The sequence below is a fragment of the Paenarthrobacter sp. NPDC091669 genome, assembly GCF_044756725.1.
In the GTDB taxonomy this organism is placed as follows: domain Bacteria; phylum Actinomycetota; class Actinomycetes; order Actinomycetales; family Micrococcaceae; genus Arthrobacter; species Arthrobacter bambusae_C.
The window spans coordinates 115,343-230,685 of the sequence record NZ_JBIVTK010000003.1 but is presented as its reverse complement, the minus strand read 5'-3'; the positions used below and the strand labels follow the sequence as shown (position 1 = coordinate 230,685).

The window sequence follows — 115,343 nt, the reverse complement described above, 5'->3', positions numbered from 1 at the left end:
TGAGGTTTACCGTCGAATGAATCTTCGGGAACACCCCGCCGCATCCAGGCGCGATGAATATAGGCATTGCGGTCGTTGCCCGCGTACCACTGAGAGCTGCGCTGCTCGCCCATGAGTCAACTTTCCATTAATTGAACTATGAATCAAATACATTGAATATTAAATTTGAGTGCGTGTCCAGCGCTGCATCCTGCTGGCGCGGTTGCCGCCCGGTGGGCGGGTGGCTATTATTGCGTAGAACGTTGCACGTCAATTTCATCGTATCGAGAAGTCCGGCGCCCTGTCGTCCGGCGCGGCGGGCCAGCCCGCCGGCACCGGTTCAGAGAGGCGGAGCCTCCCTCGACCGGCAGAAGGAACGGCGGATCGAGGATCAAGCATGAGCAAACACGCGACTAACCCCTGGATGGATGAGCGGCTGCCCGCCATTGAACGGGCCGAGCTGCTCCTGAGAGAGCTGAACCTCGACGAGAAGATGGCTCAGGTCTCTTGCTACTTCCCGACGGACATCACGCAGACCACCGACTTCGCCGAACGCTTTCCGCACGGGATCGGCGAGGTGTCCACGCTTGAAACACGTTCGGCGCTGACGCTGGACGAAGTGACCGCGTTCCAGCGCCGGGTCCAGACCGAGGCCATGGACGGTTCCCGGCACGGGATCCCGGCGATCTTCCACATGGAGGGGCTCTGCGGCGCGTACCTGCCGGGGGCGACGAGCTTCCCGTCCGGGCTGGGCCGCGCGGCGAGCTGGAACGTTGACCTGGAAGGCAGGGTTGGCCAGATCGTCGGCAGGCAGGAACGAGCGCTAGGCATCACGCACACCTTGGCTCCCGTCCTGGATGTTTCCCGCGACCCGCGCATGGGGCGGCAGGGCGAAACCTACGGCGAGGACGCGACTCTCGCGGCCGCGCTCGGGGTCGCTTTCACAAGTGGACTACAAAGCGAGGACTCGGACGGTCGGCGCACTGAGGCGGTGGCGAAGCACTTCGTCGGCTCGCACCACACCGAAGGCGGCATCCATGGAGCGCACTGCAACGTCCCGGACCGCCTGCTGGTGGAGCTGTATGGCAAGCCTTTCCAGGCCGCGATTACCTTGGCTGGGCTACGCGGTGTCATGCCCTCCTACAACTCAGTGGGCGGCGAGCCGGTGTCGGCGTCCGCCCGGCTGCTGACAACGCTGCTGCGGGAGAAGATGGGTTTCGACGGCCTGGTTGTCTCTGATTATGGGGCCGTGGGAAACCTCCATGGTGTCCAACGCGTGGCAGAGTCCTTGGCCCATGCTGGTTTGGCAGCCCTGCGCGCGGGGATGGACGTCGAGCTCCATGTGCCGCAGGGGCTGGGACCCGACCTGCAGAACTGGTTCGCGGAGGGACACGCCGACATGGCGCTCCTGGACCGCGCTGTCCGGCAGGTGCTGGCGGCCAAGTTCCGCATGGGGCTGTTCGAGCACCCCTTCGCCCCGGACCCCGCTGACCGCGACAGCTCGTTCCGGTCGGCTACCGACGCGGCAGTGGCCGTGCAATCGGCGCGGGAGTCGCTGGTTCTGCTGCGCAACGACGGCGTGCTCCCGCTGCAGCAGGATCTCCGGAAGATAGCGGTAATCGGCTGTCACGCGGTGAGTGCTCGGTTTTTCTTCGGTGGTTACACGCATTACTCCATGGCAGAGGGCAAGCTTGCCGCCAACTCCTCAATGGCCGGCCTCGCCACCCGCAGTGACGATATCCAGACCATCACTAACAACATTCCGGGCACGACGATCGAGGCGTCTGAGGGTCCTGCCTTTGAGGAGCTGCTGCAACGCCAACAGCCAGGCATCCGCTGCCTCCTCGACGAGCTCCGCCGCCGAATGCCTGACACCGAGGTGAGCTGGACCTACGGCTATCCGGTCGCCGGCAACGACGACTCCGGACACGAGGAGGCCGTCGCCCTCGCCGCCGACGCCGACGTCGTGATCCTGACGCTCGGCGGTAAGCACGGCACCGCATCCATTGCCTCGATGGGGGAGGGAATCGACGCAACGAACATCAACCTCCCGCCCTGCCAGGATGACCTGATCGTCAAGCTCGGCCGGCTGGGCAAACCGATGATCGGAGTGCACCTGGATGGCAGGCCTGTGTCCAGCGACGCCGCGGACAACTACTTGTCGGCACTTTTGGAGGCGTGGAGCCCCGCCGAGGCCGGCGCCGAGGCGATCGTCGACATTCTGACGGGGGCCCACGGGCCGAGCGGCCGGCTTCCGGTCAGCGTCGCTCGGAACGCCGGTCAGGTCCCGGTCTACTACAACCATCCGCACGGGTCTGCTTGGCACCAGGGCGACAGTATCGGGTTCCCCGACTACGTCGATGCACCCCACACGCCGCGATACTTCTTTGGACACGGCCTGTCGTACACCACCTTCGACTATGCCGGCCTGACCATCTCCAAGCGTGAAGTGGAGGCCGTCGACACAGTCAAAATCTCGCTGACTGTGACGAACACGGGCGAGCGTCCAGGAACCGAGGTCGTCCAGCTTTATTTGAGCGATAGGTTCGCGTCGGTCTCGAGGCCGGTTCTGGAGCTCGCTGGCTTCCGGCGTGTCGATCTGGAACCGGGGGAGAAGGCCCGGGTTGACTTTCACCTTGACATCAGTCAAGTGGCTTTCGTGGACGCAGACATGCGCTGGCGCGTCGAAGCCGGCGAGGTGGAGGTCCTGGTGGGTGCCTCCTCGCACGACGTGCGGTTGGCTGGCACTGTGTCCATCATCTCAGGCGCTCTCATCGACGGGAGGACGCGCGGTTTCTACGCTCGGTGAGGACGACGGCGATGCTGTCGCAGGACCATGAATGGCTCTACCTGCCGGGCCAAGGAGATCCTTCCGGCAGGTTGATGACAAGGGGCTGCCCCAAGTTTTGTTGACTCCGTGACCTGGCGAGCTTGTGCTCGTTGAAGGATGTTGGCCATACCCACGCCTTATGGGGGCGGAGTTCCACCAGGATGTTGTTGATTCGGCATCCAAGGGTGATGCACCGCAGGTGCAGATTGCGTTCAACCGCTCGAATAGGAACCAATCAACTAAGACCGCTTAGAGCTGCCTAAGATTCCGAGTCAATAAAAGCCGGGGCAGTCTTATGCCCTGGCTTTTACGTTCGGACAGACCTAGCTTGGGCGGTAGTTCCTCGTTCGATCAGCCTTGGGACAATGACGTGATGCACGGCCTCGGTTCTGCCCTTGATCCGATCGATAAGCAACCGAGCTGCGGTGGCTCCGGTGGCGCCCCCTGATTGGTCTACCGTGGTCAGCGAAACGCGCTTCAGTTGGCTGGTAAAGATGTTGTCGTAGCCGGCAATGGAGAGGTCCTCCGGGATGCTCAGCCCTCGCTCCTCAGCTGCTCTGAGAACACCAAGCGCGGCGATATCCGCACCAGCAAATATTGCCGTTGGCGCGTAGCGCCTAGCGAGTGCCTCAAGCGCGGCTTGATGTCCGCCCTCTTCTGTAAATCCAGGGACTAGTACGTCCGGAGTGAGTGAATATCTTTTCATCGCGCCCTCATAACCATCTCGGCGGGCAATGTGCGAAGGCACATGTGGTCGCTGCAGCCCGCCCGAGGAGTGGCTGATATGCATGATTCGCTCGTGCCCAAGATTAACGAGATGGTCAACGACAAGTCGCGCTCCTTCGTGATCATCATCCACCACCGTGTCGAAATTATCAGCACCTCCGTGCCGGGCAATGACGACCATAGGGGTTCTTGCTCCGATACTTTCCAGTTCAGCGTGCTCTAGGGCAGGACCGATCAGAATTAGCCCGTCAACCTGTCGATCAACCAGCGCTTCGATGCTGCGCCGCTGACGCTCTCGTGACAGGCCAGCGGCGATCATCACATCCTGGTAGGGGCCTTGCTCAAGCTCGGTGCCTACGCCTGTAGCAAGTTCAACCTGGAAAGGTGCCGACATCTGCACGAGCACTACACCTATGGTGAATGATCGGCCACGCATGCCGCGAGCTCCTGCATGTGGTCGGTATCCCAACCGATCTATCGCAGCGGACACCTTTCGCTTCATCTGTGGGCTCACGCCACTCGCGTCGCGAATGACTTTGGATACTGCCGAGACGGAGACGCTGGCGTCGCGCGCGACATCTTCGATGGTGACGCGCCGAATCGGCGGTGCACTGTGATCAGTGTCTAAATGGGCTTCCGTCATGTCGGCCATGTGGTTTCTTCATACCACCTTTCCTGCTAGGTCGATCGTCGCGGATGAGTTGACGGGGTTGCGCCATGCAATTGCTTCATCTGCACTGCAACGTTACCCAAGTTTCTTGCAGAAAAATCTACTTTGCTTGACCTGCGACAAGAATGGATCCTAAAGTGACGTAGAACGTTGCACATAACGCTTCTTGCCAGCTGCGGGTAAGCATGGCAATTAGGAGAGCTGTCACTAGCGTCCGGCAGGAATCATGGACGTTCGTCCGAACCAGGGAATTTTCCAATTGAGATTTCTCCTAATTTAGACCCCCGCTCCCGGGCTGCAGTCATGTGCGCCCCCCTGAGATCAGCATCGAGCGCATCGGTGGTACCGGCAGGATCTCCGGCCACCTGGAGGATAGGAGATTACTCGCATGGTTTCAGCTGGACGGCCTTCTGCGCCCCGGTTTGAGCACCGAACGGAAGATTTGGTGGTGCTCGGCCTCGGGGAACCCTCGCCACGCCTGTCATGGAAAATTCCGCACGCCAGCGAGGGATTTCTGCAAACGGCGTACGAACTTGAGATTACGCGCGGTGAGTCAGTGGAGAGATTCACTGCAGCCAGCAGCGAACAGCTCTTTGTTGATTGGCCCAGCGAGCCCTTGTCCTCACGTGAGCGGGTCACCGTCCGGGTCCGCGTCGCGTATTACTCCGACTGGAGCGAATGGAGCGATGAATCAGTCGCCGAAGTGGGGTTGCTAAACGCAGGCGACTGGACTGGTCAGTTCATTAGTCCCATGGGACTAGGTGGATTGGACGCAGGCGCACCAACATTGTCGGGCTGGTTAGAAGTCCCCCGGGGTGCGGTGAAGGCGCGTTTATACGCAACGGCGCATGGCGTATACCGTGCGCATTTGAACGGGAAGCCGGTTAGTGATGCAGTTCTGGCGCCAGGCTGGACGAGTTATGAGCATCGACTTCGCTACCATGCGTATGACGTGACAAGTCTTGTCCAGGATGGCGCGAACACCCTTGATTTCACTCTCGGGAACGGCTGGTACAGAGGTCGTCTGGGCTGGGAAGGTAAGCGAGCCATCTACGGCGAACGGCTGAGTCTGCTGGCCCAGCTGGAGGTGACCATGGAGGATGGCCGCTGCCTGATTTTGGCCACCAACGGCGAGTGGACAGCTAAGGAAAGCGAGATCATTTCCGACGATCTGTACGACGGTCAGCGCACCGACCTTTGGAACGCGGAGGTTCGGGCCAGCACCGGTACAGTCCCCGTAGAGGTCGTTGACGAGGACTACGGACGTCTGGTAGCCCAAGAGGGGCCCATGATCCGTCCAATAGGAGTATTGCCTGCCCAGCGAATCTGGAGCTCGCCAGCGGGTCGCACCCTCGTTGACTTCGGTCAGAATGCGGTCGGATGGGTTCGTCTTCGAGTTCGGGGACTCACAGCAGGTAGTGAAGTAGTGGTGCGACACGCAGAGGCTTTGGAGGATGGAGAACTCGCAATCCGCGCTCTGCGTTCGGCTAAGGCGATCGATTCTTACATCGTCGCTGGCGTTAATGTTGAAACCCTGGAACCAGCATTCACGCTACATGGATTCCGTTATGCGGAGGTCTCGGGGGTCCCGGATCTGCGGGTTGAGGACCTCGAAACTGTAGTTGTAGGCTCAGACTTGCCCTGTACAGGCTGGTTCTCCTCCTCGCACGAGTTGCTTAACCGCTTCCATGAGAACGTAGTTTGGTCGACCCGTAGCAACTTCATTGATGTACCCACAGATTGCCCTCAGCGCGATGAGCGGCTCGGCTGGACTGGCGACATCCAGATCTTCGCACCCACTGCCTCCTTTCTTTATGACGTGACGGGCTTCCTCGCTTCCTGGTTGGCCGACTTGTCAGCAGAACAACTTCCGGATGGCTCTGTTCCGCACGTCATCCCGGACGTGATACGTAGCGAACTGATGTCGTCGCCCGCTGCGGCTTGGGGGGATGCCGCGGTCATTGTGCCATGGACGCTGTATCAACGCTACGGGGACGTGGGAATCCTCCATCGGCAGTTTGGCAGTATGAGGGCATGGGTAGACGGAGTGCTTCGCATCGTTGGTCCGGATCGCCTGTGGTCGGGGGGCTTTCAGTACGGTGATTGGCTGGATCCTGCCGCGCCGCCCGAGGACCCTTTCCGCGCGAAAGCAGATCCTGATGTTGTCGCCACCGGACACCTGGCTCGGTCTCTGCAGATCGTCGCAGAGGCCGCCAATATTCTCGGTCGGATTGAGGAAGCAAAACGATACGCCGGACACGCGGAAGACGTGCGGGCGGCCTTCGCGCAGGCATTTGTCACTCCCTCCGGTCGAGTCCTGTCCGACGCCCAGACGGTCTATGCATTGGCCTTGGAGTGGTCTCTTCTTCCTGACCAGGACCAGCGCCGGCGTGCTGAACGCCGGCTCGCCGACTTGGTACGCGCCAGTGGCTTCCACATCAACACAGGGTTCGTGGGCACTCCACTGATCTGCGACGCGCTGACGTCAGCGGGCCATCCGGAACTCGCACACAGTCTCCTGCTGCAAACTGGCTGCCCCTCTTGGTTGTACCCAGTCACTATGGGGGCTACCACGATATGGGAGCGATGGGACAGCATGCTCCCTGACGGAAGGGTAAACCAAGGTGAGATGACTTCGTTCAATCACTATGCGCTTGGCGCGGTGGCGGATTGGATGCACCGGAGCGTCGCCGGTCTGGCCCCGGCGTCGCCAGGGTATCGCACCATGATCATCCGCCCGCAGCCTCCGGAAGCCCTCCACAGCGCAGCCGTCCGTCACCTCACCCCCTACGGGGAAGCAAGTGTGTCATGGCAGCGGAGGCGAGGTCGGTTCCGTCTAGATGTAACGGTGCCAGTTGGTACATCGGCCAGGGTCTACCTTCCGGACTCCGCGGACTTCGTCCACGTCAGACACGGCACACACCAATGGGACATTGCTTTCCCCGACGGCCATCCTGACCGTCCGAGGGCCTTGGAGTTTGGCGACTCCGACCATCCGTATGGAGGAAACCAGCATGAAGGAGATGCCCATAAACGGCAACGCGGGGACGCGGCCCCCCATTGCAGCGCGCTCTCGTAATACGTGACTCGCGGCGGTAGCATTCCGTTATATGGAACGAAACTCCAATTAATTGACTACGTGATGTCGCTGCCCTTACAGTCTTCATGAGCGGGCCGCGGCACATGGTGTTAGGTCGATTGCCCGTCCGACGAAGATCCGCGAAGTCTTGAGGTGCCGCATCTTTGTTTGACGCACTGAGAGTTTCCCGGCCCCCAAAGACGATGCTGAGGCGACAACGTCAGAAACGGGGAGTCATTTGCAAAACGCCCGACACATAGGAAATCGATGAGGACGTACGACAGTATTCGGCCAGGCCGGCCCTGGCTTGACACAAATGGACTCCGTATTCAGGCACACGGCGGATCGATGCACGTGGAGGACGGCGTCTTCTACTGGTACGGCGAGAACAAAGAACGGACCCTGCCGGGCAGCGGTATATGGCATTGGGGGGTGCGCGCCTACTCGTCCACCGATCTCTACAACTGGGAAGACAGAGGCCTTATAATCCCGCCCGTTGAGGACGACCCAGGTTCACCACTGCATCCCTCACGGTTCATGGATCGCCCACACATCATCTACAACGCGTCCACCGAGCAGTACGTTTGCTGGCTAAAAGTCATGGAAAACGACGGATCCCAGCGGTCTACTATCCTGACCGCAGACTCCTTCCTCGGACCCTACGAAATGGTCGAAAGCGGCTTTCGGCCACTCGGCATGAACGCAGGTGACTTCGACCTGGTTATAGAGCCGAGCGATGGAAAGGCCTACTACTACTTTGAGCGCGTGCACAGCGAGATGATTTGTGCCGACCTCACTGAGAACTACACCGATGTCACTGGCTACTATTCGACGCATTTCCACCAGGCGTCACCGCCTTTCGTCAGGGAAGCGCCGGCTCACTTCAAGCGCGGGACCACGCATTTTCTCGTCACCTCAGGTACGACTGGCTATTTTCCGAACCCCTCGGAGCTGGCCAGCGCGCCGTCCTATCACGGGCCTTGGACGGTACTCGGGAACCCGCACTCTGACGACAAGAGCGATACATCCTTCCGGAGCCAGATCAGCTGTGTCTTCAAGCACCCTGATAAGGCGGACCTGTATATAGCCATGGCAGACAGGTGGCGCCCGGATCTTAGCCCCGAAGAATCTGACGCACGGGGACTGTTCGAACGGCAGTTTGCAGGGACTCCACTTCCGGATGACGTCTCTGAGGATCTGAGCATCGTCGACGCGTCGCAGGCCGACTACGTGTGGCTTCCCTTCACCTTTGATGGAGATTTCCCCCTGCTGCAGTGGCGCGACGAGTGGCGCATAGAAGCCTTCGATTAACGCCAGCGAGCGCATATGTCCTGTCAGCTCCAGATACTCATAGGCGTCCCGTAGCCCGTTGACCGATTGCTCACCTTCGACTGATAGGAAATCCGCCAAATGAATGATCGACAACAGCTCGTATCTCCGGGTTTTGGGCCTGTTGCTGACGCCTTTTTCCAGACGGTTGACGTGGATGGGCGCGCTGGCGCGGCGCTGTCGATCTGGCACGAAGGTCAACCTGTAGTAGATCTCTGGGGCGGAGTAGCGGACGGCCGGACAGGCCGCCCATTTGAATCCGATACCCTCTCAGTTGTCTTTTCGTGCACCAAAGGACTTGCGACCCTCCTGATAGCGGTGCTTGCCGAGCGCGATGAAATGCCACACTTTGAAACGACCGTTGCTGAACTGTGGCCGGAGTTCGCGGCGCATGGGAAGGGCCGACTGACCGTTGGTGATGTCCTGGCTCATGGGGGAGGCCTTTCTGCGCCACGGAAGGACCTGACACTGGAAACCGCACTGAACAGCCTCGCTCTGGCGGATGAGCTGGCAAGCCAGGAGCCGTTGTGGAAACCAGGGGAAAGCCATCAACACCACACCGTCACCCACGGTGCCCTTACTGCCAAGTTGGTAAAGCTTGCCACAGGGCGCACAGCTGGGTTGGTCTTCAACGATGTCATCGCACAACCCCTCGGTGCTGATGCCTGGATCGGCCTTCCTGACACATCCTCAGCCCCCTTGAGCGACGACGAACGTGACTCGGTGTATTGGGTAGAGCGGGCCGGCAACGTGCTGGGCCAGATTGGTCCGGAGAGCTTCAACCAACGGTTGTTCCACCACGCCGAACTCCCTGGAGTCGGCGGAATTGCATCAGCCTGGGCCCTCGCGAAAATCTGGTCATCCGCGGTCACCACCACGGACGGAATCCGCCTTCTCCAACCACACAGCGCGGAGAACCTGCGCGCATTGCGTAGTGAAGGGCCTTCGTTCTTCGTGGGCAACCCCTCTTACCAGTCTTGGCGAGCCGGTGTAATGGTCCCCTCGCCGTGGCAGCCCTACATGTCACCAACGTCCTTTGGGCAGGACGGTGCGGGAGGCCAGGTCGCCTTCGCCGACTCCGAGGCAAAGATTGGTTTCGCTGACGTCACCAATCTGATGGGGGATTTTGAAAGAGGTCAATCGGTAGTTTGCGCTCTAACTAAAGCCTTGAGGTGACCCCTTGTCAGACCGCCAAGATCAGCAGCCACTGCCGCCTCAAGCAGAATTGCCAGACCAGGGGGATGAACAGTCAGGGACTGCAAGGGGACTGTTACCGTGCTTTGCTCCCGCAATGGACAATAGTGAACGCCCCGCACGCATCAGTGATGTTGCTGTTGCCTGCGCCGTTTCGGTCACCACGGTGTCCAATGTTCTCAACAATCCTGAGCGGGTAGAGAGAGCGACGCGTGAGCTTGTGTACGGAACCATCGCGAAGCTCAACTACGTTCCAAATAGGCATGCAGTCGCCCTGCGAAAGGGTTCCCGGGCTAAGCCAAGCCAGGCTCGTGAGGCGGGCCACCGGCTTCCAGAACCGACGCAAGGGGAGGACGGTGCCCCTGTCCAGATGCAAGCAGAAAGCTCCCTGGAGAATACTCGACCCACTTGGGAGCACTTGAGCCCAGGGGACAAGGTGCAGGTTGTCCGGTTGGGTATGCAAGAAGGAACCGCGATGATTGACGCTGTCATGCCGGACCGTTCGGCTCTTTGGATCTTGATGAACAACGGCATGGGCCGGTCCATGGTCCTTCAAACAGACGATATCGAACTGCTGCCCACGGACGTGTGACGGTGCTGCGGCCCTTCCGTTTGTTCATATCAACAGGCGAGCTGCCTCTCTCAACATGACCTATTCCCCACGCAACAACAGACAAATGTCGTCAGATTCCGAGCAGGTCCAGAACCCCAAGAAATAGGACATCTTTCATGTATTACGGCGGAGATTACAACCCTGAGCAGTGGCCAGAGGAAGTCTGGAAGGAAGACGTTCGACTCATGGGCGAGGCTGGTGTGACTATTGTCAGCCTGGGTATTTTCGCATGGTCCCGGATCCAAGAGGACGAAGGGGTGTTTGACTGGGCATGGCTTGATCGCGTCATCAATTTGCTGCACGAGAACGAAATCCAGGTCAATATGGGAACCGCGACGGCGTCGCCGCCGCCATGGGCAACCACCAAGTACCCTGAGATGCTGCCACAGGACGCGGACGGGGCCACGTACGGCCCCGGGAGCCGTCAGCATTATGCTCCCACTTCGCCGGTGTACCAGCGACTGGCAGCGGATCTGGTCCGCGAGTTGGCGGCCCGCTATGCCCACCACCCAGCCGTGGTCATGTGGCACGTCAACAATGAATACGCCTGCCACCTGAACTACGACTACTCCGACAACGCCCGGGATGCCTTCCGTATCTGGTTGGAGCGCAAATATGGGACAATCCGTACCTTGAATGAGGCGTGGGGGACGGCCTTCTGGTCTCAGATCTACACCTCGTTTGATCAGGTTCTTCCACCGCGGAAAGCACCATACAGCCTCAACCCAGGCGGAGTGCTCGATTTCAAAAGATTTACGTCGGACGCCGTGCTTGATCTGTACGTCATGGAAAGGGACATCATCCGCGCGGCAGGGGCAACCCAGCCCATCTCCACCAACTTCATGGGAGCTTTTCATGCCTTGGACTACTGGCGATGGGCAGAAGAAATCGACATCATCACCAACGACAATTACCCCGATCCCAACGATCCTCAATCATTCCGATCATCTGCCTTCACCCTGGATCTCATGCGCTCACTAAAACCCGGCGTGCCGTGGCTGATCATGGAGCAGTCGACGGGCGCGCTCAACTGGCGCCCCTCCAATGCGCCTAAAGCCCCAGGTCAGATGGAAGCACTCTCCGCCCAAGCTATCGGCCACGGCGCTGACGGGATCCTGTTCTTCCAATGGCGGCAGTCGCGGCGCGGCAGCGAGAAGTTTCATTCCGCGATGCTGCCTCAGGCTGGAACGCAGACGCGGACCTGGCGTGAGGTGACAAGGCTGGGTGAAACGCTTAGGAACTTCCCTCAGCTTGCCCCCGAAAGCCACGCCAAGGTCGCCGTCGTCTTCGACTGGGAGAACTGGTGGGCTCTGATGGATTCGGACCATCCCGTCGAGTTGGATTATTGCCGCTTGGTGCAGCGATGGTATGCAGCACTGCAGGCGCAGCACGTATCGATCGACATAGTGAAGCCGACAGGTGACTTGTCAGCCTATTCCCTCGTCGTTGCCCCTCAGCTCTACCTACTCAGTGACGCCGGCGCAGAGAATCTTTCGTCTTTCGTCCGGGGTGGCGGGCACTTGCTCGTCTCGGCATTCACCGATGTTGTGGACCAGGACGACGCTTTACGGGAAGGAGGTTACCAAATCGGTCTGCGGGAAGTGCTGGGAGTAACCGTGGAGGACTTTGGTGCACTTATCGCCCCTTCCATCGGGGGTGGGCAGTGGTCAGTTGGAGACTCCATCCCAGGCGGTTCCGCCACCGGCCCTGGACAATCGCATGCCTCGGTTACTGGGCCATTCGGCAGTATCCGCGGGGAGTACTTCTGTGAGGAGGTGCGTGTCCTTGGCGCAGACATCCGCGGTACATTTACCGATGGCCGTCTAAAAGGAGCCGCAGCACTGACCCAACAGGCACACGGGACCGGTCGGGCAATCTATCTGGCAACCATCCCCGACGATGCAGGGATGCGGCGCGTAACCGCTTGGTCCTTGGCGGAAGCCGGGGTCCAGCCCGAGCTGAGCGGATTATCTCCCTGGGTCGAAGTGGTAAGGCGGGGTGACGTGCTCACCGTGATAAACCACGGAAGCGAACCCGAAGGCGTACCCGTGAATGGACACGATGTTCTTTCCGGCGAGCCTGTAAGCGGAGTCGAGCTTGGACAATATGACTGGCGCATGGTCCGAGTCATGAAATAGCCCGAGCCGCGCCTCATCCGGCATGGCTTGCCCTTGGGTCCGTCGAGTGCTCCTTGACTACCACAGTTTGCCGGGGGAGACCCAATTGAACGTGAGTGCCTGAGCCGAAGCTCAGTTCACTAGCTGGTCACGCATCGTGGCCACTGATCCGCATATCTTCGCGGCAGGAAATATCGATCTGACTGTTGTGAGGAACCAGAATGACGCGTTTTGAGAAAGCGGATCAGAGAAGAGGCCGGCTGAAAGAAGGAGACACAGGGAAGCATCTTCCATTGGTGGGTTTGCTGCTGCTTTCCACGGCGATCTTCGTCTCGATGTCAACAGAGTTCTTGCCGGGAGGACTCATTCCACAAATTGCTGAAACCTTCAAGCGCTCGCCATCCGATGCCGGCAACCTCATCACGGTTTTCGCGTTGACGGTCATAGTGACGGCTGCGCCGTTAGCAGTGGTAACCCGTCGTATCCCCCGTAAAGCAATGGTTCTGGTTTCATTTGCTGCCATTGGGGCTGCGAACGCTTTGGCAGGCCTCTCGATGACATTCGAGATCCTGCTTGTGGCCCGAATACTGGGCGCAGTGGCCCATGGAGTCTTCTGGTCGGTCGTTGCAGCCTACCCCGCATCTCTTGTCCGTCCGTCACAATTAGGAAAGGCGACTGCAGTGACGGCGGCAGGCGGTTCTGTGGCCGGGGTGCTGGGAATTCCCCTAGGAAACGTGCTTGGGCAAATGTTTGGGTGGCGCGTGTCATTCGCCGCGTTGGCCGGAATTACATTACTGGTCCTCCTTCTGATGGTTAGATTTCTTCCGCCCATCACAAACTTCGTCTCGAAACCAAGGACAGATGACGGAGGCCAGCCGGTACAGGACAGCACCTTGCCTGCTGTCCTGATGATCTGCTTCCTGATTCTTTTCGTTGTCGCCGCGCAGAACGCTTTTGGCACTTATGGCGTCGTGTGGTTGCTTGAAGTCGTGAAGGTCGGTCCGCAGGCCATTCCCGTCCTTCTCTTGGCGGGGGGAATCGCAAGTGCAGTTGGAGTCGCGCTAACCGGCGCCTTGTACAATCGCGCTCCGATTCGACTTTTCGTCTGCGCGTTGGCCCTCATGGTTAGCATCTTGTTCGCTCTCGCTGCGGCTGCCGAGTCAGGGTACCAAGCCGTCGTTTGGATTCTCCTCATCCTCATGGGAGCCGTGTTTGGCGGAATCCCCCTCATGCTCCAAACGCGGATGATGTGGACCGCTTCTCCCCGTGCTCGGAGTATGGCAGCCGCGCTTCAGACGACCGCCTTCAACGTCGGCATTGGGGGCGGGGCCTTTATGGGCGGCGTAGTCCTGGAACGAAGCAGTGCGGAGGCATTGCCTTTTTTTGCAGCCCTAGTCATGTTCTTGGCATTCCTGACTGCGGTGTCCTGGGAGTTTAAGCGCCAGAGAAACGCCCGAAGTCCGAAGTTCGTGGCAAGGCGCGAGCCGGCAGAATAGTTCTTAAATTTGCTTCAAGGTTGTCAAGTGCCGGGCGGCGCTGCGCTAACGTTGTGTACGAGGAGATTGGACCTTTCGCAGACACAGAACGAAGCTGAATTTGCTATCCGGTGCAGTCATAGCCGCAGCTGGGCCGGATGGGCCCGAGAGCTGAGGCGCGCGAGTTGTCGTGTCCTCCCAGTGAAGGCGCGGGCACTGACTTCCCGCCGTCCCACCGATCGCTAATCATTCCCAGTGCGACGGTGTCCGCCCCGGCGTACACCGAACGTGCACCGAAGTTGAAGGCGAGTCCAGGACTCTGATCTGCCGTACCCTGTCGCGTACTTCGTCGAGGCTTCAGTAGGAGTCGAAGACGATTGCCTCGATATCCGGCCCGAAACCGTGAAGGCGATGGCATTCCGGCTATGTTTCGAAGTCGCTACCGCTGCGTGCATGACGAAGCGATGTGCCGGAGACCCAGCTCCGCAAGGTGATCGACGACGAGTTGCGCGGCCCGTTCGTCGTCCGCCGCGACCACGTCGAAAGCCTGCTTGCGGCTGTGGCTGTGGTAGTCCGTAACCACGGGGGGACGTTCGCGGCGATCTGTTCGAGTTCGGCGTTGGTGACAGCGGGGCCACTAGCACGAGGCCTTCTATCTGGCGGTGGAGCATAACCTCGACGACCGTTTTTTGCAGCGACGGTTCATAACCCCCGACGAGACGCACAACTCGTGGGACTGGCAGGTCACGCTGGTGGGGCCGTCGCTGAAGAACGGGTTCTCTGTGTCGGAGACGACGACGGCGATGGTGAACCTGCGATCCTGCATGGCGCACGCGGGGCCGTAGCGGCGTTACCCGAGCTCCTCCATGGCCCCCAGGGTCGTGCGCACCGTAGGCGTGGCCGAGGACTTTTGAGTAGAACTTTTCTACACACCCGCGTTCTTGGCCACGTTCCCACAATGGTGCCGCGGTATCGTCGCTGGCCGCTGGTCTCGCTCGTCAGATCCGCTTTTCGCAGACGAGAGCCCCCCGCGTGGCACCGCGGAGGGCTCTGTCATGGCAATTTGTGCACGGATCTTTGTCTTAGCCAGCGGGGCTAACGACGACCTTTACTCGGTCGAGGTTTTGTGCGACTGCGAACTTGGCCGTGGGGTCGCCGTGACGCTCCGAGGAGACGCGAAGCGCGACGAGGTACGTGCCCGCCTTGTCGAAGGCGGCGGTGGTCTGCAACGAGACGACGTTCCCGGTGCGGGTGAGCGGGGCGTCCGTGTAGACGCCGTCGCCGTCGAGGTCCCATTCTGCCTTGACGATTTCACCGGCGCCCGGGGGGACCTGCGCCTTTGCCTTGAGCGTTACTTCCTGGCCGGGCTTTATTGTGGTGATCTCCTTGCCCTGGATGGTGAGGTCGACGGTTGGTTGGATTCCCCTGCGTGCGGCAGCGTTGTCCGGCACGGTGATTTGAGCGTCGTTGACCTGGTAGTTAGTGGATGCGGGCGGGGTCACACCCTTCTCGGCCCATGCGGCGACGTCCCGGAGAGCCTGCTCGGCCATGCCGTCCCAATTGACGAGGTATTTGGACCGTTCTTCCCCTGGGACCGGGGGGCCCTGATGGTCCGCGTGATCATTGAAGTAGACCCGGTAGCTGTCGGCGGCGGCCTTGCCTAGGCTGGCCTCGACCCGCTGACGGTACCAGTCGGTGTGGTACGGCAGGGCATCGGTGTCGTAGAGGTTGGACACTGCGATGACCTTCCCCTTGATCGAGCCGTCGAAGGCGGTGTTGCCGGAAACAGTGCCGCCGAAATCGGGGGCCTTCACAGGCCGTTGCGGATAGAGTGGAGTGCCGTCGGACCGGCGGAACTGGTCGAGCCCGATCCAGCCCTCGCTGGCGGCGGGGATCTGGTAGCGGTAGTAGAAGCGGTTGGCGATGTTCCAGCGGTTCTCAGCGGTATCGCCCATCTTGGCGAGTTCCGCGCGGACGCGCTCACCCAGGGGGGACTTCTCCGTGCCGAGGTACCCGCCCGCGGTCCAGAAGTCGGCGGCGTAGGTTGGGTCATACGCGAGCGGCTCGCTGGAGTCGAGACCGTTGGGGTACTGAGCAGAGCGACCAAGCAGGTAGTCGGGATTCTCCCAACCCTTCCAGGGGATGCCGAGAGCATGGACCTCTTTCAGCATTACCTGTTCGGCGGCGTCGAGGCCGGCGTATGGGTCACCGCTGCCGCCAGGCAGCAGCGCGGTCCGGATCTGATCAGCCTTGTCGCCGAGGATGAGCTCAGCGGCGGACCTACCGAGGAAGTTATAGGACGTCGGGGTGGGCACTGCCTGAACCATCGGGACGAACCCCTGCCACACGCCTGTGGTGTTCTCGGCGGCGCCGATTGTCTGGAAGGAACCTCCGCTGGGTCCATAGAGGTAGCCGGAGATTGGTTTGGTGGTGCCGTAATATTTCGCGGCCACCGTTTCGGCGAACTTCGCGGCAGCGGCCGCGGGCCGGTAGCCCAGGGACACGAAGTTGTTTCCGGCCTGAACGGCGTAGCCGCCGCTGGAGAGCGCGAATTCTATGGTGCGGTCGTCCGCCTGGGACGTATCAGGCAGGCCAGGGAACACGATGGGGTAGGTGAACTGGAAGAACCGGCCCTCCCACTGTGCCTTGTTCTCCTGTGCGTGGAGGTAGATGGTGAACTGGATGTTCGTCCTCTCGAAATGCCCTCGTACGCGGCGGTGTGGCGTTGGGTTTGTTTCATCGGTTTCGCTGTCAATGACAGGTGTGGCATAGGTCTGGTCAAGGCAATCGGCGGTAACTTGCATGGCCCGTCCGACTGTGACGCACTCGGCTGGCCCGGCCAGGGCCGGCCCCGCTGCACCCAGTCCAGTACCGAGCAGCAACATCGCTGCGAGGGCGCCCGTGCCTCCGCGACGGGCGAGGGTGGAGTGAATCGTCATTGGTCCTCCTTCGTTGGGGGGTCTCCAGCGCCAGATGCGGTACGGCGGTTCAACCGCGCACTATGGAGAACGTTCTCCATGGAACGTTTCAACGCACAGTACATCGCTCCGCATACCCGGTCAACCCCTCGACGAGACTCACCGATAGCGCTCGCGAAAGGGGGTCCATGCCTCATTTGAGAAACGCTCGCGAAATCACGGGCCGCTACGGGCGCGGCGGAGACGGTGAGGGATGGACCTGTCGATGGCAACGCGTAGAGAGTCGCGAGGAAGTACGCAGCCGATTAGGCTGCCTAGGCTCGAAGCCTTCGGGGAGCTCGACGCGGAGAGGCTGACACTGGTTGTCTGGGGGCAGCTGCTGCAGGTCTACGGCGCCACGATCGACCGGCTCCTTAAGCCCACGAAAACTCCGCCATGCCCAGAGGGCTGTCCGCGACCAATGCCGGGCCGGGGCTGCAGAACTCATTACGGGGGATGGGCACGAACAGGCGCCGGGGTTCATCGACGCGGACCTCGTCGTCCATTACGGCCCCACCCTGGCCTGGGAATTCGCCGGGATATTGACCGCCACGGATGTGTTCACCGGATGGGCCGAGAACGATGCGGTCCGTAACGGCGCGCACAAAAGGGCGACGAGACTCACCCAAATAGGGCTCGCACAACAGGGCGGAGGGATGGATCTGCCGATGGCACCACGTAGGGAAGTCACGAAGAATTACGCGGCCGCCTACGTGAAGTCGCATTCGTGCCGTTCCCTTTGGGCGGACTGAATACCGACAAGACGGGGAATTCATCAACTACGTAATGATCGAGTGGGCAGGGGGAGGGGACGTTTACTTCACCCGCACCCGGCCGGAATAAGTCCAAATGACCCAACGGACCTCAACCAACGCGTCATCGACTCCGGGATCCCACGGTCACCAAAACCGCCGAACTCGCCGAGCTTATGGATCACCAACCCTGCCGACTTCACCTATGCATCACCGCATCCTGACCCGGGGCCATGTTCTATTGTTCTTCTTTCAATGATCAGCTGGCGATAACCCCTCCGCTAGTAGAGGCACGAAACTCGCCCCTTTTTGGGGCGCCGGGAGGCGCCTTCTCGGTGCCCAGGGCCTGCCGAACAAGCACGGCCGTGACTGCGGTCGTCAAGTCCTTGAGACGCGCGTTGTTTGTTGTTCGCTTAGGCGGCTAGGGGTTGCCGCGGCTTGTGTGATGGGCCGTGTGGGCTGTGGCTGGAGCGACGGCGGGTGTATCAAACTTCGACGTAGTCCATCACGGCCGAGGTCGGGGTCCTTTGTAGTCGGGGTCCTTTGTAGTTGCACGTCCCCTGACAGGATGGCGCCGATTCGGCGACGACCCTCCCTGCGGACATGCCCAGAACGGCTCATTCGGTAGCGGAGAAAAGCCCTGTTGCTCATGGGTCGACATTTTCAGCTGATTGGAACTATAATCCAATAAGCGGAACTGACCTGAACCTAGCCGCCGTCGAGAGGCGGCCCGACTCGGTCGACTTAGACCAATACGCTACCAACGAGAAGCAACAGTGCGAAGTACTGCAGACTCCATGGGGGGTCTGCGACTCATCAGATCGGGCACGAAGTTTTGCATATCGAATTGATACGTTCCACTTGATCTTTGAAACCTGCCAAGTATAACGTTCTACGCGAAGCGCATCTCGACGCCGAGACCACGTCTCGGCGGCTAGGCGATGTCGCATCAGAGCACGAAGGAGTGTCATGTCTTCCAGTGGTGTCGAACTTCCCACGCGCAGCGGGGTGCCCCCTGCATTTGGGGGCCCGCCGATTTCTCCCCGCAAGCGTCGCCGTGTCCGCTCTGTAGGGCGCGATCTCTGGTGGTTCGTCCTGCCTGGCGCGGCGGTCTACCTCTACGTGGTTGTCGCGCCCACCATCCAAGGTCTGCAAAGCGCGTTCACTGATTGGTCCTTCTCGACCGTGGGCGCACCGAACTTCACAGGGCTCGAAAACTTTACCCGCATTTTCAACTCCGACGCTGGTCCTGCGGTGCTCCGTACGCTCCAGTTGGCCTTTGTCGTCGTCGTTATCCAGAACATCGTGGGGCTCGCCCTCGCCCTATTACTCAACGGGCGCGTGTTCGGACGCAACGTCCTGCGGACCATCATTTTCGCGCCGATGGTCGTCTCCGCGCTCGTTGTTGGCTATCTGTTCAAGTACATTTTCGGCCCCCCTGGTGTCGGCGGTGTCAACCAGGTACTTGCCGCTCTCGGTCAGGAGCCCGTGGACTTTCTTGGCAATCCGACATCGGCCATGATCATCATCATCGTTACCATTCTTTGGCAGTCCATCGGTGGCAACATGGTCATCTACCTAGCCGGCCTTCAAGGCGTGCCAGCCGAACTGGAAGAGGCGGCGGCCATAGACGGCGCGGGCTATTGGAAGCGATTCTGGTTCGTAGTACGGCCGCTGCTCGCCCCAGCGATCACGATCAACCTTATGCTCGGACTTATCGGCGGAATGAAAATTTTCGACCAGATCTTTGCGCTTACGAACGGCGGGCCTGGAAATCAGACGCAGACAATCGCGACGCTTATTTACTCGTATTTCTCGCTATACGCCGACTACGGGCGTTCGGCCGCTCTAGCCCTTCTGCTCGCGATCGCGATAGCGATCCTCTCCGTTATTCAGTTCTCGGTCCTACGCCGTCAGGAGCGTAACTCATGAAAACGACGGGCCTGCGGAACCGCGCCGGTGCAAACATCACCGCTTACGGATCCACACTCATTTTCCTCCTTCCGGTCTACGTGCTTATTAACCTGTCGATTCGCCCGGCAGACGACCTGACGCCCCCTGTCATCCCGAGTTCCCGCCCGACGCTCGACAACTTCATCAACGTCTGGACCAACTCGTCCCTGCCCGGGTCAATCTTTACTAGTCTGACTGTCACGACGCTCTCGTGCCTCACCGTGCTCGTGCTCGGCACGATGGCCTCATATCCGCTGGCGCGGTCGACATCACGCCTGTCCACCAGCACGTTCTACATTTTCATGATCGGCCTATTGCTGCCGTTTCAGCTCGCACTTATTCCCCTCTATGTGCAGATGCGGGACTTAGGTCTTCTCGGCACCGTGTGGGCGCTGGTCATCGTTTACAGCGGCGTGCAGTTGCCATTTACGGTTTTCCTTGTTACAACCTTCCTGAGATCGAGCGTTCCTCTCGAGTATGAGGAGGCTGCGCAGATCGACGGATGCGGTCCGTTTTTGGCTTTCTGGCACGTCGTCGTTCCGCTGTTGCGTCCTGCCCTTGGCACTTGTGTCATCCTCAACAGCGTCGGGGTGTGGAACGACTTTTTTACGCCCCTTATCTACCTCGCTGGCAGCGGCCAGGTGACAATTCCTATGGCCATCTACCAGTTCGTCGGGCAATACACCACGAATTGGCCACTCATCTTCGCGTCGCTGCTGATCTCGATGGTTCCAGTCCTGACGCTCTACCTGATCTTCCAGCGTTACGTAATCCAGGGATTCGCTGGTGGGCTCAAGGGATGATCCCCAACCAGCCCTAGCACAATGTCCGGTGCCCAGCACCGGGTAGTTCCACTCATCAATGCACCACTAATCACAGCACCACTCCACAAGAGGAGAACGATCGATGAAGATCCGCAATAGCGTCGTGGCGGCCGCCGTCATCACCGCCACGGCTATCAGCCTGGCCGGATGCAGCGGCGGCACCGGCAACACCGGCAACGCCGGCACAAATAACCAGGCAGCCGGCGGTGAGCCCAGCGGTACCTTGACGGGACTGTTCTCATCAGTCTTCAAAGACACCTATGAGCAGATCGCGGCCGACTTCGAAAAGAAGTACCCCAAGGTTGACGTAAAGTTCGACTACCAGGGTGGCGACGTCGGAGCTCTCGTCATGACGCAGCTTCAGGGCGGTACGGCCCCTGACATCCTGACTTCGTTCCCCGGCGGTACAAAAACCGACGCGGCCGACACCGTCGTATCGTTGGCCGCCTCCGGTCGGATCGCTCCGCTCGAAGCGCCCTGGGTGGAGGATGTCCCGGACGCCTGGAAGCCATCAGTAAACTACGAAGACAAAACGTATGCCTACCCTGGAGCACTCCAGCCACTTGCCGGGATCTACAACAAAACCAAACTCGACGAGCTCGGCCTGAAGATCCCCACGACGCTGGACGAGGTCTATAAACTCTGCACCGCGGCTAAGGACGCGGGGGTGTACGCATACTCGCTCGGCCTCGGAGACCCTGCCGGACCGCAGATGTTGACTTATAGTCAGCTTGCGACTCTTGAAAAGGACCCGAACCAGTTTGACGCCGACCTCGCGGCAGGGAAGAAGACGTACGCCGATTCCGTGTGGGTTGACCAGTTCGGAATTTACAAGAAGATGGGCGACGCCGGCTGCTTCGGTGAGGGCGCGCTCGGCCGCTCCCGCGACCAAGCAGGGCAGGAAGTAGCAAAGGGCAGCGCGCTTGCCTCCGTTGACGTCGGCGCAATGCTCGGGCAACTTCAGAAGATGGCGCCGGAAAGCAGCTTCCAGGTAGCGGCAATGCCAGCAACGAACAATGCGACGGACACGAAAGTCGTAGCGCTGCCCGGCTATGTCAATACCATCAATGCGAAGGCGAAGAACCCTACGGCCGCACAGGCGTTCCTCGAGTTCATGGGTGAGCCTGAGCCATCGGCGATCTACGCCAAAGGCTTCGCGTCCGTACCCGTGCTCGCGAACGACGTCTACAAGGCGCCAGAGGAGCTGGCCGCGTTCGCTGACCTCATCAACCGCGGCGCTTACGCACCGCTCGGCACCGTACAGTCCGAAGTGCAGGCCCAACTCAATCAGGCCCTCCAGTCGCTGATCCTCGGTGACTCGACGCCGCGCCAAGTTGCTGAAAAGATGGACACTGTGTACAAGAAATAGTTGACCCTGCCGATCGGGCTCCGCAAATGCGGGGCCCGATCGGTGCTTTCCCAGATCCCTTGTAGCCCATAAAGTGCTCCCCGAGCGGCCCGTAGTCCCACGGTCTAGATACAAGGTGTTACGACGACTTAGCTGCCTGGTTGGCGAGAAGGAGGTCCAGTCTTCCGCGTTCCGAATGACAGGCGTGGAGCCTCGTGCCGACCGTGCGCTCGGGTGCCTGCCCATATCCGGCCGGCCGGCAGGGCACGTGCCAGACGGACACTGTCCCGCTGAGCGCTGCTTTCTTCGCGGCCGACTACTTCACCGCCTCGTAGGCAAGCCGTTATTGACGTCAGTAGATCCGCCCGAGCCAGGGTTTCCGGGAACTCGGTAAGCCTAGCCTCCCATCCGGGGGATTCTTCTCGGATGGGTCGGCCGCAACTTCTCAGCGCAGCCGAGACCGTGCCATAGGCAGTCAGCATTGATCAGAGATTCCTGGTTCCGGCTCCGGCTCCGGCCATCGACAGTGAACCGCGAACGACCCAGTGGCAGGACGACTGGAGGATTGAGGGAATCCTGGAGCTCACAGAAAGAAGTAGATTATGAGGAACGGATCGCCCACACCTCAGAGTTTCGAAATCGGCAATGATTCCCTCACCGTACGCGTAGAGGATGTTGGTGCCCGGATTTCCTCCATCTTTCACCGGAAATCCGGTTTTGAGGTGCTCGCGGTAGCAGATTGGACGGGTGCACCAGAGGCCGCCGCCGACGAGGATCGCAGGGAAGAGTCCTGGTCCCGCCGCCTCGCAAGCGGGTGGCACGTCATGATCCCTCACGCCGGGGAGCCGCTGGTTGTCGACGGGGTGGCGCACCCCTTCCACGGAGAGGCACCCCGTCAAGTCTGGTCAATTGAATCCGACGGAACGGGCATACAAGCGGAAGTCGACCTAGAGACCGTACCGCTGCGGCTAACCCGGACAACCCGCGTCGATGCATCGACCGTGTCCGTAACACAGGAGGTAAGGAACGTGAGCCATGCTCCAGTGCGGTTTGGATGGGTCGAACACCCTGTCCTGAACGGAAACCTGCTCAACGGGCAAAAACTCCAATTTGGGGCGACCTCAAATCATTGCCCCGTGCTTGTGGTGCCCTCAGAAAGAGCGGAATTCTCCGACGTCGACGAGAGTAGCGGACGATGCGTCGTCCCTCTGCCGCTTCTGCGCCAGACGCTAGAGTTAAACTGGGATGCCTCAGTGCTTCCGCATGCCTATGTTTGGCAGGAACGACGACACACGTCCGGAAGCCCGTGGTATGGGCGCGTTGACGGCGTCGGAATCGAACCGGCGTCGCACCCCTCGGGCCAAGCACCGATCGGCCTCGGGCCCCATATCCTGGGACCCGGGCGTAGCCTTGCCACGACTCTGCGTTTGAAGCTCGACCCAATAGCGGATCGCCAATGGCATCCCATGTATGACTCAGCGGTCCCCACGAACGAGACATCTCCACACCCGCGAGCACCAACCACCTCCACATTAAAATGACCAAACCGGACATCAAAAGACAGGCGGTTCGCGTTCCAAACTCATTGAGGAAGAGCGTCGACTGCTATTTGGGGATCCGTTTCGCGGAAATCGAGCACCGATTCGCACCGCCAATACTGATCCGGGACCACGGTTCGAAACATGTCGGTTCTGGCTACGGACCAAGCCCCCTGCAGCCTGTGTCAACAGGGCTGCCGCCGGATCTCCAATTCTCCGAGGATTGCCTGAACCTAAATGTCTGGGCACCAGCTTCCCACAGTGGCGCCCTGCCTGTGGTCGTGTGGGTCTACGGGGGTGGCTTCGAAGGAGGGTCAAACGCGTCACCACTAACGAACGGGTCCGTGCTTGCTGCCCTTGGTCCCATGGTGGTCGTCTCCCTGAATTACCGGGTCGGCGCCCTGGGCTTCAGCTACCTTGCAGACAGGGGCCGAGAGTTCAGTCACGCCACCAACCTTGGAGTGCAGGACGTAATCGCCGGCCTGCGGTGGGTCAACGAAAACATCGACAACTACGGCGGCGAGCCGACCAATATCACCGTCATCGGCGAAAGCGCCGGCGGTTTCATCGCTGCGGCCCTCGCAGCGGCGCCCACCGCAAAAGGCCTCTACCACCGCCTGGCCTTGTTCAGCGGGGGAGCGTCCAGATTGGTACCTCTGGGACAGGCAAAGAAGCAGGCAGACGCCCTGATCTTAGCGCTGCACGCTGACGACCCGCTGGCCGCCCTAGCCTCAGGCCCAGCCCATGACGTTCAGACGGCCCAGCGTGCCTTTACCGCCGAGGACATTGGGATCCGAAACTCTGCGGTACCTCAGGCTCTCGGCGTTGTCCTTGACGGGGGAACACCGAACGCTGTCCTACAGAAACACCCCATGGAAGCGTTCAGCTCAGGAGAATTGTCAAGAATTCCCATCCTCGTCTCCTCGACGCAAGACGAGATATCACTTTTCAGGAGCGCCGACCCGTCTCGGTTCGACCCCCCTTCGTCAAATACTCTGATCTCCGAGATGAAAAGTTGGGGGATACCATTTGAGCGCATCGCCCAGCTGCACCAGCATTACTCGAGCACCGGAAAAACGGACCCCGGGTCGCTCAAGGAACGGATGCTCACCGACTGGATTTACCGCCTACCGGCACTTCGCCTCGCGCAGGCGCATGCTCGGGCAGGCGGCCTGGCCTATCTGGCGATGGTGCCCCGCGCGGGTGAAAAACCTGCCAGCCACGCCTGCGATGTGAATGCCATCTTCGGAATACCGGCTGCAGCGGAAACGGCCGACGAAAGCACCCGGCGAGCCGCCATCACCTCGGCCGTCGTCGCGTTCGCAACCACCGGTCAGCCAGGTTGGGCAGAAGTGCGCGGTAACGAACTCAATGCATCTTCCTTCGGCGATGAAAAGCTTGACGCCACCTTGAACTACACATTATTGCTCGAACTTTGGGATGGGATATCACGGCCGTGACTACGAATAGCACCTACAGGATAGGCGCAGGCAGCGGTTTTGCCGGAGACCGCTACGAACCGGCGGAACTACTGGCAGAACACGGGGAGTTGGATGCGCTAGTCTTCGAGTGCCTGGCCGAGCGAACGATAGCCCTCGCACAACATGATGCCCGGAGCGGAAAATCTGCAGGCTATGATCCCAGAATTCTGCGTCGTCTACGCGGCACCTTGCCGCAGATGCTCTCCAGAAGCGGGACAACCCTCACCAACGCAGGTGCCGCCAACCCCACCGCCGGAGCCAAAGCGGTCAAGACCCTCGCCAGGGAGCTCGGACATCCCACCGCCACCATAGCCGCAGTGTCCAACGATGACGTGCTGGAATTACTCGACCTTAAGAACTCGCGGATCATCGGCACGGACGATACTTTGTATGACATCCGCGACCGGCTCGTCTCAGCCAACGCCTACCTTGGCATCACCGGAATCCTCGAGGCGCTCGACGCCGGGTCACAGGTGGTGATCACTGGCCGCGTTGGCGACGCCTCTCTCTTCCTTGCCCCGATTGCTCACCACCACGGATGGGACCGTAACAACCTTGACCTCTTGGCAGAAGGGACACTCGTGGGCCACTTGCTTGAATGCTCCGGGCAACTCACCGGCGGATACTTCGCCGATGGCAACGCCAAGAAAGTCCCGGGACTCAGCATGCTCGGCTTCCCCTTCGCCGATGTGGAGGAGACTGGGGCGGCAACATTCGGGAAGGTAGCTGGCACCGGAGGGCTGCTGGACAGAAGGACCACCTTGGAACAACTGCTCTACGAGATTGACGATCCTGCCTGTTACCTCACCCCAGATGTGGCCCTTGACCTGTCCCATGTAACCATCACCGAGACGGGGCCAGACCAAGTCCGCGTAAGCGGGGCGCGCCAAGTCGGTGTGCCGCCGACCCTGAAGGTCAGCGTCGGCGTCCAGGACGGATACCTGGCCATTGCGGAGATCAGCTACGCAGGAGCGGGCTGCCTCCAAAGAGCCCGGATGGCCTACGAAATCATCAACGAACGTTGGCGGGAAGTCTACGGGTATGCGACTGACGAATTGCGCTGCGACTACCTCGGCCAGAATGCCTCCCGCCCCTGGTGGACATCAGACACGGAACCAATGGAAGTCCGCGCCAGAATGTCAGTAAGGACCTTTGACTACAGCAAAGCCGTGACCCTCGGTGAAGAAGTCGAAGCCCTATACACGAACGGACCCTCCGGCGGCGGCGGAGCCACCTCGAGCATAATAGAAACAATTGGCATAGTCTCGACGCTGATCCCACGCGAGGCGGTCACCCCGAAAGTGGAGCTCTTCCGGTGAGGCATCGTTTGATCCCACTGGCGTCCATCGCCCACGCCAGAGCAGGAGACGAAGGGGACACATCAATCCTCATGCTCGCTCCTTACGACCCTCAGGATTATAGTCAGCTCACCGAGGCCATCTCGACTGAATCACTCGCAGCGCATTTTGGGATTGATCCCACAGCAGTGACAATTCACTGGGCACCCCATCTGGCGGCCACCTCCATCGCGCTCCGGGGCGTTCTCACCGGGGGTGTGACCAGATCGCCCACCATAGATCCACATGGTAAGACCATGTCATCACACCTCCTCGCGATGCGGGTTGTCTGGCAATAGCTCGGCATACAATGGACAGCGGGCGCCCTACGCGTCGCCATCGACAGATCCATCCCTCATCGTGACCGCCATGCTCGTAGCCCATGATTTCGCGAGCGTTTCTCAGATGAGGCATGCACCATGTTTCGCGAGCACTATTGGTGAATCTCGTCGGCCTCTTGACCCGACCAACGCGCCCGGTTACGCTCGACTGACGTCTTCGGACGTTCAGGATTGTTACCGGCTGGGCCGGGCAAGACCTGAGCACATCGTGCTCAGGTCTTTTTTTGTGCCCGGTTGCGTCTCCTAAAATCCACATCTCATCTAGAAACTCGAGGAATCAATGAAGATCAATCGTAGGTCAGCCGCAGTCCCCGCCGTGGCACTCCTTGCCCTCCTATCGATATCCATGGCAAGCGCCGGCGCCAGCAGTGGCACACCAGCATCGAAGGCGCAAAGCACCCGAACCGCCACGGAACCAGCGTTCTCCACCGTGAGCGGAGGCGAAGTCATGGGGGCGAAGGTCGATGGTGTCTATCAGTTCAAGGGCATTCCGTACGCTTCTGTCAAGCGCTTTGAGAAGCCGCAAGCTGCCGCATGGGACGGCATCAAGAAGGCGCTCAGTTACGGTGAGGTCTGCCCGAACGGCGCGGACAAAGTGAACAGCTACGACTTCGCAGGACCCACGGCGCAAGACATGGTGGAGAATGAAAACTGTTTGAATCTCAACGTCTGGTCGACCAGCACCGATCCCGCTGCGAAGAAGCCGGTGGTGGTCTGGATTCATGGAGGCGGCCTTTCGAGTGGCTCAAGTGGAGAGCTCGCCTTCTATGACGGCCACAACTTCGCTGAAGACGAAGACGTGGTCTTCGTAAGCCTGAACAGCCGTTTGAATGTCCTCGGCTACCTTGACCTCTCTGGTTACGGCGATGCATACACTGGAACCGGCAATCTCGGCCAGCTTGACCAAGTCGCCGCTCTGGAGTGGGTTCAAAAGAACATCTCCCTGTTTGGCGGTGACCCGAGCGCCGTCACGATCATCGGGCAGTCTGGCGGCGCAGCAAAGGTCGAGGCACTGATGGCGATGCCATCCGCTCAAGGACTCTTCCAGCGGGCAGTTGCCATGAGCGGTTCAGTCTGGGCGGTTACACAGGATGAGGCCAGAGCGAGCAGCGCCAAGGTTTTCCAAAAGCTGGGCATCAGCAAGGTCGAAGAGTTGAAGGCATTGCCTTACGATGAAATTCTCGTAGCGGCCAAGGAAGCCGGCTTCGTCCCCGGTATCGTCATAGACGGTTCAGTTGTCCCCGTCGCTCCGGTTCAAGACGGCGTCTTCTCACCGATCTCTAAGAACGTTCCGTTGCTGACCACCAATAACTTTGGCGAGTTCTCCTCCAATGTCATCAATGCGACTGGGTTCGATGTAGCGGCTGATCCATTAAAAGACGTATACAAGCCCGAACTCACACCAGGACGTGTTCAGGAACTCCTGGACGAGCGTTTCGGGGTGTGGAAGGACAAGATCGTCGGCGAGTTCCAGAAGCAGTTCCCTAACCACGACGTGGTCGACGTGCTGTACATGAGTACCCTTCCGTTCGTCTCACGGACAACCAGCGCGGACCCCAAGTCAGCGACCGCTGGCGGCGCTCCGGTCTATTCCGCATTGTTCGCTTGGGAGCTCCCGTTCTTCGGTGGCACCGTCTCCTACCACACGAGCGGAGACCTACCCTTTATCTTCGACAACACGGACAAGATCCCCGCGCTGGTGGCTGGAGCGGAAAAGGAGGCTCAAGCTTTCTCAGACGTCACCTCGAGCGCCCTGGCGAACTTCGTACGCACGGGCAACCCCGGGGGCGCCGGGAAGAACGCCTGGCCCGCCTACACAAAGACGGATCAGTGGACGATGGTCTTCGACGACAAGAGCCGCTTGGTCAACTCGCCCGACCGCATGCTGATCGAGATGATCAATGCGGCCGACGCTGGGAAGCCCCTCTCCTCATGAACGGGCGTAGCTGCTAGCCCGCCCCGGTTTTCACCGGCGGCGGGTTAGCAGGTACGCGGAGCAGCAGAAACTGCCGCGGCCTTGGCCCGGCAGGCCAGAGGGCGGTGCTCGTGGCACAGAAATTCGGGGCATTTGTGCCTGAGTGATTGCACTCACGGCCACTACCGAGTATTATCGATTATCGAAGGCATATGCCTGTGGATTGTTACCCAAATCGGGGCAAGACCTGAGAAGCGCCATTTGTGCGTCCTCGGGTCTTTTTTTATGCCCAAAATGGACAGAGAGGTCTGACATGGCAAGTGTGGACTACCGGTCGCTGGCCGGAGATATTTTGCAGGGAGTGGGCGGTGAAAAGAACGTCTCAAGTGTCACCCACTGCGCCACGCGGCTGCGGCTCAAGCTGCGGGACGATGCAAAGGCTGACACGGCAGCCATCGAGAAACTGCCGGGTGTTATTACGGTGATGAAGGCGGGCGGACAGTTTCAGGTTGTAGTGGGCAACAATGTCCCCACTGTCTATGCTGAGCTCGGCAAGATCACCAAGCTCACGGGGGACACCGCGGCCAGCGGGGAACCTGTCACACACGGCAACTTTTTCAACCGGTTCATCGACCTGATCTCTTCGATCTTTTCACCTGTCATCTGGCCGCTTGCCGCGGCTGGCCTTCTCAAGGCGTTCCTGAGCATGGCCACCCAGTTCGGCTGGCTTGACCCGTCATCGCAGACCAATGTGATCCTTGCGGCGACTGCGGATGCGATCTTCTACTTCCTGCCGCTGTTCCTGGCTGTCACCGCAGCGAAGCGGTTCAAAACCAACCAGTTCACATCCATGGCCATTGGCGGGGCGCTGGTCTACCCGAGCATTGTCGCGTTGGCCGCCCAAACAGAACCGATCACCTTCGCTGGACTCCCAGTGGTGATGATGAATTACACCAGCTCGGTCATTCCGATCATCGTGGCGGTGTGGCTGCAGGGCTACCTGGAGCGTTTCCTCGATCGTGTGCTGCCATCAGCCATCCGGAATTTCACCACGCCGCTGTTGACGATGCTTGTCATGGTGCCCTTGATCCTGCTGACCGTCGGTCCGGCTACAACCTACGCGGCGCAGGGTCTCTCCGCGGGAATCAGTGCAGCCTTTACGCTTGCGCCGTGGCTTGCCGGAGCCATTGTGGGTGGCTTCTGGCAGGTCTTCGTGCTCTTCGGCCTACACTGGGGTCTCATTCCGGGCATGTTGAACGAGCTCGCAACCCAGGGCTATTCGCTGCTGCTCGGCCCGCTGCTCCCCGCCGTGCTGTCCCAGGCTGCTGCTACGCTGGCCGTCCTGTTCCGCACGCGGAACAAGGCCCGCCGCATCGTGGCCGGTCCCGCAGCTTTGTCAGGGTTCCTGGCTGGCGTCACCGAGCCTGCCATTTACGGGGTCAACCTGCCCCTGAAGAAGCCGTTCTACTTCGGCATTGCCGGCGGTGTTGTGGGCGGCGCAATCGCTGCCGCCGGCGGCGGCGGTGCCAGCGCTTTTGTGTTCCCGTCGCTTCTCAGCCTGCCGGCCTTCAGTACTGTCGGCAGCTTCGGACTGCAGTTGCTGGGCACAGGCGTCGCCGTCGTCATTGCCTTCACCCTTACCTGCTTCTTTGGCCCACGGGAGCTGGAAGCAGCTGTCGTCGTCGCAGCTCCCGATGCGGAAACCGCTGCAGGCACGAACGGAATAGCGTCGGCGGGCAATGCCCTGGTAGCTTCCACAGGCACCCTGACGGTCGCGGCGCCCGTCGCAGGACAGGCTGTGGCTATGGCGGATGTTCAGGACAAGGTGTTCGCTTCCGGCGCCATGGGCAAGGGCCTTGGCATCGTTCCTGTGGACGGCCGCATCTGCTCGCCCATCACCGGAACAATTAAGGCGGCCATGAAGACAGGGCACGCCTTCGGCATTAAATCGGACGACGGCGTGGAGGTTCTAGTTCACATTGGGATCGACACCGTTCAGCTTCAGGGGCGCGGCTTTGAGTCCGCAGTGACCCGCGGCCAGCAGGTGCGTGCTGGTGACCTGCTCGCCGTCGTCGATCTTGAAATCGTCGCCGCCGAAGGTTATGACACGACCACGCTGGTGGTGGTCACCAACACCGCGCAGCTCGCCAGCGTCGATCCTGTAAAGGCAGGAAACTTGGCCGAGGGGGACCCCGCCATCACCGTCCAGGTCTGAACGTCAAGTCCTCACTCAACTTTCACGTTCTACAGATGAGGGAACCAACACTGTGATCAACACTTTCCCGGAGGGATTCCTCTGGGGCGGCGCCACCGCCGCCAACCAGATTGAGGGCGCTTACGATGAGGGCGGCAAAGGCCTCTCCATTCAGGATGTGATGCCGAAGGGCATCACGGAAACCCCTGCTGAAGGCCCGACGCCCGAGAACCTCAAGCAGGTGGCCATCGACTTCTTCCACCGCTACGCGGAGGACATCGCCCTCTTTGCGGACATGGGCTTCAAGGTGTTCCGCTTCTCCATCGCATGGAGCCGGATCTTTCCGCTCGGCGATGAGGATAGCCCCAATGCAGAGGGACTGGCCTTCTACTCCCGGATCCTCGACGAGCTCGAGAAGCACGGGATTGAACCGCTGGTGACCATCAGCCACTACGAGACCCCGCTCCATCTGGCGCGCAAGTACAACGGCTGGACCAACCGGGAGCTTATCGGGTTCTATGAGCGCTACTGCCGCACACTGTTTGGGTACTTCGGCGGCCGCGTGAAATACTGGCTGACGTTCAACGAGATCAACTCAGTGATCCATGAACCGTTCCTGTCCGGCGGGATTTCAACCCCTAAGGAACAGCTCACCAAGCGGGACCTCTACCAGGCCATCCACCATGAGCTGGTGGCGTCGGCGCGGGCCACGAAACTGGCGCACGAGCTGATGCCCGGCGCCCAGGTGGGATGCATGATTATCGCCATGCCCGCTTATCCGCTGACCCCGGACCCCTCCGACGTTGTGGCTGCCATGCACACGGCGCAGGACAGCTACGCGTTCGGTGACATTCACTGCCGCGGCGAGTACCCTGGCTACCTGCTGCGGTACTTCCGGGACAACGGCATCGAGCTGGACATCACCGCACAGGACCGCGAGGACCTGAAAGAAACGGTTGATTTCGTCTCGTTCAGCTACTACATGAGCATCTGCGAAACCGCGGATCCGGCCATGAAGGTGAAGGGCTCCGGCAACATCATGGGCGGCGTCCCCAACCCCACGCTCAAGGCGTCGGAGTGGGGCTGGCAGATCGACCCGCAGGGCCTCCGGGTGGCGCTCAACGACTACTGGGACCGCTGGCAGAAACCGCTGTTCGTCGTGGAGAACGGTCTGGGTGCAGTTGACGAGCTGGTAGAGGTTGATGGCGAAAAGACCGTCGTCGACGACTACCGCATCGGATACCTTAACGACCACCTAGTGCAGGCCCGAGAGGCCGTGGCCGACGGTGTTCGGCTTCTGGGCTACACCTCGTGGGGTTGCATCGACCTGGTCAGCGCATCGACGGCGCAGATGAGTAAGCGCTACGGCTTCATCTATGTGGACCGCAACGACGACGGCAGCGGCTCCCTGGCCCGTCATCCTAAGAAGTCCTACGGATGGTACAAGGACGTCATCGCCACCAACGGTGCCAGCCTGAAAGCCTAGGACACCCAGAGATCGCCGGCGCCAGTCAGGAAGACCAGCGCCGTCAATCCTCTGCGGGAATGCAATGTTCAACGACAACGGAAGGAGGACGGCTTGGAGGTGTTGCGCATTTTCAACAACAACGTCGTCCTCGCCCGTGACGCTAGCGGTGGAGAACTAATTCTCACCGGGCGCGGGTTGGGATTCCAAACAAAACCCGGTCACCAGGTGGACGAAACCAAGGTTGTCCGCGTGTTCCATCCCGAGGACGGGCGGAACGCCGATAACTTTGGTGCCCTAGTGGCAGCCATCCCCCCGGAGCATCTCGCTTTGGCTGACCAAGCGCTGCAGAAGGCGAGACGAGACCTTCCCACGCCCGCGAGTTCGACGACCGTAGTTGGCCTCGCGGATCATCTCAGTTTTGCCATCAAGCGCTTGCGTCAAGGCATCCAGTTGGAGTACCCGTTACGAGCTGAAGTGGCACACCTCTACCCGGACGAGCTGCGGACAGCTCAACGCGTCCTTGAATTCGTCAACACCAGCTTGCACCAGCCACTGCCGGAGGAAGAAGCTGTGCCAATTGCCCTCCACCTAGTGAACGCGGGCTTCGCAACTGGGGACCTTTCCCTCACCTATCAGATGACGGGCGTTTTCACACAGCTCTTCGAGGTTTTGGAACAGGCTTATGAGCGACCCTTTGACCGCGACACCGTCAACGCGGCCCGCTTCATCACTCACCTGCGCTATTTTTTCGTCCGTGCTAGGACAGGCCGGCAGCTGGATGACGGGGCCAGCAGACTTAGCAAAGCAATCCGCGAGTCCTATCCCGAGGCGTACGGCATCGCCCTCAAACTGCAGGCGGTGCTGGAGTTGCGGCTGGGTGAGCCTCTGACGGAAGACGAAGTTACATACCTGACGCTCCATGTCGCCCGGATGGTCGAAGACCACCGGTTTCGCTGATTACTTGACTCATTCCAAAGAAAGTATTCATCACAATCCGCCGCGCGGAAGACCCGCCAGCCGAAGCCATGGATGCTACTTCCGTGCTGTTCCTGATGAGCCTGGGCCTCGAGCAGGGAGACCGTGTTGTCCTGGGCAGTGAGGGTACCGGGTCAGAGCAGGCACTTGATCACCTCGTCCGCCTGCTCGAAACCAACGACGACGCTTCATAGTTCCGCCCACGGGTCGGGCTTGGTCGTGCAAATTGGGATCCTAACCACCGGTGGTGACTGCCCCGGACTGAACGCCGTGATCCGGGGAGCCGTTCTAAGGGGTACTGCCCTTCGCGGCAACGAAGTTTAGGGTTTCCTTTGCCGCATTGGACGCGAGTTTTGCCAAGCAGCGCGGCACTTGGGCTGGATCCCGCTCCTTTTCGCCGGCATGGTTGTCGCTGCACAGGCCATCCTGGTCCCGGAGTAGAAGGTGAACGTCGAACGGACCGGCCAGTTGGCTAAGGAAGCCCATGCCGGTGGCCACACCGCTAGTGTTGGCTGAAGGATTCATGCTCGGGAACGGGAAATCCGCACACCTGGCGATGCCCTGACACCTTCGGCCGATTCGGTGTATGCGCCCTCACAAATCAGGCCGTGGCGGAGCCTGACAACGATTGAAGATGGGGACTGCATCGCAAGCGGGAATTTGAAGTTGCTCAAAGTTACGTCTGCGATCCGTGGATCGGTCGAGGGGGGAGACGCTATTCCTGGGGCAGAATGGAGTACTCGTGCTGGTGCTCGATGACCAGTTCTGTGCAGAGTTCCGGGGTGCCGTTCTCATACGCGTCAAGGATTGGCACATGCGCTTCTGCGGCCGCCTTGAGATCAACGTGGCCGCGGATCACCGTGGCCATGGTGCGGGCCTCCACATGAAGAGAATCCCAGATTTCCATCATGAGCCTGTTTCCTGTAGCCGCGATCACCGCACGGTGAAAGTCTGTGCTGTACTTCGCGATGCCGTGTGCATCGTTGGTGGCCGCAGCCTCGCGCATTCCGGCAAGGGCATCCCGCAGGGGTGCGGGATCGGCATGCAAGGCCGGGTAGGCGGCAGCGGCTGCAGTTCCCTCCAAGGCGACGCGGACAAAATAGACCTCGGCCAGGTCGTTTTGGGATGCTGTGCGTACGAAGGTTCCACGGCGGGGGAGGTTTTCGACGAGTCTGGTGGAGGATAACTCGCGCAGGGCCTCACGCACCGGAGCTTGGCTGACGCCAAATTCCTTGGCAAGCTGCAGTTCCACGAGACGCATCCCGGGAGGGTAGGTGCCATCCAAGACGCGGTCCATGATGGTACGCTTAACCTTTTCCGAGAGACTCTCGTTCTCAAATGCTGTTGACACCGGCATTCCCCTAGTGTTTCACAGCGACCGGGCTGTCGCGCCATCAAGGAGCAAATGCCGCGCGGTGCCGTGACGAATCCAGATCCTGGAATGAGTTGCTAGGGACAACCACAACGCGGCGGCAGCGATAAAGAAGAACCTGCAGACACGCCCGGCTTCCTTGTCCGCCGCGTTTTCCAACCCACGGAGCAGGCCGATGCTAAGGGAACTCCGAAAGCCAAGCCAAGCTGACAGGCCATGTTCACGATCACCAGCCGCGGTTTGCGGCTGTCTGATGGATGCCTACATCTTATTGATCTTCATCAATGGGCACCCTCTCCATCCTTTCGCTGCTCCATGCCTGATGTCTTGGCCTCGACAATGGCTTTCCACACCTTTTCGGGAGTCATCGGGAGGTCTCGGATCACAACTCCGACGGCACTGGCCACTGCATCAGAGAGCGCCGGGGCGGTACACAGCAGGGCGCCTTCACTGATGCCTTTTGCGCCGTTGGGGCCCGGGCCGTCACCGTTCTCTATCATCCCAGTGCGGAGTTGGATGGGGATGTCCTTAGTGGTGGGGATGCGGTAGTCGAGGGCCCCCAGATTTCGGATTGCCCCGTTATCGTCCAGGATGAGGTGCTCCATAAGGGAGTGCCCGAGGCCCATGATGGCTGCCCCTTCGTCCTGCATCTCCACTTGGAGAGGGTTCAGGGCTTTACCGACGTCGCTTGTGGTGACGTGCTTGTGGATAAGGATTTCGCCTGTTTCGCTGTCGACCTCGATTTCGAAAGCGGTGCAGTTGAACTCGAAAAAAGCCGGTGTTCCGCCAAGGGGGTGTTCGGGCATGTGTGGCTTTCGCATGCGTCCGTTGCCGATGAGCTCGCCGTTCCAGCGTCCTAGGCCGACTTTGACGAAGTCGGTGATTGGCAAGGATTTGTCGGGTAGGTGCACCGTCCCGGCTTCAACGCGTACATCGTCTTCCGGGATCCCATGAAGGTCAGAGGCGAGCTCGCGCAGCTGAGCGTGGATGTCATCGCAGGCGCGGTTGATAGCGGTGCCCATGAAGACTGTTGATCGGCTGGCGGATGTCTGCATGTCAAAGGGGACCACCGAAGTGTCGCCCATGATCACGGTGACTTTCTCCAACGGGGCGCCGAGAGCGTCGGCGGCGAGCTGGGCGAAGATGGTACGGGCGCCCTGGCCCATGTCGGAAGTCCCGGCATAGAGGACGACGCTGCCGTCACTAAGCAGCCGCACGGTGGAGTTGGAGAGTCCGGTGGTGGCCCCCGACTTGATGCCCACCGCGATACCGCGGCCCCTCCCGGGTGGCAGGGGAGTGTCCCATCCGAGCATATCCGCCGCGAGCTGCAGGGTCTGGAGCCAGTCGCCGTCGGAGGGGAAGTCATTCTTGACGACTTCCTCACCGCGCCGGGCCAAGTTCTTCATGCGAATCTGAAATCCGTCCATGCCCAAGGCCCGGGCGGCTTCATTGATTTGGGACTCGATGGCCCAGTTCATTTGGGGAGTCCCGAAGCCGCGGAACGCCGTGGACGGGGTGGTGTGGGAGAGGACCCCCCGGGCGTTGATTCTTGCGGCGGGGGTCCGGTAAGGCCCACATGCGAGATAGGCGCTCTTGGTCATCACGCGCTCAGCAATGTCAGCGTAGGCGCCGATGAGATAGGAGGAGTCGATGTCCTGAAAGACCAGATCTCCTTCGGAGGTGAAGCCGGTGCGAACACGCACCTCGGCCGCGGCGCGCCGGACTGCTTGGAATGATTCCTCAAGGGTTAGGACAAGCCGGCATGGTCGTCCCGTGCGCTGGGAGAGCAGGATAAGGACGGGTTCAAGTTTGGGGTTCTGCTTGCCGCCAAATCCCCCACCTGGGTCGGGTGCAAAGACTCTCACCTGGGTAAGGGGCAGGTCGAAGAGCGCCGCCATCATCTTCTGGAGCAGGTAAGGGTGCTGGACCGGACTCCAGAGCCTGATCTCGCCCCCTGACGCATCGGCGATGAAGCCATGGGGCTCGATCGCGAAGTGGGTCACCATGGGAAAGGTGTAGGCGTTCTCGATTACAAGGTCAGCCTCTTCCTGCATGGAGTCCACATCGCCCCAGCCGTAGTGGCGTTCTTTCAGCACGTTGGTCTCGGCCAACGGATCCCCGTAGACGCGGATCCGGGGGTCCTGGACGAGCGGGGCGCCAGCGGCGAGGGCCGCGGCAACTGTCGTCACGGCCGGCAAAATCTCGTACTCGACCTGGACCAATGAAGCCGCGAGCTCCGCTGCCTCCTTGGTGTCGGCGGCAACCGCTGCGACTGCTTCTCCGTGGTAATTCGTTTCCCCGTCGGCGAGAATGGGACGGTCTTGGTACGCTGGCCCGAAGCGTGGCATAGGCTGAGGCAGGTCCGCTGCCGTCAGGATGTCCCGCACACCGGGGACTTGCCAGGCCCGTGTGGTGTTGACGTCAACGATGCGGGCCCGGGCTACAGGCAACGTGATGAGCTTGACTTCGAGCATCCCGTCAAGACGGATGTCAGCGAGGAATTCCTGAGCTCCGGTAACACGCTCTCTGCCACCTATCCGGCGGGCGGAAGTCCCGATGCTGGGTCCGTCGCTGACGGCTGAGCCGGCGCCGGTCGTCACGCCTGGCCCTCCACCGGATGTGATCATGACTCCACCTCTGCGGGACCGTGGGCAATGGCATCGTCCTGGGCACCCCGGAGCGCGTCGTGACGCACCCGCCTGCGCTCCTGTTCCCGGGGGCCGGAGTCACCGTTGTGCCGTGAGACCTCGAGCATTGCTTCGAACATGCGATTGTATCCCGCGCACCGGCAAAGGTTTCCCGAAAGGCCTTCGCGGATTTCCTCGAGGCCGGGGCACGGATTGTTGTCGATGACAGCCTGCGCCGACATCACCATGCCTGGGATGCAGAACCCGCATTGAATGGCGCCGTAATCAAGAAATGCCTGTTGGACAGGATTCAGCTGACCATCGACGGCCAGTCCTTCGATGGTCGTAATTTCGGCCCCGTCGGCTTCGACTGCAAGCATCAGGCAAGAGTTAACGGTGCGGCCGTTCACCTTCACCGTACAGGCTCCGCATTCGCCAACGGCGCAGCACTCCTTCGTTCCTGTCAGGCCGCCCCCATCCCGGAGGGCGTCCAGAAGGGCCAGGTTGGGCGGCACGTCGAGGGATTGGGGATATCCGTTGACCGAGAACCGTAGGGGGTTCGTTTGAGTCATTGCTCCTCCTTCGCATTCAGGCGCTGTACGGCGATTTTGAGTGTACGCCGGCCCAGGACGTTGACCATCGCAAGCCTGTATGAAGCGCTGGCCCTGACGTCCGTGATCGGTTTGGCATGGGCGACGAGCACTGCCAGCGCCCGTTCCTTCTGCTCTGGCGTGGATTCCGGGTCGGTCAGTACTCCCGGCTCGCAAACCAGAAGCGGTTTCGGTGACACAGCACCAAATGCGTATGAAACGGCGCCACTTCTGTCGACGCGGCAACAAAGATTGATCGTTGCAAGGTCAACACCTCGACGGCGGGTCATGCGTGCGAAAGCGACTCCGGGCGGCTCCTGAGGGATGGGCAGGACCACGGCGATGACGAATTCACCCGGACCCAGGGCTGTGCGCCGGTTGCCTTGGATGAAATCCACGACAGGCATTTCTCGTTCTCCGTCCGGCCCGGCGACCACGACCGCAGCTCCGTAGACGGCGAGGGCAGGAACGGTGTCAGCCGCGGGAGACGCGTTGCAGATGTTGCCCGCCAACGTGGCCCGGTTACGGATCTGGATTGAACCCACGACATCTGCTGCCTCGACGAGGGCAGGGAAGTGCTTTTGCACGGCTTTATCAGCAACCAGGTCCGTCAACTGAGCGGTGGCGGAAACCCGAACCTGGCTGCCGGTCGCTTCAATTACCGGAGGAAGGTCCTCGATGCGTTTCAGATCAACCACGAGCGGCGGGGTGATCCGCCCGTCGCGAAGCCCGACGGTCAGGTCCGTCCCTCCGGCAAGGAGACGTGCCTCCGGATGGGCACTGAGTAAGTCGACGGTTTCTGCGATGCTGCCAGGCCGGGCATAGGCGAACGGTTGCACGAGGTCACTCCGTCGCGGGACCGGCCGGGGGAGCACCGGATCCGATGTAAAAGGTACGGATGTTGGTGAACTCTATGGCACCGGCGTCGCCAAGTTCCCTTCCGTAGCCACTTCGTTTCGTTCCGCCGAAGGGCAACCGGGGATCGGACGCGACGACGGCATTTACGAAAAGTGCACCGGAAGTGATGCGCCGTCCCAGTTTCAGGGCGCGTTCAGGCGAAGCACTCCAGACGCTTGCACCGAGTCCGTAGCGGGTGGCATTGGCGAACTCGACGGCCTCGTCATCACTGCGAACCCGGGCAACAGCTGCCACGGGCCCAAATGTCTCCTCGGACATGACGGGCATCTCAAGGGTGGCATCGGCCACCACGGTGGGGGCAAACCAGGCTCCTGGCCGGTCGAGACGGTGACCCCCAGTGAGAACTCGTGCCCCTGCAGCGACGGACTCGGCAACCTGCCGTTCGGCTGCCTCGGCTAGGTCAGTGCGGGCCAGCGGCCCGATAGCCGTGGAAAGGTCTGAGGGATCTCCGACCCGCAACGCGGCCACAGCGGCAGAGAAACGTTCCAGAAATTCGTCCGCGACAGCGTCATGAACAATGAACCGTTTCGCGGCCAGGCAGCTCTGCCCGGTGTTGAGGAAGCGCGACTTAACCGCCGACGCGACCGCGACCTCCAGATCGGCGTCCTCGAGCACCACAAAGGCATCAGAGCCGCCCAGCTCCAGCAGGCTCTTCTTGATTTCCCGGCCGGCCAAGGCCGCAACAGCGGCGCCGGCCCGCTCGCTTCCGGTGAGACTGACAGCCGCGACGCGCGGATCGGACAGGAGACGCTCGGCGGCTGCCGGCACTTCCAATTCGGCTATGACTAGGGTGCGGAACACGTTGTCGGGGAATCCCGCGTCCAGGAGGAGCCGCTCGACGGCAAGGGCGCAGCCGGTGACATTCGGTGAATGCTTGAGCAAAGCAGTATTGCCGGCCAGGAGCGTCGGGGCGGCGAACCGGAACACCTGCCAGTAAGGAAAGTTCCACGGCATGATGGCCAGCACGGTGCCCAGCGGCTCGTGGCCTACCCAGCTGCGAACAGCGGACGTCGCAACTTCCCGGTCGGCCAAGGCGGAGGGACCTTCTTCGGCGTAATATTCGCAGACCCAGGCGCACTTTTCGACTTCCGCCAAGGCCTCCCTGAGGGGTTTGCCCATCTCCTGGACCATGAGGGACGCGAGGTCTTCCTGCTGGAGCCGGATCTGTTCCGCGAGCTTGACCAGGAGCGCGGCACGTCCGGGGACACCTTCCTGGGCCCAAGCGGGCTGGGCGACGTGGACGGCGTTGAGGGCGTCCTCAATCTGCTCAGGGGAGTAGGAGTCGTACGTGCTCAGGGGTGCTCCGGTTGCGGGGTTGACGGTGATCACTTGGCGGGCTGCCACGGCTCTCATTAGTGCTTCCTTGTGGGAGGTCGGGGAGGGTTCGGTTTTGCGCGGGGGGATTAAGCCGGATGCTCAAACCAATCGGCCTTGATGGTTCGGTCCGGGCCAATTTCAATGCTGAGGCCAGCGACCCAATCGGGCTCGCCGCGGTCCTGGCCCAACATTTTCAGCCCGCAGGCGCGCAGGACAGGAGAATGGGTGACCCCGACAACGAGCCTGGTGAGGGGCTGGTCGGAGAGACTTTGAGCGAATTTGGCGATTCTGTGGGCGACGGAGGACGCGTTATCTCCCGGCGGATCGGGATGGCTGAGCCACCACCCGATGCGGTCTTTGGCGGGCAGGAAGCCGGTGAAAAAGGGCACACGGGCCGCGGAATCTTCGCCGAGCCCTTCGACCTGCGCAGCGAGGGCTTCCGCGCTGGAGACCATATTCACGCGTTCCCCGGCAACATAAAGGTCTGGGTTCCTCAGCCCGAAGCTGATGCGTGGCCCGTCGACCTTCATCCCGCCCCGCCGGGCCCCTTCGGCGACGGCCTCGGCTGTCTCGCAGGTGCGCCGGGTCTCTCCGCTGAGCACAAGCATTTCTTCATTCTGCTCGGCAAGGCGGAGCCCGACGGTTTCGGCGAACACCAGACCGTCCGGGGTGACAGGCACATCACCACGATGGGAACTGACCTGCCCATGCCGCAGCAGCAGAAGCCGCTGCGGCATGGGGTCTGGAGACTGGTCAGACATCGATGGTCTCGTAGGTTGCCACCTCGCGCTTCTCGAGGAAGTCCACAGCGTAGCCAAAGACGTGCTTCTGGAAGTGCTCGGTCGCTTTGTGGTGTTCGTAGCCTTGCTCGGAGGTGTACTGCTCGTAAAGGAAGAACTTCGTGGGGTCATCCGGGGCGACCTGGGCCTGGTAGTAGAGGTTTTCCGGTTCTGCCCGGGAGAGCGGCGTCATCGTTTTGATGACTTCGTGGATGCGGTGCTCCTCGCCCGGCTTGGCTTTCCATACTGCTGCGACGACGAATGCCATGTTCTTTCTCCTTTTTCGCGGTGTTTTTGGTGTGGTGGATGTTCGGGTCAGGGGCGGGCACCGACGGTGTTGCGGAGGACTCCGATACCTTCGGCTTCCATTTCAATTACGTCTCCGGACTGGATCCAGCGGTCCAGTTCAAGGCCGGAGCCGCCTGCGGCGGTTCCGGAGCCAAGGACTTCGCCGGGCCGGAGGGTGAGGTCCTGAGAGATGTACTCGATCATGGCTGCGAACGTGTGGTGCATGTTGGCAGTCGTGTCCGATCCCCATTCCTCGCCGTTGACGCGCACAGTGAGCCGGACGCCCCCGGGGTCGAGCTCGTCGGGCGTGACAATGCAGGGTCCGAGGATGTTTGATCCGTCCCAGTCCTTGGCCTTGCCCGGGCCCATGCCGATGGGAAGTTCCCGGCGCTGGACATCCCTGGCGGAGATGTCGTTCCAGATCGTGTACCCGAAGATATGACCTGCGGCCTCCGAAGCGGCGATGTTGCGTCCCGGGGTTCCAATGACCGCCGCAAGCTCGAGTTCGTGGTCAAGCTGTGCCGTGTACGAAGGCCAGGGGATTTCCTCGTCCGGTCCGATCACTGTGTCCGGAAGTCCCTTGTAGAACGCCGGGACCTCGTACCACTCCGGGGGAATGTCTCGGCCGAGGTTTCGGTAGGCGTTTTTCAGGTGCCCCTCGAATGCCAGGAAGTCCCTGAGGGTCCGTGGCCGCAAGGGAGCCCGGAGTCGTGCGCCTTGGACCGGGACCGTGGTCCCGGCCGGGGCGCCGGCTTCGATGAAGGCGATCATGTCTCCGTCGAAGCCGGCGTCCAAGACCTGGTTCCCGTCCAGGATCCCCACGCGCTGGCGGCCACTGTGCTCGTACGTAACGTATTTCACCGGTGGCTTTCCCCGAAGGTGGTGACGGGACGGGACTGGAGCAAGTAAAGATCGCCGGCGTCGTCAAAGGCCCATTCAATGTCCTGCGGGCAGCCGTGCAGGGTCTCGAGTTGCTGGCCGAGAGTGGCGAGCTGGCGGGACTCGGACTCCCCAAGGATCGGCTGGTCCACGACTTTGCTGCGCCTTATCGCCCCCTTGCGGTCCAGCACGTAATGGTCGGGCGTCATTTCCCCATTGACGACGTTTTCGCCCAGGCCCAGGGCGGCTTCAATGACCATCCTGTCGCGGCGCTGGTGGACGGGGTCCACCGTGAACATCACTCCGGATTTTTTCGAGTCGACCATCTGCTGCACCACAACCGCCATGGCGATGTCCTCGAGCGAGCCTTTCTCCTCGCGGTAGAAAATTGCCCGGTCGGTGAAGAAGGACAGCCAGCATTCGACGACCTTTTCAATGACGTCCTCAAAGTTCTCGACATTCAGGTACGTTTCCTGCTGCCCGGCGTAGCTTGCGTTTTCAGAGTCCTCTGCGCAGGCGGAGGACCGGACGGCCACGCGTCCGTTGAGCTGGGCGTAGCGCTCAGCGATCAGACCCACGGGCGGCCGGGCGGCGGAGACGAGTTCGCGGGCTCCGGCCATGTCTTTGGCTCGGCAGCGCTGCCGGAGAGCCTCTTCATCAACTGCCTCGGCAAAGGCTGCCGATGTGATGACGAACCCGGGCGGAACCGGAAGGTTCTCTGAGGTCATGGTTGCCAGCGAAGCGCCCTTGCCGCCGCTGAGGCTGGTTTCCTTCGCCTTTGGGTCGTCGAACGAAAGGACGAGTGGGGTGTCGTTCATGGTGTGTTCCTTACAGCTCTCAGATGTGGGCGGACAGGTCCCTGACCGCCAGGTGCTCCGCGGACTGCTTGAAGCTTTCGAGTATTTCGACCTGCCCGGTTGATCCATTGACGCGAATACGGTCGCCTGTCTTGATCAGACGGGTGGCGTCAGAGGTGCCGACCACGGCGGGAATCGAGAATTCGCGGGAGACGACTGCAGGGTGGGAGGCCATACCGCCGGCGTCGGTCACAAGGCCGCCGATGCGGGTGAACAGGACCACCCAGGCCGGCGACGTCATGCGGCAGACGATAATGTCGCGCTTCTGCACCTGTTCGAACTCTTCGGGTGAGAGAACGACCCTTGCGGTGCCTTCTACGACGCCGCTTGAGGCCGGAAGGCCGACGATGGGTTCCCCGGCCGCTGCCGGCTTGCGCTCAAACTTTTCCGGGAAGGCCCACAGTGCCAGGTACGGGAAGGCCAGCGCTTCATCGGTCGCGGTCCCCACCCAGTCACGAGGCCGCACCTCGTAGGCATCCTCCCGGGCGTCGCGGCGGTCGGAGACGAGTTCGGACACGTCGCCGGGGAAGCCGCCGCCCATTACGGCTCGGAGTTCGTTGTAGTGCAGGTACATGACGTCCTCGGGGTCGCTGAGGATGCCCGCCTCGACCAGTTTCCTGCCGATTGCGATCAGAACGATCCGGACGCGGGCGTTGGTGCCTTGGTCGATGTAGAAGTGGTGGTCGGGGGTGAGCGGGTTCATCTTCAGGCTCAGCTCCAGTGCCCGCGCCAATTTCTCCCGCTGTTCACCCTCGGGGACGTCCTGCATCACTTCGGTTTTGGCCGCCTCAAGGTCTGCCGCGACCGCGGCGATTTCGGCGGGGAAATCGTAGTCGATCTCGAGGTAGCCCCGGACCGCTTCGATGATTGGGGCCGGGTTCTCGCGCCATGTCTTGAATGAGAACTCGTGGGCCCACATCGACTTGTACCCGTAGACCTTCTGGTACGCTTCGATGTCCTGGGCCAAGAATGCCCGGCCGCCCTCGGTCTCCTTCAGCGCGGCAAGGACGTCAGTGGCGGTGGCTTTCCCGAAGGCTGCAGAAACGTCGCCGCCGTCGGTCTTGACCTTCTCTTTGATCTCCCACAGCTGCTTGATGGAATCCCAGTTACGGTTTTCCACGGAGCTCTGCAGGCGTCCCATCAGAGCCGAGTTGTCGGCGTTGGGCCTTGCCTCGGCGATGGTGGTGTTCAGCGCGGTGGTCGAGGAGAACTGGGCGAAGTTAAGAACCCAGTGGATTTGCCAGTGCCGGTCGTGCATGTCGATAGCGTCCTCGAGCAGCACGGCCAGGTCCAACAGACTGGCCCTGGTGTAGTCATAGCCGTCGAGTCGTTCGAAGTTCCGTTCAATCTCGGGACGAAGGCGTGATTGCCACCAGTCCAGGAAGTTATCGGCGTAGTAGGGGAGTGTCCATCCGAGGTACGCGCCCATGCGTTCCGGGTATTCCGGGTCAAACGGCACCCTCGGCACATAGCGTGCACCGTATTCGGAGCCTTCAGCCTTGATTCCGGCCTTGGCCGGCACGGCTGCCGTGTAGACATAACCGTTGATGACCTTCACGATCCAGTCAGAGGCGAAGGGGGTGCCGAAACGGCGGAACATGTAGTCGCACTTCAGCCACCATCCGCCGATATCTGCATACATGGGTGACACGGGATTCGGAATGTGCAGGTCATCATGAACCCAGAGGAGATCCATCTGCCCTTCATCCCACTCGATGGGAAAGCTCTCATCGCCGAAAAATGTGCCTCGAACATTGCTGCTGTCGGTCATATAACCCACTCCATTGTGTTGGTCACAGCCGGGGCTATCCCGGCCCAAACTTTCGATAATCGATGATCCAATGTGACTGCGGCCACGTCAACCCCTGATCGGTAGTTCTTTTTTCCCTGCAGAATCCATTGGCAGTTGTATGATCGATGATCGAGATCACAAACCGCCCGCCGGCTTTTCACGTGAAGCAAAGTCAAACTCTTTTCCACGAAGGCTTTCGGCGCCCTCACCTGCCACCAGCCAGGGCTGAGGCGGCATCCATTACTGCGGCATTATCCGCTGGGCTTCCAGCCCGCCGCCTCCCGCATAGGCGTTAGTCAATGACGACTGCTCAACAAACATTCACTCAACAGACCAGCCGCCGGGCTAGTGCAGTGCGGGGGTTTAAAGCATGGAGGTATAGCTAGGGGTCGAGATCGCGGCCGGCGTTTTGGTCGGCATCTGGGCACAGTTCTCTGGTTCGCTTGGCGTAATTATGTGGGTGGCCTTCGTCTCCTGGACTTGCTGCTTCTCCGCCGGAGGGGGAGTCGCAGGCCTGACCAGGACTGTAGACGCCAACATTTCTGGAGTCATCTACGGCTGGCTGATGGTTCTCGTGGTGGTATGGCTCATGTTCAACGGCGCCCTCGGCCTTTCGGTCGCAGTCTTCACCCTCGCAATCTGCCTTCAGGCCGCCTGGCGCGCCCTCTCCTTCATCCGCGGGACCATTCGCCGGGGCGGCCTGCTTCGTCGGCACCGGCGCAGCAGACCCCATCGCGCCGACATCGCTGGGTATCGCATCCGACGTCGCAGGCAAGCAGCTGCAGAAGCTCATCTCACCCGTGCGCGCTCGGGAACCTATTGCCGAGACCGTGAGCTCATGTTTTCTGGGTCAGATTGAGGCGGGCTTGCTCTGCGTCCTCTCACTCCGCAGAGGGGCGCCTGATCCATGCGGGAATGGCGCGTCTCTGTAGGCAGCAGGTTCAATCCATTGACAACAGGAAAGACCGTCATCGATAATCGATGAAACGCCTACGGGCCAGGCGAAGAGGAGCGACATGGATTTGCCGATCGGACGCACGGTGCTGCGCGAGGAAATCAAGAACCGCATCGTCGAGCGGATTCTTAACGGCTCATACTCTCCGGGTATGCGCATCATAGAGAGCCAACTGGCAAAGGAGTTCGGGACAAGTCAAGCTCCCGTCCGTGAAGCGCTGCGCGACTTGGAAGGCATGCGCCTGATCGAAAGTCAGCCGCATAAGGGTGCAAGGGTACTGGCCCTGACTCCGGAGAGATTGGCAATGGTCTACCCGGTAAGGGCTTCCCTTGAAGAACTGGCCGGCAGAGAAGCCGCTCCGAGGATGACCGATTCCGTGATCGTCGCACTCGAGGCGGAGGTCGAGGCCATGCTAGCCGCAGCTCAGGCCGGTGACCCCCGCGCGCAGATGCAACACGACACCCGCTTCCACGAGATCATCGTCGAAACGGCAGCGAACGAAGTTTTGCTCGACCTCTGGCACTCGCTCAGGGTTGAAACGGGGACATTGATCAGTGTCATCAAGTCCGACTGGGATCTGCACATGATTGCCCAGATGCACAAACCCGTACTGACTGCCCTGCGCCTGCGCGATCCGAACCTGGCAGGAGGGGAGATGCGGTCCCACATTGAATTCTTCGGTTCCCTTGTCCTTCGGCACTCCGATCCGGCACTTCCGCTCACCGGCACGTAAGAGAAGTGTTTTATCTCAGACCAACGAGGCGCACAGAGAGGTCCGTCCCATGGAACAAATCAAGCCAAACGTCTTCGTAGAAACGAAGGTCAGAGGATGCAATCCAGGCTACGTCGTGACACGCGACGGCGTTGTCGTCATTGACACCCCGCAGCTGCCGAGCAAGGCCGTCGCGATGCGTGCAGAAGCGGAGTTGCACGGCCCTATTCGCTACGTCATCAACACCGAGCATCACGTCGACCACATTTTCGGCAACTACTACTTCAAAGGCACCGGTACCGTAGTCCACCACCGGGGCGTTTACGACAACTTCATGACGGTGTACCCCCAGCTCGACCCATTCGAATACGCGCGCGAGGCCCTTCCGGACGACCCGGAGGGCGCGCATCTCTTCCCCGGGCGGGAGGAATACTATCGCGACCCAAATAAGGGCCAGATCGTATTCACGGGAGACTTGACTCTCCGGCTAGGGGACCACACGTTCAACCTCATCCATACCCCCGGCCATACCCCCGGCCAGATCGCCGTTCACATCCCCGAAGAACGCCTTGTCTTCACAGGCGACACGGTCTTCAGCGATTGCCAAACCTGGCTGATGACATCTGACGTCGACCAATGGCTCGCGGCGCTCGACCAGATCCGCGCACTGGACGTTGACACAGTTATTCCTGGCCATGGCCCGGTAACGGACCTCACCTACATCAACACGCAGAGGGCGGTCCTCCTAGACTGGAAGAGCGCGGTCGCGGACGCCATCGCGAATGGCTGGAGCCGCGAAGAAACCGTTGAGCGCGTCAACTTCACCGAGCGTTACCCCGTCGATGTAGGACAGGAGTACATGATGGAGTACATCCAAACACTCAATGCGGGCTCGCTTTACGACAAGCTAACGGCCTCGCCGTCTTCTTGAAGCCAACAGCGGCGACTCAGAGCCCCGGGCGCGGGAAGTATGTAGTGGCTTTTCCAAAATCTAGACGCCTGTCGTCGCGTTGCCGGTTGCCGTTTTCCCTAGCACCCTCTGCGCGTAACCGATCGTTCGTCCGAGACAGACCTCAAAAAGGTTCTTCCAACCGCCAGGAGGCGGAGCCATGCGCGACATACTGAGCGAAGTATCTACCTGGAGAGTCCCCTTCGCCCTCGCTATGGTGATCGGGACATCGAGCTCCGCGCCCAGGGGAGTTGGTGCGGCGATGGCGATTGACTCTGTGGGCCGTGTCGTGGGCTCCGTTTCAGGAGGCTGCGTGGAGGGAGACTTGTACGCAAGATGCCAGGAAGTTCTCGAAACGAGGCAACCCCAACTCGCTACATACGGGATCAGTGATGACGATGCCTTTACCATCGGCCTTACATGCGGAGGGCAAGTCCAGGTTTTCATCCGTTGCGTTGACCCGGCAACGGGCAGCCTGAGGCTCATATCGACTCGTGTCCGCTCGGGAATCCCGACGGCGCTCGCCACTATTGTGAACGGCGTTCACAGCGGTGGCCAACTCGTCATCGGTGATCGCCTGATCGCGGGTTCTACAGGCAAAAGGCAACTCGACGAAGCCATTGTCCGTGGTTCCCAAGGAATTCTCGAACAGGGGACCAGTAGGACCTTCCGTGTAGGTGAAGAAGGTCAAAGACGCCATGAGGACATAACGGTGTTTGTCGAGTCCTATACCCCGCCACCACGGATGCTGATCTTTGGCTCGACCGATTTTGCTGCAGCTCTGAGCCGGGTGGGTAAATTCCTGGGATACAGGGTCACCGTTTGTGATGCCCGGCCCGTTTTTACAACCCCTTCCCGGTTCCCCGACGCCGATGAAGTCGTAGTCCGCTGGCCCCACCAGTATCTCGCAGACACGGTAATCGATGCCAGAACCGTGATTTGCGTCCTGACGCACGACCCGAAGTTCGACGTACCAATAATCGAGGAAGCACTCCGGACACCTGCGGCGTTCATCGGCGTCATGGGCAGTCGGCGGACTCACCAGGACAGAAATTCGCGTCTCCGGGATCATGGATTCAGCGAAAGTGAACTCTCCCGTCTCGCATCCCCGGTCGGACTTGACTTGGGTGCCCGAACACCAGAAGAGACAGCAGTCTCTATCGCTGCTGAAATCATCGCGCGGCGTTGGGGTGGCAGCGGGTTCCCATTGGCCGTGCTCGACGGCCCAATTCACCATGTGCATAGTCGCCGACCTCACCTAACGGCTCAACAAGCCGACCAGGAACAGCAGCTGACCGCAGTCAATCCGGCATCCAGTTACATTGTCTCCCAACAGCATGCTGAGCTGCCCATCCAGGCATAGCCTTCTACGTCGAAAAGGAATCTTCTTTTGACGGTGCCTATTGGCGCGCCAGGATAAGTCCAGACGGTCTGCCAGCGGTTGGGGCCTGACTTCGGGTTGGGAGTAGTTCCGCTCGCGCCCTCGAAGAAAGGGACACCGTCAATTCTTGTCGTGCCAGTCCCTCCAGCGCCGCACGAGTTCTGCATGCGCTGGCAGAATAGAACGATCCACTTCCACTGCTGACCCAATCCGGTGCTTGCCCATCTGCAACCATCCTTAATTGGAACTTTCAATGAGATGGACGGTTCTCTAGCGACAAAGCAGGCGCCAACTCGATCCGCCCCGGCTACGCTATGCCTCGACTGTGAGCACCCAACGGATTTCTATTCAAGTAATCTATCCGGGCTGGCCGCGATGGACTGTATCTCTGCGAATACGGCTATGCAGTCTTTCGACCTCTCGGGCGCTGCAAAGAGATGCGCCAACGCCATCACAGGATTCCCACACGCGGCATCGAGAAAGGGCCTCTACGTAGAGTTTCCACGCTCTCTGGTTACCTGGCCTAGCCCCTACGGAGAAATCTGAACTGCATGCGGATTCATTCCGCCGAAAGATTTCAAGCTACTCGGCCTTACCGTCGTTTCCCTTATAACCCTCACATGGCAGGGAGCCGCTCGGTCGGCGTCACGACGGCCGAACCACTATCGCACCGAATGCACAGCCTTGGGAGGGATCATTCCCAACGGATTCCCATTTGTAGTCGATCCATGCTTCGAGGCCTTGAGACCGCTCGAATAGGCGACGTGGCCCACCCCTGGACCTCTAGCCACATGACTTGCTCGTCGGAGGTGACGGCGCCGACACGCCGCGGCCATATGTCAACCAGCCGTGTATATCCTGGGCAACGCCCGTTTGAAAACCAGGTAGCTGCTGGCGGATGGCCATGGTGGCTTCCCCGGCCTTCGCGTCCTCGGAGCCGATGGCTTCCGTGGCATCCTGGGGGACTCCGATCGGCGTGAGGACGGCTGCAGTGCCGCAAGCGAAGACTTCGGTGATCTCGCCGGAGGCCACGCCGTCCATCCACTAGTCGAGGGTGATTTTCCGTTCGGAGACCTCGCGGCCCATGTCTTTTGCCACCTGGAAGACGGACATGCGGGTGACGCCTTTCAGGATGATGCCGCTCAGAGCGGGAGTTACCAGGGAACCGTCCTTCATGACGAAGAAGACCTACATGCCGCCGAGTTCCTCCACGGCGTCGTCGTCGGATTCAACCCATGTTTCGAACCCCTCAGACCGTTCAAACAAGCGGCGTCGCTCAGCCCCCTGGCCCTCAAGCCAGAAGATCTGATCGTCGGAAGTAACAGCGTCGACACGACCCTGTCGTATCACTGTGCTGTCTCGCTTCACTGTCACATCTATCCCCAGGAGTGGGTGCCATTCTTGATGGCGACGAAGTCCCATCTCCTAACCTCCTTAACCGTTAGGTGTGCCACAACACGCTCTCCAGATAGCGCTTTAGACTGATGCAAGGGCACCAACTTTGCAGCTGGTCATGGTGTTACTGTGCTCGGTGCTAGATCAGGCGGGTCAGCCAGCCGTGGGTGTCCTCGACGGTTCCAGTCTGGATGCCCAGGAGCTGCTGGCGGATGGCCATGGTGGTGTCGCCCGCCTTTGCGTCTTCGGAGCCGATGAACTCCGTGGCGTCCTTGAGAACTCCGATTGGTGTGATCACGGCTGCCGTGCCGCAAGCGAAGACCTCGGTGATCTCGCCGGAGGCCACGCCGTCGCGCCATTCGTCGAGGGTGATCTTGCGCTCGGTGACTTCGCGGCCCATGTCCTTGGCCACCTGGATGACGGACATGCGGGTGACGCCTTCAAGGATGGTGCCGCTGAGGGCGGGGGTGACCAGGGAGCCGTCCTTCATGACGAAGAAGACGTTCATGCCGCCGAGTTCTTCCACGGCGTCGTCATTGAAGTGGTCAAGGAACAGTACCTGCTTGCAGCCGTTCGCTTCGGCTTCCTGCTGCGCGATCAGGGAGGCGGCGTAGTTGCCGCCACACTTGGCCGCACCGGTTCCTCCGCGGCCGGCACGGGCGTATTCGCGGGAGATCCAGATGGAGACGGGCTTGAGCTCGCCACCGAAGTAGTTGCCGGCGGGGGAAGCGATGACGCGGAACGACACTTCGCGGGCAGCCCGCACACCGAGGAACGCCTCCGTTGCGATCATGAACGGACGAAGGTAAAGGGCTTCACCGTCGCCGGAGGGAACCCATTCCTTGTCAGCCTGCACGAGTTCGCGGATGGCACCGAGGAAGTACTCCTCAGGCAGCTCCGGGAGGGCGAGGCGACGCGCGGACTTGTTCAAGCGCGCAGCGTTGGCTTCGGGCCGGAAGGTCCAGACGGAACCGTCGGCGTGACGGTAGGCCTTGAGTCCCTCGAAGATTTCCTGGCCGTAGTGCAGGACCGCGGCCGAAGGGTCCAAAGAGATGGGTCCGTAGGGCTCGATCCGGGCATTCTGCCAACCGCCATTGCCGTCGGCGTCAACTTTGTAGTCGACGACGGCGGTGTGGTCGGTGAAGTAGTCGCCGAAGCCTGGGTTCGCCAGGACGGCTGCACGCTCCTCAGCAGACTTCGGGGTTTCCGAAAGCTGCTGGTTGAATTCGACGCCATGGGCAGTCTGAGTCATGTTTCCTCCGCGATATCGAATTGTCTTGGGCGACGCAGTGCCGCCTTGGCGGTTCGCGCCGAACTCAGCCCGTTCGAACCGGGCTCCAGTTGCTACCAGCGGCGCTCATGGCCGCCGCCCAGTGGTTATCGACTACGCCGTACCGGAGACGAGGGCTGCCATTGCCAGGGTGGAGGCGTACTGGACGCCTACGAGTTTTTCGATCGGCAGTACTTCGACGTCTTTCACGGATTGCGCTTCAGACAGCCAATCTTCATAGGTAGCGCTGAGCTTGGCGTGGGCGTGGCGGACCTCCAGCGGCGCGATACCGGCGGAGACTTCTGCTTGAAGGGCTCGGAGGAGCATGCTGCCGTACCGGAGCTTGAAGCACCGGACCAGGTCTTCGTTGCTGAATACTTCCGCGGTCGTTGCGAAGCGGCTGTTCTCGGGAAGATCGGCTCGTTTGCTTTCCGCTTCGGCCATCGCGGCTATGGCAGGCACGAACCTGCGCATAGCACGAAGCAGGGGCGAGTCAATGGTGAGGTGTGGTTCTGCCGATTCAAGAGCTTCCTCCAAGAACGAACTCAGGCTCTTCAGGGCTTTGCTCTTCTCCTGCAGGACTGCGGCATAGCCTGTACTGGTTTCGGAGGTGTCAAGGACATCCGGGTGAGTCCAGTAGGGAAGCTCCGCGACCAGAAGCAGAGTTCCGAACTGCTCGGCGTAATCAACCGAACCTCCACCCTCGATGAACGGCAGCGGATCCAACCCGGAAGCTTCGAGTTTGTCGTAACGCTCGGACGAGAGAGGCATCCGGTACACGGCTTCTGCCAGCGGGGGGAACTCTGAGGATTCCGGTTCTCCCACTTCCAGGGGCAGCCCCAGGGCTTCCGGGATTGCATGCAGCGCTGTGACAGCCCCGGGCAGGTCCCGGTTGAGGTAGTAATATACTCCGCCGAGCTCGGCGTTGTGCAGCCCGACCAGCAGTGACGGCTTCGTTTCCACCATGAGCCGCATCAGGGCCTGGGTTTCGGGTATGACTGTGTCGAAGAATGCTTCCTTATGGGAGAGCGGGAATGACCATTCGACTTGCTCGGCCGGTGCGGGTCGGTAGAAGTTGCGGGAGTAGTGGGTGCGGTCCTGCGGCTGGTGGAACCAGCCCTCGTTCAGGCGGGTCCCGTCAGGATCGATGCACGGGATCAGGTGCCACGTGGCATTAAATTCCGCGAAGAAACCCGGATCTGCCAACAGGTCTTCGGCTAATTGTCGGACGGTGTGGAACCCAATGGGCTCGTTCGGGTGTACGCCGCCAACCATGATGATGTGCTTTTCGCCGTCTCCGATGACGTATTCGTGGATCGGCTCGTTCAATCGTGACGTTCCGAGCCGGCGTTTCTTCAGTCTCCCTTCCGAGGCCTCTGCCAGCTTGTTGAAAGAGGACAGGAGTTCGTCCAGGTGGGGGAAGGACGTCAGAGGAGTGATCCGCTGTGCGCGATCACAGATCTCGTTGAGCGGGAGCCATGGTTCGGAAACAAGGCTTGCTGGTGAGAGAGTTGGGCTATGCGTCGGTAGTGAATTCATCGTTGGTAGTTCCCTTTCAGTGGGTCGAGACTGTATACACATTCGGTGTCGAGCGATTTGCACGGCGGCGCAGATGCATTCGGAGCGACGTGGCTGGTGCTAGTTGGTTTCCGGGCCTTGGCAGTAGTGGCATTCGTTGTCGCAGTGATCCACGGCGGAGGCTGGTGCCCCGTAAGCGGCTCCCGTGCTGGTGAAGGGCGCCGTAAAGTGGAGTTCGGTGTCGTCCGTACCGTGTGGCAGCCCTTGAACTGCCCCGTTGGGCTAAGTCGGGGAATCATCAACTTCTGTTTTTTGAGCAGGGGATAGGTTTGGGGTGCTGCGGGTTGAGCTCGTTTCGGGCAGTGGCACTACTTCGTCACGGCTTATGAGCGATAGTTTCCATCCAAGACTCGACGTCGTCGGCCTTGCGGGGGAGGGTTGCGCTGAGGTTAATGGGGCCGTCTGCGGTCATGAGGATGTCGTCTTCGATGCGAACGCCGATCCCGCGGTATTCCTCCGGAATGGCGAGGTCCTCGTTCTTGAAGTAGAGGCCTGGTTCGATGGTGAACACCATGCCTTCGGTGAGGATCCCGTCGAGGTAGAGTTCACGCTTCGCTTGGGCGCAGTCGTGGACGTCCAGGCCCAAGTGGTGGCTGGTGCCGTGGGGCATCCAGCGGCGGTGCTGCTGGCCCTCCGGGCTGATGGCTTCCTCGACAGACACAGGCAGCAAGCTCCATTCGGCGAGGCGTTCGGCCAGGACGGTGGTGGCGGCGGTGTGGATGTCGCGGAACTTCACGCCCGGCTGTGCGGCCGCGAATCCGGCGTCGGCGGCGTCGAGCACGGCCTCATAGACTTTGCGCTGGACATCGGTGAACGTCCCCGTAGCCGGCAGTGTGCGGGTGATGTCCGCTGTGTAGAGGGAGTCGGCCTCCACGCCGGCATCGAGGAGCAGGAGTTCGCCGGCGTTGACGGTTCCGGAGTTGCGGTTCCAGTGCAGCACGGTGGCGTTGTTGCCTGACGCTGCAATGGTGTCGTAACCGAGTTCGTTGCCTTCCTCGCGGGCGCGGGCAAAGAAGGCGCCTTCAACAACACGTTCGCCGCGCTTGTGGGTCAGCGCGCGCGGGAGGGCCCGGACCACGTCGGCGAAGCCTTCCACGGTTGCCGCCACAGCGATCTTCATCTGCTCGATTTCCCACTCGTCCTTGATGAGGCGCAGCTCGGACAATGCTTCGCTGAGCTTCTCATCCAGGGCGTCGAGTTCGCCGAGGTCCAGGTTCTCGGGATCCTTGGCAGTGTTGTAGCGGGCAGTGTCCACCAGGGCATCGATGTTCTCGTCCACCTTGCGGACCAGGCGAATGGAGATGCCGCCGATTTCCGGGGCGCCCACATTCTTGGTGATGGCCATCTCGAGCTCGGAGATGTGCGCGGTGGGCAGGCCAAGCCGGGCTTCGAATTCGGCCAGGGTGGGGCGGGCGCCAATCCAGAACTCGCCTGCGCGGGAGTCCGCATAGAACTGTTCGGTATCGCGGCCGGCCAGCGGACGGAAGTACAGCGTGGCGGTATGGTGACCGCCGTCGTCGCCCTTTCCTTCAGCTACCGGCTCCAGGATAAGGACGGCGTCAGGCTCATGGTCCAAACCCAAACCGGTGAGGTGGGCGAAGCCGGAGTGCGGGCGGAAGCGGTAGTCGCAGTCGTTGGAGCGGACCTTCAGCGGACCAGCCGGGATGACCAGACGTTCGCCTTTGAACTGTTCGGAGATAGTACGACGGCGGCGGGCGGTGTGGTCTGCAACGGCGTCACGCGCAGGGGTCACCTGCGGGGCGGGCGCCCAGTTGCTGGCCATGAATGCCTTGAAGGCATCTGATGTGGGCCGTTGCGAGCGGTTGTTGACACGCTCCTGCAGCGGCTGGGAAGCAGAACTATCCTTCGGGTCAGGCGTTGACAAGGGAACCTGCCTCCCGTGCGCGCAAGGCCCGCGCGACGTCGTCGCGGTTTTCCAGCATCATGCGCCGCAGCGCGGCACTTTCCGGCGGGAGGGCCGCCAAGAAACGGTCAGTACGGTCAACGGTTGCCTGGGTGGTCAGAAGTGCAGGATAGAGCCCGACGACGATCTGTTGGGCGAGCACGTGCGTGCGGGTTTCGACGATTCCCGTCACCGCCTCGAAGTATTTCTCCGCGTAGGGTTCCAGCAGCGACCGGTCTCGAACCCGCATGAAACCGGTTATCGCAGCCTTTTGCAACGCGTTGGACAGCTCCCCCTTGACCACGACCGAGTCCCAGGCCGCGGCTTTCGCCTCGGGGGTGGGGATGGCGGCCGTTGCCAGTGCCGCGGCGATCTGGCCGCTGGAGGTGTTGTCGCGTGCCAGTTCTGCGTCGATCCCCTCTTGTCCCATCCACCCGCCGGCAACGAGCGAAGCCACCAGCTCCCAGCGCAGATCCTGGCCAACTGTCAGTCCATCCAGGGTTGCCGATCCGTCCAGCAGTCCTGCCACTCTGTCCAGCTGGGCGGCGCTGCCTGACAGCAGCGCAAAGGACTTTACGAACTGCAGCTGTGCGTCGGACCCGCTTGAAACCTCGGAGGCGAGGTCCCAGAGCTTGTCCGCCGCGGCGGCTCTGGCAGCCTCGCGGTGTTCTTCGGCGACGTAAAAGTCCAGTGTGGTGGCGAGCTGCCGGAGCTGCACAAGGACCACCGAGGACTGGGTTTCCGCGGCGACGTGGGACAAGATGAGCTCCACGTACTTGAGGGCTGGAGTTTCGCCGTCGCGGGCGGCGTCCCAGGCTGAGTTCCAGACGAGGGCCCGAGGCAGGCTGTCTTGAAAATCCTTGAGGTGTGCCGTGGCAATCGTCAGTGACTTCGGGTCCAGCCGCACCTTGGCGTAGGCAAGGTCGTCGTCGTTGACCAGGATGAGGTCCGGCTGGGTCAAGCCTACAAGCCCGGGGACATCTGTGCGTTCGCCGTCGACGTCCAGTTCCTCGCGGTGCACCCGCTCCAGTTTGCCCGCAGCATTGAGGTTGTAGAAGCCAACGGCGATCCGGTGCGGCCGAATGGTGGGCCAGTCCTCTGCAGCGGACTGCACGATGGTGAGGGAGCGCAGCGTGCCTGTCGCGTCAGTTTCGATTTCCGGCGTGAGGGTGTTGACGCCGGCGGTTTCAAGCCATTGTCGTCTCCAGCTCTTCAGGTCCCGGCCGCTGGCCTTCTCCAGTTCCACCATAAGGTCGCCCAGTTCGGTGTTTTTCCAGGAGTGCTTGGCGAAGTATGCCCGGACTCCTGCCATGAACTGGTCCGGTCCTACCCATGCGACCAGCTGGCGGAGGACTGAGGCGCCCTTGGCGTAGGTGATGCCGTCGAAGTTGACTTCAACGTCCTGCAGGTCGTTGATCTCGGCGAAGATCGGGTGGGTAGTCGGTAGCTGGTCCTGGCGGTAGGCCCAGGATTCTTCTGTGGAGGCGAAGGTGGTCCAGGCGCTGGTGAAGGAGGTGGCTTCGGCCGCCGCAAGGTGGGACGTGTACTCTGCGAACGATTCGTTGAGCCATAGGTCGTCCCACCACCGCATGGTCACCAGGTCCCCGAACCACATGTGTGCTAGTTCGTGCAGGACGGTGATGGCACGGCGTTCAACCTGGGCGCCGGTGACCGTTCCTCGGAAGACGAAACCTTCCAGGATGGTCACGGCCCCTGCGTTTTCCATCGCCCCCATGTTGAACTCCGGCACGAACAACTGGTCGTACTTTTCAAAGGGGTAGGGGCAACCGAACTGTTCTTCGTAGAACGCAAAGCCCTGCCGTGTCAGTTCGAATATGTTCTCCGCATCCAGGTGCTCCATCAGCGACTTCCGAGCGAAGACTCCCAAGGGGATTACGCGTCCGTCGGAGCTCGTGACCTCGCTGCGGACGGACTGGTACGGTCCGGCAATCAGAGCCGTGACGTAGGAAGACAGGCGCGGGGTGGGGGAGAAGGACCATCGGGACCGGGCACCGCCGTCTTCCCCGGGTGTGATCACAGTCGGCGCTGGGGTGGGGGAGTTGGAGATAACGTCCCAATTAGAGGGGGCGGTGACGGTAAACGTGAATGTGGCCTTCAGGTCTGGCTGCTCAAAGACCGCGAACATCCTCCGTGAATCGGGAACCTCGAAATGCGTGTACAGGTAGACTTCGTTGTCCGCCGGGTCAACGAAGCGGTGGAGTCCTTCGCCCGTATTCATGTACGCCGCGTCGCTAACAACTGTCAGCTCGTTGCTTTCTTCGAGGTCCGGCAGCTGGACGCGGACACCATCCGACACAGTGGCCGGGTCAAGGCTCCGCCCGTTCAGCGTGATGCTGTGTACGGCCCGGGTCACCGCGTCGATGAACGTGGAGGAGCCGGGGAGCGCGGTGAACTTCACGGTGGTGGTGCTCCCAAACACCTCCCCGCCCGTGGTGAGGTCCAGCTGCACGTCGTAGGACTCGACGGTGATGAGTTTGGCGCGTTCGCGGGCTTCGGCGCGTGTCAGGTTCATGCCTGGCAAGTGGACCTCCAGAGAATTGGACCACCAAGAATTGGCGGCGGGGAGTCGTGAAGAGTTTTGGCGTTGGATCATCCGGTTTCGGAACTGCACTCAGTGCCTCGGCTCTGGGAATCGGACCCCAGGGTGGTGTTGTGGATGATCCACACCATATATTAGTTTTTGAATTTTCTAAAGATTCAAGTTGGGGAATCCCGATCGGGGACAGAGCTGATGCTGGGCCTCCCCGGCGGGCGGCCGGAAGGGTAACCCGGGTATCGGTCTAATCGGCTCCAGCTCGGCCCGGGGTGGCGTCTGACATATTTATCAGAGCAGCGCTTGTGCGCCGCCATCCGCAGGCCCGGCGCCAGAGGGGGTCGGCATGCCCGGTCAGGATCTGCGTAGGCACTTTTCCATTGTTAGAACGCTTTTTATGACGGGCTTACGCTGACCTTTGGCTGTCTTTGTCACTCTGCTCGAAAACTGTTTCGGACGGGCGGGCCTTCTTGTACGCTTCCCACTCTTCGACCAGTGAGTCTGTCCGCCCCTCTATCCAGATGAAGTAGTCGGTAGCGTTGTCGATTCTTGCTTTGGATGAGGCGCTGAGGCTGGGGATGAGTTGGTGGGCCATTCGGGTGGCCTCCCTGAGCCTGGCGGTCGGCTCACGGCCGTTTTCTAGGAAGCTGCCCCATGGATCAGATTCTGCGGAGAAGTAGTGGTTGCGGTCACCTGGTATCCAGTGACGCTTGATCATCGCTAAGTTCAGAAGGCGCCGCGTACTCACGGATATTGACCCCGGACTGGCCGATAGAACACTGCCGAGATCAGCGGATGAAATATATTCGGCATCCATTATCAAGAGATAGCCGAGCACTCTACCGTCCATGGCATTGGTCCCGGCCAGAGTCCAGGTTTGTGCAAAATTATCGATAAAGAGCCGCTGTTGCTCGTCGAGCTGTGGTGGGGACTTCATCTCGAACTCCTTTCGTCTATTGAATATTTAGTTACTTCTATAGAACCAGAATGTGCTGACGGTGGCTACTGCGCCAAGGTCCCGGGTACATGGGGGTTAGGGGAAGGTGCTGTCCCTTAGGTCGGTGGAATCAGATCCAACCTGGTAACGGATGCGGTTTGGATGACCACCGGTGCAAGGAGGAGCTGTCCTTCGAGATAGGGGTCTGGCCCTCCTGTTTGACAGGGCGCGGAGTGAATGCGACGGATAATGTCCATGCCTTCCGTGATGCGCCCGAAGGCTGCGAATCCCTCGCCGTCCGGGTTTCTTTTGCCACCGTGATCAAGTGCAGGCGTGTCACGGAGGCAGATGAAGAAGCCAGCGCCTGTTCCTGAGCCGGGGGCATTCCGGGGCAGGGACAGGGTCCCCTCCTGATGCCGCAGAGCGGTCCGTTGCGTGCTTTCATGTCGCACCTTGCGCGCGGGCTTCTCGTCGCTGGCATGGGCTTGGACAACGTCGATCTGCGGATGACCTTGGTCGTTGTCTGATCGGACCGTCCGGAAGAACTGTCCGCCGGTGTATTCTCCGTGGAGTATGCATTCGATGAATGCTTGGCACGATTCCGGAGCAACATCGTCGGCCAATTCGAAGCTGATCGGACCCCAGGACGTGTCCAGCTGTCCGCTAGTTGGCATCCAGAAGCTCCTCGGCTAGTGACGGGCCGCGCTTGACGATCTCTTCTGCGACTGCATCAAACTTCGAAGCGAACGTAAAACCCCCCTGTGGTGGTTTTTGGCCGAAGAGGTGATTGACGAAGTAGTCCAGGCGCCGCCGGACGCCGTAGCCGGTGAGGCTGTGTCCTGCTGAAGGTAGGAGAACTAGATCGTAATCCTTATTACCGTCATTCAGGGCTTGTAGAAGCTGGAAAAGCGCAGCTGGATGACAGCCTGAGTCCCGTAGACCGTGAATGAAGAGCAGCTTTCCATGGAGGCCGTCTGCATACGTCTTAGCAGCCTGGATCTTGTAATGCGCATCTTCAAAGGGCCCGTGGTACCGTTCGCCCCAAGTGTGCCAGAAGAGGCTTTGGTCGTAGTTTCCTCCGCCGGCAACAGCTACGGAGAAGAAGTCACCGAAACGCAGCGCAGCGTGAGCACTGGCGTACCCCCCGGCCGAGAACCCAGTGATGCCAACCCGGTCCAGATCCATTGCGGGATAAGTTTTGCTTAGTTGTTTAATGGCAGCGATGTGGTCTTCCAGTGCGGAGGCCTCGTGGACCTTCTTCCAGGAGCTCTTGTGGAAGTCCCGGCCTCGTTCGGTCGTTCCGCGCCCGTCCAGCACCAGTGCGAATGCTCCGAGTTGAGCGAATGCAGCAGTATCTATGAAGGTGTGGGTTTCCATGGGATCGGCGAAGGCCCCTTGGGGACAGTTGCGAACCTGTGGACCGCCGTAGATGTGGTCGACGACCGGGTAGCTCCGGGAAGGGTCGTAATCGACGGGAAAGAAGAGCAGCCCGTGTATCTCAGTTTTGCCGTCGGCAGCTATGGTGCTGACAGGAACGGGCCAGCGCCACGTTGCGGGGAGTCCAACATCGGTGGCGGCCTCCAACTCCATGACCTTAGCCCCGCTGCGGTCACACAGGATCGTGACGGGTAGCCCGTCAGTCTTTGAGACTGTATCGACAAAATAGTCCGCGCCAGGCGAGATACCAGCGATGTCGCTTCTATCGACTCCCGACTGCAAAGAAAAGAGAGCTAGATTGAACGAATTGGGGCGCCACACTGTGTGTTCGCCTTCGTCGTCCCGAAGGATTTCAACTGTCGCTGCCGGATCGAGGGAGATCTTGCAGGGCCGGCCCTGACATGGTCCCGTCGCACTGCCGACACCAGCAGCTATAAAGAACACTTCACGATTCTTCTCGTCCACGGCAAGCAGCTCACGGACCCTCCAGCGCCCGTCGGTGAGTTGCCGCTTGACGCTCCCGGACTTTAGGTCGTAGAGGTAGAGGTGTCCGTGGCCCGTGCGCTCGGAGTACCAGATCAGTTCTGATGACGCGGGCAGCGGCTTGACCAACGCCGGACCATATACGTTGACGCTCAGATCGATAGGCGCCTCGGAAGTCTCCGAGAACAGCACCTTTGTAGTGCCGCTAGAAGGATGACACGCTATGACCTCGGCGTGGGTTTCTCCTCGCTGGATGGCGACGAAAAACACCGTCGAGCTATCCTCGCTCCACCAGGCCAGTTGGGCGTCGAAGATTGTGTCGTTCATCCGGACTGCTGACAGTGGAGGGAAGTCCACTGGAGTCACCGTCGAAGTTTCCGTATCGACAAGTATAAGTGTGAATTCAGTGACATGTTCGTCGCCGGGAAGGGAAGTCCGGTTGGTACGCACCTGAGGCCGTACGCCTTCCTCCGGGAGGTACTCCATGATAGGAAGGCTGGGTACCTTGCGCTCGTCGGTGCGGAGTGTGAAGTAGAATCTGCTGTCAGGCGACCAAAGCCCCTGCAGTTTACCTGCTGCGGATGCGCGCCCAGCCAATGGGCTGTTGGCGTACGAATTGGCCTCTTCCCCGTCTGCGGTAAGGGCCGTCATTTCCGTTCCGGAAGCACCGCGACGGAGATGAAGGTTGTGCTCGTGGAGGACTATTGCACGGGCGCCATTAGGCGAAACCGAAATTCCTTCACCGTCGCGGGACGAGAGTTTTTCGCCCTTGTGCAGCAACAGGCTCGAGGGATCAAAGGTCCATAGATGGGCATCATGCTTGAAGGTGACAACATTGCTGGATGCTTCGACGGCCACGGGTTGAATGCAGTCATTCATGACGGGAACCAGCTCAGGGCTATGCTTCTCGAGGGCAGCAGCGAGGACTGAGATAGGCAACATGTGATCGGCCCGGGTTGCGGCGTCAACGATTCGGATCGCTGGCCCGTCCGCAGAGTCTCGTGTGTACCAGAAAACGGACTCGCTGATCCATATCGGGTATACGGAACCGTTTCGGACAAGGGCGTCGGGGTCAAACAATAGATCCTGGATTGTCTGGTAGCGCTGTGACCAATCGATGTCGATCCTCAAGGTTGGTGGGTTGCTCATTGCGTATCCCTTCGTTAACTAATCCATCTTTGTCTTGGGACGTAGGCCGGTAATCCGGAGGAAAGGCCCAGCTACTGATTGGGAGGGTCGTGGCCGTCTCAGGCAACAGAACGAGGTACTTGGCGCGACGATCCGAGCGCCGACAGGACGGCCGAGGCTGTGGCAACGTTCAACAACATGCGAGCACTCCAAAAGATCATTGAGACCCAAGTCCAATTTCACTACTGATGTCTCTTGGCCCTGACGGCAAGACGGACATGTAAGACGCGACACAAAAATAACATGAATTTAGTTTTTTCTAAAGTGTCAAAACCGCGGATGGCCGCCCATACCTCCGCGCGGCTTGCACCGTTGCGAACGCCGCCCCCCGCTTCGGAGCCTGTTCCCCGTAGTTGCTCAGGCGGTGGCCCGGCAGGGTGTGGACCAATCGCAGCACCAAGAGGTGCCATTTAGCTCTTTTAGAAGATTCTGAATGTTGGTACGGTATCCGGTAGGGCACTACTCAGTGCTGCGATGCGATGTGAGCGACAGCACCAGGTACGCGTAACTGCTGTGCTGCCGCCGATGCGTTGAACCCACCGCGAAGGACCACCATGCAAACTTCCCTTTCACCACAGTCAACCGAGCCCGACCCATACATTTGGCTCGAAGACCCCAGAGACGAACGGGCCATTCAATGGGCTGCTGCTCGCAGCGGCGCAGCCCAGTCGGCCCTGCAGTCCATGACCGAGTATGAGCAGATCCTTCAAAAGCTCAAAAAATTGAACGGCGTCAGCGATCCTGTGCCGGATTATCACTTTCTTCCGGGACACCTTCTGCGGGTATCCCGGAATGAACAGTCACCGCATGGCGTACTGTCCGTAGCCCCAGTGGGCTCGGGACGGCTCGGTGGGTGGGTCGACGTTTTGAACATGGAAACCCTCCGACGGGAAGAGAGCACGCCGTGGGAGTTGCGCTTAGGCGCAACGACACTGACAAGCGCACCTGGCTCGGGGCATGTTCTGCTACCACTTTCACCGGACGGCGGCGACACTACTGTGCTTCGTGAATTCAACCCGCTGAGCGGCACGTTTATTGCCGACGGTTTCAGGCTTCCTGCGGGACGCAACAATGCTGTGTGGTTGACCTCCGACGTCGTCCTCGTCCAACACACGGTAGACGGGGCACCAGTACTCCCTACTGGATGGCCCAAAGAGGTGCACCTCTGGCGCCGGGGAACCCAGCTGGCGGACGCCAACGTCGTCTTCTCTGCGGAAGATGACGATGCACTGATACTCCTTGGCGCCGTGGACGACGGTGAGGGGACGGCGGGCATTGTTGAATGTTGGCGGAACTACTCTACTGTGGACACTTTCCTCATCAGTTCCGATAGTGACGTGGTGCGGTCCGCGGAACTGCCCCGTCGACGCAAGATGATCCTGCCGGCCCCTGTCGCTGGACCGTTCCTGATCGGGGTTGCAACTGAAGAAGGAACCTGCGGGGGTATTTCCTTTGGCGCTGAAAGCGTCCTCGCATACGACACTAGGGCATCCTCGACCGCAAAATCGAGGCTCCACGTCGTTTTCGTTCCGGAGCATGACGAATACCTAGCAGATACCAATTCAGGGATTGCTTCAAACACTTCGTCGGTCAGTATGGTGTTCAGTAAATACTCGAGGGACCGGGTTCACACTTCCCACTGGGACGGAACTACCTGGCACGTAACGCGCGGTGACGAACAGGAGCCCGGGACCAGCACCGGATTCAAGGCAAGCGACACCCGCGGAGAAGCACGGGTTATAGAGACGGCCGGGTTCACCCAGCCAGCCATGGTGGTGCTGCAGGGCGCAGGGGCTGAGGATGAAAACCTCTATTCCGAATCACCAGTAATTGACTTATCCAATCTCCACGTCCAGCAGCGTCGAGCCTCCTCGCCGGACGGAACCGAAGTGGACTACTACCTGATCGGTCCGACCGAAGTGGAAGGCCCAACTCCTACCCTTTTCACCGGCTACGGTGCCTTCGGCATCACCGTCCGCCCGTCGTACTTTGGGTGGGAGGTCGGGGGCAGCTCGCTGGCGCTGTGGTTTGACAGGGGAGGATCCCTGGCCATCCCGGCTGTGCGTGGCGGCGGGGAAAAGGGCACTGTGTGGCATCGGGCTGCCATGCGGGAGGGCCGCCAGCGGAGCTATGATGACTTCGCCGCCGCCATCGAAGACCTGCAACACAGCGGATATACGACCCCGGACCATACCGGAGTTTTCGGCATGTCCAATGGTGGGCTGTTGGCCGCGGTCATCGGCACGCAACGCCCCGACTTGGTGGGGGCGGTGGTCAGCGATGTTCCGCTCACCGACATGATTCGTCTCCGTCACATGGGTATGGGTGCGGCGTGGCTGGAAGAATATGGCGACGCCGACGATCCCACGATGAACGCTGTCTTGAGCGGGTACTCGCCTTATCAGGCGATCCAGGACGGTGGTGACTATCCCCCATTTCTTGTCACAGTAGCCACCTCCGATGACCGGGTAGGGCCGGGGCATGCCCGCAAACTGGCAGCCAGGCTCGAAGAAGCCGGCGCAACGGTTCTCTTCCTCGAGGACCAGCACGGGGGCCATGGCGTCAGTGACGCGCTCACAAACCCTGAGCTAATGGCAGCCCGGATGACCTTTCTGGTCGCAGAGCTGATGTAACCGCCGCGGGGGAAGGGCACATGATGGTCGCCTTGAGCATGAGGTGTCCGCCTCGCCTCGATACCTAAAACCAGGGGACTCCGGGCTGAACCCGGCGGACCAGAGACTGCGGCGACGGAGGTTACGCAGTAACCTGGGCGCCTGAACGCCAGGGCTTCTCCAGCCTAGGGCCCAACGCGTATACCGAACGGGCCGCTTGAGCCTTTCGAAGTGCGAGGGCGGCGGGCGGGCTGACTATGTAAAGAGCTTGTTAAACAGAGATTTAGGTCATGTTGCCCACGAATCACCCTGCCGAAACCCTTGGGCACGTAATCATCAACACATCCATCAGGCATTCGGTGCCCGCAGCGGCCTGGAACGCCTGTCTTCCTCTTACTCTTGCGAGCCGCGGCCTTGCATACAACCGTCACAAGGGAACGGCTTGCCCGAGGGCCTGGTGAGGTCACCATTTCGACGGCGGACGACGGGGGCACCTTTTGTGAAAGAAAAAGTCTTCGTCTCTTTAGAAATATCTAAAAGTGGCATATGATGTGTGTCACGATGCCTTCAGGGCGTTAGCCAATCTACCCCTGGAAGGCTCGCTAATGGAACCTGCTACTCCTCCTCAAAGTGCGGCAGCAGTTCACCCACATCTGTTCAGCGTTCCTGGCTTTGCTGTCATCACCGTTCGGGCACCGAGTGGCGGGGCAACCCGCCCATCGCCGACGGCTTCCATCGCCGTTGGGGTTCGTCCCGGCAGCAATGGCAGTGGCGGCACCTGAGACTTAAACCGCATCTCGCTACGTCTAATCGGAGGCTTTTCGATGTCCCATCCCCGACGAATCCGCACTGCGGCAGCCGTATTGCTCGCAGTATCCCTCACGCTTTCGGCCTGCACCCCCGGCAGCAACGACGCTCCTGAGCAGGCTGTCGCGTCACTGACCTTTGCGGGTAATGAACCAGACCACCTGACGCCAGCCAACAGCCAAATGGCCTCCTACCACGTACAAGCACTCTTCAGCTCCTTGACCTATGCGGATCAGGACGGAAAACTCTCGATGCTGGCAGCTGACTCCGTCACATCATCGGACGCTATCAACTGGACGATAAAACTCAAGCCCGGATGGACATTCCACGACGGCAGCCCGGTGACGGCACAGAACTACGTCGACTCGTGGAACGCCGTCGCTTACGGACCCAACGCATGGGCATACAACGGGAACATGAGCAACATTGCCGGTTACGCCGACCTCAATCCGGCCGAAGGCCAGCCCGCCACGAAGACGATGTCCGGTCTCAAAGTTGTGGACGAGACCACCTTCACCGTCACCCTGGCAAAGGCGGACGGACAGTTCCCCGTGCAGCTGACCCAGAACATGTTCGCGTTCTACCCGATGCCTGCGGCTGCGTTCTCGGATCCGGCCGCTTACGACCGGATGCCGATCGGCAACGGCCCCTACAAGATGACGAAACCCTGGCAGGCCAACGAGCCGGTCACGGTGACAGCCTACGAGCAGTTCGCCGGGGAGAAGCCCAGCGTGAAAGAGTTCGTCTTCAAGCCGTACCTCGACATGGGCGCCGCCTACACAGACGCCCAGGCCGGCAATATCGATCTCATGTTTGTGCCTCAGGATAAGACGTCCGTGGGCGCAACGGATTTCCCCGACCGCCTGCACCGTGTTGCACTGCCTGGCGAGTCATACTTGGCTTTCCCCTCCAACGATCCCCGCTATGCCGATAAGCGGGTGCGGCAGGCATTCTCCATGGCAATTGACCGGGATGCCGTGAACAAGGCTGTGTTCTCCGGCCTGAATAAACCGGCCACTGCCTTTACTGTCGCCTGGCTGCCCGGAACACCCGAGGGAGTGTGCGGGAAGTTCTGCACGTTTGATCCCCAGGCGGCGAAGGCACTGCTGGCCGAAGCCGGCGGTTTCTCCGGCAAAGTTGAGCTCGTCTACCCAGGCGGAGCTGGGATGGATACCGAATACCAGGCCTACGCCAACCAACTCAGGCAGAACTTGGGCCTTGAGGACGTCACCGTCGCCCCGACCACGGGTTTCGCTGACTTCCTCACTCCCCGCGCCAAGGGTGAGATGAAGGGCCCGTTCTTCTCCTACTGGGGAGCGCCGTACCCAAGCCAGCAGAACACGCTGCGGGAAATGTTCACCGCCAAGGGCCTGTGCGCAGGGTGCGCGCTGCCACTTGACCCGAGAGTGGCAGTGGCCATCGACGCCGCGAACAGCGAACTGGATCAGGAGGCCGCGAAGAAGGGCTACGCCAAAGCCCAAGAACTCATCGCAGAAACCTTCCCGGTAGCGCCACTGTTCGATAACAGCGGAGATTTCTATACCTCCGAAAAAATTGCCGAGCTACCTTTCTCGGGCGGGTATCCCGTCATGGCACACATCAAGGCTGCGTCATGATCGTCCAGAGTTCCCGGAGGTTAGCCGAGTTTGTCATCGTATTCCTTGGGGTAACGTTCCTTATCCTGGCTGGTGTTTTCGCACTGCCCGGTGATCCGATTGCCGCTCTGGGCGGCAACCGTCCGCTGTCTCCGAGCGTTGTGGCCCAGCTCCGGGCCGAGTACCACCTTGATGAATCGTTGTGGCAGCAATACCTGCACTATCTTGGTGCCCTGTTTTCGGGAGATCTCGGGACGAGTTTCTCGGGCCGTCCCGTCGCCGACATGATGGCCGAGCGCTGGCCGACTACCATCAGGCTGGCTTTGACGACATGGGTTATGGAAGCCGTTGGCGGCATCGTGCTCGGGGTCATCGCCGGTGTCCGGCGCGGAACCTGGATCGATAAGAACATTCTGCTGCTCACCATCGTCGTCTCATCGATACCGGTCTTTGTGCTCGGAGTCACTGCACGACTGGTATTCGGCGTCCACCTGGGAATTTTTCCCGTGGCCGGCACCGCGGCAGGTTGGCCCATGGCGTACATTCTGCCCGCAGCGGTAACGGCTGTCTTCGGTCTCGCCGCAGTGGCACGCCTGACACGTGGCAGCGTCGCGGACACACTGAATTCAGACTTTGTACGCACGCATCGTGCCAAGGGCTTCAGTGACCGACGGATCCTGGGCATCCATGTATCCCGCAACGCGGCCATCCCGGTCTTAACGCTCATCGGCGTTAGCTTCGGAGCCCTGCTGGGCGGAACAGTCTTTGTCGAAAGCGTGTTCAATCTTCCTGGCATCGGACAGCTGCTCGTGACCGCAATCCAGGGCCACGACGGGGCGCTGGTCGTCGGCGTGGCCACCGCACTTGTCATGGTCTTCCTGATCACCAATCTCGCGGTTGATCTGTTGGCCACCGTTCTCGATCCAAGGATTCGCCGTGGTTGAGCCAATAACCGTACCCGTTGCTCCGACCGACGGACTACGCGCGAGAGGGGTGTGGCCCACGTTACGCCGGCGAGTCTCGTTTTGGATGCCCACGGCAGTGCTTGCAGTGCTCGCCTTTATGGCGATCACGCCCGACTTGATCGGCGGCATATTCGGCAACGGGGACCCTCGTTCCTGTGACCTGGGCATGTCCCGGTCGGGCTCAGCCCCTGGGCACCCGTTCGGGTTCGATGTCCAAGGGTGTGACTTGTACACCAATGTGATCCATGGGGCCCGCAACTCCCTACTCGTGGCCCTGATGGCTACCGCTATGGCATTCCTCGTGGCTTTGGTAATTGGCACTGTGGCTGCGCTCTTTGATGGATGGGCGGACTCCGTTCTCTCACGCCTTACGGATATATTCCTGGGGTTTCCCTTCGTCATTGGTGCGATCATTTTGCTGATCAGCTTTGATGAACGGACCGCGTTTTCAGTGGCGCTGGTACTTGCACTGTTTACGTGGCCGTTGATGGCCCGGCTGGTTCGTTCATCCGTGCGATCCGTTCGAGGAACAGAGTTCGTGCAGGCGTCCACAGCTATGGGCATCGGATTGGGCCGGACTGTCGTCCGCCACATTCTGCCAAATGCCCTTGGACCTGTTTTGGCTATTGTGACGATCAACGTTGGCGGGATTATCGTGGCCGAATCAGGGCTTTCCTTCCTCGGCGTGGGATTGGACGCTCCCGCCATATCCTGGGGACGGCAGATTGCCGATGCCCAGACTCAGCTAGCGAATGCCCCGCATTTGATCCTGTGGCCCGGTCTTTTCCTGGCCCTGACTGTCCTCTCCCTCATCTCACTCGGCGATGTCCTACGCGACGCCCTCGACCCTCGGCAGCGGTAACCATGAATCGAATTAACCAAACAGTTTCCCACGGCTTGTCTTCCAAATACGCGGTCGCACCCCAACCGGAACCGGTTTTGAGCGTGGAAGGCCTGACAGTCAGTTTCGGGATCAACGGAATCGACCACGTCGCGGTTGATTCCGTCAGTTGGAACGTACACCCCGGCGAGGTAGTGGCACTCGTTGGTGAATCCGGGTCGGGAAAAAGCGCGACAGCACTTGCCGTCGCGGGACTGCTCCCACACAGCGCAACAGCCAAGGGAACCGTACAGTTCGACGGGCGCAACCTCCTTGACCTCAGCGAAGATCGAATGCGCGACATCCGTGGACAACGCATTGCCATGATCTTCCAGGACCCGCTCAACGCACTGGATCCGGTGTTCACCATCGGTTCGCAAATATCTGAGCTCCTCCGGGTGCACAACCCTCGACTGAGTAGCGCCCAAGCCAAATCCCGGGCCTTGGAACTGTTGCGGTCGGTCAACATGCCCGATCCGGAACTCAAACTCACTCAGTACCCGCACCAGCTCTCCGGCGGTCAATGCCAAAGGGTCATGATAGCCATGGCCTTGTCTTCGGAACCTGACGTTCTACTGGCTGACGAACCAACCACTGCGCTGGACGTCACAGTGCAGCAGAGCGTCCTTGACCTTCTGAGGGATATCGCCGACCGGACCAACACCGGGATCGTGCTCATCACCCACGACATGGGCGTCGTTGCAGATATCGCTGACCAGGTCATCGTCATGCGCTCAGGGCGGATTGTAGAAAAGGCCGCGGTCCGCCCTCTGTTCGCTGCCCCCAAGGATCCGTACACGCAGGATCTGCTTTCCGCAGTTCCCGGTCGGGCACAATCGCGGCCGAAACCACCCGTAGACGGCCACACCGCGCCTTTGCTGGCGGTCGAGGACCTTGTTGTCGAGTACAGCAGTCGGTCACTCGGTAAAAAACGGACCCTACGCGCAGTGGATCAGGTCTCTTTCGATGTCCGCCCCGGAGAAGTCTTCGGGCTGGTGGGTGAATCAGGCTCGGGCAAATCCACTATTGGAAAAGCCCTAGTAGGCTTGGCGCCCATTAGCGCTGGATCCGTTCGGATAAGCGACGTGCGCATCGGGCGAGGAACTCGGAGGGACCTGCGGCGTGCCCGTCGCCGTATAGGCGTCATCTTCCAGAACCCCACGGCATCACTGGACCCTCGACGAAGTATCGGGGATGCCCTAGACGAGCCGCTGAGCCTGCTTGGCAGGCTGCGCGGCACCGACCTAACCAAACGCCGCGCAGAGCTGCTCGAATCAGTGGAACTACCAGCCAAGTGGGCCGAACGCTACCCGCACGAACTCTCCGGAGGGCAGCGACAACGCGTTGCAATAGCCAGAGCCCTAAGCCTTCATCCCGAACTGATCATTGCCGATGAACCGACCTCAGCGCTGGACGTATCGGTTCAAGCGACCGTGCTGGAATTGCTAGCCCGTCTCCAAGCGGAACACAGATTCGCCTGCGTGTTCGTATCCCACGACCTGGCAGTAGTCGGGCAGATGTGCCACCGCGTCGCTGTGCTGCAATCCGGTCAAATCGTCGAACAGGGCACAGCCGACCAAGTCCTCACTCAGCCCCGAGCGAACTTCGCCAGGCAACTTCTCCAAGCAGCCCCCATCCCCGACCCGGTCGAGCAGTCCCGCCGAAGAACCGAACGCCTAAAGACTAACTGAACACTCGCCACTAGGTTCTGCGAGTTCGATCCCTGTGGTGCCGGGATCCTTCGTCGCACGGACTGCGGGGGTCCTCCGCCTTATGGCGGGGGACCCTACACCCGTACATGACGGGGATTAATACATAGGAATCTTCTAACCAGAGGTCCGTCCAGTTCGACCTTTTGGTGTTCAGTACGCGGCTCAATTTCTGGTGATCCCATCTCGCATAGGCGTCATGCCGTGTTTTTCACGCTCTACTCGCACACTTTTGCGGTGAGCCGCTGTTAGGTCAACCGGCTAGCCGGGCACTCGCATGGGTGCTGAACAGGAACCGAAACAGCCCTGCGTTCGAACGGTAATGAGGTTTCCGTCACCCAGGGCCCTCCACGCCGCCAGTGTCACGACGGATGCCGGGGTGGCCAACCCGAGTTTTGGACGCCACCCCTTGGCCAAAGCCGCCTTCACCGGACCTGAAAATCCCGTGGCTCTTGGTGAGGTTCACTTGCTCTGGCTGCAACCGACGACCGAGAAGGGCCTGTTACCAATGGACGCTCGCATGGCCGCGACCCGTCCGAAGCCTTCGGCCGAACTGACGACTTAGGCACCCTCGAACAAGGCAAGAGCGCGGACCTCCTTATCCTCGACGCCGACCCGCTCGCTGACGCCGCTAATAACCGACGCTTTAGCGCCGTCATCAAGGATGGCGCTGTAATCGACCGCGACGTCCTGCCCTCGAAACGAGACGCATCCGTTCCTGACGAGCGACCGGTCACCAAAGATAAGAATGACGTCGAACCGAGCGTAGTCAAGGTCACCACACCATGAGGGTGACAGGGGGCCATTCGGACACCGTCCGCTGACAGTCCGAGCCTTCTCTTCCAGGGAAAGCCAATTTGCCGTGCCATTGACGCAAGGCTATCGGTTCTTGGCTAGCACTTGAATTGCTCAGGAAAGGGTTCGGCAAGCAGCGTGCTTGATCGGCTGGCCTCGACATCCACAAGTTACACGGCGAGCAGCGAGTTGCTGGCATCTACGGCGGGATTAGGAATGAGGAAGCACTGCTCTGTCGCTATAGGCGGAGCTGACCGATGCACAGTTCGATGGAGGGGCACCCAATACTGAGTGGACACTTGATGACGTCGCGTTTGCACGTGAGTCACCCCTGTGCGCAATCACCCGTTCGTGGAATGGGCAATGGCGGACGAATTGCGTTTCCCCGGTGTTTCTGGCCAATGGAACATCGTGGACGGCAGGTCTTAGGGAAAGTGCCGGACGGTCTCCGGGTTACCGGCAACGTAGGGTAACCACCGCTCGTCATTGGGACTGCCTGTGGCGACAAAGCCCGCTACCGCTTGAGCGAAGGTTCGGGCGAGCTCGCGGTCCTCGTCGGTAAGCTGTCCGAGCATAGGACTGTCCGCGTAGGCATCCATGGTGTCGAAAAAGAAGGGGAGATCGACGCAGTGCACGGCACCAAGATGCGCGCGGTCATGCGCCGGTGCATAGTTGAACTGGTAGACATAGGTGTCATGGCCCCCCGCCGACTGATGATCGGCGAAAAGTAACGTGCCATTCCGGAACACGGCCTCCGTCATGATCTGTGTGAGTACGTCGCTAGGGACGGCATTATGGTCGCCGGCCCCGGCGCGGTCGTAGCTGCCGCTTCCTCCATCTACCAGTGTGGCCGCCAAATATCGTGCTTGGTCAGCTCCCAGCGCCTGGATGCGCGAGTCGAAGGCCAAGAAAGCGGACATCTCGTTCTTCGTTGTGCCGATTAGCAGCTGCTTCCCGTCGAGGCATCCGTCCGCGAGAGCCCGCTCCCATGTCCTCGGAATTTGGCTGGCGCCGAGCACAGGATACATCGGCGGGGCGACGTTACCTGGGACCGAAAGCTCTCCAGCTAGCTGCCGGTACGCAAGCAACAAATCTTCGACGGGAAGCCTCCGCAACTCACCCATAAGATCAAGACTCCTGCTCAAACCGAGGATGTCAACGAAACGCCGCGCGTGCTTTGCTGCCATTTCGGGCTGTTGGGGTGCTAGGCCCATCGGAGCACTCTGGCAAATGATTTTATTAATCAGGGGGCCGCTAGCTGGCGAAGCGGCCAGATAAATTGAGGAGAAAGCGCCGGCAGATTGACCGCCAAGCGTTATGTCCTCAGGATTTCCGCCGAAACTTTGAATGTTGCGCCTAATCCAAGCGAGCGCGGCGGCTTGATCCTGCAAACCGAGGTTATCGATACCGAGTTCCGGCAAGTACAGGAAACCGAGAGGTCCAAGTCGATAATTCGCAGTGACAACAATGATTTCGCCGGCGGCGGAAAGATTCCGGCCGTCGTACCAGTCCCAGCCGCCAGAACCGCTGGTGAATCCACCGCCGTGGAACCACAGCAGGACGGGCAGCTTTCGCTCAGGTGAGGTCTCTAGAGGAAGCTCAGGCGTCCAAATGTTGAGGCTGAGCGACCCGTCCTCGTCCCATACTGGGGTGCGAGGGCCCATGACTGCCTCAAGCCGAGAGGGATCCTGGGGGACTGCCGGGCCGGACCGGGAGGCGTCCCTCACATCCGACCAGCTCGGGTGCGGCTGGGGCGGGGCGAAGCGCAGGTGCCCGATCGGCGAAGCTGCGTAAGGGACGCCGCGGAAGGCTGCTATACCCGTCTCAACTATTCCACGGACTATGCCCGACTCGGTAACGACAGTTGGTTTTACAGCTGACATTGATGACCTTTCTTGCTGTAGTGGAAAGGGGGCGTCTAGATAACGCCACTCCCGCAGTACCCGCCTCGAGGCGAACTAACCGCCGGCTCGAGTTCATTCCTTCATCAACCAATGGTGATGATTAGCTTGCGATGCGTAGGTGGTTCTTGATCTTGTAGGTTTGTCCGACGCGTCACAGCCCGCCAGTCTTCATGCTGATGTGCGCGACATCTGCGGTGGGTGCGTCCTGGAACGGCTTGGTCTAGGTGGCGTCATACAAGTCTGGGGTGGGTCGCCCGTTGTTAGGTTGATCCCTCTGGACGTCATATTATGTTTTTTCTACGATCGTCACAAGATCAAAACAGCTGGTGCCAATGTTGTGAGCAGTGGATGTTTGCGGGCACTCTGCCGGCAATTTCTCTTGGTACCCGTTGAAGAGTTCGAGGATGGATGGGCCGGAGCAGGTGGGGAAATCCTTTGAGGGCATTGCTGTCTCCCCTGCCCGTCGTCTCTAGACTGTTCTGAGATGCTTCGAGCGAAGCCCAAGCTGCCGTGTTTCGCGGCGGGTGTGCAAGCCTCCGGTCATCCGACGCTGCACACCCCCGTTTTTTCGTACGCTATTCGGCCCCGACGGTGAGTGCGGCCCGGTTGGCCGCCCATTGTTCTGCTGTGGCGTGCATGGACGCGGGCGGGATGGGTTGTTCGCTGGGGTCGGGTACGTCGAGGCGGTCGGTGTAGTAGAGGTTGGGAACCCCGAGGCCGGCTTGTGCCGAGGTCCAGCTCCGGTAGGCGGCTTGGCTGGGCAGCGTCCACCCGTCGGCATCGATCAGCAGTTCCGGGCATGCAGAGGCGGCGACGCGGGCCCGGTGGGTCATGGTGTCGACGACGCCGGTGCCAGGGGTGGTGTTGGGTGGTTCGGTGTGGCCGCCTGTCTGGTCGAGCATGAGTACGTCGTTGAGGCGGAGCTTGTCGGTCACATCGCGGAAGCCGGGGTCTGGTGTGTGGGTGACCACGAGGGCGTCGGGGTTGATGTCCTTGATGGCCTGGTAGCGGACTGCGAGCAGTTTGTGGAGCAGGTCGATTCCCCATGACGGCCCGGCATGGGTGAGGGCTGAGCCTGCGGGGGTGGAAGCGGTGAAGTCTATTTTGATCCTTTCGGACCCAGCTCGCCGATCATAGACCGTGCTGCTTGCTGGATCAGTTTGCGCCCGGCCGGTGATTCGGGGTCGAGGGCGACGGGCTGACCGGTGTGGTCACGGATGCAGGCTTCCGGTGGTGCGCCTTCGGTGTCCCAGGCCAGGTGCCAGAGCAGGACCTGCTGCCCGGCATCTTGCCGTTTCCGGATCCATCCGGCCATGTCAGGCCATTTTTCGGTGTCGGGCCGGCAGGTAGCATAGTCCTGCTGCCATTTGTCGTCGATGACGATGGTTCCGGGAACGATTCCGTGCGAGGCGAGCGTGTTGAGAGAGCGGTCGTAGTCTGCCTGTCGTGCTCGGTCCACTGCTGGGCGTTGGCTGCCGATGGAGGCCAGTGCGTCGGCGTTTTGGGCGCCCCAGCCGCAGAACATCGGTTCCAGCCACGCTGGTGAGGGCGGGGCCTGGGCGCGGGCGGGCAGCAGACCTCGTGCGTCGAGCAGTTCGAGGTAGTGCTTGAGGCCGTCGTAGGGGTAATCGGCGAGGAACAGCAGGAGTGTGGGGCGTCGAAGTGACCCTCCACTGACGTGTGACCGTCGTAGTCATAACGGAGGGAGAAGCCCGGGGTGAGGGCGTCGGAGGTGAGGTGGGTGAAGGGGCGCCGCTTGACTGCGACACTGATCATCAGGCAGGGCCCGCCCGATGAAGGGGACGCGGCAGGGTCGTCAGGGGAGAGGGCCAGGCACAGTGGTGGTGGGGTGAAGAGCCATCTTCCGACGCCGGGCTGGCCGCCGTCTCCTATTACGACCAGGGCTGCGGATTCCCCTGCGGGGCTGAGGACCTGCCATGGCCGGTCCGGGTTGGGGAGAAGACGGTGCTGTGCAGCAGGTCGCTGGGCAGCAGGCCGGAGCCGGCCGTGTGGGCCGAGCTGGCGGATTGCTGTGATGGTGCCCTTCCCTCGAGGCTCAGTTCAAGTGGCGGCACCAGGAATCGGACCGCCCAGGGCTGAACCATGCCGCTGAAAAATCAGGTCGGAGTCCGATAGTGCGCCGTCCTCGGCGCGGCCACCTACCTAGTCAGCGCGACAACAAATGCACCCCAACAGACACATCCCCTGGCTCGGCGGACACATTTACCCGACTGTCAGCTCCCGCCTCATTCTGATAGCGAGAGGAGTGCATGACGGTAAGGTGCGTGTCCCAAGCTGAAAGTATCCTTCGATCTTCACTGCATTTCAAATAGTAAAAGCAGATATCATAGTCTTGATATTTGATGATCAGCTGTTTATAGTGGCCACGGAGCGAAAACTTCCCCCCCCCGTATCCCAAGGAGATTCAATGAAGAATCAACGCGTCAAAGCACTCGCGGCACTAGGCGTAGTCGCAGCTGTTAGCCTCGCACTCTCCGGCTGCACCGGCGCCGGCGGCGGCAACGGCAAGGCGGCCGATGGCACCACAACGCTCACTCTGGCCACGCCGAGCTTCTCCCAGATGAAGGACATGGAGAAGCTCATCCCCAAGTTTGAAGAGTCTCACCCGGGCATAAAGGTCGACGTGACCTTTCTCGAAGAAAGCGACCTGCGGGACGCAGTGACCAAGGACGTTGCGACCAAGGGCGGGCAGTATGACATCGTCACGATAGGCGCGTACGAGACACCAATCTGGGCGAAGAATGGTTGGCTTGCCGAACTCGGCGGCTACGCCGGTTCCGACCAAGGCTACGACGTTAATGACATCTTTTCCCCGGTGCGCGAAGGCAGTTCGTATGAGGGGAAGATGTACTCGGCACCCTTCTATGCTGAGTCATCATTCTTGATGTACCGCAAGGATTTATTTGAAGCCGCAGGTCTATCCATGCCGGAGAATCCAACCTGGGATGAGGTGTCGGAGATGGCCCAAAAGCTGAACGATCCAGCTAAGAACGTGTCCGGGATCGTGCTCAGGGGCAAGCCGGGGTGGGGCGAGTCACTAGCTCCTCTGAACACCGTTATAAATACCTTCGGTGGACAGTGGTACGACACGAGCTGGAACGCGAAACTCGACTCGCCTGAGGTACAGAAGGCCACTCAGTTCTATGTTGATCTGCTCAAGACGGCCGGCCAGCCAGACCCCGTGTCCTACGGTTTTTCCGAGTCCCTCAATTTGTTCACGCAGGGCAAAGCCGCGATGTGGTACGACTCCACTTCAGCCGGCGGAGTGATCGAGGATCCCAACGTATCCAAGGTCGCAGGGAAAGTTGGCTACGTTCACGCACCTACGACCAAGACGAAGGAGAGCGGCTGGTTCTGGTCATGGAACCTTGCTGTCCCCGAGACCTCTAAGAAGAAGGATGCCGCATGGCAGTTCATCTCCTGGGCAACGAGCAAGGACTACGTGCAGTTGGTCGGTAAAGAAATCGGCTGGACTCAGGTTCCCCCCGGAACCCGCAACTCCACTTATGACATTCCCGAATACCTCGACAAGGCCGGATCGTTTGCGCCGATCACCAAAGACATCATGCTTGCAGTACAGCCCAAGCAACCAGGAGTAGCGCCACAAAACTGGGTCGGAGTGCAGTATGTCGGCATTCCCCAGTTCCAGGACATCGGCACTCAGATCGCCCAGGGCCTCGCGGACACGATCGCCGGTAAACAGGACGTTCCTACCTTCCTCAAGAGTGCTCAGGACATTGCCCAGCTGGCTGGCGACGAACAAAAGTAAGATGGCCCACCCTCTCCGTTCTTCGAAAGGACCTCGCCATGGCCACCGCCGTGTATGACGAAGTCATTCCCGTTGTGCAAATTCCGCGATCGCGCAACGCCCGATCCCTATGGGTCTCACGGGCTATGCTTTGGCCGGCGCTGGCCGTCTCGATCGCGCTGACGCAGATTCCCTTCCTCGCGACGATCTTTTACTCGTTCCAGTCTTGGAACCTGCTGCAGGATCCGAGCCCCGTATTTGCCGGCTTTCAAAATTACGTCACCGTCTTCACCAATGGCTCGTTCCTGTCGTCCTTCCTGGCTACTGCCCTGATCACCAGTTGCACGGTAGCCGGATCGCTGCTTCTAGGCCTCGGCTTTGCGATTCTGCTTGATCGCAAGTTCCTTGGCCGCGGCTTGGCCCGTACTCTGATGATCACACCTTTCCTGGTTATGCCCGCAGCGGCAGCCCTGATCTGGAAGTGGTCGATCCTTGATGCCAGTACGGGATTTGCGAACTGGGCACTCGGAATCGTCGGGATCGCTCCTGTCGCGTGGGGAACAGACGCGCCGGTCGCCTCGATTGTTATGGTGCTCACCTGGCAGTACACACCATTCTTTATGCTCATCCTGCTGGCAGGACTGCAGTCGCAATCGAAAGAGGTCTTGGAGGCCTCAAGCGTTGATGGCGCGGGTCCGGTACGCCGGTTCGCCCTCATCACCCTTCCCCATATGCGCTCGTACATTGAGATTGCCGTGCTGCTTGGCTCTATCCAATTGGTGCAGGCCTTCGATCCCATCGCTATCATGACCCGTGGTTCGGGAGGCACGAAGACCTTGTCATACCTTCTCTACGAGCGTGCTTTCGTTGGGCTGAACGTTGGTGAGGCGGCGGCATACGGTGTCATCACAGTGCTTATCACCATCGTGATTGCAAGCCTCGGCTTGCGTCTGCTCTTTTCCATCTTCACCGAGGGGACTAACCGCTGATGACGACTTCAACAATTGAACGTCAACGACCCTGGCTACGTAAAGTGCCCGCCCGTGCACTCACTGTCATCACATGGGCTCTCGTGCTTGCGTTCGTCTTCCCCTTTCTCTGGATGATCGTCACAGCATTCAAGCCCGAAGGCCAAGCGGCGACTAATCCCCCGACGTTCTTCGCCGACTGGACGCTAGAGAGTTTCACCGCCGCATTCGCGCGGGACATGGCACCGTATCTTATTAATTCTGCGACCGCCTCGCTGCTGTCCACCGCCGTCGTGTTGCTCCTCGCCATTCCCGGAGCGTATGCCTTGACTGTGCGGCCGATTAAGCGAACGCGTGATGCGCTGTTCTTTTTCATCTCCACGCGGTTCATGCCGCTTGCCGCGGCGATCATTCCGATCTACCTTATGCTGCAAAGCATGGGGGCCCTGGACAACATCACGGTCTTGAGCATCCTCTACGTTGGGATGAACTTGCCGATTGCGGTCTGGATGATGCGTTCGTTCTTCTCGGAGGTGCCGTTTGAGATTATCGAGGCGGCACAAGTCGACGGTGCGAACGTGAGGACTGAACTATTCCGCGTCGTCCTACCGATCGTTCTCCCCGGCGTGGCAGCCGCGGGGCTGATTTGCTTCATCTTTGCTTGGAACGAGTACTTTCTCGCCAACATTCTCACCTCCTCGATCGCCCGGACGACCCCTCCCTTCCTAACAAGTTTTGTCGATGGTCGCGGTCTGTTTCTTGCAGTCCTGTCGGCAGCGTCCTCCTTGGCGATTTTGCCCGTGGTCATCGCAGGGTGGGTGGCCCAAAAACAACTGGTGCGTGGCTTGGCAATGGGAGCAATTAAGTAAGTAACGAGGCAGTATTATCCGTCCCACTCAGGCGGAGGATTTCCAATTCGCCGGCTCGGCGCCACTGGCTCATCTGGGTCATTAGTTCCTTAGCATCAGGGCAGTGAGACATTGATGATGACTACCGCGAAGGAAAATTCTCGATTGTTAAATTTGCTCGGCGGGCTAGTAATCGCTTTCTCATCTTTGACTGAAACTGCCTTGTAGTTCCCGGAAGAGATTCTGAGAGGAGGGCTTCGGTATGTCCAGCCAGGCCGAGCTGCCCTGGTGGTGGTTACAGACCGAAGCTCCCCTTCCAAAAGTGAATCATTAGTAACGCGATAAAGGCATTTAATCGCGATCACAGCACCATCTTGATTCTCGATCCCATCGTAAGTGAGCAAACATGGTTTTAAATGAGTCCGTGAAAGTTGACTGTCCACCCCACGAGGGTCATTCTCCGCTTGTTCTTCGCCTACATGTCGACGACTGGACCGGATTGCCAGGATCCAGTGCCGAGATTCGGAAAGACGGGCGGGTCCTTTGTTCCGGCCTTGTTGATGCCGTCACTGCGGACGGTAAGATTCTTTGGATTCAACCCCGATCGGACCAAAGGCGGCTGTATGAGAAGGCTGCCGCCTGCGAGGTCTGGGTGCACGTCATGGTCCCGTCTGACGTAATTAAGGCACGCCCTTATCCCAAGCTTCTACTCAGCGAGAATCGGCAATAGGCCACCACCGGCTCCAAGTAAATTCCGACCGGACGATGGCCGGCATTTATGTCTTTTTCCTTCGCCTCAAAATGATCGGGTGATGGACGTGTTCGCGAGATAGCCGACGATCAAAGGTCGATGGTTTTCAGCATGCTGGTGATGGTGGAGGACGTCACAGGCGCAATGAAGCAATGACTCGATCTCACCCCAATTCTCACCGTTACCTGCAGCGTGAAGGAAGTTCCTGCAGCAGTCGCTGATTTCGTCAATGAGGGCATGGGCAAAACCACCATCACCTGGACTGAGAGCCCGCTCACAACAGCGCTGTCAGTGGTCTTTGCGATGAGAACTGAACTCGTCCTTCAAACGGCAAGGCGCCCGACTGAACCGGCCTTGCAAAACCGAGGGTCGCAGAAGGCGACAGTGCATAGTTAGACGACTACATAGAGAAAGTTGTCTTAGGGGCGCGAGTCCCGGGTGGCGCGGTCAGCAGCAAGCGCAGCCGACCATCATTCGTCAGGCAGGGCTGGGGCTGCCCGTCAGCTGGTACTCAACTTTGCGGTAGTCTCGGCGAGGCGGGCGATAAGCGCTTCCTTCGTTTCCACAAACCGCGCGGATGGTGATGAGATCGTGATGCAGGCAGTGACGTGGTCGGATTGGAAGATCGGAAAGCATACGCAGTCTACTCCGAGCTGAAACTCTTGTTTGTCGAAAGAGTGACCGCGTTCACGGATAGCTTCGAGTTCCTGCCCGAAGTCCTTCTTTTTTGTAATGGTGTTTGGGGTGAGGGGGGTGAAGCGCATTTGTTTTATTGCCGCTTCCCGTACCTCCGCCGCCGCAAAGGCTAACAGTAATTTACCGCTGGCGCGTGCGTGGATGTTGTCGGAGTATCCTGCGTCAAGGCCCACAACTCGGACTGCGTGGATACCTTCTGCTGTCGCCAGCACCTTCACTGCACCGTTGCGCCAGACGCTGAGATAGGTGGTCTCCCCGGTGCTTTGCGCAAGAGAGTGGATGGCACGAGTGTAATTGGACGGTACGACATCCGCCCGAGAGTACGCTTCGGAAATGATCGCTGCCCGCGGTCCAAGGCGGAAGTAGCGCCCTTCGTCCTTGGTCACCATGCCCTCGGCCGCCAATGTAGTGAGGAGGTGGTAAGTGGTGGGGAGCGAGAGCCCGAATCGCTCAGAGACCTCTTTAGCTTGGAGGCCCTCAGATTCAGCAACAGCAATCAGAATCTGCACTGCGCGGCTAACTGACTGGATGCGGGTCTGGCTCTTGAGCTCGGGATTTCCTGTATTGATGTCCACAACACCAGTCTACCTTTCACTATATGGAATCAATTTAAGGGCAGCCCGGCGTTTCTCTCCGAGACGCCTCGGGCCTGGTCCCACGGTGACAAGGACGCAGACGGAGGAGTCTGCCGTGAACGGGCCAGCACCCCGCACTCGCCAGGGCGGGGTGGCGGTCCTTGTTCCCCTAGTCCATTGCGTATCCGGCGGAGACGTTCAAGTCTTCGCCGGTGATCCCGGAGGATACGTCCGAAGCGAGAAAAGCCACTGCTTGGGCGACCTCTTCTGCTTTAGTCCACCGCTTCAATGCGGTCTGGCCGGTGAAGCGCTCTTCGATCTTCTGGGGGTCGAGGCTTTCGGATTCGGACAGTGAATCCACAACCCATTGCATCCGGTCACCCATCACCACTGCGGGAGAGATCAAGTTCACCCTGACACCATGTGGTCCGGCGTCGACGGCCAGCGTCCTTGTCATTCCGACGAGCGCTAGCTTCGATGCTGCATACGCCGACCTGCTCGCGAGCGGCTTCTTGCCGGTGGCTGACCCAATGATGATGACCGAGCCGGACCTGGCCGCGATCATGCTCGGCATGAACGCTCGGCAAAGGGAGAAAGTGCCGTGAACGTTTACATTAAAGACGTCTTCCCAGTCTGCTGGGTTGACGTCCCATAGCGGAGCGGATGGTCCTCCGACTCCGCTGTTGGCAACCAAGACTCCTGGGCTTCGCCCTTCGTCCTGCAGGGTCAGAGCGAGGTTTTCCGCCTCTTGGTATTCTGTTACGTCGAGGTGGTGACATTCAGCCGAGCCACCATCGTCCAGGATGCACGCGGTGGCAGCCTCCAGGCGTTTCATCGAGCGGCCCGTTAGGACGACGTGGTGACCACGTTTCGCCAACTCCAGAGAGATTGCCTTTCCGAGTCCTTGGCCGGCTCCGGTCACTAATGCAACCGGCCTGGTACTTGCGGTAGCAGTCATAGTGCCGCCTCACCACATCGCATAGGTTGATGAGGAATTAGGCGGGCTTGAGGGTTGGGGATCATTGACGACGTCATTTGCCGTATTCCTTTCTCATACAACGTTTGAGGCGGTTCAGAGGTACTTCGCCGTCTCCCGTAATGTGAAGCGATGTCAAGCCCCAATGGACCAATGACGGCTTGACATTGCGTTGACTTTCTCCCAATCCAACGGCAGGTATAGCCCTTCCTGGGCCGGCGATTGCCAGCGCCCTTCCTTAATGGGAAAGGGTTCGCTAAGGAGTTGATCGATGGGGTCTGCTCCCGTACATGACGGGACTACCTCTACCATTCCAACGGCTTTTGAACGGGCCGCGAGGGGAATGTGAAGGTGCGGCCACACGTGTGGTGCCGCGGTGGCTCCATGGGAAGCTGCTAGGTCAACGCCTTCAATGGCGTTTGTATAGCCTCCTGTAGCTGAAGCGTCGATGCGCAAGTAGCCTGCGCCGCCGGCAAGGAGCTGGCGGTATGAGGAGACTGTGATCAGGTCCTCACCTGTCGCCACGGGTGTGTGCAAAGCGTTGGCGACAGCTATCACGGAGTCTGTTTCATAGCTTGCGAAAGGATCTTCAATGAAGCGCAGGCTGAATTCCTCGAAGGCGCCGCAATAGTCGATGGCCGTAGGGACATCGTTGAACGCGCCGTGGAAGTCGATGCCGAGTTGAACCCGGTCCGGCAGCGTCGCGGCCACGGCCGAGACGAGTGCCAAATCGGCGGCTCGCTCATGGCCCGGAACTATGAGTTTGATGGTTTCGTAGCCCTCGTCGCAGAACTGACGCACCTCATCAACAATGGCCTCTGGACCTCGCTGGTCGAGGAAGTAGCCGGCTACGGCCATGAGCGGAACTTCTCTGTTGTCAGCACCAAACAACTCGGTGATGCTGCGACCGGACTGGCGGGCAAGAATGTCCCACAGCGCAATATCGATCAGGGACGCTCCTCGCACCATGGCGCCCCATCCTGGTGCGAACCGCTTTCGCAGTGTCGACAGGACATGCGACGGGTCGCCGCTATCTAATTCCATCAGGTGAGGGGTGAGCTCGCGGACTGCTTCAAAGACCGGGGTATTACGTGAGTAGCCGACGGCCGCGCCGGTGACACCATCTTCGGTTGTGAGGCGGAGGACAATGTAGTCACGTGACCTGTATGTGATTGATCCCAGATGCAGCTCCCGGGGCATTGCCAAGGGGCAGTGCCACAGCTCTACCTGCGTTATTCGACTACTCATAAGATACTTTTCCTAACCGGTCGACCCCTGTAACAGGGCCACACTCATCGGGCAACAAGGTCAAGGTCAGCCAGGAGGTAACTGTTTCTCCGACCCTCGCGACCAGTGCCTGTCCTCTCTCGATGGCTCTCGACAGTCCGTCGAAGGGCCAGCTGCGCTGCGGTTCGATTCCGAGCATTCTCGCCCGTCCGTACCATGGAAACCCTTCGTCTCCGTTTTGCAGCCACAGCCAAAGCGCCGGATAGGCGCTGTGGTCCCAGCTCATTGCGACCCCGGGAACTTGGGTTTTTCCGGCTGGATTCCGCAAGGCGGCCCAGGCCGCGGGCATGTCACGCAGATAAAGCAGCCTAACCATCTGATCGTCCGGCAAAACGCCTAGATCCACAGTGGAACCATCAGCCGTCACCGCCGTTGGCCAGTCTCCTGACTGGGGAACGAGGTTGCCTGTTGCGCTTGGTTCCACGCTGAATTTGCCTCCCGGCAGGTCCAGCCGGGCTCCGGGGGTCGCCGGGAACGTCGGGTGGTGGCCCCACAGGAAGGGACTGTCTACGGCCCCGACGTTGGTGACCCTTTCTTCAATGAAGACTGTGGGAGCATCTGAAGCGAGTCGGATAGTTCTTTGAAGCTGAAGGGGCAGTCTGCCGTAGGTGACGATAGTGCAGGAGCTGTTATCCGTGTGCCCAAGGGTGACCGGGGCGAGCGACGTTTCACCATGAAATCCGACCGGGACACCAAGTGCGGCTGATTCCGCACCGGAGTTTGGAAAGAGGAACTGCCAGCCTGCCTGGTACTTCGAGAGCCAGTCCAGCTGGCTGGACCCATAGGCCGGCCCTGCGCCGGCTTCTAGTGGGCTATGCCAGTCGTAATACGCCAACGAGTTGGCTCTCCCTGGTGCGGAAATATTGGCGATTTCCCCTCCGCGGTCAGGATCAAGGGTCAGGGTCAGGTGATCGGACGTCAACGTTACCGGGCCCATTGTGGTTCGCCTTGATGTGCAATCGGATGTTGCGTGGGGCTCATCGTTGTGGATCGGAGTCATTGGCGTTGGTGCCCTACCGAGCCGTTGAGGTGCAGCCCGCCATCGACGGTAATGATCTGGCCTGTGATGTAACGGGACGATTGGGATCCCACTGCAAGGATCGCGTCTGCGATTTCCTCTGGTGTTCCGATCCGCCGCAGCGGGATGCGGTCGCGGTAGGTGTCCCGAACCTCGTCTGTCCAGGCGCCGGTGTTGAGGGGCGTCTCCGTGGCTCCTGGGGCGACGGCATTGACGGTAACATCGTGCTGGCCTAATTCCACGGCAAGGGATCGGGTCAGTCCAGTGATCCCGCCCTTGGCTGTGACGTACCCAGTCATGTCTGTGGGTGGTTGTTCGGCGACAACTGAACTGACGTTGATGATCGATCCGGATCTTGCAGGGATCATGTACCGGGCGGCGGCCCGGGCGCCGCGGATGTAACCCATGAGGTTGGAGTTGAGGATGGACTCCCAATCGGCGTCCTGCATTTCCATGAAGGGCTTTACCAGCAGCCGTGCCGCGTTGTTCACCCAAAGATCGATACCACCCCACTCTGAAGCGACGGTCTTCGCAAGATGTTCGACGTCGTCTGTGACCCCGGCGTCGCCGACCATTATGAGGGCGCGTCCACCCCGTCGTTCTATCTCTCCGGTCAGTTCGGCGGAGACAGCCGGGTCAGTTCCTCGGTGGATGCCGGCAACAGAATAGCCAGCCGAAGCCGCGCTCAGTGCAAGCGATCGTCCAATTCCACGGGATACTCCGGTGATGACGATCCTTGGGGGAGGAGGTGATTGTGTCATGAATAGATCCTTCTTGGTTGCGCCTAGTGTGGCCGGAGGGCTGTGTTGGCGGAGTTGATCTGCCTTCTGCGTTCTATGCTGAGGCTTGCCGGGTTTCAGACACTAGCTGCGTGGACCGCACCAGTGCTTGCGTGATTTGTTCTTGGCGTCCGGTGAACCGCTCGGCTGGACAAGAGAGGGTGAAGCACGCGACCACCATTCCGTTTTCCCGTATGGGAGCGCTGATGCATTCCACGCCCTCTCTGAACTCTTGCCGGTCACGGGCCAGATCTTCTGCCCTGATCTGCTCCAACTCCCGTTCCAGGGCGGCCCGGGAAACAATGGTGTGAGGAGTGACGCTTGTAAAGACTGTGTTTTGCAGAAGCGACTCGCGAAGGGCCGGGGGGGCGAATGCCAGCAGAAGCTTGCCGCTGGCGCGGGCATGGATGTTGTCCGTATAACCGGTTGTTAGGCCTGCAACCCGCACGGCGTGGGATCCCTCGACGCTGGCCAGCACCGAGATCGCACCGTTCCTCCATGCGCTTAAGTAGGCCGTTTCGCCGGTTTCATCGGCCAGATCCCGAAGTGCCGTTCCGTAGTTGAAGGGAACCACGTTTCTCCGGTTGTAGGCGTCGGAGAGGATCGACGCACGAGGACCGAGAGAGTAGTGTTTTCTCTCGTCCTTGTGCAAAAGCCCCTCGTAGACCAACGTGTTCAGCAGGTGGTATGCCGTGGGGGTAGAAAGATTGAAATGGGAGGCCACTTCTTTCACTGTCAGACCCTCGTCGTTGGCGGCTACTGCCAAGAGAACCCGCGCGGCGCGGCTTACGGACTGAATCCGCGTACCGCCGTCTCGGGTGTCGGGTTCCACTTTTTTAGTGATCATCTTGATTAGGTAGCCTCCCTTTCAGTGATGGCCTCCCGCGGCCGCGGTCTGCGCCGTCTTCAGGCTGGCCAGTTAGGACTGCTGTCCGGTTCATTCTGCAGCCCGGGCACCAGAAAGTTGGTGTCCGGGCCGCAGAAGATGGGCGTTGCAGCCTTTAAGGCTAGAGTTTGCGGTAGATGATCTCCTGCCGGACGCCGCTCTCGGCTGCCCGGACGATGGCGTCGCAGATTTCGGCACATCTGTATCCGTCTTCGAGCGAAGCACCGTGCGGTCCGACTGGTTTGTCCTCGGCTATAGCGGAGAGGAAATGGCCGAGTTCGTGTACAAAGCTGTCTTCCCAGCCGATCATGTGACCGTGTGGCCACCAGTGTTCCCAGTAGGGATGGTAAGCCTCTGAGACCAAAACGCGGCGGAAACCTTGCGCGTTCGCGGCCGGGGTGGAGTCGATCAGATGGAGCTCTAGTTCGTTCATGCGCTCTTGATCAAAGATGACCGTGCCCTTGGTGGTGCTGATCTCGAAGCGCATATGGTTTTTCCGCCCTGGTGCCACGCGAGTGGCTTCAAGGGTTCCAAGAGCGCCGCTCCGGAAGGTGATGACGGCATCGAAAGCGTCGTCAACATCGACGTGTCCGCCTGGCCGCTCTTTGGTGAACGTCGCCATGTTCGCAGAGACTGTGGCCGGCTCATCGACGAGATAGCGTGCCAGGTCGATGACATGGGCACCCAGGTCTCCCAAGGCTCCGGTTCCTGCGATCGCTTTGTCGAGTCGCCATGATGTTGGTGCCTCGGGATCGACGAGCCATTCCTGATGGTAGCGGGCACGGAAGTGGCGCACTTCGCCTAGCGTACCGTCGTCGAGCAGTTCTTTGACCAGACGGATGGCCGGAAAGAATCTGTAGTTAAAGGCCGTCATGCCCTTAACTCCGGTCTTGCTTACAGCGGACCATATCTCGTAGGCCTCGTCTGCGGTCCGTCCCAAGGGTTTTTCACAGATGACGTGTTTTCCGGCTTGGGCGGCGGCGATCGTGGGCTCGACATGTTGGTCGTTTGGGCCGGTGTTGTCGAAGATCTGGACCGCAGGGTCACTAATCACGTCGCGCCAGTCGGTGGTCGCGGTTTGATAGCCGTACCGGTGGGCCGCTTCACGGACAGCTTCCCCGTTTCGGCCGGCGATGCTGATCAGCTGCGGGTTTGCCGGGGGTGGCCAGTACGTGTAGCCCAATTTTTTCAAGGCGTTTGTGTGGGCGCGGCCCATGAAGGAATAGCCCAGCATGCCGATGCCGACAGTGGGAATATCGCGGTGGCTGTCCTTTATGTCTCCCTGGGTGAAGAAGGAGAGTGGTTTCGAGGTCATTGTTTTTTCCTTGGGGCTTACACAAGCCAGAAGTGCTGGGCTTCGGGATCCATTGGTTCCTTGACGATTAGAGGGCGGAGATAATCAATCGCCTTTTCAGCGCCATCGCGTTCGCTCATTACCGGGTCCTCGTGTTCGTAGGACATGACGTAGTCGTAGCCAACTTCCAACAAAGCCGTGATAACCCTTTTCCACGGCACCTGGCCCCATCCGACCACGCGGTACCGTGCGGCCCGGTGCATGTTCCGCCAAGAGCCCGTGGACAGCACCCCGTCGCGTCGGATCTCGTCTTCCTGAACCTCAAAGTCTTTGGCATGGACGTGCAGGATCCGGTTGCCAAAGGTCTTGATGAAGACAACGGGATCGATTTGCTGCCAGATGAAGTGGCTGGGATCGAAATTGAAGCCCCAGTCGTCACGGTCGAGCTTTTCGACGGCGGTCTGTGCCGTGGTGATGTTGTATGCGATTTCGGTCGGGTGGACTTCGTGAGCGAATTTCACGCCGAGCTTGGCAAATTCGTCCAGGATGGGGTTCCACCGTTCAACGAAGAGGTCCCACCCTTCGTTGTACAGCTCCAGGTGCTTCGGCGGCCAGGTGTACCAGGAACCCCACACTGTGGATCCGAAGAATCCGTTGACCACGGGGATTTCCAGGTCGGAGGCAGCTCGGGCGGTTTTCAGCAAATGCTGCTTTCCGTATTCGAACATTTCCTGTTTGTCGGTTGTAGGCGACCAGTCGTCAAAGCTGGAGTCCTTGGGTGGGAGCACCTGCTGTGCCGAGAGGTGATCCGAGAGAGCGGAAATAACTAAGCCGCGGGATTGCAGCATCTTTTTCAGATTCCGCGCGTACTGCGCATCTGTGCTGGCCTGCTCGAGGTCAAAATGGCCTGAGCCGGCCCACGTGGTGAGCTCCACTGCTTCGTAACCGAGATCGGCAACGTAGGTTGCAACCTCGTCCAAGGGCTGGCTGTCGAACAGTGCTGTCAAGATACCGAGCTTCATAAGAATCCTCTCCTTTGAGGGGTGTCGAAAATCACCCTGTCCGGGGCATGTTCGATGGTTGCACGGACTAGCTTATTTTGTCTATATGTAATTAGTTTCAAATAATGAATTTTTGGAGCAGGCCGCCGTTGGGCGCAAGCCGTCCCGGCGGCCCGCGCCTCGGTTACGTCAGCGCTGATGCGGATAGAAGGGTGAGCATGGACCTCAGCCTCGCTGGCGAGGGTTGGATAAGTTCCAGGGTGTTCCCGTCCAAATCATGCAAATAACAGGCCTTGCCGCCCGCGTTTGCTCCCTGGGAGATGTCGACGGGGGGATTCCGAAACGCTGCCCCGAGGGCAGTGAGGCGCGTATACATACGATCGATATCGCTGACGAGGAAGCCCAAGTGAGCGCTTCCGGGTTGGTTGACGGGTGCGGTTTCACCGCTGGTTCCTGAGTGAACGTATTCAATAAGTTCGATGTCGTGGGTCGATACAGTCGGCAGCGGCGAAGGTATCTTCAGTTGTGCAACTTCCAGAACTGCCCGGGGCACACCCACCAGGACAGGCGTGTAGGCGTTCTCCTGCCGTTGTCGATGCACCAGTTCCATCCCCAACCCATCGCAATACCAGGCTATTGAACGTTCTATGTTGCCAACGACGATTCCGTGGTGCAGTTGACCTAGGATCACGGAGCTTCCTTTTTATGTAGTTCCTGGCTTTCTTCCATCCGTGAGACGAGTCGCACAAGCAGGATTCCGGCCTCTTCATCTGAGGTGCCTGCCGCAGCAGTCAGGGTCAGGCGTGCAATGCTTCGAACCTGAATGACTTCAGTTCCGTCTGTCAGAGTGCGCGCCCTCGGCTGCCGGGTGACTATTCCGACATCAATGGCTATCCGGGCGTCAGTAGGAAGTGAGGAACACATATGCAGTCCCTGCGCGCCTGAGTGGGTGACAACTGTCCCTGCCGCGGCTGCCGCGACTGCCTTCAGTACGATGACGTCGGTTTCTGTTTTGGATCTGCCGCTCAACAGTGCGGTGACATCCATATCGACGCCAGCCACGACGTGTGCGGTGCCAACAAGTTGTTGCACTTCAGCCGGAGCCCTGACGGGCAGTTCCCTTCGTCCGCGGCGTTCAAGACTCAGCTCAGGCAAGGGGTCAAGCTGCCAGCGCCGGATGGGCGGGCGGAAACCTCTACCCTCCAGCTTCAGTGGTTCCAGGGCCGGCAAGTCCCAGGTTCTGCGAATCCTGGAGTTATCGCTGGCACCGACCACAGGGGGGCGTGGATCGCTCGGGTGTCGTTCCAGGTCCTGGATCCCTACCCTCATATAGGGTCGCAACGGGAGGGTGCCGAGTATCTGGCTGAGATGCTCCCGATCCGCAGCACGCCAGATACCGTAGTTGGCCCAGCGTCCCGGAATCCGCCATAGGGTGACGAGGTGGCCCAGACGGGCCAGTTCCCGGGCCTGGACTGCCTCGGCATTACGCAGGTCCTCAACTTTGTCGCTGGCCAAGTTTCCGGTTTCGATCTCTATTTCAACAAGGAATTCTGATGGCATGATCAGCTACCGGCCGGCAAAGGAGTGTGAGGCAAGGCGCTGTGCGGCGCGAACAATGTCTGCAGAGTTGGGCAACAGTTCTTCCTGGAGTGAGGGAGCCGACGGCATGCGAACATCCGGCGTTCCTATTCGCAGCACGGGTCCGGCCAGTTCCGAGAAGTGCTTTTCCGTGATCCGGGCGGAGACTTCGGCGCCGAATCCACCGGTTTGGAATGCCTGGTGGGCGACTATAACACGTCCGCCACTGCGGGCCACGACCGCCTCGATGGCATCGTCATCGAGGGGACGAAGCCAGCGCAGATCAAGCACGCTTGCTTCGATTCCCTGCGCCGACAGCTGCTCCGCTGCCTCAAGCGCCGCGGCTACCATCGGGCCCCAGGTGATAATTGCTACGTCTGCACCGTCGCGCCGGAGAGCTGCGCCTCCAACGCGCTCACTGGGGCCGCCGAGTGCTACCTTGCCGGTGTCTTGGTACATGGACCGGTGTTCGATCAGCACCACCGGGTCCGGGTCTTCGATCGCTGCCAGGGTCATTGCGTAGGCGTCCTGGGGGGTGCCGGGCAGCCCTACCTTGATGCCGGGAACGTGGCTGAGGATCGCTTCTACACTCTGTGAGTGCTGGGCGCAGGACCCGGGGGTGACACCCTGCTGCATGCGAATCACCATGGGCGCATGGATCTTCGACCGGTTCACGTAACGAACGTTCGATGCCTGATTGACGATCTGATCCAGCGCTACGAAAACGAAGTCCGCCCACATGATTTCAACGACGGGCTTCATTCCCGCGATGGCAGCTCCTACGGCAGATCCGAGGATCGCGGTCTCGGCAATCGGGGTGTCGAAAACGCGCTGTTCTCCGAACTCCTTCTGAAGCCCCCTGGTTACACCGAAGACTCCGCCCGCCACGGCGATGTCTTCGCCATAAACGAGTACCTCTTCCCGCCGTTTCAGGGCATCCTTCAGTGCCTCGTTTACCGCGCGACCATATGCCAGGTCCTTGCTTGGTGCGTCGGGCTTGTGTTCCAGGGCGGGTAGCTCTGGCGCGTAAAGGTGCTCCAGCACGTCGCCTACAGGTGGGGCGGACATTTGACGCACTTTTTCGGCGAGGGAGTTCATTTCCTCCGCCACTTCCTGCTCAATCCGCTGGGCATCCTCAGCCGGGATGTTTTCGAGGTCCCTTAGGCGCAGCAAAGGGTCCTCTGCTTGTGCGGCCTCAATGTCCTCCGCGGGGCGATAATGCTGGATGTCTTTGTTGTAGTGGCCCGACAACCGGGCTGTCTTAAATTCCAGCAGCACCGGCCCGGCCCCTGACCGGCACACTGCGGCGGCTTTTTCGACCGCTTCGGCGACGGCAACTGGATCATTGCCGTCAACTATGTGGCTTTCGATTCCAAGTCCCTGCCCGCGACGGGCCAAATGTTCACCGCGGGTGGTGGCAGAAGTGGGGGTCATCTCCGCCCAGCCGTTATTCTCGCAAGCAAAGATAACCGGCAGATTGCGGGCAGCGGCAAAGATCATGGCCTCGGTCGTACCACCCTGGTTCATGGCGCCGTCACCGAGAGAGGCCAGAACGACGCTGCCGTTTTCCTGCATCTGGTTGGCCATCGCTACACCTGCGGCAATCGGCAGGCCGGCGCCAATGATTGAGTTTTCGCCCATAAAGCCCACATCGGGGACGCTCAACATGGGAGAACCGGCCCGTCCGCCGTTCACGCCGTCTGCTCGTTGGGCAATCTCTGCCATCAAGGCAAGCGGGTCAGCACCGCAGGCCAGCGCCCAGCCGTGGCCGCGGTAGGTTGAGAAGACTTTGTCGGTAGGTTCAAGCACCGACATCGCACCAACTGGAATTGCTTCCTGCCCCAGGCAGAGGTGCACCGAGCCGGCCACATGTCCCTCTTGGCCGAGTTCAAGAACCTTCTCTTCAAACTGACGGATAAAAGCCATCCGGCGGTACGCATCGCGAGGACTATAGGGATAAGCCATGGTGTAATTACTCCAAACTTGTGAGGGATTATTGAGGTTCCGGAACCGTCATCGGTCCGGGGTGAACAGGAATTTGACGCCATCTCCCCGGCGGGTGGCGGCGAAAATGTCTTCCCACTCGGACAGCGGGGCTGTTTTCGTGATGAGCGCACCGAGGTTCACGGAGCCGTCGGCCGCCAGCCGGATGGCCCGGCGGAACCCACTCGGAGTTGCCCCGAAACCCGACGTGATGGTCAGCTCCTTCAGACAAACAGCATTCATGTCGACGGGGATAGGCCCTGCAAAAAGGCCCATCTGCACGTAGCGACCCCGGCGCTTTACGGCGGTGAGGCACGCCGCGGCCGCTGCGGCGGCGCCGGTGCACTCGATCACGACGTCAAACGCCTCCGGTTCATCCACCTCGGTTGCCGTGGCCAGTCCCAGCTTCTCCGCGACCTCAAGCCGGCGCCGGTCAGTTTCGCGACCGCAGATAAGGACCTCGCCGCCGGCGGCGCGTGCGACCTGCGCGGCTAGGAGTCCTATGGCTCCGGGGCCGGTTACAAGCACACGGTCCCCGGGGTTGACGATGGCTGGATCACATAGTGCCCCCGTAGCGCAGGCCAGAGGTTCAAGAAGCGCTGCCTCAACAAGATCGATGGATGCGGGCAGAGAGTGCAGGTTCTGTACCGGAACCAGGACTCCCGGGCCGAACGCGCCGTCAACATGGCTTCCCAAGGACTGCCTGTTGGGGCAGAGGTTGCGGTGCCCGTCCTGACATTCGTTGCAGGTTCCGTCGCTACCGAAAAAGACCTCGGAAACGACTGACTTTCCTACCCATGTGCTGTCATCTCCAGACCCGACAGCCATCACGACCCCGCTGAGTTCGTGTCCTACGGTAACGGGCGGCCTCACCGGCCATTCACCGTCAAGGATGTGAAGGTCGGTACCACAGATGCCTGCCGCCGCAACCTGGACAAGAGCTTGCCCCGGCCTCGGCGGGCCCACCTGCAGGTTTTGCAGGACCGCACCGCCGCGGCCATGCTCCTGCTTTGTCAGGGCGATGCCTGTGAGTATTGAACTCATCGTTGTGTTCCTCATAATCTGCCTGTGGCCTCTTCCGGCCGGTGTAAAGAAGGTGATGCCGCCATCGATGCACCCGGCCCGCAAGGGCTGCATGTCCGTTCGCGCCAGCAACAGAAGGTATTTCAAACTATGAAACAATATTCATAGTTTGAAACCATTTTTCACCTTCCCTCCTATTCCGTCAAGTGCGAGGGCCCCAACATTCAGGCAGATGACTGTCAGGCGGGGGCTTAGAGCTTCAACTCTTTCAGGTCGACGCCTTTGGTTTCGCGGAAAAAGAACGTTGCAACGAACGAGGCCGCGCACAGCGTCATGATGTAGAGCGAGAAGATCCAACCGGCACCCATGCCAACGAAAAGCTGATTCAAATATGGAGCCGTGCCGCCAAAGAGGGCCACGGATATGGAGAATGCGAAACCAACGCCTCGACCACGAACGTAGGTGGGAAAGCTCTCGGACTGGATGGCGGGGTAGATGCACTGTGACAAGGCCCAAATGAGGAGAGAAAGCGCCACCGGAATGCCCAACATCCAGGGCTGGCTCCCCAACATCAATGTAAACGGGATGGTTGTGACGAAGGCCAATGCCGCGAAGCCGAACATCATGGGCCGCCGTCCAATCCGGTCCGAGAGTGCTCCAAAGAATGGCAAGGCTACAAGGCTTACCGCTTGGGCGGCGGCCGTGACCCAAAAGGCCGTACCCTTGTCCATCCCGAGGTTGGTCACGGCGTAGGTGGTCATGTAGGACATCCAGACGTAGTTCACGCTGGTGAGGCCTGCGGTGAAGGCAATCAGCCGAAGCGTAATGAGAACCATTTTGCGCCGCGGCAGCTTTTCGTGCGTTGTCCCTGGCGCTTGGTCCTCGAATACGTCACTCTCATGCATTGTGCGGCGCATCCACAGCACAACCAGCGCCATTAGGCCACCCAAAAGGAACGGGATCCTCCAGCCGTACTCAGCCATCGCCTCGTCGCCTAAAAGGCTGGTAAGTAGCGCGCTGACTACAAACGCCAGGATGCTGCCGCCGATGACGGCCATGCCCCACACCGATCCCCACTGCCCACGCTTGGCCGGCGGCGCGATCTCGGCAAGGTAGGTTGCCGATGCGCTCGATTCACCTCCATGCGCAAGCCCTTGCACACAGCGAAAGGCTAGAAGGAGTAGGGAAGCACCAATGCCAATCGTGGCGAATCCGGGGGCGATACCTATAGCAAAGGAGGCGGCGGCCATCAGCAGCATTGTGCTAATCAGCACCCGTTTGCGTCCAAACCGGTCCCCAAGCCAACCAAACACAATCCCGCCGATCGGACGCATTAGGAACCCCACGGCAAAGACGGCGAACACGGACAACAATGCTGATGTCGGATCAGACCCGTCGAACATCTGAGCGGCTATAAAGGGAGCCATGACGGAGTAGGTGCTCCACTCGTACCACTCGAGGACATTACCGGCAGTACTTGCCGTTAGAGATCGACGCCGTTGGGCGTGGGTCATAGAGTGGCTACCTTGCCCGCTCTCGACTGCAGGGGAGACGGAGATCTTCATCGATATTCCATTCTGTGATTTAGCTTTGTAGCTGTATCGGTAGTAAGTGCGGGACGGCGGAAGGGAGCGCTGGTCACGCCTAAGCTGCACGGGTCGGGGCGCCGGGGGGGTGACGCTAGTCACGCCCAAGCCGCCCCATCAGCTTAGACTAATTTCTTCTATATGAAAAATACTCAACATAATTTCATATTATGAAGAGACTTGGACCTGTGGCCCTAGCCGCACGATGCTGCCAGGGATGGCTGTCGAATATAAGGGTGTCGTGCCACGCCCTGTTATTCTCGGGCAGCGCCGGGTGCCAAAGCGGGTAGCATTTAGTATTGGTCAGAGGCTGCACGGCTTCGGCGGAGCGGGCGATCCGGGAGGCCTACCATGGGCAGCATGATCGACAACGAGGCTGAAGTAAATGACGTTCTCGGGCACCCGTATTCAATCCGTCAGCCGCGCTGCGCGCCTGTTGCTTGCTGTGGCTTCAAACGATGATGGGCTTACCGTCGAAGAAGTGGCGTCCCGGTTTGATCTTTCGACGCCCACGTCCTATCACCTTCCTGAACACCCTGGTGCATGAACGTCTGCTGTTCAAGGACCGGAGCAAGCGGGACTGCTTGGGCCCGGTGCATCCGTGATTGCCGGCGCCTACAATCGTCAAAACCCAATTCCTGAGAGATACTCCAATGCTCTCGACATGCCGTGCGGGTTGCCGGCCTGACGCAGGGCTCTCCGAAAACGTACATGCGCGGGCGAGCGGTAAGCTCTTACTCGCCTTCGCTTCTCGTGAGCTGAGGGAATCAGTCCTTCGCCGGACAGATCTGACCGCAATCACGCCGCACTCTACTGTTTCCCGCGCCGAGCTTGACCGGGAGTTTGAACTGATGCGCGAACAGGATTCGGCTTGGGACCGGCAGGAGTTCCGCGAAGGTGTCGAGTGCGTAAGTGCGTCGATCCGTGAAAACGGGGTTGTTGTTGCCTGCCTCACTCTTTCCTGCCCGGCGCAGAGATTCGCGTTGCGCAGGATAGACTCGTGCGGACTCCGGGGCGGGATACCCGCCTGGCATCGGCATTTTCCCCAGCCTCGGCTCAGTGCGCTCCTAAAGGGCCTCGGGGCTGCACATTCCGGCTCTCTGCTAGGGCGCGTTGTCAGCCCGACAGAGAGCAGTCAGGCTCCGAACCGATAAGCGGGCAGGCCCCTGACCCCTAGGCCTTCAACGGCGAACACAGCACCACGCAATGGTCCGTCTTCGGGAAACTGGGGCTTGGGAGACCGGCCCATCGAGGTGACAAAGAGCGTATCCAGGTTGGGGCCACCAAACATCACACTCGTGACCTTCCTGACTGGCATGTTGATGGACCGCTCAAGGGTGCCGTCCGGAGCATAGCGGTTCAGCTTTCCAGCGAAGACGTGAGCCTCCCAAAGGAATCCCTCTGCATCGACTGTCATCCCGTCAGCTAGGCCGCCGTCTCTTTCGTCGACGGACACAAAGGTCCTGCGGCGCGAAACGGAACCCGTCTCCGGCTCGTAGTCGTAGGCTCGGATCTCTCCTGACCACGAGTCGGTGAAGTAGAAAGTACGCTCATCAGGGCTCCAGCAAGGTCCGTTGGAACATACGATGCCCTCATCGAGGGTTGTGAGTGACATATCTGGATCTAGACGGTACAGCTTTCCGGCGCCTTCCGCCTCACGGGTGTCCATCGAACCGAACACAAAGCGCCCTCGCGAATCTGCTTTTCCATCATTCAAGCGGTTGGTTGGGGTATCTGCCTCCGGTGCGTGAAGGAGTTCGAGTTGATCCTTCTTAAAATCAAAGCTGTAGATACCTGACTGGAGCGCCACCACGGCGGTCTCACCACCGGAACGCAGTGCCATGGACCCGATCATTTCGCGGACATCCCATGTTTCGACTCGGTAGCCGTCGGCCGTGGTGCGAAAAATCCGGCCGTCCGCGGAGTCGATGAAGTAGAGCCTTTGTTGTTCGATGTCCCAAAGCGGATTCTCGCCCAAGCTCGTCTTGACGTCAACGACGGGACTGATGGTTATAGGCATGGTGTCTCCTTTGACGGTTCTGTCCTGTTGGACAAATGTGCCTGATCAATAGCAAGAATCTGATTTTTCGTCCAGTTCCGCAACGGTGGACCCGACGTGTTCGGTTCCAACGAGGCCGGGCATAATGGAAATCTCAGTACCAATTCCCGTCCACGGTCATGCCGCCGTCGACGAGCAGCGACTGGCCCGTAATGTAGGACGCATCCTTGGAGGCCAGGAAGTTAATTGCAGCGGCGATTTCCTCAGGCTCAGCCAGCCGTCCCATCGGAGTGCGGGACAAGAGTGGGGAGATGTCGAGCTTCCCTTCACGTGTGAGGGTGTCCATCATTGCGGTACGCGTGTAGCCTGGCCCCACCGCATTGACCCGTATCGACTGGGAGGCCCATTCAACTGCTAGCGTCCGGGTCAGGCCTTCAATGCCAGCTTTGGCCGCGCAATAGCTGGCCCTGGCCGGCATTCCGGATGACGCCGCGACAGACGAAATGTTGACTATGGCGCCGCTGCTTGCCTTCAGCAGAGGGTAAGCAGCGCGGCAAGCCCGCATAGTGCCATGAAGGTGAATGTCCACGAGACTGACAAAGTCAGCGTCGCTGACCTCAGCGGAAGGCGCCGGGCGAGCGATGCCCGCACAGTTCACGGCGGCATCGAGCCGCCCCTCGATATCTCTCACGGACGCAAAGGCCCTATCGACGGCAGCCGAATCGGTGACGTCAATTATGGCGCCCCGGGCAACGCTGGGACCTCCCAGAGTTTGGACAGCCGTATCAAGCGCTGCGGGGTTCAGGTCCATGACCACCACGCGGCCGCCGTCGTTGACCCATCGTTGGGCGAAAGCTAAGCCAATGCCGGAGGCGCCGCCGGTAACGCTTGCGACCTTTTGAGCAGTATCGTTCGAGGCCATGAGGACTCCTTTATTCCTTGTGACGATCTTCAACTTGAGGTTAATGGAAAAATTTGGCTTCGGGGACGACCTCGACGAACTCCACCGGAGACGATCCGTTCCGAGCCGCCTCGTGTTTAGTTCACCATGGCGGGGCAGCTCGGCTGAAGGCCCGATTTTCGTCGGCATTCCGCGCGCCGCCGAGCCAGTGGAGGAGGCTTCACCTCGCTGTCGGAACTGGTCACGTCAGCCTATCGACTTCTCTGCCATTGTGTTATGGAGTGTCGCAGCTCATGCCCGGACTGTCAATATATGAACTATAATCCATACTATGATAAATACGGTTTAGTCGGGCCCTGTCGTCTTCCCCTTCTTGCTTCTTTCAGCTGCGAACCCGCACGAAGGTGCTCTGATAACGCACGCCGCGTCCTGCTGCGGGAAGTGGACTGCTTGTCAAGCCCTCCTCAAGGGAGCTTGGCTTGGCGGTTGCCTGCATCCGCGATGAGCAGGGGAGGGTCTAAATCCACAACTTGCGGCTTGGCGGTTCGGTAGTCCCGCGGCATCACGTGAATACATTCGCCTCCGGGCTGTTCATGACGCGGCCGCGATATGGTCCCGCAGGCGACACCAATGTAAGACAGCCTTCCCTGCTTCGTCCCGGGCCCTTCCGTAACGACATCGGCGGGGAAAGCACCCCTCAGAACATAAGTTCCAACGTGAGTTCCGCTACAGAAGTAAGGTTCCGCCATGAAGTCCTCGGACATAACTTTCCGTACTCGAAAGTGGGTGCGTCCAGAAGATCTAAACGCTAACGGCACTTTGTTCGGCGGAAGTCTGCTCAAGTGGATTGATGAGGAAGCAGCAATATACGCCATCCTCCAGCTCGGAAATGGCAGGGCGGTGACCAAGTACATTTCAGAAATCAACTTCGTCAGCTCGGCCGCCCAGGGCGACCTCATCGAGATGGGGTTGACGGCTACCAAATTTGGCCGCACTTCATTGACCATGCGAGCTGAAGTTCGGAATATGATCACTCGGCGCTGCATACTCACCGTCGAAGAGATCGTGTTCGTGAACGTGAACTCCGAGGGCAGACCCGAGCCTCACGGGTACACAGAAATAAGTTACGACAGGGGCCGGATTCCTTCCCGCTACCTCTCGGGAACGCAACCCGGCTAGGAGGGCCCCTGCAAAGACTTCTGCCGACTCCGTCTCCCGGGGCTTAGAACTCGTCAGCTCGCTGTCCTTATACTCTCTCTGAGATTCGCTTCGCCGATAACGGGTCGTCCGTCTGGCTACGGCCGTGTCGGCAAGGCACCTCGTCGACGCCGGCGGGGGAGCGGTTCAGCCTGCGGTTCCACATGCTTCCGCTTTCCGGTGGCTGAAACCGCACTGAAATGAGTAAAATCACAATCACCATTCTGACCAGATTTCACCAAATGAAATAAGGCGGTCCTTAGGTCGTTAAGCACCCGTCGATATATGCTGCGTGCTGCCGCAAAGGAGCAAAGATTATGAAGGCGCCGTTCACGACTTGGAAGGCTCTACATTGGTATCCGAGGTAGGAGAACCCACGGCGGGACCGGGGGAAGTTCTTATACAAGTCGCAGCTGCGGGACTGTGTGGAACTGATCGTCATATCGTAGAGGGGTCACACGGATGTAGCGCGCGAGCAATCGTACTGGGTCATGAAGTGTCGGGTACCGTCACCCGGAGACCGTGTGTCAATTAATCAGGAGCGAATGTTCAGGCACGAAATGGCGATCAAGGGTTGCTATGTAGGTCTAGGCGCGGTCGGTACTGCCGTGCAACTTTTAGCCACGAAGGCGGTAGACCCGACTGCCATCCTTGGTGATTTCCTCACACTCGAAGAAGCCGCCGATTGTGCGCATAAGAGGGGGGATCGTCGGGCTGCGAAGGCTCACGTAGTCTTCAATTGACGGGGGAGGGGGCGCCTTGGCGACCCCTCCCGGTCCATCAAAAAGTAGCCCCACCATCTACGGCGATAGCCTGACCTGTTATGTGAGGGGCGGTCGCCAAAAACACGGCCATCGAACCCATGTCTTCAAAGGTCTGCGCCTCCCCCTGTGGCATTAGCTCCTGCTGATGGCGCCGCCAGGACTGCACCTCGCTCTCTCCGTCGAGTGCTTTCCTTCGGCGGCGCCATCGGGTCCTCGCCACATCGCAGTGCCAACCACTCCCGGGCAGAGTGCGTTCAAAGTGATACCCTCCCCGGCAACCTCTTTGGCTATCGAGTTCGTGAAGCCAACAACGGCAAACTTCGAAGCGCAGTAGGGGGACTGCTGCCAATATCCAAGCTTTCCAGCGATCGACGCTACGTTGATTATTCGACCTAAACGGGTGCCCAAGGCGCGCATGGCTTCAATCTCTGCCTGGCACGAGAGAAAGACCCCGCGAGCGTTTACGGCTAGGACCCTATCCCACTCTTCAGATGTGATGTCCTCAAGGGCGGCCAGACCAAGAACGCCAGCATTGTTCACAGCGACATCGAGGGAGCCGAAGGCTTCAATAGTCGCAGCGACCATCGCCCGCACGCTTGCGGCGTCTGTTACATCGACGTGCCTGGCAACCGCGGTAAAGCCCCGGTCCAACAACCTATCGGCACAAGCTCGTGCTGCTGCTACGTCGATGTCTGCTACGAGAACGGACGCTCCGCCTCAGCCAACGCTGTTGCGATGCCTTCTCCGATACATCGACTCCCACCTGTCACAACTGCTGTTTTTTGTTCGAGGGCTAACGAATGATTCATCCAGTTTCCTCCTTCAGCTATCAGGATTTGTGTCCACTATATGAAACTCTTTCAACATAGTTGTTGCAAATCTTCTTGCAAAGGGGTAGTTTGTGATCGTCGGCACATCACGCCCTCGTTAGACGTATCGAAGCGCGTCCCTTTCGCATGAACCCAATGGAGTGTCATCTATGCCCGAAACCCAACTAGTTACCGCCGCGATTTTCACGGGGCTGTCCGAAATGGCGCTCGTCCAGAAAGAAGTTAAATCACCAGGTCTTGGAGAAGTGCTGCTTGATGTTAAAGCGGAGGGGGTTTGTGGGAGCGATTTGCATTACTACCACATCTCGGCTGAAGCCATGGAATCTCACACCCAACCACGAAAGCACACAACGACTCCTGGTCATGAGATCGCGGGCATAGTCGAGTCCGTTGGTCAGGGAGTCAGCCACCTAAAGCCGGGTGACCGAGTAACCGTGCAGCATTATTCGGGTTGCGGCCATTGCCTGTCTTGCCGCAAGGGTTGGGACAATCATTGCCAGAACAACACCGTGTATTCGCTCGATCGGGACGGCGGCTATCAGGACAAAGTGATCGTCGAAGCGCGCGATTGCGTATTCCTTCCTAGCGAGTTGAGCTTCGGAGCAGGTGCTTTTCTTGCCTGTGGTGCCTCAACCGCGTACCAGGCGTTGCATCGGGCAAACATTCCGCTCGGCGGCATTGTCGCTATCATCGGCCTTGGGCCGGTAGGGCTTGCTGCCTTGGCCTGGGCAAAAGCATTTGGAGTGCGCGCATTCGGGATTGATCCGGTTCCTGAGCGTTTGGAATTCGCCACGAGTCTCGGGTTCGAGAGCCACGATTCTAAGGATTTCGACATCACGTGTATCGCACCCGACGGGGTGGACTCAGTGATCGACACTTCAGGCAACATTCACGGCCGCCGGACGGCGTCACGCATTGCAAAGGTCTGGGGCACTGTCGTGCTTGTCGGATTCGGGCCAGGATACGACATCGATCCTGTCAAGGACGTAATTATGCGCCAGTCGACAATCAAGGGATCATTCGTTTTCAGCATGCCCGTGATGATGGAGGCTGTCGCGGATGCAGTGAAGCTGGGACTGGATCTCGACCCAATCCTCACAGTTTGCTGTGTCCTGGAAGACGCTCCCGCTGCCATCGCCGACTTTGCTAACGGCAGTATCGGTAAAACGACCATCATTTGGCCGTAGATCTGACTTGCAACAAAGTTTTCGGCGATGTCATCAAGTCACCTCTGGCATCTGAAAGCTTCGTCAAAAATGAATGACCTGGACTTGCAGCCATCTTCAGTTTGACCAGAAAGGGTGCTGGTTCTCCACGGATCCCTGCAAGCAAGAGTGCACGACAATTCGTCGCCAGAGGCCTGTAGCACCTGCTCAAAGCGGAGCACTGCAAGCGGCTTTTTGATGAGGATGATGCGACGCTGCAGTCAAGGAACTGACACCTGGAGCGACATAAAGGATCAGACCGGAATAGGTGGTATTCGGGAGGCCCCGGATCCTGCCGCGAGTGCAGTGAGGCGCCTATACCTTTCAGCATCTTCATGGCAGTGGCACCGTGCGCCTAGCCTTGCTGGTGTCCGACGGAGCCGCCAGTAAGCCTGGCACCACGCGGCACTACGTAGCAGCGATTCCTCCTCAAGACCCGAACGACAACTTTCACGATGGGTCAAGCAGGTCCGGGGCCTATAGCCAGACGTTCCCGCATAGGGCTGCAGGGAGGATTGCAGTTGCTAGCAGGTTGTGAGCAAACGAGAAGACAAGAAGTCACGGCATTTGAAGGGTTGGGACAATATGACGTGCCAGACGGCGCATTCGGATCCGGTTATCCTCGAGATGCGATCCATTACCAAGGAGTTCCCGGGCGTGAAGGCCTTGTCGAACGTGAGCCTGCGTGTGATGGCCGGCGAAATCCACGCCATCTGTGGCGAAAACGGCGCCGGCAAGTCCACGCTCATGAAAGTTCTATCCGGCGTTTACGGCTACGGAAGCTACACGGGCGACATCGTGTACCAAGCTGAAACCCAGCAGTTCAAGGACATTCGCGCAAGCGAAGCGGCCGGCATCGTGATCATCCACCAGGAACTGGCGCTGATCCCGGAACTGTCCATCATGGAGAACATCTTCCTCGGCAACGAACCCACCAAGTGGGGCGTGATCGACTGGGCCGAGGCCCGCAAGCGCTCCCTCGAACTCCTGGCCCGCGTTGGTCTCCGGGAGGATCCCGATACCCCCATCAAGGAAATCGGCGTCGGCAAGCAGCAGTTGGTTGAAATCGCCAAGGCACTGAACAAGTCCGTGAAGCTCCTGATCCTGGATGAGCCCACGGCAGCCCTGAACGAATCCGATTCCCAGCACCTGCTGGACCTGATCCTTGGCCTCAAAGGCAAGGGCATCACCTCGATCATCATTTCCCACAAGCTCAACGAGATCGAACAGATCGCGGACGAGATCACCATCATCCGTGACGGCAAGTCCATCGAGACCTTGAACGTCAAGCGGGATGGCGTGGACGAGGACCGGATCATCAAGGGCATGGTGGGCCGGACGCTTGAGTCCCGCTTCCCGGATCACGAGCCGAAGATCGGTGAAGTTTTCTTCGAGGTCAAGGACTGGACTGTGGGACACCCCCAGATCCAGGACCGCCTGATCTGCAAAGGCTCCAACTTCTATGTACGCCGCGGCGAAATCGTCGGTTTCGCCGGCCTCATGGGCGCCGGCCGCACAGAGCTGGCCCGGTCCCTGTTTGGGCATTCCTACGGCCGCTTCATCAAGGGCCAGGTCTACAAGGACGGCAAGCAGGTCAACCTCCGCAGCGTCAAACAAGCGATCGACGCCGGACTCGGTTACGTCACTGAGGACCGCAAGTCCCTGGGCCTGAACCTGCTGGATGACATCAAGACCACCACGGTATCGGCGGCGCTGAACAAGATCAGCAGCTACTCCGTGGTGGATACCCGCAAGGAATTCTCCGTTGCCGAGGAGTACCGGAAGTCTTTGCGGACCAAGACCCCGTCGGTTGAGGAAGGCGTAGCCAAGCTCTCCGGTGGCAACCAGCAAAAAGTGGTGCTGGCCAAGTGGATGTTCACCGATCCGGACCTCCTGATCCTGGACGAACCCACCCGCGGAATCGACGTCGGTGCCAAGTACGAGATCTACGGCATCATCCAGAAGCTCGCGAACCAGGGCAAGGGAGTGATTGTCATTTCCTCGGAGCTCCCGGAGCTTCTGGGCCTGTCCGACCGCATCTACACCATTTTTGAAGGCGCCATCACCGGCGTCCTGGACAAGAACGAAGCAACCCAGGAAAGCCTCATGAAGCTCATGACTTCCGCCCGCAAAACCGCCTGACCGTTGGCCCAGCCTGACCCCTTCCTGACACAAGGACCAAAACAATGAACGCGCTCAAGAAGCTATTTGGTGGCAATACCCGCCAGTTTGGCATGATCTTCGCCCTGGTGGCACTTATCGTCTTCTTCCAGATCTTCACCGAGGGCCGCACGTTGACCCCAGGCAACGTGATCAACCTGTTCAACGGCAACTCCTACATCCTGATCCTGGCAATTGGCATGGTCCTGGTCATCATCGCCGGACACATTGACCTTTCCGTTGGGTCCGTGGCAGCATTCGTGGGCGTTTTCGTAGCCCTGGCAATGCGTGACTGGGGCTTCCCCTGGTGGGCCGGAGTGCTCTTCGGACTGGTCCTGGGAGCCGTGATCGGCGCCTGGCAAGGGTTCTGGGTGGCGTATGTGGGCATCCCGGCCTTCATCGTGACCCTGGCCGGCATGCTCCTGTTCCGAGGCTTCAACCAGTTCGTTGGTAAGTCCAACACCATCCCCGTCCCCAAAGAGTTCCAGTTCCTCGGTTCCGGCTACCTGCCGGAGATCGGCCCGAACACCGGGTTCAACAACCTCACACTGCTCATCGGCGTTGTGGCGGCAGCATTCGTTGTGATCATGTCCCTGCGTGCCCGTGCAGCAGCCAAGGCCCTTGGCGCTGACGTTCCCGAGCTCTGGGTCGAGGTCACCAAACTGGTCCTGATCTGCGGTGCCATCCTTTACGCCACGTACCTGTTCGCCACCGGCCGTCCCGGCACTTCCTTCCCCATCCCCGGCCTGATCCTCGCCGTCCTGGTACTCATCTACGGTTTCATCGCAGACAAGACCGTCCTGGGCCGCCACGTCTACGCCGTGGGTGGCAACCGCCACGCAGCTGAGCTGTCCGGTGTGCAGTCCAAGAAAGTCAACTTCCTGGTCATGATGAACATGTCCGTCCTTGCCGGCCTGGCAGGCATGATCTTCGTTGGACGTTCCACCGCATCCGGTCCGTTCGACGGCGTCGGTTGGGAACTGGACGCCATTGCGGCAGTCTTCATCGGTGGCGCAGCAGTCACCGGTGGCGTTGGCACCGTGATCGGCTCGATCGTCGGTGGCCTGGTCATGGCCGTCCTCAACAACGGCCTCCAGCTGCTGGGCGTTGGCGCCGACCTCACCCAGATCATCAAGGGCCTGGTCCTCCTGGCAGCAGTCGCCTTCGATGTCTACAACAAGTCGCAGGGCAAGCGCTCCATTACCGGACTGCTGATGAAGAACTTCCAGCGCAACAACGAGATCAAGCCCGACGAAACCACATCCACCAAAGAGGTCATCTCCAAGGACGCGTAATCCGCGTCCTGACAGACTCGCTCCACCCCACCCACACAGAAAGTGAACCAAGATATGCGAATGTTTGGTAAAGCAGGAAAGGCAGCAGCAGTCGCTGCCATCGCGGCACTGGCGCTGACAGCCTGCGGCCGTGCCGAGACTGGAACTTCTAACGGGGCAACCGCCGAATCGATTCCCAAAGACTCAGTGATCGGAGTCGCTCTCCCTCAGAAGGCGAGTGAGGTCTTCGTTCGGGCAGAGAGCCTGTTCCGAAAAGGGCTCACGGATGCGGGATTCAAGCCGGATATTCAATTCGCCAACGGCGGTGCATCGGAGCAGCAGAACCAGATCAGTGCCATGGTCACCAAAGGCGCCAAAGTCATCATCGTCGCGGCCAACGACGGCTCGCAGCTTGGCACCCAGCTCAAGCAGGCCAAAGACGCTGGCGTTGCAATCATCGCGTACGAACGACTGCTGCTGAACACCGAGAACGTGGACTACTACGCGGCCTACGACAACTTCAAGGTGGGCGAACTCCAGGGCCAGGCGCTGCTGGAAGGCCTCAATGCCAAGAAGCCCAGCGGCCCGTACAACATCGAACTGTTCGCCGGATCCCCGGACGATGCCAACTCCAAGGTTTTCTTCGAGGGGGCCATGAGCGTCCTGAAGCCGAAGATCGACGACGGCACACTGAAGGTTGTGTCCGGCCAGACCAGCTTCGAACAGGCCGTCACCCAGGGCTGGAAGGGTGAAAATGCACAGAACCGAATGGACACCCTCCTTAGCGGCAGCTATGTTAGCGCATCTTTGGACGGCGTTCTGGCCCCCAACGACAATCTCGCTCGTGCAATCCTGACCTCGATCAAGGCCGCCGGCAAACCTACCCCGGTCGTCACTGGGCAGGACTCCGAGGCGGAATCGGTCAAGTCCATCATGGCCGGCGAGCAGTACTCCACCATCAACAAGGACACGAGCAAACTGGTTGAGCGCGCGATCACGATGGTTAAGGACCTCCAGGCCGGCAAGAAGCCCGAAATCAACGACGACAAGTCCTACAACAACGGAGTGAAAACTGTCCCTGCATACCTGCTGGATCCGGTCCTCGTGACAGCCGCAAACGTCAAGACTGCCTACGAGGGCGATCCAGTATTGGGGCCGCTCACCAAGTAACGTGCTCCTCCCCGGAGGGTCTGAGCTGTGGGGCCTGGCCGTCCAAAATTGACGCATAAATTGAACTGCTCCCCGTGTAGCTCTTGATCTTGAGGACGCCAACATGGGGGGCAGTTCCATCTGGGAGAGCCATTTCGACAACGAAGGCGATCGACACCGCACCCAAAAACTCCACGACGTCGCCGCAGGCATCATCGCCCATCTCGGCATTACCCCAGACAGCTCGCTGTTTGATGGTTTCCGTCGCGAGCCGCGGGCCAGCATCTGTGCTCGCCACCCGTCACCAGTCGGGAGTTCTCGCACCTACTTCTACTCCCGTGGGTTAACTGGCAGCGGGACGTGTTGACGTGGGACGAGTAGCACTACGGCTAGATTTATGGTGTGAGTTCTCTTTGTTGAAGAAGCCATTAAGGTGCTTTATGCGGCCAAGGTTCCTCTGGCTCCGGGCCTATCGCCTTGGCAGATCGAGGATGTTGAGGAGCAGTCCTCGTTCGACTTCAGTCCTGACCATGCGCGGTTTCTGAGTCTGGAGATGCCTATAGGCCCGAAATGGGTTGATTGGATTGGCACCTGCGGGCATTCACAACAGGCTCGACTAGCCTCACCATGGCGTGTTGTTTGATGTTCGACAGAAGGCTTTTTGGCCCGAGGAGTGGGGTGTCAGGCCCACTGAGGTTGAGATAGCCCTTCAAACGGCACGTAATCGCTTGCGCGCCGGCCCAGTCCTTATTCCGATCTATTCGTATCGTTTCATGTCAGCAGCTCCAGCGCCTGCCGGCAGCCAGGTCTTTTCCGTGCATCAACCAGACGTGATCTACCAGGCAGCGATCTCGCCTCTTACTTACAAAGCGAGTTCTTCGACAATCCTGACCGAAAATCACCCCTGCATCGCGTCGATTTCTGGTCTGATCGAGCGGAGGGCCGGTGGATCTAAGGAGTCATCGTCGGCGGTGAGGCGCGCACTAGATTTCGTTATCGGCCGAACTGGGGTTACCTGGTTGGGTAGATCCGCCAACGCGAGCCTGAGGGATTCCGAAGGAGCAGGAGGCGCGGAGTGCATCATGGGGTACACCAGCACCAGCTGATCCGGCCCCCACTCGTCCTCGTCCCGGAGCCGCAGAGCGGCGGCTGCAGCCAGATTTGCACCAGCGCTGGCGCCGCCCACGGAAAGCGAGGTGACGCCCAGCTCGATCATGTTCGCCTGCACCCATCGGTAGCGGCAACGACGTCGTCAAGGGGTACCGGGTACTGCACAACGTTAACGGCCAGCCGGTAGTCCACGCTCACGATTGTTGCCGATGCCCGATGCACCAACTGCCGGGCAGTCCAGGCAGCCTCTTTGGTGTCCAGGTCCCCGAATTGAAACGCGCCGCCATGCATCCACACCAAGGCGTGCGGGGAATCAGCTTCCTGGTTCCGTTCCACAGGGGTATAGATGCGTAGTGGTACCGGACCATGCGGGCCGGGCACCGAGACCATACGGGTGGTGGCAGACGGAGGGGGAGGCGCGTCCGGGTAGGCATCAAATGCCTCCATCTTTGCCCTCACCAGCGGCTCACTGAGGCCCGCTTCCAAGGAAGGAATGCCTTCCAGCAAGGGAAGCCGGGTGGCGATGTCGGGGTGAAACGGCATAGGGTTCCTTTCGGTCTTCCGGCTTTCAGCCGGCGCTAATAAGGAGACTGACCCTCACCGCGCTGATGTGCTTATCGGAGAGGATCTCAAGGCGTTCGTCTCCGTTCAGGAATCGTCCTTCCTGTAACCCGGCGTCTGTTACTACCAACTCCCTCACTGCATCAAGCTCAACGTCATAACCGGGCTTGGGGAAGTCCACTTGAGCTCCTTGGCCCACCCCGATGAACTCGGTGGGACTGATGGCCAGGACCATCCCGAAGGGACGGGCGTCTCCGGGGGTGGGGCCGTGGGTGGCAGCAACGGTTTCTTCCAGGAGTTCCGGCGCGGGAGGAACCCGAACGCCTGCGTCCAGGAGCATTCCTTCGAGGAGCTTCCTGGAATTTCGAACAGTGATTGCTGTACCCGCCAGTTCCGTGCTGATGGATTCCTCTTGCGGGTCGAGGGCGAAACCGAAGATACGGCCGTCGGGCTGGGCATCCACTATCTCTGGAGTCAGGGACGTGATGATGGAGCGGGCAGCGCTGAACTGGTTGCCTTCCCTGCCTTCTTCCACACCGAAGACGTTGTAGCCCAGGCCACCAAAACCGCCAATGGCCAAGAACGCATCGCCGGCCCGGAATCGCGCTTCGGGGACGAAGAGGGGATTGGAAGCGGAGGCGTATTGCCGCATGACTTCCTCCGCGTTGGGAACGTAAATGTCCGGTGCCAGAAAGTCGATGGCCGGAGCCGCGGCACGCCACACCGGAACCATGCCCGCCGTCGGCCCGCCGCTTGGGTACTGGCCCGGCAGATCCTGCCCCCGTTGCGGGCCGATCCAGGCGCGGGGAGCGGCAGGACTTCCTTTCCGGCTGCTGCCAAACCGCCCACAAAGGAGGCAAATCCCCAGGCCATGAACGTCTCTTCAACAACGGGTTTGTCTTCGCCGAAGTGGTCGGTCCAGCTCTTGCTGCCGTCCGGACGCGCGCCAAGGGCCCGGACGAACTCCTGGTCAAAGGAACCCGATGTTGGGAACCTGCGGCAAACAGTTGCTCGGGGAGCGGTGCATTCCACGCAGCCTCGGTCAGTGCGCTGTGGTCTCTTCCTGTGCCCAGCAGCCAACCTCGTTCTCAACCTGAACCATGATGACCGTATGGTCCGGACCGATCAGGGACAGATGCGTCAACAGGGTTGTGAAGGCAGTTCGGTCCGCTTCAAAGAGAATGTCAGAGAAGACGGACAAGCTGGGCCGCCTTCGTCAGTACTGTCCCGGATCGCTTGGCGGTTCGGGTCAGGTCGAGGGCTTCGGCGTGGGCGGCGGTAAATGGCTTTTCCATCAGGACGTGTTTGCCCGCCTCCAGGAATTGCCTGGCATGCTCGTGATGCAATCCGGCAGGGGCGGAACGTTCACCGCATCAATGATGGGGTCGTGGGCAAGGTCTTGAAAGGAAAGGTGCTGTTGTGGGATGCCGAATTCGGAGCAGAACTTCGCCGACGACTCGGCGGTACGGGACGCTGCAGCGGCGAGGATGGCAGAGGGGACTTCAGCAAGAGTCCGGGCGAATTCACGGGCAATGGTTCCCGTGCCGGCGAGCCCCCATCTCACGGTGTTGTTGGGCACGTTAATCCTTTCCTTGCAGGGCCAGGTCGGCAGAGTCCTCTGCCGGGATCGCGACATCATCGGAAAGGCGTCCATCCGGCAGCAGCAACGCTGCAATGAAACCCAGGATGTAGACGCCGGCCAGGGCAAGGAAAACGGGAGAAAAGACGTCGTGGTAAATCGAGGCGATCTCAGCCTGCAACGCTGAGTCGGCGGCGTGGACCAAGGCAGGGGTCAGGGTTTGGGAATCGAGCCCGGTTGGCAAGAGCGACGCCACGCCGAACCCTACCACTCCGCCCACTACGGCTGAACCTATGGTGGATCCGATCTGCCCGCTGAGTCCGGCGGTTGCGGTTGCGGCGCCGAGTTCACTGCGTGGTGCAGCACTTTGCACGATCGCAATGGCGAGGCTCATGAACGCTCCCGTGCCGAGGCCAACGAACGCCATGATCAACGCCGGGACCCATAGCGGGACGCCCCCCGGCAGTAAGGACATGGCTCCGAGTCCGAGTGCTCCCATCACCGTCCCGACAATCGGAAAAACGCGGTAACGGCCCGTCCGCGACGCCAGCCAGCCCGTCACCAGATTGCCCACCAACATTCCCAGCACAGTGGCGATGGGTACCAGCCCCGAGATGGTGGCACTCACGCCATAGGCCATCTGGAAATACGTTGGCAGGTACGCCGTAGCTGAAATGAGCCCGGCACCCATCACAGCTGAGAGTCCCACGCCAGCACTGAAGGTGCGGTTGCGGAACAAATGAACCGGGATGATGGGGTTCTGTTGACCACGCTCGACGACGACCAGCCCACCCAGCGCAGCGACACCTGCTCCAAGGGCGATCCATGCTGTGGAGTTAGCGGAACTGAACCACGCAACTGCCAGCACCACCGCCACAAGGACAGCGGTGAGCAGCACTGCACCAACGACGTCGAACCGTTCTTTGCCCGCCGGTTCGATATGCGGAACGGCTATGACTGCCAGGAGAAACGCGGCCAGCCCCACCGGGACGTTGATCCAAAACACCCACGGCCACCCCCAGTGGTCCGTGATCAGACCTCCGAGGAGCGGCCCGATCAGAATCGCCACCGGAAAAGCAGCGCCAATCAGTGAGAGGTACGCAGGACGTTGCCTTGGCGTGGTGACCTCGGCAACGATCGTCTGCGACATCAGCTGGAGACCCGCGGCGCTCATGCCCTGGAAGACGCGGGCAGCAACCAGCTGCGTCATGTCATGCGCGAAGCCACAAAGGAACGACGCCGCAACAAAGCCGGCCAGCGCAACCAGGAAGACCAGCCGGGGGCCGATCCGATCGCCCAGCCCTCCGAGTACCGGGAGCAGGACGGTACTGGCGAGCGTGTAGCCCACTACCACCCAGCTCATGTGCTGGAGGGCCCCGAGTTCGCCGGCGACAGTGGCCAAGGACGTCGAAACGATGGTGTGATCGAGGGCTCCAAGGAATGACACCGCGAGGAGCGCTGCCATGAGGAGCCGGAGACGTGTGGGCGAGATCTGGACTGAGCTGCTGCGGTTGCGGACTTCGGTCACGGCGTCCCGGCGATCTCGGCCTCCAGGCTGTGCAGAAGCGCATGCTGCCGACGTACCTGTTCGATGGATCGGTAAGGCAGCCGATCACCTTCGTATTCGCTGGACAGGTAACCGGACCATTCGTTCTCCTTCAGGGTCTGAAGGATCTCGCGCCAAGGTATCTGGCCGTCAACCAGGTCATCGTCGATGTCGAAGAACTTGGCCTGAATGAACGACACGTAGGGGAGAACATCCACCAGGTCCGACATGGGAACGGCAAGGGGTTTACGCCAGCCTTCTTCCTGAGCTTCTTCGCTGAGGCCGTCATGCTTGGCGGTGGTGATTGCCCTTTGGAAGATGCCGGTGTCGATGAGCAGGCGGAAGTTCTTCGAGCCGGTTCGCTCGATGAACTCGATGTACTCGTCCACCACCGGGTGCTTGATGGGAGTGGGCGCATGGATTTCCGGGCAAATGATGAGATCAAGCTCGGCCGCGAGATCGAGGTTACGCTCAATCACTTCCTCCCAGATCGGGTGGGGACGCAGGTCCATGGACACCACGCCGATCTTGGGTCGAATTGAGGTGAATCCAAGGCGATGGGCCAGCCGAAGATCGCGAGCCAGCATCACAGCGCCCTCATCAGCGGTGAGATCGCGGTGGCGCCACATGCTCGAGTCGATCCAGGACCCGTAATTGGTGGGCTCCAGCTGGTATTTTTCGAGCAGCCCGAACCACTGGTCAATCCACGCGGTGGACGGTTCCGGATAGTTGGGCACGTGACCTTCACCCAGGATCTCAATCCCGGTGGCGCCGATGTCAGCTATTTGTGCCATGGCGTCTTCGAGGGTGAGGACGGTGTTCATGTCACCGGTGTAGCTGTAGAGGGAGACGCCGTACTTGAGGTTGCTCATGCGAGGACCGTGACCTTTCGCTGGGACGTGAAAATGGACGGTTGGAATTCAGCCGGAATGTAGGGTGCGTGCAGCGCAATATCAACGCGAACATCGTGGACACCTACGGCCAGGCCGCCTGGGAGCGGCACCATGACGGTGGCCACTTCATCGAGCTGCCAGCGGACATCGGTGGACTGGCGCAGTTCCTGGATGCTGAAAGAGCGTCCCTGGAGTGTCCAGCGCGGTACTTCCCGGCTCCATTCCTGACCATCCACGGTGACAGCCACCCCGTCGATGAGGCTTGCCCAGACGCCTCGATAGTTGGGCATGCGCAGGGCTATTTCGAAGCCGACAGTATCGGTTCCTTCCTGGACATTGCGAAAGCCGCGGCTTTGGATCAGTTCTCGTTCGAGGACCATGTTTTCCTCACTTCTCTGTGGACGTGGAGTTGATTGATTCGGCGATGTGGCGGGCCCCGGCGACGGCCAGGGCCACCCCGGTCAGCGTGGGATTGCAGGCCGTGGGGGTGGGGATGACTCCGTTGCCGGCAACGAACAACCCGCTGACGTCCCACACCTGTCCGGTGGGATCGCACACAGCTGTGCCGTCGTTGGATGTCCCCATCCGCAGGGTGCCTTGGTAGTGCAGTGAGGCGCCGGCGGGGAAAGTGAGCGGTTCATCACCCAGTGGCTCGCCCAAGGACCGGGCAGCGGCAACCACTGATTGGCGTGCTGCGGACAGCGTCTGCTCGTCACGTTCGGTGAAGGTGTAGTGGATATTCATTGCCGGCAGCCCATAGGCGTCCGTGGTGTCTTCCGAGAAGATAACGCGGTCGGATGCTTGAAGGTCCTTGGCGCAGAACCACCCCAGGCCCACGATCGAACCAGGGATGACATCTCCGGAGATGGGCACCGGCGATGCATCCAGTTGCATGACCTGCCCATGAAAGTGCTGCTCATCGGTGAAGGGCACCCAGCTGACACCGCTTTGGGCGGTGATGGTGGTGTCGCTTGACGAAGCAGCCGGAACATCATCCACGACCCCGGTCAACCGGACTGCGTGGACAATCTGAGGCTGGTCATTCAGGTAACGGCCGAGTGCTTCGGGGCGGATACCGGAGGCGAAGAGCAGTTGCGGACCGCGGAGGGCATCGGCGGCAACTACCACGTACCGGGCCGCAATTTCATGCTCGTCCCCAGTCTTGTCGTCGCGCACCCGCACACCGCTGACCTCATCTCCGTCGGTCAGCACCCGCACAACCACGCTTTCGTCGAACAAGCGGGCCCGGGGGTTGTTCCGCGTCTCGTCACCGAACACCACATCAGCTCCAGACCAGATGAAGCGGCCATCCTCAGTGCGGCGGACCGCCAGCGGCATGGGCTGAACACGGCGGTCAGGTGCGCGGCCGCCGTCGAGCGCCGTTGCCAGACGTGAGCGGACCAGATCCGCAAGGGGAGCATCAGCCAGGGCCTCCGCGCTCACCGAGAGGAGGCGTTCGGCCTCGCTCAGAAGCTCGTCCATGTTGGGAAGGAACGCAATACGCTCGCTTTCACCTGGACGCGGGCATGCGCCGGTCCAATGCGCCGCCATCCCGCCAACATTGCTGGAGAATGCAAGTCCTGGCAGTCCGGTCTCGCCCGGCTGCTGCCAGCCGTCGTCGAGGAGGAAGGTGCCGGGCCGCACCGGGCGTGCTACGTCGCGGGCATACTCTGCGAGGTTCCCGCCGGCTGGCAGGGCGCTCACTTTTCCCTCCGAACGGCGCTGGGCAGCTTCGCGGTCCTGGACACTTGCGATGTTCTTTACGTGGGATCCGGGCGGGTCACTGATGGTGGGTCCGGCCTCGAAGATGGCAATGGATGCCTGGGGGCTGAGTTCGGAAAGGATGCGTGCATAAGTGGCTCCGGCGGGGCCACTGCCGATGATTGCGACGTCGACGCGGGCTGGATAAGGGCGTGCTGAAGGTACTGCTGTGGTGGTCATGCTGTTCTCCAGGAATCTGTAGAAGGGAGGGCTTCACGCCCTGGTGGTTTGCTCAGCGGGCAGCTGTGGAAAGTGCAGGTTGAGCGTCAAGGAAAAGTCGTCGTTCCCGGCGCCGCTCGGCTTGCCGGGCCGGGTTGGCGATAGGGGAGGCCAGGAGGAGGGCCTTGGTGTAGGCGTGGTGCGGATTGGCAATAACCCGCTCCGTAATGCCTGTCTCCACGATTTCTCCCCGCCGCATCACTGCCACGCGCTCGCTGATGTGCCTCACCACATCCAGATCGTGGGTGACAAACAGGAGCGAAACGCCGGTCTGCTCTTGGATGTCGGAGAAAAGTTGAAGAACCCGTGCCTGGGTGGACAAGTCCAGTGCACTGACGGGCTCATCACACACAATGAGCTTGGGATTCCGGCACAAGGAACGGGCGATTGCGATCCGTTGCCTTTGGCCGCCGGAGAACTCGCGCGGATAGCGGGCGCTGGAGTTGGAGGGCAGGTTCACAACATCCAGGAGCTCCCGGACCCGTCGTTGAGCATCAACCTTGGACGTCCCGGAAACCTGCATCGGTTCGGACAAAATGTCGCTGATGGTCATGGACGGATTCAGGGAGGTGTAGGGATCTTGAAAAACTACCTGAATGTCGCTGCTGAGTGCCCGGCGTTCCTTCTTGGCGAGTTTGGTGATCGATCTTCCGTCGAAACGGATGTCGCCACCGGTCACCGGGGCAAGTCCCAGCACCGCACGGCCGATGGTTGACTTACCGGAACCGGACTCGCCCACGAGTCCCAGGGTTTCCCCGGCTTTGATGTCCAGGCTCACGCCCTGCAACGCCCGGAATGTCCGTTTTCTACCGAACCCGCCCACGCTGTAGTCCACCGTCAGGTCAGTGATCCGCAGGAGGGGCTCAGCTTCGGGCAGCGTCTGGCTGGGGGAACTCATCGTGCACCTTCTGTCTCGGTGGTCTTCTCAGAAACGACCGCGTGTTCACCCTGCGGTTTCGAGGTCGAATCGAGGGCAGAGTCCAAGAGGAGCCTTGTGTACTCTTCCCGGGGGTTCGCGAACAGCTCAGTGACCTCAGCTACCTCCACGATCTCGCCGTCGCGCATCACAGCCACTTGATCGCAGAGATCAGCTACCACTCCGAAGTTGTGGGTCACCAGGACCACGCCCATGCCGCGTTCTGCCTGAAGGCTGCGAATCAGGTCCAGCACGTCGGCCTGCACAGTAACGTCCAGGGCGGTGGTGGGTTCGTCGGCAATGAGCAGTTCCGGATTGCAGGAAACGGCTCCGGCAATGAGCACGCGCTGCGCCATGCCGCCTGAGACTTGATGCGGGTAGGACTTGAAGACCCGCTCCGGATCAGGAATGCCTACTCGAGCGAGGAGTTTGATGGCTTCATCTTTTGCAGCCTTCGCTGAGATTCCCAAATGGTGTTGCATTGGCTCGGTGAGTTGGGACCCGATGCGGAAGGCGGGGTCGAGGTTGCTCATGGGCTCCTGGGGGATGTACCCGATCCGGGCGCCACGTAGTTCATTGCGCTCTTTTGGAGTCATCCCGAGCAGATCCACTCCGGCGAAACTCAAGGTTCCTGCAGACATGTGGGCCTGCCCGGGCAACAGTCCCAGGACTGAGAAGGCGGTCTGCGACTTACCCGAGCCTGATTCTCCCACCAGGCCAAGGATCTGGCCGCGCTCCACCCTCAAGGAAATGCCTTTGACGACGTCGGACTTCTCACCGTTGGGGCGGGGATAGGAGACACGGAGATCGTCGATGACCAGGAGTGCGTCTCCTGGATCCACAGGCGCCTTCTTCATAGGCCGTGCAGGTTCAGGAGTTGAACTGGCGTGCTTGGCAGCTTTTACTTTTTTGGCGGGGCCGGCAGATGATCCGTAGTTCGCCAAAGCGTCGCGGAAGCCGTTTCCCACCAAGGTGCAGGCCATGACCGTCAACACCAGGGCAACGCTTGGCCAGAGGAGCAGCCAGGGAGCGTTGAAAATGTTCTGCGATGCGTCATTGAGCATCAGGCCCCAACTGGCCTTGTCAGAGGAGCCAAGGCCAAGGAAGGCGATGCCCGCTTCGATTCCTATACCGGCGCCTGCCAACAACGCCGCTTGGATGATGGTGGGCGTGATGACTACAGGAAGGATGTGGCGGACCATGATGCGGATATCGCTCAAGCCGGAGACCCGGGCGGCGTCTACGTACAGTTCTTCCCGCACGGCCCGGACCGAGCCACGGATGAGCAGGAACACCGAGGGGGCGATCAATATGCCGAAGACCACCAGGGCAAGTGAGGTGCTGCGTCCTACCCGGGCCAGCACTACAAGGAGCACCACGATTGCCGGCAGTGATAGCAGCGCACCGCTGATCCACATGCTGACACCGTCAATCCACCCCTGGCGGTAACCAGCCAGGAGTCCGGTGGGTACTCCAATCAGCAAACTGACAGCGATCACGATCGCGGCGCTGGAAAGGCTGGTCTGCGCACCGTAAACGAGGTTTGCCAGCACGTCGCGGCCCACGCCGTCAGCGCCCAGAGGGTGCTCAGGGGTGAAAGGCGGTGCCAGGACATCGGCGAGGCGCGTAGCGGTGGGATCGTAGGAGGAGATCAATGGTGCGAGGACCGCCACCACCCCGAGCAAGGCGAGGAACACCAGCGAGATCACTGCGGCAGGTTCGCGAAGGAACTTCTTGA

General features: G+C 60.1%; 88 protein-coding genes and 4 pseudogenes (2 of these 92 running past the window's edge). 39 read left to right on the top strand and 53 right to left on the bottom strand.

Annotated elements, in window-relative coordinates; translation table 11 throughout:
• Positions 1–113 carry the 5' portion of an IlvD/Edd family dehydratase gene (locus ACIQLI_RS06420; RefSeq protein ID WP_400386273.1) on the bottom strand. It extends 1,603 nt beyond the left edge of the window, so 113 of the gene's 1,716 nt are visible here — the first part of the coding sequence; it begins with the start codon at positions 111–113; its stop codon lies off the left edge, out of view.
• A 263-nt stretch (positions 114–376) separates the two neighbouring features.
• Between ACIQLI_RS06420 and ACIQLI_RS06415 the strand changes: the two genes are divergently transcribed.
• Positions 377–2,788, top strand: a complete 2,412-nt coding sequence (locus ACIQLI_RS06415) for a glycoside hydrolase family 3 N-terminal domain-containing protein (protein ID WP_400386270.1) — start codon at positions 377–379, stop codon at positions 2,786–2,788.
• Between the two features lie 328 nt (positions 2,789–3,116).
• Here the strand turns inward: ACIQLI_RS06415 and ACIQLI_RS06410 are convergent, their stop codons facing one another.
• On the bottom strand, positions 3,117–4,187 hold the full coding sequence (locus tag ACIQLI_RS06410; protein ID WP_400386267.1) for a LacI family DNA-binding transcriptional regulator: 1,071 nt from the start codon (positions 4,185–4,187) through the stop codon (positions 3,117–3,119).
• Positions 4,188–4,593: 406 nt separating this feature from the next.
• Between ACIQLI_RS06410 and ACIQLI_RS06405 the strand changes: the two genes are divergently transcribed.
• The 6 genes and pseudogenes from ACIQLI_RS06405 to ACIQLI_RS06380 all read left to right on the top strand — a co-directional run bounded on the left by ACIQLI_RS06405 (position 4,594) and on the right by ACIQLI_RS06380 (position 14,033).
• Positions 4,594–7,284 (top strand): family 78 glycoside hydrolase catalytic domain, encoded by a 2,691-nt coding sequence (locus ACIQLI_RS06405; RefSeq protein ID WP_400386264.1) that lies wholly within the window; start codon positions 4,594–4,596, stop codon positions 7,282–7,284.
• Between the two features lie 348 nt (positions 7,285–7,632).
• Positions 7,633–8,595, top strand: coding sequence for a family 43 glycosylhydrolase (locus ACIQLI_RS06400; RefSeq protein ID WP_400386261.1), 963 nt, complete (start codon positions 7,633–7,635; stop codon positions 8,593–8,595).
• Between the two features lie 99 nt (positions 8,596–8,694).
• On the top strand, positions 8,695–9,789 hold the full coding sequence (locus ACIQLI_RS06395) for a serine hydrolase domain-containing protein (RefSeq protein ID WP_400386258.1): 1,095 nt from the start codon (positions 8,695–8,697) through the stop codon (positions 9,787–9,789).
• Positions 9,790–9,904: 115 nt separating this feature from the next.
• Positions 9,905–10,054: pseudogene (locus tag ACIQLI_RS06390) on the top strand (LacI family DNA-binding transcriptional regulator); the annotation flags it as partial.
• A gap of 482 nt (positions 10,055–10,536) precedes the next feature.
• The gene (locus ACIQLI_RS06385) at positions 10,537–12,558 is read left to right on the top strand and encodes a beta-galactosidase (RefSeq protein ID WP_400386255.1); all 2,022 of its coding nucleotides are present in this window, start codon (positions 10,537–10,539) and stop codon (positions 12,556–12,558) included.
• A gap of 200 nt (positions 12,559–12,758) precedes the next feature.
• The gene (locus tag ACIQLI_RS06380; RefSeq protein WP_400386253.1) at positions 12,759–14,033 is read left to right on the top strand and encodes an MFS transporter; all 1,275 of its coding nucleotides are present in this window, start codon (positions 12,759–12,761) and stop codon (positions 14,031–14,033) included.
• Between the two features lie 418 nt (positions 14,034–14,451).
• Here ACIQLI_RS06380 and ACIQLI_RS06375 read toward each other — a convergent pair whose 3' ends face one another.
• Positions 14,452–14,595, bottom strand: coding sequence for a hypothetical protein (locus ACIQLI_RS06375; RefSeq protein WP_400386251.1), 144 nt, complete (start codon positions 14,593–14,595; stop codon positions 14,452–14,454).
• 79 nt (positions 14,596–14,674) lie between these two features.
• On the opposite strand from ACIQLI_RS06375, the gene ACIQLI_RS06370 reads away from it, so the two are divergent.
• Positions 14,675–14,857, top strand: a complete 183-nt coding sequence (locus ACIQLI_RS06370; protein ID WP_400386248.1) for a hypothetical protein — start codon at positions 14,675–14,677, stop codon at positions 14,855–14,857.
• 237 nt (positions 14,858–15,094) lie between these two features.
• On the opposite strand, the gene ACIQLI_RS06365 is transcribed toward ACIQLI_RS06370, so the two are convergent.
• Positions 15,095–16,951 carry a PKD domain-containing protein gene (locus ACIQLI_RS06365; RefSeq protein WP_400386246.1) on the bottom strand — a complete coding sequence of 619 codons (1,857 nt, stop codon included), beginning with the start codon at positions 16,949–16,951 and terminating at the stop codon, positions 15,095–15,097.
• Between the two features lie 1,739 nt (positions 16,952–18,690).
• Here ACIQLI_RS06365 and ACIQLI_RS06360 point away from each other — a divergent pair.
• The 10 genes from ACIQLI_RS06360 (at position 18,691) to ACIQLI_RS06315 (ending at position 33,289) form a co-directional block, all read left to right on the top strand.
• Complete coding sequence (locus tag ACIQLI_RS06360) at positions 18,691–19,653, top strand: carbohydrate ABC transporter permease (RefSeq protein ID WP_400386243.1); 963 nt, start codon at positions 18,691–18,693, stop codon at positions 19,651–19,653.
• Positions 19,650–20,477 (top strand): carbohydrate ABC transporter permease, encoded by an 828-nt coding sequence (locus tag ACIQLI_RS06355; RefSeq protein WP_400386240.1) that lies wholly within the window; start codon positions 19,650–19,652, stop codon positions 20,475–20,477. The genes ACIQLI_RS06360 and ACIQLI_RS06355 overlap by 4 nt, the downstream gene beginning before the upstream one ends.
• 103 nt (positions 20,478–20,580) lie before the next feature.
• Positions 20,581–21,867 (top strand): ABC transporter substrate-binding protein, encoded by a 1,287-nt coding sequence (locus ACIQLI_RS06350; protein WP_400386237.1) that lies wholly within the window; start codon positions 20,581–20,583, stop codon positions 21,865–21,867.
• A 1,516-nt stretch (positions 21,868–23,383) separates the two neighbouring features.
• The gene (locus ACIQLI_RS06345) at positions 23,384–24,844 is read left to right on the top strand and encodes a carboxylesterase family protein (protein ID WP_400386234.1); all 1,461 of its coding nucleotides are present in this window, start codon (positions 23,384–23,386) and stop codon (positions 24,842–24,844) included.
• A complete protein-coding gene (locus tag ACIQLI_RS06340; RefSeq protein ID WP_400386231.1) occupies positions 24,841–26,184 on the top strand; it encodes an acyclic terpene utilization AtuA family protein in 1,344 nt (447 codons plus the stop codon). Before ACIQLI_RS06345 ends, ACIQLI_RS06340 begins: the two co-directional genes overlap by 4 nt.
• 639 nt (positions 26,185–26,823) lie before the next feature.
• The gene (locus tag ACIQLI_RS06335) at positions 26,824–28,479 is read left to right on the top strand and encodes a carboxylesterase/lipase family protein (protein WP_400386228.1); all 1,656 of its coding nucleotides are present in this window, start codon (positions 26,824–26,826) and stop codon (positions 28,477–28,479) included.
• Positions 28,480–28,771: 292 nt separating this feature from the next.
• A complete protein-coding gene (locus tag ACIQLI_RS06330; RefSeq protein ID WP_400386225.1) occupies positions 28,772–30,673 on the top strand; it encodes a beta-glucoside-specific PTS transporter subunit IIABC in 1,902 nt (633 codons plus the stop codon).
• 52 nt (positions 30,674–30,725) lie between these two features.
• Positions 30,726–32,138 (top strand): glycoside hydrolase family 1 protein, encoded by a 1,413-nt coding sequence (locus tag ACIQLI_RS06325; protein WP_400386222.1) that lies wholly within the window; start codon positions 30,726–30,728, stop codon positions 32,136–32,138.
• Positions 32,139–32,237: 99 nt separating this feature from the next.
• Positions 32,238–33,077 carry a BglG family transcription antiterminator gene (locus tag ACIQLI_RS06320; RefSeq protein WP_400386766.1) on the top strand — a complete coding sequence of 280 codons (840 nt, stop codon included), beginning with the start codon at positions 32,238–32,240 and terminating at the stop codon, positions 33,075–33,077.
• Between the two features lie 11 nt (positions 33,078–33,088).
• Positions 33,089–33,289, top strand: a complete 201-nt coding sequence (locus ACIQLI_RS06315; protein ID WP_400386763.1) for an HPr family phosphocarrier protein — start codon at positions 33,089–33,091, stop codon at positions 33,287–33,289.
• A gap of 94 nt (positions 33,290–33,383) precedes the next feature.
• Here the strand turns inward: ACIQLI_RS06315 and ACIQLI_RS06310 are convergent, their stop codons facing one another.
• The 11 genes from ACIQLI_RS06310 to ACIQLI_RS06260 form a co-directional block, all read right to left on the bottom strand.
• Positions 33,384–33,593, bottom strand: a complete 210-nt coding sequence (locus ACIQLI_RS06310; RefSeq protein WP_400386782.1) for a hypothetical protein — start codon at positions 33,591–33,593, stop codon at positions 33,384–33,386.
• Between the two features lie 217 nt (positions 33,594–33,810).
• Complete coding sequence (locus ACIQLI_RS06305; protein WP_400386219.1) at positions 33,811–34,452, bottom strand: GntR family transcriptional regulator; 642 nt, start codon at positions 34,450–34,452, stop codon at positions 33,811–33,813.
• 296 nt (positions 34,453–34,748) lie between these two features.
• Positions 34,749–37,094, bottom strand: a complete 2,346-nt coding sequence (locus ACIQLI_RS06300) for a xanthine dehydrogenase family protein molybdopterin-binding subunit (protein WP_400386216.1) — start codon at positions 37,092–37,094, stop codon at positions 34,749–34,751.
• Positions 37,091–37,666, bottom strand: a complete 576-nt coding sequence (locus tag ACIQLI_RS06295; RefSeq protein WP_400386214.1) for a (2Fe-2S)-binding protein — start codon at positions 37,664–37,666, stop codon at positions 37,091–37,093. The genes ACIQLI_RS06300 and ACIQLI_RS06295 overlap by 4 nt, the downstream gene beginning before the upstream one ends.
• On the bottom strand, positions 37,663–38,523 hold the full coding sequence (locus ACIQLI_RS06290; RefSeq protein WP_400386212.1) for an FAD binding domain-containing protein: 861 nt from the start codon (positions 38,521–38,523) through the stop codon (positions 37,663–37,665). The genes ACIQLI_RS06295 and ACIQLI_RS06290 overlap by 4 nt, the downstream gene beginning before the upstream one ends.
• Before the next feature lie 4 nt (positions 38,524–38,527).
• The gene (locus ACIQLI_RS06285) at positions 38,528–39,955 is read right to left on the bottom strand and encodes an NAD-dependent succinate-semialdehyde dehydrogenase (RefSeq protein WP_400386210.1); all 1,428 of its coding nucleotides are present in this window, start codon (positions 39,953–39,955) and stop codon (positions 38,528–38,530) included.
• A gap of 50 nt (positions 39,956–40,005) precedes the next feature.
• The gene (locus ACIQLI_RS06280) at positions 40,006–40,680 is read right to left on the bottom strand and encodes a histidine phosphatase family protein (RefSeq protein ID WP_400386208.1); all 675 of its coding nucleotides are present in this window, start codon (positions 40,678–40,680) and stop codon (positions 40,006–40,008) included.
• The gene (locus ACIQLI_RS06275; RefSeq protein ID WP_400386206.1) at positions 40,673–40,966 is read right to left on the bottom strand and encodes a putative quinol monooxygenase; all 294 of its coding nucleotides are present in this window, start codon (positions 40,964–40,966) and stop codon (positions 40,673–40,675) included. Before ACIQLI_RS06275 ends, ACIQLI_RS06280 begins: the two co-directional genes overlap by 8 nt.
• A 47-nt stretch (positions 40,967–41,013) precedes the next feature.
• Entirely contained in the window at positions 41,014–41,847 is an 834-nt protein-coding gene (locus ACIQLI_RS06270) for a fumarylacetoacetate hydrolase family protein (protein ID WP_400386203.1), read from the bottom strand.
• Positions 41,844–42,683, bottom strand: a complete 840-nt coding sequence (locus ACIQLI_RS06265; protein WP_400386200.1) for a PEP/pyruvate-binding domain-containing protein — start codon at positions 42,681–42,683, stop codon at positions 41,844–41,846. Before ACIQLI_RS06265 ends, ACIQLI_RS06270 begins: the two co-directional genes overlap by 4 nt.
• A gap of 19 nt (positions 42,684–42,702) precedes the next feature.
• A complete protein-coding gene (locus ACIQLI_RS06260) occupies positions 42,703–44,493 on the bottom strand; it encodes a PEP-utilizing enzyme (RefSeq protein ID WP_400386197.1) in 1,791 nt (596 codons plus the stop codon).
• Positions 44,494–44,908: 415 nt separating this feature from the next.
• Here ACIQLI_RS06260 and ACIQLI_RS06255 point away from each other — a divergent pair, with 415 nt between their 5' ends.
• From ACIQLI_RS06255 to ACIQLI_RS06240, 4 genes are all read left to right on the top strand, one after another.
• Positions 44,909–45,373: a DUF1097 domain-containing protein gene (locus ACIQLI_RS06255; RefSeq protein WP_400386760.1), complete on the top strand. Its 465-nt coding sequence runs from the start codon at positions 44,909–44,911 to the stop codon at positions 45,371–45,373.
• A 157-nt stretch (positions 45,374–45,530) separates the two neighbouring features.
• Positions 45,531–46,202, top strand: coding sequence for a GntR family transcriptional regulator (locus tag ACIQLI_RS06250; RefSeq protein WP_400386194.1), 672 nt, complete (start codon positions 45,531–45,533; stop codon positions 46,200–46,202).
• A gap of 49 nt (positions 46,203–46,251) precedes the next feature.
• Positions 46,252–47,112: an MBL fold metallo-hydrolase gene (locus ACIQLI_RS06245; protein ID WP_400386191.1), complete on the top strand. Its 861-nt coding sequence runs from the start codon at positions 46,252–46,254 to the stop codon at positions 47,110–47,112.
• Between the two features lie 178 nt (positions 47,113–47,290).
• Positions 47,291–48,493, top strand: a complete 1,203-nt coding sequence (locus ACIQLI_RS06240) for an XdhC family protein (RefSeq protein WP_400386188.1) — start codon at positions 47,291–47,293, stop codon at positions 48,491–48,493.
• A gap of 801 nt (positions 48,494–49,294) precedes the next feature.
• On the opposite strand, the pseudogene ACIQLI_RS06235 reads toward ACIQLI_RS06240, so the two are convergent.
• The 8 genes and pseudogenes from ACIQLI_RS06235 to ACIQLI_RS06200 all read right to left on the bottom strand — a co-directional run.
• Positions 49,295–49,735, bottom strand: a pseudogene (locus ACIQLI_RS06235) (aminotransferase class IV); the annotation flags it as partial.
• Between the two features lie 310 nt (positions 49,736–50,045).
• Positions 50,046–51,158 carry a branched-chain amino acid aminotransferase gene (locus ACIQLI_RS06230; protein ID WP_400386185.1) on the bottom strand — a complete coding sequence of 371 codons (1,113 nt, stop codon included), beginning with the start codon at positions 51,156–51,158 and terminating at the stop codon, positions 50,046–50,048.
• A 132-nt stretch (positions 51,159–51,290) separates the two neighbouring features.
• Positions 51,291–52,715 (bottom strand): M14 family zinc carboxypeptidase, encoded by a 1,425-nt coding sequence (locus tag ACIQLI_RS06225; protein WP_400386182.1) that lies wholly within the window; start codon positions 52,713–52,715, stop codon positions 51,291–51,293.
• A gap of 355 nt (positions 52,716–53,070) precedes the next feature.
• Positions 53,071–54,639: an aminopeptidase P family protein gene (locus ACIQLI_RS06220; RefSeq protein ID WP_400386179.1), complete on the bottom strand. Its 1,569-nt coding sequence runs from the start codon at positions 54,637–54,639 to the stop codon at positions 53,071–53,073.
• Positions 54,626–57,190 (bottom strand): aminopeptidase N, encoded by a 2,565-nt coding sequence (gene pepN, locus ACIQLI_RS06215; protein WP_400386176.1) that lies wholly within the window; start codon positions 57,188–57,190, stop codon positions 54,626–54,628. Before pepN ends, ACIQLI_RS06220 begins: the two co-directional genes overlap by 14 nt.
• 427 nt (positions 57,191–57,617) lie before the next feature.
• Positions 57,618–58,148: a GbsR/MarR family transcriptional regulator gene (locus ACIQLI_RS06210; protein ID WP_400386173.1), complete on the bottom strand. Its 531-nt coding sequence runs from the start codon at positions 58,146–58,148 to the stop codon at positions 57,618–57,620.
• A gap of 116 nt (positions 58,149–58,264) precedes the next feature.
• Positions 58,265–58,822, bottom strand: a complete 558-nt coding sequence (locus tag ACIQLI_RS06205; protein ID WP_400386170.1) for a peptidylprolyl isomerase — start codon at positions 58,820–58,822, stop codon at positions 58,265–58,267.
• On the bottom strand, positions 58,812–61,217 hold the full coding sequence (locus tag ACIQLI_RS06200; protein ID WP_400386167.1) for a DPP IV N-terminal domain-containing protein: 2,406 nt from the start codon (positions 61,215–61,217) through the stop codon (positions 58,812–58,814). The genes ACIQLI_RS06205 and ACIQLI_RS06200 overlap by 11 nt, the downstream gene beginning before the upstream one ends.
• Before the next feature lie 593 nt (positions 61,218–61,810).
• Here ACIQLI_RS06200 and ACIQLI_RS06195 point away from each other — a divergent pair.
• The 6 genes from ACIQLI_RS06195 (at position 61,811) to ACIQLI_RS06170 (ending at position 70,613) form a co-directional block, all read left to right on the top strand.
• Positions 61,811–63,889: a prolyl oligopeptidase family serine peptidase gene (locus ACIQLI_RS06195; RefSeq protein ID WP_400386164.1), complete on the top strand. Its 2,079-nt coding sequence runs from the start codon at positions 61,811–61,813 to the stop codon at positions 63,887–63,889.
• Between the two features lie 803 nt (positions 63,890–64,692).
• Positions 64,693–66,291 (top strand): ABC transporter substrate-binding protein, encoded by a 1,599-nt coding sequence (locus tag ACIQLI_RS06190; protein ID WP_400386161.1) that lies wholly within the window; start codon positions 64,693–64,695, stop codon positions 66,289–66,291.
• Positions 66,288–67,214, top strand: coding sequence for an ABC transporter permease (locus ACIQLI_RS06185; protein ID WP_400386158.1), 927 nt, complete (start codon positions 66,288–66,290; stop codon positions 67,212–67,214). Before ACIQLI_RS06190 ends, ACIQLI_RS06185 begins: the two co-directional genes overlap by 4 nt.
• A gap of 85 nt (positions 67,215–67,299) precedes the next feature.
• Entirely contained in the window at positions 67,300–68,097 is a 798-nt protein-coding gene (locus tag ACIQLI_RS06180; RefSeq protein WP_400386155.1) for an ABC transporter permease, read from the top strand.
• Positions 68,098–68,132: 35 nt separating this feature from the next.
• Positions 68,133–69,806, top strand: coding sequence for a dipeptide ABC transporter ATP-binding protein (locus tag ACIQLI_RS06175; RefSeq protein WP_400386152.1), 1,674 nt, complete (start codon positions 68,133–68,135; stop codon positions 69,804–69,806).
• Positions 69,807–70,295: 489 nt separating this feature from the next.
• Complete coding sequence (locus tag ACIQLI_RS06170; protein ID WP_400386757.1) at positions 70,296–70,613, top strand: amidohydrolase family protein; 318 nt, start codon at positions 70,296–70,298, stop codon at positions 70,611–70,613.
• Between the two features lie 431 nt (positions 70,614–71,044).
• On the opposite strand, the gene ACIQLI_RS06165 is transcribed toward ACIQLI_RS06170, so the two are convergent.
• The 3 genes from ACIQLI_RS06165 to ACIQLI_RS06155 form a co-directional block, all read right to left on the bottom strand.
• Positions 71,045–72,502 carry a carboxylesterase/lipase family protein gene (locus ACIQLI_RS06165; RefSeq protein ID WP_400386149.1) on the bottom strand — a complete coding sequence of 486 codons (1,458 nt, stop codon included), beginning with the start codon at positions 72,500–72,502 and terminating at the stop codon, positions 71,045–71,047.
• A 596-nt stretch (positions 72,503–73,098) separates the two neighbouring features.
• Positions 73,099–73,458 (bottom strand): hypothetical protein, encoded by a 360-nt coding sequence (locus ACIQLI_RS06160; RefSeq protein WP_400386146.1) that lies wholly within the window; start codon positions 73,456–73,458, stop codon positions 73,099–73,101.
• A 164-nt stretch (positions 73,459–73,622) separates the two neighbouring features.
• Positions 73,623–73,982: a hypothetical protein gene (locus ACIQLI_RS06155; protein ID WP_400386144.1), complete on the bottom strand. Its 360-nt coding sequence runs from the start codon at positions 73,980–73,982 to the stop codon at positions 73,623–73,625.
• A gap of 969 nt (positions 73,983–74,951) precedes the next feature.
• Between ACIQLI_RS06155 and ACIQLI_RS06150 the strand changes: the two genes are divergently transcribed.
• Genes ACIQLI_RS06150 through ACIQLI_RS06140 form a run of 3 tightly spaced genes read left to right on the top strand, consistent with a single transcriptional unit; the run spans position 74,952 to position 78,129 of the window.
• A complete protein-coding gene (locus tag ACIQLI_RS06150) occupies positions 74,952–76,313 on the top strand; it encodes an ABC transporter substrate-binding protein (RefSeq protein ID WP_400386142.1) in 1,362 nt (453 codons plus the stop codon).
• Between the two features lie 38 nt (positions 76,314–76,351).
• Positions 76,352–77,281: a carbohydrate ABC transporter permease gene (locus tag ACIQLI_RS06145; RefSeq protein WP_400386140.1), complete on the top strand. Its 930-nt coding sequence runs from the start codon at positions 76,352–76,354 to the stop codon at positions 77,279–77,281.
• Positions 77,281–78,129 (top strand): carbohydrate ABC transporter permease, encoded by an 849-nt coding sequence (locus ACIQLI_RS06140; RefSeq protein ID WP_400386137.1) that lies wholly within the window; start codon positions 77,281–77,283, stop codon positions 78,127–78,129. Before ACIQLI_RS06145 ends, ACIQLI_RS06140 begins: the two co-directional genes overlap by 1 nt.
• A gap of 1,230 nt (positions 78,130–79,359) precedes the next feature.
• On the opposite strand, the gene ACIQLI_RS06135 is transcribed toward ACIQLI_RS06140, so the two are convergent.
• The 13 genes from ACIQLI_RS06135 to ACIQLI_RS06075 form a co-directional block, all read right to left on the bottom strand.
• Positions 79,360–80,130: an IclR family transcriptional regulator gene (locus ACIQLI_RS06135; RefSeq protein ID WP_400386135.1), complete on the bottom strand. Its 771-nt coding sequence runs from the start codon at positions 80,128–80,130 to the stop codon at positions 79,360–79,362.
• A 169-nt stretch (positions 80,131–80,299) separates the two neighbouring features.
• Positions 80,300–81,088 carry an SDR family NAD(P)-dependent oxidoreductase gene (locus tag ACIQLI_RS06130; RefSeq protein ID WP_400386133.1) on the bottom strand — a complete coding sequence of 263 codons (789 nt, stop codon included), beginning with the start codon at positions 81,086–81,088 and terminating at the stop codon, positions 80,300–80,302.
• Positions 81,089–81,241: 153 nt separating this feature from the next.
• Complete coding sequence (locus tag ACIQLI_RS06125) at positions 81,242–82,354, bottom strand: mandelate racemase/muconate lactonizing enzyme family protein (RefSeq protein WP_400386131.1); 1,113 nt, start codon at positions 82,352–82,354, stop codon at positions 81,242–81,244.
• Positions 82,347–83,330, bottom strand: coding sequence for a DUF4432 family protein (locus ACIQLI_RS06120; protein ID WP_400386128.1), 984 nt, complete (start codon positions 83,328–83,330; stop codon positions 82,347–82,349). Before ACIQLI_RS06120 ends, ACIQLI_RS06125 begins: the two co-directional genes overlap by 8 nt.
• A 59-nt stretch (positions 83,331–83,389) precedes the next feature.
• Positions 83,390–84,172 (bottom strand): SDR family NAD(P)-dependent oxidoreductase, encoded by a 783-nt coding sequence (locus ACIQLI_RS06115; RefSeq protein WP_400386126.1) that lies wholly within the window; start codon positions 84,170–84,172, stop codon positions 83,390–83,392.
• Between the two features lie 73 nt (positions 84,173–84,245).
• Positions 84,246–85,037 (bottom strand): IclR family transcriptional regulator, encoded by a 792-nt coding sequence (locus ACIQLI_RS06110; protein WP_400386124.1) that lies wholly within the window; start codon positions 85,035–85,037, stop codon positions 84,246–84,248.
• Between the two features lie 160 nt (positions 85,038–85,197).
• Entirely contained in the window at positions 85,198–86,391 is a 1,194-nt protein-coding gene (locus tag ACIQLI_RS06105) for a Gfo/Idh/MocA family protein (RefSeq protein WP_400386121.1), read from the bottom strand.
• Between the two features lie 17 nt (positions 86,392–86,408).
• Complete coding sequence (locus ACIQLI_RS06100) at positions 86,409–87,392, bottom strand: sugar phosphate isomerase/epimerase family protein (RefSeq protein WP_400386119.1); 984 nt, start codon at positions 87,390–87,392, stop codon at positions 86,409–86,411.
• Between the two features lie 163 nt (positions 87,393–87,555).
• The gene (locus ACIQLI_RS06095; RefSeq protein ID WP_400386117.1) at positions 87,556–88,062 is read right to left on the bottom strand and encodes a VOC family protein; all 507 of its coding nucleotides are present in this window, start codon (positions 88,060–88,062) and stop codon (positions 87,556–87,558) included.
• A complete protein-coding gene (locus tag ACIQLI_RS06090) occupies positions 88,059–88,931 on the bottom strand; it encodes a muconolactone Delta-isomerase family protein (protein ID WP_400386114.1) in 873 nt (290 codons plus the stop codon). The genes ACIQLI_RS06095 and ACIQLI_RS06090 overlap by 4 nt, the downstream gene beginning before the upstream one ends.
• Before the next feature lie 6 nt (positions 88,932–88,937).
• Entirely contained in the window at positions 88,938–90,875 is a 1,938-nt protein-coding gene (locus tag ACIQLI_RS06085; RefSeq protein ID WP_400386112.1) for a thiamine pyrophosphate-dependent enzyme, read from the bottom strand.
• 87 nt (positions 90,876–90,962) lie between these two features.
• Positions 90,963–91,976 (bottom strand): zinc-binding dehydrogenase, encoded by a 1,014-nt coding sequence (locus ACIQLI_RS06080; RefSeq protein WP_400386110.1) that lies wholly within the window; start codon positions 91,974–91,976, stop codon positions 90,963–90,965.
• Positions 91,977–92,206: 230 nt separating this feature from the next.
• On the bottom strand, positions 92,207–93,520 hold the full coding sequence (locus ACIQLI_RS06075) for an MFS transporter (protein ID WP_400386108.1): 1,314 nt from the start codon (positions 93,518–93,520) through the stop codon (positions 92,207–92,209).
• Positions 93,521–93,926: 406 nt separating this feature from the next.
• Here ACIQLI_RS06075 and ACIQLI_RS06070 point away from each other — a divergent pair, with 406 nt between their 5' ends.
• Together ACIQLI_RS06070 and ACIQLI_RS06065 are read left to right on the top strand one after the other, a co-directional pair.
• Positions 93,927–94,088, top strand: coding sequence for a helix-turn-helix domain-containing protein (locus ACIQLI_RS06070; RefSeq protein ID WP_400386105.1), 162 nt, complete (start codon positions 93,927–93,929; stop codon positions 94,086–94,088).
• 106 nt (positions 94,089–94,194) lie between these two features.
• Complete coding sequence (locus ACIQLI_RS06065; RefSeq protein WP_400386103.1) at positions 94,195–94,695, top strand: IclR family transcriptional regulator C-terminal domain-containing protein; 501 nt, start codon at positions 94,195–94,197, stop codon at positions 94,693–94,695.
• Here the strand turns inward: ACIQLI_RS06065 and ACIQLI_RS06060 are convergent.
• Positions 94,677–95,561: an SMP-30/gluconolactonase/LRE family protein gene (locus tag ACIQLI_RS06060; protein WP_400386101.1), complete on the bottom strand. Its 885-nt coding sequence runs from the start codon at positions 95,559–95,561 to the stop codon at positions 94,677–94,679. The two genes, ACIQLI_RS06065 and ACIQLI_RS06060, sit on opposite strands and share 19 nt — an antisense overlap.
• A 133-nt stretch (positions 95,562–95,694) precedes the next feature.
• Positions 95,695–96,462, bottom strand: a complete 768-nt coding sequence (locus ACIQLI_RS06055; RefSeq protein WP_400386099.1) for an SDR family NAD(P)-dependent oxidoreductase — start codon at positions 96,460–96,462, stop codon at positions 95,695–95,697.
• Between the two features lie 726 nt (positions 96,463–97,188).
• Between ACIQLI_RS06055 and ACIQLI_RS06050 the strand changes: the two genes are divergently transcribed.
• Together ACIQLI_RS06050 and ACIQLI_RS06045 are read left to right on the top strand one after the other, a co-directional pair.
• On the top strand, positions 97,189–97,620 hold the full coding sequence (locus ACIQLI_RS06050) for an acyl-CoA thioesterase (protein ID WP_400386096.1): 432 nt from the start codon (positions 97,189–97,191) through the stop codon (positions 97,618–97,620).
• Between the two features lie 310 nt (positions 97,621–97,930).
• The gene (locus ACIQLI_RS06045) at positions 97,931–98,173 is read left to right on the top strand and encodes an alcohol dehydrogenase catalytic domain-containing protein (RefSeq protein WP_400386094.1); all 243 of its coding nucleotides are present in this window, start codon (positions 97,931–97,933) and stop codon (positions 98,171–98,173) included.
• Positions 98,174–98,534: 361 nt separating this feature from the next.
• Here ACIQLI_RS06045 and ACIQLI_RS06040 read toward each other — a convergent pair.
• Positions 98,535–99,104, bottom strand: a pseudogene (locus ACIQLI_RS06040) (SDR family NAD(P)-dependent oxidoreductase); the annotation flags it as partial.
• A gap of 277 nt (positions 99,105–99,381) precedes the next feature.
• Here ACIQLI_RS06040 and ACIQLI_RS06035 point away from each other — a divergent pair.
• The 4 genes from ACIQLI_RS06035 (at position 99,382) to ACIQLI_RS06020 (ending at position 105,041) form a co-directional block, all read left to right on the top strand.
• Positions 99,382–100,419 carry an alcohol dehydrogenase catalytic domain-containing protein gene (locus ACIQLI_RS06035; RefSeq protein WP_400386092.1) on the top strand — a complete coding sequence of 346 codons (1,038 nt, stop codon included), beginning with the start codon at positions 99,382–99,384 and terminating at the stop codon, positions 100,417–100,419.
• 603 nt (positions 100,420–101,022) lie between these two features.
• A complete protein-coding gene (mmsA, locus tag ACIQLI_RS06030; protein WP_400386089.1) occupies positions 101,023–102,579 on the top strand; it encodes a multiple monosaccharide ABC transporter ATP-binding protein in 1,557 nt (518 codons plus the stop codon).
• 44 nt (positions 102,580–102,623) lie between these two features.
• On the top strand, positions 102,624–103,892 hold the full coding sequence (mmsB, locus tag ACIQLI_RS06025) for a multiple monosaccharide ABC transporter permease (RefSeq protein ID WP_400386087.1): 1,269 nt from the start codon (positions 102,624–102,626) through the stop codon (positions 103,890–103,892).
• Positions 103,893–103,952: 60 nt separating this feature from the next.
• Positions 103,953–105,041 carry a substrate-binding domain-containing protein gene (locus tag ACIQLI_RS06020; RefSeq protein WP_400386084.1) on the top strand — a complete coding sequence of 363 codons (1,089 nt, stop codon included), beginning with the start codon at positions 103,953–103,955 and terminating at the stop codon, positions 105,039–105,041.
• An 877-nt stretch (positions 105,042–105,918) separates the two neighbouring features.
• Here ACIQLI_RS06020 and ACIQLI_RS06015 read toward each other — a convergent pair.
• The 11 genes and pseudogenes from ACIQLI_RS06015 to ACIQLI_RS05965 all read right to left on the bottom strand — a co-directional run.
• Positions 105,919–106,421: pseudogene (locus ACIQLI_RS06015) on the bottom strand (alpha/beta hydrolase).
• A 277-nt stretch (positions 106,422–106,698) separates the two neighbouring features.
• Positions 106,699–107,424: a DUF5597 domain-containing protein gene (locus ACIQLI_RS06010; protein WP_400386082.1), complete on the bottom strand. Its 726-nt coding sequence runs from the start codon at positions 107,422–107,424 to the stop codon at positions 106,699–106,701.
• 309 nt (positions 107,425–107,733) lie between these two features.
• Positions 107,734–107,892 carry a hypothetical protein gene (locus tag ACIQLI_RS06005; RefSeq protein WP_400386080.1) on the bottom strand — a complete coding sequence of 53 codons (159 nt, stop codon included), beginning with the start codon at positions 107,890–107,892 and terminating at the stop codon, positions 107,734–107,736.
• Positions 107,876–107,986 (bottom strand): hypothetical protein, encoded by a 111-nt coding sequence (locus ACIQLI_RS06000; protein WP_400386077.1) that lies wholly within the window; start codon positions 107,984–107,986, stop codon positions 107,876–107,878. The genes ACIQLI_RS06005 and ACIQLI_RS06000 overlap by 17 nt, the downstream gene beginning before the upstream one ends.
• Positions 107,986–108,270, bottom strand: coding sequence for a Gfo/Idh/MocA family oxidoreductase (locus ACIQLI_RS05995; RefSeq protein WP_400386074.1), 285 nt, complete (start codon positions 108,268–108,270; stop codon positions 107,986–107,988). The genes ACIQLI_RS06000 and ACIQLI_RS05995 overlap by 1 nt, the downstream gene beginning before the upstream one ends.
• 1 nt (position 108,271) lies before the next feature.
• Positions 108,272–109,798, bottom strand: a complete 1,527-nt coding sequence (locus ACIQLI_RS05990; protein ID WP_400386071.1) for an MFS transporter — start codon at positions 109,796–109,798, stop codon at positions 108,272–108,274.
• Positions 109,795–110,688: a sugar phosphate isomerase/epimerase family protein gene (locus tag ACIQLI_RS05985; RefSeq protein ID WP_400386068.1), complete on the bottom strand. Its 894-nt coding sequence runs from the start codon at positions 110,686–110,688 to the stop codon at positions 109,795–109,797. The genes ACIQLI_RS05990 and ACIQLI_RS05985 overlap by 4 nt, the downstream gene beginning before the upstream one ends.
• Positions 110,685–111,089, bottom strand: coding sequence for a DUF6379 domain-containing protein (locus ACIQLI_RS05980; protein WP_400386065.1), 405 nt, complete (start codon positions 111,087–111,089; stop codon positions 110,685–110,687). Before ACIQLI_RS05980 ends, ACIQLI_RS05985 begins: the two co-directional genes overlap by 4 nt.
• Positions 111,090–111,096: 7 nt before the next feature.
• Positions 111,097–112,650 carry a GMC oxidoreductase gene (locus ACIQLI_RS05975; protein WP_400386062.1) on the bottom strand — a complete coding sequence of 518 codons (1,554 nt, stop codon included), beginning with the start codon at positions 112,648–112,650 and terminating at the stop codon, positions 111,097–111,099.
• A 52-nt stretch (positions 112,651–112,702) separates the two neighbouring features.
• Positions 112,703–113,587, bottom strand: coding sequence for an ATP-binding cassette domain-containing protein (locus ACIQLI_RS05970; protein WP_400386059.1), 885 nt, complete (start codon positions 113,585–113,587; stop codon positions 112,703–112,705).
• Positions 113,584–115,343 carry the 3' portion of a dipeptide/oligopeptide/nickel ABC transporter permease/ATP-binding protein gene (locus tag ACIQLI_RS05965; protein WP_400386056.1) on the bottom strand. The gene runs 76 nt beyond the window's last position, so 1,760 of the gene's 1,836 nt are visible here — the last part of the coding sequence; its start codon lies beyond the right edge, outside the window; it ends in the stop codon at positions 113,584–113,586. Before ACIQLI_RS05965 ends, ACIQLI_RS05970 begins: the two co-directional genes overlap by 4 nt.

What these genes read in the sequence shown, in the direction of transcription:
- ACIQLI_RS06415 (WP_400386270.1), top strand. Translation starts at nt 377, where the DNA reads ATGAGCAAACACGCGACTAACCCCTGGATGGATGAGCGGCTGCCCGCC.
- ACIQLI_RS06410 (WP_400386267.1), bottom strand. Translation starts at nt 4,187, where the DNA reads ATGGCCGACATGACGGAAGCCCATTTAGACACTGATCACAGTGCACCG.
- ACIQLI_RS06405 (WP_400386264.1), top strand. Translation starts at nt 4,594, where the DNA reads ATGGTTTCAGCTGGACGGCCTTCTGCGCCCCGGTTTGAGCACCGAACG.
- ACIQLI_RS06400 (WP_400386261.1), top strand. Translation starts at nt 7,633, where the DNA reads ATGCACGTGGAGGACGGCGTCTTCTACTGGTACGGCGAGAACAAAGAA.
- ACIQLI_RS06395 (WP_400386258.1), top strand. Translation starts at nt 8,695, where the DNA reads ATGAATGATCGACAACAGCTCGTATCTCCGGGTTTTGGGCCTGTTGCT.
- ACIQLI_RS06385 (WP_400386255.1), top strand. Translation starts at nt 10,537, where the DNA reads ATGTATTACGGCGGAGATTACAACCCTGAGCAGTGGCCAGAGGAAGTC.
- ACIQLI_RS06380 (WP_400386253.1), top strand. Translation starts at nt 12,759, where the DNA reads ATGACGCGTTTTGAGAAAGCGGATCAGAGAAGAGGCCGGCTGAAAGAA.
- ACIQLI_RS06365 (WP_400386246.1), bottom strand. Translation starts at nt 16,951, where the DNA reads ATGACGATTCACTCCACCCTCGCCCGTCGCGGAGGCACGGGCGCCCTC.
- ACIQLI_RS06360 (WP_400386243.1), top strand. Translation starts at nt 18,691, where the DNA reads ATGTCTTCCAGTGGTGTCGAACTTCCCACGCGCAGCGGGGTGCCCCCT.
- ACIQLI_RS06355 (WP_400386240.1), top strand. Translation starts at nt 19,650, where the DNA reads ATGAAAACGACGGGCCTGCGGAACCGCGCCGGTGCAAACATCACCGCT.
- ACIQLI_RS06350 (WP_400386237.1), top strand. Translation starts at nt 20,581, where the DNA reads ATGAAGATCCGCAATAGCGTCGTGGCGGCCGCCGTCATCACCGCCACG.
- ACIQLI_RS06345 (WP_400386234.1), top strand. Translation starts at nt 23,384, where the DNA reads ATGACCAAACCGGACATCAAAAGACAGGCGGTTCGCGTTCCAAACTCA.
- ACIQLI_RS06335 (WP_400386228.1), top strand. Translation starts at nt 26,824, where the DNA reads ATGAAGATCAATCGTAGGTCAGCCGCAGTCCCCGCCGTGGCACTCCTT.
- ACIQLI_RS06330 (WP_400386225.1), top strand. Translation starts at nt 28,772, where the DNA reads ATGGCAAGTGTGGACTACCGGTCGCTGGCCGGAGATATTTTGCAGGGA.
- ACIQLI_RS06305 (WP_400386219.1), bottom strand. Translation starts at nt 34,452, where the DNA reads ATGCCGGTGTCAACAGCATTTGAGAACGAGAGTCTCTCGGAAAAGGTT.
- ACIQLI_RS06300 (WP_400386216.1), bottom strand. Translation starts at nt 37,094, where the DNA reads ATGATCACATCCGGTGGAGGGCCAGGCGTGACGACCGGCGCCGGCTCA.
- ACIQLI_RS06295 (WP_400386214.1), bottom strand. Translation starts at nt 37,666, where the DNA reads ATGACTCAAACGAACCCCCTACGGTTCTCGGTCAACGGATATCCCCAA.
- ACIQLI_RS06285 (WP_400386210.1), bottom strand. Translation starts at nt 39,955, where the DNA reads ATGAGAGCCGTGGCAGCCCGCCAAGTGATCACCGTCAACCCCGCAACC.
- ACIQLI_RS06280 (WP_400386208.1), bottom strand. Translation starts at nt 40,680, where the DNA reads ATGTCTGACCAGTCTCCAGACCCCATGCCGCAGCGGCTTCTGCTGCTG.
- ACIQLI_RS06275 (WP_400386206.1), bottom strand. Translation starts at nt 40,966, where the DNA reads ATGGCATTCGTCGTCGCAGCAGTATGGAAAGCCAAGCCGGGCGAGGAG.
- ACIQLI_RS06265 (WP_400386200.1), bottom strand. Translation starts at nt 42,683, where the DNA reads ATGAACGACACCCCACTCGTCCTTTCGTTCGACGACCCAAAGGCGAAG.
- ACIQLI_RS06260 (WP_400386197.1), bottom strand. Translation starts at nt 44,493, where the DNA reads ATGACCGACAGCAGCAATGTTCGAGGCACATTTTTCGGCGATGAGAGC.
- ACIQLI_RS06250 (WP_400386194.1), top strand. Translation starts at nt 45,531, where the DNA reads ATGGATTTGCCGATCGGACGCACGGTGCTGCGCGAGGAAATCAAGAAC.
- ACIQLI_RS06245 (WP_400386191.1), top strand. Translation starts at nt 46,252, where the DNA reads ATGGAACAAATCAAGCCAAACGTCTTCGTAGAAACGAAGGTCAGAGGA.
- ACIQLI_RS06240 (WP_400386188.1), top strand. Translation starts at nt 47,291, where the DNA reads ATGCGCGACATACTGAGCGAAGTATCTACCTGGAGAGTCCCCTTCGCC.
- ACIQLI_RS06230 (WP_400386185.1), bottom strand. Translation starts at nt 51,158, where the DNA reads ATGACTCAGACTGCCCATGGCGTCGAATTCAACCAGCAGCTTTCGGAA.
- ACIQLI_RS06225 (WP_400386182.1), bottom strand. Translation starts at nt 52,715, where the DNA reads ATGAATTCACTACCGACGCATAGCCCAACTCTCTCACCAGCAAGCCTT.
- pepN (WP_400386176.1), bottom strand. Translation starts at nt 57,190, where the DNA reads ATGAACCTGACACGCGCCGAAGCCCGCGAACGCGCCAAACTCATCACC.
- ACIQLI_RS06210 (WP_400386173.1), bottom strand. Translation starts at nt 58,148, where the DNA reads ATGAAGTCCCCACCACAGCTCGACGAGCAACAGCGGCTCTTTATCGAT.
- ACIQLI_RS06205 (WP_400386170.1), bottom strand. Translation starts at nt 58,822, where the DNA reads ATGCCAACTAGCGGACAGCTGGACACGTCCTGGGGTCCGATCAGCTTC.
- ACIQLI_RS06200 (WP_400386167.1), bottom strand. Translation starts at nt 61,217, where the DNA reads ATGAGCAACCCACCAACCTTGAGGATCGACATCGATTGGTCACAGCGC.
- ACIQLI_RS06195 (WP_400386164.1), top strand. Translation starts at nt 61,811, where the DNA reads ATGCAAACTTCCCTTTCACCACAGTCAACCGAGCCCGACCCATACATT.
- ACIQLI_RS06190 (WP_400386161.1), top strand. Translation starts at nt 64,693, where the DNA reads ATGTCCCATCCCCGACGAATCCGCACTGCGGCAGCCGTATTGCTCGCA.
- ACIQLI_RS06185 (WP_400386158.1), top strand. Translation starts at nt 66,288, where the DNA reads ATGATCGTCCAGAGTTCCCGGAGGTTAGCCGAGTTTGTCATCGTATTC.
- ACIQLI_RS06180 (WP_400386155.1), top strand. Translation starts at nt 67,300, where the DNA reads ATGCCCACGGCAGTGCTTGCAGTGCTCGCCTTTATGGCGATCACGCCC.
- ACIQLI_RS06165 (WP_400386149.1), bottom strand. Translation starts at nt 72,502, where the DNA reads ATGTCAGCTGTAAAACCAACTGTCGTTACCGAGTCGGGCATAGTCCGT.
- ACIQLI_RS06150 (WP_400386142.1), top strand. Translation starts at nt 74,952, where the DNA reads ATGAAGAATCAACGCGTCAAAGCACTCGCGGCACTAGGCGTAGTCGCA.
- ACIQLI_RS06145 (WP_400386140.1), top strand. Translation starts at nt 76,352, where the DNA reads ATGGCCACCGCCGTGTATGACGAAGTCATTCCCGTTGTGCAAATTCCG.
- ACIQLI_RS06140 (WP_400386137.1), top strand. Translation starts at nt 77,281, where the DNA reads ATGACGACTTCAACAATTGAACGTCAACGACCCTGGCTACGTAAAGTG.
- ACIQLI_RS06130 (WP_400386133.1), bottom strand. Translation starts at nt 81,088, where the DNA reads ATGACTGCTACCGCAAGTACCAGGCCGGTTGCATTAGTGACCGGAGCC.
- ACIQLI_RS06125 (WP_400386131.1), bottom strand. Translation starts at nt 82,354, where the DNA reads ATGAGTAGTCGAATAACGCAGGTAGAGCTGTGGCACTGCCCCTTGGCA.
- ACIQLI_RS06120 (WP_400386128.1), bottom strand. Translation starts at nt 83,330, where the DNA reads ATGGGCCCGGTAACGTTGACGTCCGATCACCTGACCCTGACCCTTGAT.
- ACIQLI_RS06115 (WP_400386126.1), bottom strand. Translation starts at nt 84,172, where the DNA reads ATGACACAATCACCTCCTCCCCCAAGGATCGTCATCACCGGAGTATCC.
- ACIQLI_RS06110 (WP_400386124.1), bottom strand. Translation starts at nt 85,037, where the DNA reads ATGATCACTAAAAAAGTGGAACCCGACACCCGAGACGGCGGTACGCGG.
- ACIQLI_RS06105 (WP_400386121.1), bottom strand. Translation starts at nt 86,391, where the DNA reads ATGACCTCGAAACCACTCTCCTTCTTCACCCAGGGAGACATAAAGGAC.
- ACIQLI_RS06100 (WP_400386119.1), bottom strand. Translation starts at nt 87,392, where the DNA reads ATGAAGCTCGGTATCTTGACAGCACTGTTCGACAGCCAGCCCTTGGAC.
- ACIQLI_RS06090 (WP_400386114.1), bottom strand. Translation starts at nt 88,931, where the DNA reads ATGCCATCAGAATTCCTTGTTGAAATAGAGATCGAAACCGGAAACTTG.
- ACIQLI_RS06085 (WP_400386112.1), bottom strand. Translation starts at nt 90,875, where the DNA reads ATGGCTTTTATCCGTCAGTTTGAAGAGAAGGTTCTTGAACTCGGCCAA.
- ACIQLI_RS06080 (WP_400386110.1), bottom strand. Translation starts at nt 91,976, where the DNA reads ATGAGTTCAATACTCACAGGCATCGCCCTGACAAAGCAGGAGCATGGC.
- ACIQLI_RS06075 (WP_400386108.1), bottom strand. Translation starts at nt 93,520, where the DNA reads ATGAAGATCTCCGTCTCCCCTGCAGTCGAGAGCGGGCAAGGTAGCCAC.
- ACIQLI_RS06070 (WP_400386105.1), top strand. Translation starts at nt 93,927, where the DNA reads ATGACGTTCTCGGGCACCCGTATTCAATCCGTCAGCCGCGCTGCGCGC.
- ACIQLI_RS06065 (WP_400386103.1), top strand. Translation starts at nt 94,195, where the DNA reads ATGCTCTCGACATGCCGTGCGGGTTGCCGGCCTGACGCAGGGCTCTCC.
- ACIQLI_RS06060 (WP_400386101.1), bottom strand. Translation starts at nt 95,561, where the DNA reads ATGCCTATAACCATCAGTCCCGTCGTTGACGTCAAGACGAGCTTGGGC.
- ACIQLI_RS06055 (WP_400386099.1), bottom strand. Translation starts at nt 96,462, where the DNA reads ATGGCCTCGAACGATACTGCTCAAAAGGTCGCAAGCGTTACCGGCGGC.
- ACIQLI_RS06050 (WP_400386096.1), top strand. Translation starts at nt 97,189, where the DNA reads ATGAAGTCCTCGGACATAACTTTCCGTACTCGAAAGTGGGTGCGTCCA.
- ACIQLI_RS06035 (WP_400386092.1), top strand. Translation starts at nt 99,382, where the DNA reads ATGCCCGAAACCCAACTAGTTACCGCCGCGATTTTCACGGGGCTGTCC.
- mmsA (WP_400386089.1), top strand. Translation starts at nt 101,023, where the DNA reads ATGACGTGCCAGACGGCGCATTCGGATCCGGTTATCCTCGAGATGCGA.
- mmsB (WP_400386087.1), top strand. Translation starts at nt 102,624, where the DNA reads ATGAACGCGCTCAAGAAGCTATTTGGTGGCAATACCCGCCAGTTTGGC.
- ACIQLI_RS06020 (WP_400386084.1), top strand. Translation starts at nt 103,953, where the DNA reads ATGTTTGGTAAAGCAGGAAAGGCAGCAGCAGTCGCTGCCATCGCGGCA.
- ACIQLI_RS06010 (WP_400386082.1), bottom strand. Translation starts at nt 107,424, where the DNA reads ATGGTTCCGGTGTGGCGTGCCGCGGCTCCGGCCATCGACTTTCTGGCA.
- ACIQLI_RS06000 (WP_400386077.1), bottom strand. Translation starts at nt 107,986, where the DNA reads ATGGAAAAGCCATTTACCGCCGCCCACGCCGAAGCCCTCGACCTGACC.
- ACIQLI_RS05985 (WP_400386068.1), bottom strand. Translation starts at nt 110,688, where the DNA reads ATGAGCAACCTCAAGTACGGCGTCTCCCTCTACAGCTACACCGGTGAC.
- ACIQLI_RS05980 (WP_400386065.1), bottom strand. Translation starts at nt 111,089, where the DNA reads ATGGTCCTCGAACGAGAACTGATCCAAAGCCGCGGCTTTCGCAATGTC.
- ACIQLI_RS05975 (WP_400386062.1), bottom strand. Translation starts at nt 112,650, where the DNA reads ATGACCACCACAGCAGTACCTTCAGCACGCCCTTATCCAGCCCGCGTC.
- ACIQLI_RS05970 (WP_400386059.1), bottom strand. Translation starts at nt 113,587, where the DNA reads ATGAGTTCCCCCAGCCAGACGCTGCCCGAAGCTGAGCCCCTCCTGCGG.